The organism is Thalassotalea agariperforans (assembly GCF_053470345.1).
The window spans coordinates 1-115,343 of record NZ_JBQMWH010000003.1 but is presented as its reverse complement, the minus strand read 5'-3'; the positions used below and the strand labels follow the sequence as shown (position 1 = coordinate 115,343).

The following is a 115,343-nucleotide window of genomic DNA, read 5'->3' as shown; positions in this document are numbered from 1 at the left end:
ATTTGGCATTTAACGCCAAGTTCCAAATAACACGGAGTAGTGAATTAATGACCAAAAACGCCGCAGCGATAACCTCAAAGATTGCCAACAATATTCATCAACCTTTGAGTGTATTGGGGTTACACCTAGATAGTGAGACCGGCTTTTTAACGTTTAGCACCAGTCAACCACAAGCAGACTCGGTAAAGCTTATTGATAAAAAGAATAAAAAAGTTGTTGCGGTGCTAAGTCGGCTAGACGAGCAAGGGATTTTTCACGCAAAATTACGTCGTAAAAACGTTTTTGATTATTATTTAGAAATTACCGAGGGTGAGCATAGTTATACACTAGAGGATAGTTATGCCTACACCACTACGTTAGGTGATCTCGACATTCACTTGCTTGCTGAAGGTAATCACTTACATCCTTATAAAGTGCTTGGCGCACACTTAACTGAACAAAATGGCACCTCAGGTGTGGCCTTTTCGGTATGGGCACCAAACGCTTCTAGGGTTTCAGTTATTGGTCATTTTAACAATTGGGACGGGCGTCGTAACCCAATGCAAAATGTCAATTTTTCCGGTTACTGGAATCTTTTTATCCCAAATCTTGTTGAAGGTGACTTATATAAATTTGAACTTGCCGACACCCATGGCGCTTTATTACCACAAAAAGCTGATCCTATGGGTAGTCAGGCACAATACCGCCCTGACACCGCCTCAATTGTTTCGGCTAATAAACCATATCAATGGCAAGACGAACAATGGCTCGCCATGCGAGAAAAACGTAATGCCCGAGATGCCGCTATCTCGATTTATGAAGTACATTTAGGATCATGGAAACGTGATAGTAATAATGAATTCATGAATTATCGCGAAATTGCCGATGAGCTTATTCCTTATACCTTAGACATGGGATTTACCCATGTTCAACTTATGCCAGTCAGTGAATTTCCATTTGATGGTTCTTGGGGTTACCAACCGGTTGGTTTATTTGCTGCCACCGCACGTTTTGGTAGCGCGGAAGACTTTCAATATTTTGTCAATGAATGTCACAAAGCCAATATTGGCGTTTTAGTTGATTGGGTACCTGGACATTTTCCAGTAGACACGCATGGTTTATCGCAATTCGACGGGACCTGTTTATATGAGCACGCCGACCCGCGTCAAGGTTACCACCCTGATTGGAATACCTTAATTTATAACTATGGCCGTAACGAAGTAGCTAACTTTTTACGTGCCAGTGCTATGCATTGGTTAGAGCGATTCCATGTTGATGGCATTCGTGTTGATGCCGTCGCTTCTATGCTTTATCTAGACTACAGCCGAGAGCATGGTGAATGGATCCCAAACCATTACGGCGGCCGAGAAAACCTTGAAGCCGTTGCCTTTTTAAAGCGCTTTAACGAAGAGTTATATAGCCAATTTCCGGGCTGTTTTTCCGTGGCAGAAGAGTCAACCTCTTGGCCCGGAGTTTCTAAACCAACAGAATACGGCGGTTTAGGCTTTGGTTACAAGTGGAATATGGGCTGGATGAATGATTCATTAGAATACATGGCGCACGATCCTATTCACCGCAAATATCATCATAACGAATTAAGCTTCAGCTTAGTTTATGCTTTTGATGAAAACTTTATCTTACCGCTCAGTCACGACGAAGTAGTTCATGGCAAAGGCTCTATTCTCGCCAGAATGCCGGGTGATGCTTGGCAAAAATTTGCTAACTTACGTGCTTATTATGGCTTTATGTGGGCGCATCCAGGTAAAAAATTACTCTTTATGGGCTGTGAATTTGCCCAAGGCTGCGAATGGAATCACGAACAATCCCTTGACTGGTTTCAGCTCGACATCCCTTTTCATAGTGGCGTGCAGCAATTAGTTAAAGATTTAAATAAAGTTTATCAAGATTTTCCAGCACTTTATCGTAATGACTGCCATCCAAGCGGCTTTACTTGGTTAGATCATGATAATGCCGAACAATCGGTTTATTCATTTATTCGTTTTGGTGCTGAGGGTGAAAAACCCGCTATCGTGGTATGTAACTTCACACCACAAGTACATCACAACTTCCGTATTGGCGTACCAAGTGATGGCCAATATATCGAACTATTAAATACTGACGCTGACATTTACGGCGGCAGTAACCAAGGTAATTCAGCTGGCATAATCAGCCAAGCAACACCTTGGCAAAACCAACCAGCAAGTATAGAAATAACCGTACCGCCATTAAGTACCGTTATTTTTACTTTAGCTGATTAAGGAATTAATCATGGCATATCAAGTCACCTCTGGTCGCTCATACCCGTTAGGCGCTACCGTTTTACCTGACGGTATTAATTTTGCGCTTTTTTCAACCAATGCTACTAAAGTGGAAGTTTGCTTTTTTGATAATACCGGCACAAAAGAAATAAAACGGGTTTCTTTACCTGAATTTACTGATGATGTCTGGCATGGTCATATTGCTGATTTACCTGCCGGTACCTTATACGGTTATCGCGTTTATGGTCCTTATGAACCACATAATGGCCATCGTTTTAACCCCAATAAATTATTAATGGATCCGTACGCTAAAAAATTATTTGGTGAATTTATCCAGTCAGAAACTCACTACAGTTATGACTTAGAGAGCACACAACAAGATTTAACCTTTGATATTCGTGACAACGCCAAATACATGCCTAAATGTATTGCCATTAACGAGCTGGATGAATGTATCACCCATCCACAAGTGCGTCGTCGCCATACCATGTTTTATGAAATGCATCCAAAAGGGTTTACTCAAAACCATCCCGATGTACCTGAAAATATCCGTGGAACTTTCTCAGGATTAGCACATGAAAGTGTTTGTAAATATTTAATCGAACTAGGCATCACCAGTGTTGAGTTATTACCTGTGCATACCTTTTTTGATGAACCTTTTTTAACCAACAAAAACCTAAGTAATTATTGGGGTTATAACTCAATTGGCTTTTTTATTCCAAATGCCAAATATTGTCATCAAGATGATATTACTGATTTTAAAAAATTGGTTGAAACCTATCACAGTATGGGTATTGAAGTTATTTTAGACGTTGTATACAACCACACAGCTGAAGGTAACGAACTAGGGCCAACTTTAAGTTTTCGTGGCATAGATAACGCCAGTTATTACCGTTTACAACCTGAAGATAAACGTTTTTATGTTAATTATTCGGGTTGTGGCAATACCTTAGATATTTCTCATCCTCGTGTTTTACAAATGGTAATGGACAGCCTGAGGTACTGGGTTGAAATTATGGGTGTAGACGGATTTAGATTTGACTTAGCGCCGATCCTTGGCCGTGAAAATCCGCACTTTAATGATAAAAATCATTTCTTTAGTGCACTTCGTCAAGATCCTATTTTATCGCGCGTTAAACTAATTGCTGAGCCTTGGGATATTGGTGATGGTGGTTATCAATTAGGCCGTTTTCCAAATAGTTGGTTAGAGTGGAATGACCGTTTTCGTGATACTTGCCGCCGTTTTTGGCGTGGTGATGAAGGCTTAGTACCTGAATTTGCGCGCCGACTTCATGGCTCTGCCGATATTTTTGCCAAACCTAGTCGTCGCCCTAGCGCCAGCGTTAACTTAATCACCACACATGATGGTTACACGTTACATGATTTAGTGACGTATGAAGAACGTCATAACGAAGCGAATGGCGAGAACAATGCCGATGGCCACGGCAGCAACTTCAGTTGTAATTTTGGCTTTGAAGGTGAAACAGATAATATCGTTATTAATCAGTTACGTTTACAACAAAAACGTAATTTATTAGCGACCTTATTTTTAGCGCAAGGTACGCCATTATTGCTTGCAGGTGATGAATTTAACAATTCACAACGTGGTAATAACAATGCCTATTGTCAAGATAACGATATTTCTTGGCTTGATTGGCACAGCCGCAGTGAAAACGATTTATTACCTTTTGTTAAGCACTTAATAAAGTTAAGAAAAGCGCATCCTTTGTTAAACCGTATGCATTATCAACACGGCTTAACAACGTCAGCCAAAACAGGTTTACCTGATATTAGTTGGCTGAACTGTAAAGGCATATTAATGCGTCAAAAAGACTGGCATAACAGCGGGTTAAAATGTTTTGCTATGTTACTAGCCGATACCGAATACGATAAACCAACTGAAACATTACATGAACATGATGATGATGCGCTCTTGGTTATTTTTAATGCCCATGGTTCAACCATTAATTATCAATTACCCGAATTACCTGGAAGCTGGCAAGTGTTAATTAACACGGCCGAATTTACCGAAACAACGGATCATTACACTCAACTTAAAAGCAATTGTTATATATTAAGCGCTCATAGCTGTGTTGTTTTAAGTTATAGCCATAGTGATATTGGCGCAGAGGAAGGCAAAGGAATATGAATTTAGTACATGAATTAGCACACGCGGTTGGTTTTTATCCAAGTTATTACGATTCTTTTGGCAACTTAGTGCATGCCAAAGAAGAAGCGTACCAATCTCTATTAACCGCCATGGGCTATGAACTGGACGATCTGCATAAGCTACAACAAAGCATTACAGCGCTGAATGAAAGCCACTGGCGTAATATGCTCCCGACGGTACACATTGCTAAGCTTGAAGAGCATCAACATAAACTCACCTTAAGTATTAAGTCAGATGTTGCTGATAACATTAGTTGGAAAATTATCACCGAAGAAGGTGATGAGCTTAATGCCTGTGTGCCAATTCATAGTTTAGAGCATGTTGAGTATAAAAAATTTGACGATGCTCAATACAATAAATTCAATTTACTATTGCCTAATTTAGCCATGGGCTACCATACATTAGTGATCAATCATGGTGAAATATCGGCGAGCTGCCCATTAATTTACGCGCCTAAAACTTGTTATCATCCAAGTGAAGCCGCCAATTTTAAAATGTGGGGTTATGCTGCGCAGTTATATTCATTAAAAAGTGAAAATAACTGGGGCACTGGCGATTTTAGCGATTTACAAACACTGATTAACACTACCGCACCACAAGGCATTTCCGCTGTTGGCTTAAACCCATTGCACCCTTTGTATCAAAACAATCCTGAGCAATGTAGTCCTTATTCACCAATGAGTCGCTGTTTTTTAAATACGCTATATATTGATGTAACCAAAATAGATAATTATTCAAGTTCAAAAATGGCGCAGCGCCGAGTAAACAGCAAAGCATTTAAGGCAAAACTTGAGCAAACGCGTAACAGTGAATTTATCGATTACACCGCAACAGCGACGCTGAAATATCAAGTATTAGAGATTTTATACAAAGATTTTTTAAAAAATGCGGATAAAAGCCTAAAAGCCGATTTTGAAAACTTTAAAGCCGAACAAGGAGATGCTTTAGTTAAACAAGCCACCTTTGAAGCATTATTCGAGCACTTTAGAAACCTCGATGAACACTGTTATAACTGGACAGATTGGCCGAGTGAATACCATGATCCAAACTCAGCGGCAGTAAAAACATTCCAACAAGAGCAAGCAACACGTGTTGGTTATTTTTCCTACTTGCAATGGCAAGCACACCGCCAGCTAAGTGAGGTAACTGAACTTACCCAAAGTCATAATATGCCGGTAGGTTTATATTTAGATTTAGCCGTTGGTTGTGATGGTTCAGGTGTTGATGTTTGGGCCGATCAAGAAGTTTATGTTGCCGGTGCCGCAGTAGGCGCACCACCTGATGCCATGAATACTTTAGGGCAAAATTGGGGCTTAACCCCAATGAACCCTGTTGCCTTACAAAAACAAGGTTACGCTCCTTTAGTTAACGCCTTACGTAGTAACATGCAATATGCTGGCGCATTACGGATTGATCACATTCTAGGATTAATGCGTCAATATTGGATAGCGCCTGGTATGAAAGCTAATGAGGGGGTTTATATCACCTTCCCGTTAGATGATATTCTTCGTATTATTGCCTTAGAATCACGCCGTGCACAATGTATCGTCATTGGTGAAGATTTAGGCACAGTACCACCAGGTTTTAGCGACATTATGGCTAACGCTGGCTTACTTTCTTATAAAGTACTTTATTTTGAAACTTGGGAAAGTGGCTTATTTAAGCGGCCAGAAATGTACCCTGAATTATCAATGGTTACAGTTTCAACCCATGATATTCCAACACTCACCGGTTGGTGGACAGGTCGCGATTTAGAATGGCGACAAAATTTAAACCTATATCCCAATGAGGAAATGGGTGTGCAGGATCGAGCCGATAGAGTTACCGACCGCACCAAACTAATTTCAGCTTTAGATGATATGCAAGTCATTGATATGGCAAATGCACCGCAGCAATCACCTGCGGTAATGAACCGAGAGTTATCACTCTCAGTTCATAAGTATTTAGCCTATGCACCGAGTGCAATTCAACTTATTCCATTAGAAGATGCATTAGAAGTACGTGAACAAGTAAACGTACCAGGCACAGTTGATGAGCACCCTAACTGGCGTCGTAAATTGCCCGTTTCTATTGAACAATTTTACCAACAAGAATCTGTGGTACAAATTGCACAAGTGATGCAGGAAATACGACCTAAACTCTAAGCAATAGAAGTAATTAGTCATGACATATCAAAACTCGTGGGGACGAGTTTTGTTATCTTCTGTGTTAGCAGCAACTTTGTGTGCCTGCTCAGAAAATAACGAAACTCAGACAGCAAACCTTTCTACACCCGTAGAAACAGCAATAGCTCAAAAGGCATTAAAAAATGCCAGTGATTTACCGCATTATTTAAATCGTTCAATTCAAGATGAAGTGTTTTATTTTGTCTTACCCGATCGTTTTTATAACGGTAATACCGATAATGACAACGGTTCTAAAACCATTAAATTATCACAAGGTGGCTTTGATCCTAGCAATAAAGCCATGTATCACGGCGGTGATATTCCAGGCTTAAAAGCCAAACTGCCTTACTTAAAAGACATGGGCATTAGCGCTATTTGGTTAACACCCATTATGCGTAACCAAGCGCTACAAGGAGATAGTTCAGGTTATCACGGCTACTGGATATTAGATTTTACTGAAATCGATCCTCACCTAGGGAGTAATGACGATTTAAAAGCCTTTATAGACGCTGCTCACCAAGAAAATATTAAAGTCTTTTTTGATATTATCACCAACCACACCGCAGATGTGATCAAATACAAAGAATGTCATTTAGAAGATGGTACGCCACTCAATGCTTGTGAATATAAGTCTTTAGCAGAAGTCGAAAAATCAGGTACTTACACACCTTATTTACCCAAAGGGGCAGAAAACGTTAAAGTGCCTGCATGGTTAAATGATCCAAAATATTATCATAACCAAGGTGAAACCACTTATGAGGGCGAAAACTCCATCTATGGTGACTTTGCCAGCTTAGATGATATTAATACCGATGATCCAGAAGTGGTCGCCGGCATGACAGAAATTTTCAAAAACGTGATCTCAGAATTTAAACCTGACGGTTTTCGTATTGACACAGTTAAACATGTCAATATTGAATTTTGGTCACAATTTGCCCCAGCACTTGTTGAACATGCCAAAGCTCAAGGCATTCCTCAGTTTTTTATGTTTGGTGAAGTCTATGCTCCTGAGCCTGATATTTTAAGCCGATTCACCACCGAGGGTAAAATGCAGTCAGTACTCGATTTTGGCTTTCAAGACGCGGTAACTAAAACCTTAGTTGAAAATCAAGGCACTGATGTTTTTGCGACCTTATTCGCCCAAGATAATAAATATAATGACGAAGACAGCCATGCGGATCAATTACTTAACTTTGTCAGTAATCATGATATGGGGCGCTTAGCCTTTATGCTTAACGCCAATAAAGCCAACTACAGTGAAGCTGAAAAAATTCAGCGGACGCTGTTAGGCCACGCATTAATGTATTTTAATCGTGGTATTCCTGTGGTGTATTACGGCGATGAACAAGGTTTTGTTGGCGATGGCAACGACCAAGATGCTCGTCAAGATATGATGCCGTCGAAAGTGGCCAGTTTTAACGATGATGACTTATTAGCAACCGATAAAACGACCGCCGATGATAACTTTGATCAAAACCATTTGTTTTATCAAACATTAGCAAAATATGCCGATATTTATCATTCTTACCCTGCATTACGCTATGGTAAACAACAGGTGATATATAGCCAGGCAACGCCAGGCTTATTTGCTTTTACTCGGACAACTGAACAACAAAGCTTATTAATAGTCGCTAATACGTCAACCGCATTGGTCAATACAGCTTTACCAACCTCAGCCAAAGCAACATTGATTTATAGCTTTAATGATCCAAAAGAACAGCTTAAATTGACAGAAAACTCACTACAATTAGCACCCATGAGTTTAGCCATCTACCAACTGCACTAAATAAGTCAGCAATAATAAAGCCCGCTTAACCATTAAAAGCGGGCTTTTTTGTTAACGGCTTAGCGCAACTTCAAGCGTTAATCTAAGCCTCTCTTACCAAGAAAATAAAAACCCAAAAAAATAAAAATCATAATAGCCATAAAATTTTCATTACTTGTGCTCAAAAAAAGTTAACGATATGCTAATTCTTTATTTTTTAGATTAGCTTAAACATTATGAAAATTTTAAAACAATTAGCGATATTAACCCTGCTGTTAATTTCTAATAACCTATTAGCGAATGATATTATCAACACTGCTGTCGTTAGCCAAAAACAAGCGGTCACTCAACACTTTGACTGGGGAACCTTGATAACTTACTACCAAGGCGAAACCGTGATCACTAAAGACGCCTTAGCGGCAGTTGCCATTATCAATCCGGGCATGGAAATTCACCCTCCTCATGTTCATGAAGAAGAAGAATATTTAATGATCTTAGAAGGCAGCGGTACTTGGACATTACATGATCAAGATTTTGCAGCTAAAGCCGGTGATATGCTTTTTTCAAAGCCAGGTGATTTACACGGCTTAAAAAATACCGGCACCACACCACTTAAATTTGCCGTTTTTAAATGGAATAGCAAATTAGTTCAATTAACAGCGAAGTAAATTAAGCACATTCGAACGATCTTTTGAAACTATGAGCATCGTTATCCCGATGCTCTAAATAACCTGCTCTTGGGATAAGAAATTAAGCTATGCTTTTTTCACTTTATCCGCTTTTATCAACATATCACCATAGCCCTCAACTTTACAATCAAGCGGATGATCACTATCCAGTAGGCGCTTAATCGTTGCTTTGCTCCCAATTTTTAAGATAGTTGATGAGCCTTTCACTTTTAAATCTTTTACCAGTGTTAGCTTATCACCTACTTCAAGCTTATTACCGTGAATATCTTTTACAATTAACTCATCTTCATCAGGTTCAGCAGGGTTCCACTCGTAAGAACACTCTGGGCATATTAATAACGCCTGATCTTGATAAACATATGTTGATTCACATTTAGGGCAGTCTGGTAACCTATCGCTCATTTCAATTTAGCCTTAATAAAATTAATTAAATACGCGTATTATATATGAAAATTTAATTTGCTGTTTTTTCATTAACACGCTCTAAATATTGAAGTGTCATTCGTTTTTATTTTATTACCTTGGCGAATTAAAAAACCGAGCTTTTCAAAAAATACCATAATGTTTTCAAACTCTTTTTCTGTTTTCCAATCAATAGTTAACAAACGTAACTGTTGACCTATCGCCACACCATTTAATTCATTAATGGGCGTGAATTCATTTGGAAATAACGCTTTCACCCTTGTTTCATTTTGGCGAAGCCAAGTTTCATTTCCTAAGGTCGATTCAATAGACATATTACTTTCACTATCAATATATTTTAATGCAAACAGCATTTTTTGTATTTTTTGCCGCTACCACAAATACAAGGTTCATTACGGCCAATCTTAGGTAACTCATTAACAGGAATACTGTTTTCGATGATCGTGTTTTCATCGTATAAAAGATTTGATAACAAGCCATTAGCATTAATTAATTCGGCGATATCGATATCGTCAGCATGCTCATGCCTTTCTTGTCTCTGTGCCATATTCTTCTCGTCATTAACATGCGCGGTTAGCCATGACTGAAAAGTTTCCACCACATTAAACTCAGCTTGTATTTGCCCTTGCTCTACCAATTTGAGTGGTGTTGAGCTATCCCATGAGGTTAATTCAGCTAACGATAAATACTCTTCATCAAAAAGTTCTTTGTGCTCAATGCTAATGAAAGCGGCTTGAAATTGATCAAGCTGGTAATCAATACAATAACTGGCGATAACACTAAGTAAAAATGGCGTATTTGCCGTAGGGTGAGTGACAAACGTATCAAACCAACAGCTAATGTGTTTCTCTAATACCGCTAGTTCAATTTCGCCCATTTCAAACTGAGCAAAAATGGCCTCAATAGCCGCTCCTTTACAATACATGGCTTCGTGGTTAGCAAGAATATAATCAGATAGTGCTTGAGTTTGGCCGCTTGCAACATTGTAAAAGAATGTTGGTAATAATTCCGTGATAGTGTCGCCAAACACTTCTTCTAATGGTGAATAATAGCCGTCAGATTGCGAAAATAACTGCAAACATTTTGATAGTGCTGGCGTATATTTAAGCTCAGCGATTAAAAACACGCCATAAAATAAAATGCTTTGCTGTTCATCAGTAAGTTCACTCGGATCGGCAATAAATTGATCAATAAGTTTTTCTAATTCAGGATAAAAAATTGACCAATTTTCTTTTGCCGCAGCTACCCCTGCAACAGGTACTTCATTGTCGTTAACATCGACGATTGAAAATAAAATTTTTTCTATGTTCATTTGTTTGCCTGCTAGCTATTTTAGGGATTTTATTACTAGATAACTTTATGCTCGGTATTATGAAGTAGCCAAAAATAAGTGCAACTTTAGTTAAACATAAACGTTAGCGTGATTATTTAATGTGAGTTGAAAATTTCAATATTTAACAACATTTGATCTCAGGTCATCTCTGGTACAATAACGCTACTAAAAATATCCTTGTTGTAAAAATACTATGAGCTTTACCTCCTTAGCCTTAAATCCTGTTTTATTAGAAGCGGTTGCAGCATCAGGTTACGAAAAACCTACGCCAATTCAACAAGCTGCTATTCCTGAAATTTTACAACATCGTGACGTTATGGCGGGTGCGCAAACTGGGACGGGTAAAACAGCTGCGTTTACCTTGCCTATTTTGCATCATTTATTAACACAGCCAAGCGTCACCACGGTTAAAGCCCTGATCCTAACGCCCACCCGTGAATTAGCGCAGCAAGTATTTAAAAATATAGAAACTTACGCGCAGCATACCAAGATAAAGTCTGCCTTGATTTATGGTGGAGTCAGTATTAAGCCACAGATTGCCGCCATCAATGCTGGTGCTGCCATTGTCGTGGCAACTCCTGGGCGCTTATTAGACCATTTAATTAATGGTTCAATTGACCTGTGCGATTTACAACACTTAGTACTTGATGAAGCCGATAGAATGCTTGATATGGGCTTTAAAGATGAAATTAATCGGATATTAAATCGACTTCCTGCTAAACGACAAACCCTGCTGTTTTCAGCAACCTTTGATGACAATATTTTCAAACTCAGTAAAAGCCTGTTAAACAACCCTAAGTTAATTGAAGTTAGCAAGCGCAATACCACGGCTGTTGACGTACAAGAAATTGTTTATACCGTTGATGCTGACAGAAAACGAGAACTCACCTCCTATTTAATTGGCTCAAAAAACTGGCAACAAGTACTTATTTTCACCCGCACTAAGCAAGGAGCGGATGAGCTTGCCAAAGAAATGTCTAAAGACGGTATTAAAACACTAGCTATTCATGGTGATAAATCTCAAGGTGCCCGCGACAAAGCGCTCGCTGAATTTAAAGCGGGTAAAACAAGAGTGCTAGTCGCTACCGATGTTGCCGCCCGAGGTATTGATATTATCGATTTACCCTATGTCATGAATTATGAATTACCCTATATTGCTGAAGACTACATTCATCGCATTGGTAGAACTGGCCGAGCAGGTAAAACTGGCGTCGCCATATCGCTAATGAGCCCAAATGAAGAGTGGTTATTAAAAGCCATTGAGGAAGTACTTAATAAACCGCTATTACCACAATGGTTGCCCGGTTATGAACCCGATCTAAATAAACCATTAAAAAATGGCCGAAGAAAACAATCTGCCCCATCTAAAAAAAGCGCAAGAAAAAAAGCGTTAAACCCTAAACCACGTAACCGAAAACGTTAATATGGTGATTGCATTTTGTCTAACTAACCTGTTAATGCATAAGCCCGAGATTTGAATAGTTGACACTCTCTTGTTCGCCATTTTCAGGTAAAACTTGTAACAGACCATTCGGTTTGTTATTCTTATTTAAATCTTTCTTTAGTGGTGAAGATAATTATGCGTGATGCTGAAACAACCCGAAATAAAATTTTAGAAGTCGCAGCTGATGAAATCCATAAAAATGGCTTTAACAATACCAGCCTTGCCACCATTTTAAAGCGCTGCGAGATTTCAAAAGGTGCTTTATACCATCACTTTGAAAATAAAATTGAACTCGGTTATGCCGTGTTTGAAGAAATATATACACCTTCTTTTTTAAATATGTGGCGACCTGCCCTAACCTGTGATGATCCGGTTGAAGGTTTATGTGAATTTTTTCAAAACATGACAACAATGTCGTGTGAAGATCTTATGTGTGGTTGTCCGCTAAATAACCTTTGCCAAGAAATGTCGGGGATCGATGAAGGTTTTCGCATTCGTATTTTAAGTATGCAACAGCAACTAAATCAGCTTCTGGTAAATGCCTTTAATAACAGTAAAAATCCACTCAAAACCGAGTTGAATTATAGTCAAATCGCTTATTTCATTGTTTCAACATTAAATGGTTCTTCCGGTTTAAGTAAATCTACCCGCAGTAAAGATTTGTTTGTCATGGTGATCAATGAATTATGTCGCTATCTGCAAACTTTAAAGCAATAACCTTAGTAAAAAATTAAGCCTCGCAAAAAATAATTGCTAAAAATTGAAATTAACCATTTACAAACCGAGCGGTCGGTATGATAATAACAACATCAAATTTAACTCCATTTACCTGAGACAATATTATGAAACGGATCATCATCAGCTTATTTGCTATCTTAGCAAGCTTTACTAGCTTGGCCGAGACGCCTTCGCCTTACACCACATTAGAAAATGTTGGCCAAAGTTTATTTACCCGTATCGCCGCTAACCAAGATAAACTGGCTAAGTTTCCTTTATTAATGGACACGATTGTTGATGAAGAATTAATGCCACATATTGATTACCAATACGCTGCCTTACGTATTTTAGATAAAAATTTAAAACATACGACAAAAGAACAGCGCCAGTTATTTACGGATTCAATGCGCCATTATTTAATTCGCACTTATGCTATTGCGCTACAAAAGTACAATAATCAAGAAGTGAGATTTGAAGCCGACAAACCAACTAAAGATCGTCGCATTGTTAGTGTTACGGCAGAAATTATTGAGTTAGGTAAGCCAAGCATAGAAATTGTATTTCAAATGCGCCAAGACAAACAAAGCCAGCAATGGAAAGCTTTTGATATGATAGTGGAAGGAATTTCATTACTCGACAGTAAAAAGGCTGAGTTAAGTCATAAAATAGCTAAATTAGGTGTGGAGCAAGTTGCCTTAGAATTAGCTTATGTCGAAAAATAGCCAACCATAAAACAACACTCGTAAAAAAGGACGATACAACATCGTCCTTTTTTATCTCGTTAAATTTTCTCGGTAAAATAGTACAAGCTATTTTCTTTCTTTCACTTGCAGCCAAACAAAACAAGAAATCGCTAATGCCACTGCACTTACTTGAAAAACAAAGCTTTTATCAGCTACTCGTGAAATAAATAAACCAATACCTAAGCTTACCAATAATTGCGGTAACACTACCGATAAATTAAATAAGCCCATATATAACCCCATTTTTGATTGCTCTACTTTTTCAGACATAATGGCAAAAGGTAAACTGATAATAGCCGACCAACCAATGCCAACAAACGCCATTAAAACAAATAAAGTGATTTTATCGCCGCCGTACAAGGCAATTAAGAAATAAGCAACGGCCATTGAGGCTAAACAGTAAACATGGGTTTTTACCCGACCAATACGCTTTGCAATAGGCTCTAACACTAATGCTGGCAATAACGCTGCGGTCGCACTTAATACTAAAAAGCTCATCGCAATAACTTTACCTAATTCGTCATCAGTCATATTGGGCATTTTGTCTTGTAAAAAGGCAAAAATGAAAACAAACATGGTTTGTACCCCAACCCAACTAAACGAATGCGCTGCTAAAACCTTTGAAAAACCGACCTGATTATTGTCACTATTGATATTTTCTTTCGCTAAAAAGGTTTGAATAAATAACAGTAGAGTTACTATGGCGGCAATAATTTCAGCCCAATAATGTTCCGTTTTACCCCCTGAAACTTGTAACCCGAGGGCATAAAAATCATAACCAATAAAACCCCATAATGGTTTGATATTAATTAAGATTTCTTTAAATGACAGCTTTTCTTCTTTGAGTTCCGATGCACTAGCTTCAACCAATAAGGTTCTAGGTTCAGTAATAAAAAAAGGTGGGATAACCGATAAAATTAACGCTAAAGCGGCGCCAAAATAAATAAGCCAATAATTTCCTAAGGTAGCACCAATCGCATAAGCTAAAACGCCAAAGGAACCAGACACGGTTTGCATCCAGGTATAACCCTTAGTACGGGCTTCGCCTGCGGGCGTGACATCAGCAATAATCGACCGCGTGGGATTAAAACCAACATTAATAGCTAAATCCAAAGTCAAGGCAACAGTGATCGCAATACCTAATAACCCCGATAAACCAAGCGAACTTGAAACAATATCAATATTCGGTAAGGCTAGTAACATTAGCGCGGCTAACACCCCACCAATTAGAATAAAAGGTCTTCTGCGACCATGCCAAAACCAAACATTGTCACTAACAATGCCGATGATCACTTGTCCTAAAATACCGGCAATCGGCCCAGCCGCCCAAACTAAGCCTACTTCATGAATATCTAAACCGTATTTTGTGGTTAAAATCCAGCTTAACGCTGATATTTGTACCGATAACGCAAAGCCCATAGCGGTTGCAGGTAAACTTAACAAAATATAAAAACGTTTCGACAGTTGCTGTTGGATTGCGAGCATATAAGTTACCTATGATTTGGCTCACTTTTTAAAAAGTGCAGCGTTAATATTTTCCTTACGACGTTACGTGCTCAGGCAAATATCAACAATCTTATGCATACGTATTCAGTTAAACAAAGCTAGTTTTTAATAATTATTTTCTCTTTATGACGATACTTTTCATAAATCAATCGTCTTATAGTTTACAAAATTGTGTTAAAAAATCGTCGTGTTCAGGTAATTTATTTAAGGGTTCATGTTTAATTTGTTTAATTTTGCTTAACATGTTTTGAATTTGCTGATCCGGTATATTGTTAGCAATTGGGTGATAATCTTTAGGTTTTATTCCTTGTCCTAACATTACCTGCAACCAAGAGCTTTCGTTAAAAAGATCATTCTGCTCTCTAAATAACCGGCCATTATCCGCGAATAAATCAATTTTATGTTTTAACGTTGCCGGAATCTCCATATCCTGCATATCCCGCCAAAACAAGCTATCGGTTCGGTTATTGACATGATAATGCAAAATAAGAAAGTCACGGATCTGTTCAAACTCAACTTTCGATTGGTTGTTATATTCGGTGATATCAACATCATTAATTCCTTGATGAGGAAACAAATGTACTAAGCGCACTAAAGCGGATTGAATTAAATGAATACTCGTTGACTCTAACGGCTCTAAAAAGCCACTGGATAAACCAATAGCAACAACATTTTTATGCCATTGTTTATAACGCCGACCCGTTTTGAACTTAATAAAATTAGGGTCTCCAATCGCTTTACTATCAAGGTTATTTAATAATATATGCGCGGCTTTATCTTCACTGTAGAAGTCACTGCTATAAACAATGCCATTACCATTTCTATGTTGTAAAGGAATACGCCATTGCCAACCAGCAGAGTGAGCAATCGAGCGCGTATACGGTAAGGTTTTTTCTAATCGCTCAGAAGGGACAGCAACGGCACGGTCACAACGCAACCAATGGCTCCAATCTTCATAGCCGGTATGTAGTTTCTCTTGAATTAATAACCCTTTAAAACCGGAACAATCAATGAATAAATCCCCGTCGATATACTCACCAGACTTTAAAAATAAACCTTCAATATAACCGCTAGTTTGGCATTGCTTAACATTTTCCACCATGCCTTCAGTTCTTTTAACACCAAGTTCTTCACTGAGTTTCCTCAAAAATTTTGCGTATAAGGTTGCATCGAAATGATACGCATGAGGTAAATCAATGATCGGATCTTGAGTTTTAATATGAGCAAATTGTCCACTTTCCGCACATAAATAATTCAGATCGTATTGCCATAAATCGTCAATATTGCCGTTTTTTTGAAGTAAGTGATGAAACTGACAAAACGCTAAACTTTTACCGGCAGCACCAAACGTATGATAATAGCTATGTCCTTGCTCTTTCCAGTTTTCAAATTTAATAGCAAGTTTCATCGTTGCTTTAGTTTCACGAAGAAATTCAGCTTCATTAATCCCTAATACTGAGTTAAACAATTTAATCGGTGGAATTGTCGCTTCCCCCACACCAACCGTGCCAATCGCTTCAGACTCAACCAATTCAATATCAACCGCCGTACCTAATAGCTTTTTCAACAGCGCTGCTGACATCCAACCGGCTGTACCACCACCTAAAATCACTACTTTTTTAATATGATTATTCATGAGTACTTCAACTTAAAACAATTAATGGATTAATTAACCGGCCACTTTACAATACTTCTCAAGTACTAAAATATTGGTTAGTTATAAAAATATACTAAAGATTATAAATACTTATGGTATAAAAAAGCCCACTAGTCAATGAACTAGCAGGCTATATTTAAACTACTTTCATACCATTTATACTATACCTTAAAACTTATAGTTAAGACCTAAAGAGTAGTTTGCACCGTATGATTGATACTCCAATATTTGTCTACTATCGTTTTCAGCTTTAAGTGTTGGTTCATCCGTTAAGTTTTGTCCTTGCAGCGTTAAACGTAAGCCTTTTAATGACTCAATACCTGACTCATCAAAATCATAGCTAATTTGTGCATCAACAATTGTTGAACCCTGATCATTAGTTGATACAAGCGCTAAACTACCACCACGCGTTTCAGTAACAAATTGATCTCGTTTAGTACCGGCAATACGGAATTCAAAACCGTTTTTCTCATAATAAGCGGTAAATGAATAACTTTCATCTGACAATCCAGGCACACCTTGACCATCACTTAACTTACCATCTAAAAACGTCGCACTAGCAACTAAACCAAAACCATCTAATGATTTATTAACCGTACGTAAAGGCAAGCTCGCTTGTATTTCGTAACCTCTTACAAAACCAGTAAGTCCATCTTCAGTACTTTCAATAAACCCTTCTAACGTCGCCGGTGCAGAGCCATCAGATGCCTGATGTAAATCAGGAATATAAACATCAGAAAAGTTAGTTAAGGCATTTCCTTTTCTATGCCAATTTTTCAAGTCTTTATAGAAAAATGCGGCAGCAACATATCCATCATCAGTAAAGTAATTTTCATAAGATAAATCAAACTGATTCGCTTCTAATGGTTTAAGATCTGGATTACCAGCACTACCACTCCATGGTCCACCTTGTGGATTCGGATTTTTTATTTGATCATCGTTATATGCAAAAGTCGCTCTTGCATTTGGACGCATATCATCTAAGCGTGGACGACTTAATACTTTACCCAATGCCGTACGAATAAATTGGTTTTCTGCAACTTCAAAACTTAAGTTTAATGTAGGTAAGATATCGGTATACGAATCACCACCAGCGGAATCGGTTGAAACAACATAACCTTCAGAATTTTCTACGGTTGAAAAACCCGTTGATGATTGTTCAATATCAATAACTTGTACGCCAATATTACCTGACATCAAGATATCACCAAATTCGGCTTCCATATCTAACTTGGCATATACTGATGTTTGTTTTTCATCTATTGTGTAAGTGTCACCTAAACGATCAGTTTGAACTAAAGAGGCTGGTGTCGCTGTGTAATAACCACTCTGATACAAACCTAATGAATCATAAGCTAGAACACCATCAATACCTATAAAGCTTAAATCCGCAACACCTAATATATCAGGAATTGGGCCATCACCAGGGTAAGTTGGAGCCGTTAAATAATCACCTTCATTAACTTTTGATTTTGAACGATCCGAATAGAACACGCCAAATTGAACACCGGTAAAAAGACCATACTCAAGTACACCATTTAAATCGATACGAACACTGTCTAATTCTTCTTCAAATACCGGACGGTTAATAAAACCATCTTGTGCATCACCACCAATTACCGGCGCGCCCCATGACTGTGGCCCCGCTAAACGAATTAGACTTTCATCGGTGTAATCAACACCTGATAATGTTGGGTGGTCACTGTACATAACTCCCGTTGATGTCATTTCCCATGAACGAGCAGCTGTCGGACGGCCATCAACACCTGCACGTCCTGTTCCTGAATAGCTTTCCACATCAATAATGTCTTTATCAACTTTCCCTGATGAGAGATCAAGTTCCCCAGTCCAGTTATCGTTAATAATATATTCAACATTTAAACCTAAGGTTGTTAACGTTGATTTTTGCGTACGAGCATCGTTACGAACAACCGAGTGAAAACCATCCCAATAACCAGAAGTCACTAAGCCATTTTCAATATTATCTTCTGTGTAATTTGCCCCACTCCATACAGGGCCACCTTCTTCTAAACCACGGCGAACATCACTTTCATCAAAATCAATATATAAGGCGTCAAACTGTAGCTTTAGATCATCTGTTGGTGCATATTCAACAACAGCGGCAATAGAGTCTCGTTGAATTAAAGATGAACGAACAAATGAATCATGACCACCTAAAATTTTATTACCTGAAGGTGCATCAGCATAACCCCAAGCACGAAAGTTTTCTTCTTGGCGAGGTGTTTCTTGTGATGCTAATACCAAGGCTAAACCCAAAGTATCATCAGCAAACTTTTCAACATAGTTAAAAGATAAACGATGGCCAGTATTATCATAATCAGGGTTCGCCGCATCTTTGGCATTTTGCTCAAAGTTAGCATTAAACGTCATCGACGATTCAGCATTTAACGGTGAAACCGTTTGTAAATCAATCGTACCACCAATACCCTGAGTCATAATACCGGCTTCAGGCGTTTTATACACAACGATGTTTGAGACAAATTCTGTTGGATATAAATCAAATTCTACGCCGCGGTTATCACCCATACCTAATAATTCACGACCATTAAGTGATGTCCCTACGTAATTTTCATTAAAACCACGAACTGAAATACCACTTGTTCGACCGCCGCGACGTTCGCCAGTAACACCTGGAAGACGAGATAATGACTCAGCAATACTCGTATCAGGTAACTTACCAATATCTTCAGCCGATATTACTTCAACGATGGAATTAGAGCTCATTTTCACTGCTTGAGCTTTAATTAAACTGCCTCGAATACCACGAACTTCAATTACTTCAACTTCTGGGCTTTGCGCTTGAGAATTTGCTGGCTCAGCAGCCATCACTGACATTGAAGATGCAATTAATCCACTTGAGATCATTGCGAGTGTTGTTTTATTTGCTTTAAATTTTAACATTGTATAACTCCCCCGATACATCCATGTTCTATTGTTACAAACCAGCGATTTATTGCGTGGTGTGATTGCTTGTTTAAAATGATTTTCAAACCACTGTTTAAAAGCGGATGAAACTAATATAAAAGCGTCATTGAATGAAAAACATCCCATGCATACGTATTCATACTTTTTCAAAATTATGAAAATCCGCATAAATTCTGTAAAAAAACTAAAGAACAGTCTGAATTGTGAGAGGAATAAATAGCGTCAGCTCTTACAACAAAAGAATAAACTTAATAAATTACAACAACTTAATTATTTTTGTTTTTTATTCTTATGTTAAGTTTAGTTGTAAGCTTTAATAATCACATGATTTACATGAGAAGTTTTTGAATACGTATGCAAAGAAAGAGCGCAAAAAGCAGTTATGGTGATTGCTCACCACTAAATATCCTGTTAACTTATTAATTCAGGGATATAGGCTATCAAGGAATGATATGTGTATAAAAAGGTCTATCGATCAGCAACTTGTTTTAGCGATTAAAAATAATAATGCTGAAGCTGTGAAGCAATTAATTAAGCTTGGTGCTGATGTTAATTATGATGATATCTATGTTGGTTCTGCACTTACCTGCGCTATTCACCAACAAAACATTCAAATTTTAAGCTTATTAATTAGGCATGGTGTTGACGTTAATAAAGTGAACACTTTTAATATCACCCCTATCGAAACAGCTGTGAAAACAGCCAATACAGAAATGATCAATCTTTTAATTCATCATGGCGCAAGGTTAAAAGAAGGCGTTAGTTACTTTTATCAACAAAGAATAAAACAATACTTAAAACCGCTATCAAAATATCCACAAGGTTTATAGTCTTCCAAAAGCAAAAAAAACACTGTATATAAAATCAGTTATTAGTTATCATCTTCCATAAATCAATCTTCTTTAAAGATGCATGTTGAAGCTTTATATTGCGGAAAAGCCAAGCTTAGCTAGAGCTATTGTTGAAGTACTCCCTAAGCCCCACAAAAAAAATGATGGCTATATTGAAGCTGGCAATGGTGATGTTGTTACTTGGTGTATAGGTCATTTATTAGAACAAGCACCACCAGAAGATTATGATGTTAAATTCAAAAAATGGTTGGTTGAACACCTGCCGATTATCCCTGAGCAATGGCAATTAAAACCGAAAGCGCAAACGCGTAAACAACTTACTGTTATTAAAAGATTAATTAAACAAGCTAAAACATTAGTTAATGCCGGTGATGCCGACCGCGAGGGACAGATCCTCGTTGATGAAGCGATCAGCTATTGTGGCGCATCAAAAAGTAAAATAGATAATGCCTTACGTTGTTTGATAAGTGACATGAACTTCGCTGCCGTTAAAAAATCTGTTAACAACTTAAAACCTAATAAAGATTACCTACCTTTAGCCGTATCAGCCCTTGCTAGAGCCAGAGCTGATTGGCTTTATGGTTTAAACATGACCCGCCTGTGTACTTTGCAAGGTCAAAAATCAGGTTATCAAGGGGTGCTATCTATTGGCCGAGTGCAAACCCCTATTCTAGGTTTAGTAGTAAATCGTGATCTTGAAATAGAGCACTTTGTTTCCAAACCTTTTTATGAGGTTATCGCTGATATTACCACTATTCAAGGAGAGAAATATCAGGGTAAATGGCAGCCTAGTAAAGCTTGTGAACCTTACATGGATGAAGAAAATCGGGTGATATCAAAAAAACTAGCATTAACCGTGATTAACCGCATTAACAATCAACCAGGTACCATTAAAAAAGTCACTCAACATAAAAAGCAGCAAGCCGCACCATTGCCTTTTAGCTTATCTAGTTTACAAATAGCGGCTGCTAACGCTTTTGGTATGAACGCCAAACAAGTATTAGACACTTGCCAACAACTTTATGAAAAACATAAATTAATTACTTATCCACGTTCTGACTGCCAATATTTGCCCACCGAACATTTAAACGATGTACCTGCAGTAACTCATGCGATCAGCCAAATGTCAGATAAACTTGCCACTATGTTAGAGCATGCTGATTTAACCAAAAAAAGCCGCGCTTGGAATAATCAAAAAGTCAGCGCTCACCATGCGATTATTCCGACCGCAAAAAACAAAGCAACGGGTGTTTTATCAAGTAATGAAGAGAAAGTTTATGAGTTAGTTGCTCGCCAATACATTGCCCAATTTTACCCAAATTTTGAATATTCCGATAAACAAATTGATACCGTTATTGCTGGCGGACTTTTTACCAGCAAACAAAAAGACGTTATTCATCAAGGCTGGAAAACTTTATTCCCAACAAAAAATAAAACGAATGCTGAATTTTCTACCTTAACACTACCTAATGTTAAGGTTGATGACAGTGTGCAATGTAACCAAGGCAACTTGGTAGAAAAAAATACCAGCCCTCCCAAGCCTTTTACCGATGCGACCTTATTAAGTGCGCTTACCGGCATTGCCCGTTTTGTTACCGATGCTGAGATTAAAAAAGCGTTAAGAGAAACCGACGGTTTAGGCACTGAAGCCACCCGTGCAGGCATTATTGAATTGTTATTTAAACGCCAATTTTTAACCCGTAAAGGCAAAGAAATTAGAGCTACTGAAATTGGTCGCCAGCTGATCACCTCATTACCTCAACAAATATCACAACCAGATATGACCGCACTTTGGGAATCTCAACTAGAATCTATCAGCAAGCAATCGTTAAATTATCAAAGCTTTATTGCTGGTGTTGAGCATAATTTGCAGCAACTGATCATAACAGTAAAAGACATCAGTTTTAGTGGTTTACCACAAGGAAAAGCGCCGCGGAAATTTACCCGAAAACGTAAAAAGCCAAAAATTAAATAATTACGCTTAGTTACAAAAAAGATAAAATCTAGTTTATTTCACTACTTTTTAGCGATATTACTAAAATAGATAATAAAAAATGAAATCAACAGCCTGATATATAACAAATATTTAATTGGAATAGGTTTTGCTAAATAAACATTACTTCATCAATATAAAGTAGGTTCTTACATGGAAATAAATCTTTGGTTCTTTTTAACCGTGAGTTCTATTTTTGGCATTTCGTTCGCCATTATCGCGGTAATTCAAACCCAGAAAACTAAAATGAAACAGCTCGAAGTCGAAGCCTTAAAAATTCAAAAGGCAACATTAAAAGCAGAAGTTGACGATGCCGTTAATACTAAATTGGCCGCTTATATAGAACGTATTGAAACATTAGAAGCGATTGTTACTGATAAAAGTTACGACCTAAATGAGAAAATAACTAAACTTAAATAACCTAAGATTAGTTTAACGCTAGCTAACGATTAACAAATAATTTAGAGCTCTTCAAAGCATGCTCTATATTATTTGTTAGTCTGTACATGTTAAGCACTATAATATGCTTTAAATAATGAATTAACCTTCCTGCAATTTATTTAACCTGAACTCGGGATAAGAAATTAGCTAACTATATGAAATACATATATTTTGCATATTTTATCTATTCTAGCTTGATGTTTTTTCTTAGTACAAGGCAAATTTAAGCGCCAATAGCGAGCCTCGGCTTTGGTTCAAACGTCGCTCTACCTTCCCCATCCATGGGGGCGTATTGCAATTAAATTTAACGCAGTAATAAGGAAAAACAGCTGCTAGAAAGCAAGTTGTTATCCCGAGTTCAGGTTATTTAAAGCTAATAACGCTTGTTCATAAGCTAAACTGTCTAAAGCTTCGAATAAGGCACTTAATTCATCCGGTGACCACTTAGTTAATAACACTTTTTTAATGGCCTTAAATTCGGCTTCATCAATAAATTTTCGTAAGGTTAATGTCTGTTGTAAGCTGTTTAATATGCCCGTGATCTCTTCATCCGACATTGCTAACTGCTCAGTTTCATCTTCAACGGGTTGTACTGATCCTGATGTTTCGTTTTTGTCGTTATTTTGCTCATTAGCTAAGGCTTTATCAATCATTTGACAACAAAGTTCAAAAGCTTGAGCGAATTGTTCAAGTAATAGTTTATCGGTATTATTTTGCTCAGCCTGACAAGCTAAATTGTGCAAGTGTACAGCCCCTAAGGTTGCCGATAAACTTTTTAAACTATGCGCTAAACGGCTAATAAAAGTCGTATTGTCTTCTGCTATCGCCGTTTTTAATAACGCAATATTCGGGAATTGTTCCCGGTAAAAGCTTTTCAATAACGTAAGATAAAGTGCCTGACGATGACCTATTTTAGTTAAAGCTTTTTCGACATTAAAATCATGCTCTTTTAATGCAGCGAGTGCGCCAGTATAAATAACTTCCGGTGACTGTGTTCTGCTATGTACTGAGGTTAATTTATTGTCACTTTTTATCCACTTAGTGAGCACCTTAGTCATATTTTTAATATCGATAGGTTTAGCAATATGATCATTCATGCCTGAGCTAGCTACTTTATCAACATCCGCTTTCATCACCGCTGCTGACATAGCTAAGATCGGGATTTTTTTACCTGCAGCTGTTGCTCGAATGGCTGTGGTTGCGGCAAAACCATCCATAACCGGCATTTGTAAATCCATTAAGATCAAATCAAAATATTGCTTGGCAAATAGCTCAACAGCTTCTTGACCATTAACCGCAATCACCACATTAGCACCAAATGATTCCAAAATGTCTTGAGCCACTAATTGATTCATTTCATTATCTTCTACTAATAGAATATGAATATTTTGTAAATTGAGCTCTTCCGTTAACAGGCTGTTACTTTGGTTTGGCAATAAACCAACTTCACCATAATTTTGTAATTCCAATAAAATATTATGAATTTTTGAAGTAAGTACCGGCTTATCAATAATACCTTGTATTTTTTGCTTCTCGAGTGATCTTTCAGCAAACTTTCTACCGTAGGCGGTTACCATTAATATTTTTAAACTTTCGTCTTTTGTTGAGGCTTGTGATTGGATTAAGCTGATCAGCTCTATGCCATCAATTTTTGGCATTTTCCAATCAACCACTAACAATTCAAAAGTTTCACCTTGTTGCGCTTTTTGTTTAAAAAGTTCTAATGCAAGCTCGCTGTCGTTACAAGTAGTGACTTCAAAGTCCCACTGTAAAAAGAGTTTTTCTAAGGTAATTAAGCTGGTGTCATTATCATCAACAATCAAAACACTCATCGGCTTAGGTGCAACAAGTTGTTTATCATCGTTAACAGAGGCTAAAGTTAAAGGTAGCTCTAAGGTAAAAGTACTACCAACATAAGGTGTACTGCTGACTTTAATTTCTCCTCCCATAGAATTCGCCAAGCCTTTACTAATAGACAAACCTAATCCGGTACCTCCAAAAGTACGGCTAATGGAAGTATCCGCTTGATTAAATGAAATAAATAATTGTTCAACCTGCTCAGACGACATACCAATACCGGTATCTTCAACACTAAACGCTAGTTGTTTTTGCAGCTGGTCACCGGCAATATCGGTAATTGTCAGAGATAATTTCACATAACCTTGTTCGGTAAATTTAAGGGCATTACCAACAATGTTATTTAATATTTGTGTGATTCGTAACTGATCACCAAGGAAATAATGCTCATGGTGAACAGGTAATTCAACGATTAATTCAACCCGTTTTTCTTCTGCTAATAAAGTGAATAAGCCGGTGACCGACTCAAAAACATCTTCAATGGCAAAAACTTCATGAACAATATTAATTTTGCCAGCTTCCATTTTGGAATAATCTAAAATGTCGTTCAAAATATTCAATAATGACTTAGACGAGGTTTCTACTTTACTTAAATATTCCCGTTGTTTATTGCCTAAGTCCATCTCTAACACAATATGAGTAAGCCCTAAGATGGCATTCATTGGTGTCCGTATCTCATGACTCATATTGGCTAAAAAATCACTTTTAATCGCATTTGCTTTTTCTGCGCTATTTTTAAGTTCAATGAGATTTTCCTGCATTTCTTTGAGTTGAGTAATATCCATGAAACTGCCCATAAAAGTGATCGCATCACCAAGCTCATTTCTTTCTAAAATAACATCTTGTGACAAGCACCATATCCAATGCCCATCAGCATGTTTAAAGCGATATTCAATAGTAAATATGGCATTTTCATCCTTAGACTGAAAAAGTTCAGTCATATGCTCTTGAACATCGTCAACATCATCAGGATGAAAATTCGCCATAAACTCAGCTTCATCCATGTTATTAATATCATCTAAGGTTAAACCGGTAATTCGAGTGTAACTTTCATTGATAAATTCGTTAATACCGGTTTCACGGTTATATATATAAACCCCGGTAATCGATGAATCGAACGCTCGTCGAATAAACTGCTCTTTGGCGGCAATTTCTTGCTCTGTTTTTTTCTGCTCAGTGATATCTTGAAATAACACCACCACCTTATTTGCACTACTTTGAAAACTATGAACCAGATAAGCGCCAGCTTTTATGCCATCGTCATAATAATTAATATCGTTAACTCTTGGCACACCTGTTCTTGCCACTTCAATTAACTGTTCAGGAATGATCTGCCCTTCCAAATCAGGGAAGGCATCCAATATTTTTTTCCCAAGTAACTCAGAGTTATCAATGCCTAAAATAAAATCAGCTGCTGGGTTGTGAGCTCTAAATATCAAATCATTATCAACAAGCTCAAACATATGAAAACCAATCGGCAATGCTTGAATAATGTTCTGGGTAATAGACTCACTTTTTGCTAATGCAACTTCTGCGGCAATGCGAGCGGAAACATCAAGAATAGAAGCATAAACGACTGGTTTACCGTTTTGTACGCGGTGATTTAAAACAATTTCAATCGGCACTTTTTTCTTAAATTTACTATAACCATAGACCGTTCTACCGGTTGCCATTTTTTTATTAGTTTCTGGATGAAGTAAAAAATGCTGCATTAAACCTTGATGAGCTTCCTGCTCTGATTCCGCAATTAAAATAGCTACATTTTCACCTTCTAGCTCTTCAGACGCATATTCAAAAATATCGCAAGCAGCATTATTGGCTAAAATAATAATGCCGTGTTCATCAATCACTAAAATACCAACTTGTGCGTTATTGGTAGAGTCTCTTAATAAGGTATCTTGTACTTTTTGATTTTCTAATTGAATTCGAGCAAGCTTTTCTTTGGTTGCTTGTTCATAAGCAACTTGTAATGAATTTAATGATGGAATTTTTAACGCGAGCGGTATCGCTTTATAAACATGATAAGCAGTAATACATGAAACAATGGCGGTTACTAATTTAGCCAGCCCATGGATACCATAACTACCATGCCAAATAACCACAATACTGATTAAATGCGTAATACCACAACACAAAATAAATAAAGAAAATAAAATTATTACCCCTTTAAATTCAATATCTGGGCGGCGCTTTACAAAATAATAAATAGCAATAGGAATAGAAAAATAAGCGAAGGCAATAAAAACATCGGAAATAACATTTAACCACAAGATCTCAGGTTTCCACCAATAACAATGGCCATGAGGCATGTAGTCTAATTTAAATAAACTATCAATGATCTCGTTCATACAACTTTCCTTAGTATTATTTAAATAACCAGAGCTCGGGTTAAATATTTTTTTATCATATTAGACTAATAAGCTTATAGGGATTACTATTAAAGTGAAACAATATTATATGGATTGTAATAATGCCGGACTCAACAATACTTGTCATCGATGATGATATTACAACCATTAAACTTATCGCAACAACACTTAAAGATGAGTTTAATGTAATAATCGCCACTACTGCGGCTGATGGGTTAAACCTATCTTCGTCTTTACCTGACTTAATTTTGTTAGATGTTATGATGCCTGAAATTAATGGCTATGAACTGTGCCGGCAGTTAAAAGAAAATAAATTAACCCAAAATATTCCCGTAGTGTTTGTTACTGCATTAAGTGATACCGCCAACCAAGTAAAAGGCTTTGAAATTGGTGCCATTGATTACATTACCAAGCCAATTGAAACCTCTATTTTAAAAATGCGTGTGCGTACGCACTGCAAATTGTTCAAACAATCAAAACAGCTTGAACGCTTAGCCGCGACCGACCCTTTAACTACACTTGCTAACAGGCGAAAATTTGATGAATTTTTTCAATCAGAATGGCAACGTTCGGTTCGAAAAAAATCACCGATCACCTTATTAATGATAGATATCGATGACTTTAAAGCTTATAACGATCATTATGGTCACGGTCGTGGTGATGAATGTTTATTAGTGGTGAGTAAGTGTATTCGCCGCTGCATTAAACGTTCCAGTGATTTAGTCGCTCGTGTAGGAGGTGAAGAGTTTGCCGTGGTTTTAACCGAATCTGACGTAAATGCTGGCGTTGAAGTTGCCGAGCAAATTAGCCAAGAATTAAATAAACAACAATTAAAACACGAATACAGCAAACACGCATACGTGAGTGTCAGTATTGGTATTGCCACGGCAATACCAAACTTAGAAAATTCTTCTCATCATTTATTTGAACGTTCTGATGCTGCTATGTATCAAGCTAAACGTTCAGGAAAAAATCAATATACTGTCTATCAAGCTGCCATCGGTAATACCGACATTTTAAGTAACCATAAAGAAAATCATTAAGCTAATACCAATCCATATAAGAAAGTGCTCGCTTAGCGAGAACTAAAAGCTTAGAGGCAAGGCATTGATTGAAGATAATGGTTATTCTCGGTAACTGCTCCTGCGTTACCCTAATGTCCCACATCCATGTGGGAACCTTGTCAAAATCAATAACGCTGCATATAAGCCTTTAAAACTCGCCCTTTGGGAACGTATGGGCACCATGATAACTGCACAAAATTTATTTGATGTAGAATGACTATATCTTCACAAATTTTGTTTGTTCTAATGCCGCCCATACCGTTCTAAGTGAGCACTTCTTTATACGGAATGGTATTAACTAAAACCACAAACAAAACGACATTAAAACGACATTAAAATGACATAAAAATGACATAAAAAAAACCGATAATTTGAGTTAATTAATTGCTCAAGTTATCGGTTTATAATTAACCCAAACTCAGTTACTAAACTACCGTTCGAATTGCCCTATACTTAATAGCTTAGTTTAACTTAGCTAAAAAATAGCCGCTTGAATTAATTCGCTATAAGGTCACTAAACGCTTTTTACCAAGCGACATCGCTAAATTATTGTCATAATAAGCGGCTTCATTAATAAAGTGCGGATAAGCAGTATAGTCACCTTGATAGGTTATTTCACCACCATCAAATAGCGTAAAAATCGGATCACCTTTTACTAAAGGTTTAAAATCGTTATCTTGAACATTTTTATGGATCATGCCGATACGTTCGCCGTTTTCATCTTCCGGTAATTTAATACTTTCAATCCAACAAAAGGCTTCATATTTTTTCGGTAATTCTGGTAATGAATCAGTATTATGCAAATGGATAAAATCCAAAACATGTTTGGTCATTTCATCCATTTGATCTAATACATCCTGCCTAACAACCGATTGCGGTTGAGGACCAATTTCAATGATCACCCCTTGTGGCGCAATTGAACATAAAAAATAATGCTCTTGAATGGTTTTTTGATCTTCAAAAATAACAACAGCGTCAGCCATTTGCTGCAATACATAAGCACCAAGCTTTTTATTAAAGTCGTCCGACTGAACTAAAATAAGCGTTGGCCCCATATTACTGGTGGTGTTGTGCAAATCAATAATAAAGTCAGTTCTGGCATTTCCTTTTGGCCCTAACTGAGCATTGATAGCTTTAGCTCTACTTTGTTCATAATTGGCTAGCTCATTATTGGCTAACTTTTTAGCCGTAAATTGGCGATTTAAATCACAATCAATATAACGTTTGTTTTCACCAAACGCTTTTGGGTTAGCAAAAACGGTTTCTGTTTCAAAACTAGAACGAGCAATTAAATTAGGTTGTTTTTGCCATTTTTTTAATAAATAAATGCCGCTGAATTCATTACCATGGGTACCACCAACAACAGCTACCTGTTTAATTTTACTCATAAAATATTTCTCTTAACAGACTAATAGTTATAGTTTACTCGTTTTAAAAAAAGCTGCTAGCCGAAGATGTTATAAATTAGATGAAACTGATGCTAAGCCGTCTTTTTAAGAATAAGCTAATGATACGATTTACAGAAAGATCAAAAAAAAGTACGATAAAACATCATTCATTTCACAAATTCGGTACTTGTGTATTTATGTTAAATATTGATGATCAGGTACTTGCTGATATTGGTAAAGGCTTTGCCATCCCCGCTCGCCCAGATTTATTGTTAAAATTGCAAGAAATTATCGCGCAAGATGAGCCTAGTCTTGATGATGTTGCTGATGCGATCACTGAAGATGTCGCTATGTCAGCAACCATTATTAAAACCATAAACTCTCCTTTATATGGCTTAGCCCGAACCATTTCCGATATAAAAAAGTCTGTAAAATACATTGGTTTACAAGGTGTTTATGCCTTAGTGACCAGTATTTTATTAAAGCGTGAATTTGATCAAGGTAACGGCGAGGTTTTTGATAAATTTTGGCAAGACGCCACTAGTATTGCCAATGCGATGGTATTTATTGGCAAAAAAGTGGGATTTAGAGGCACTTCAGAAAAATTATTTAGTATTGGTTTGTTTCATGATTGTGGCATTCCCGTATTAACCCTAAAATATCCCAATTATGCTGATGTCTTAGCTTTTGCTGAAAAAACACCAAGTAAAACCTTACCTGAAATTGAAGAGCATATTTACGCAGTAAACCATGCCACCATTGGTTATTATGTTGCCACCTCATGGCGCTTACCAAAAGATATTTGCCAACTTATTTTACGTCACCATGATCGCGACTTTTTACAAATGCTTGATCAAACAGCAATCCAAAGCGAATTTGCCATTTTAAAAATGGCGGAAAATATTGTTCACCAAATAAAACACTTTTCTGATCATGCTGACTGGTCACATATTTGCGAATCAGCTTTCACGGTGTTAAATATAGATGATGAACAATATAAAGATCTTGTAGAAGACGTTACCGAACATATTTTATAAAGCCTTTAAATCAATAAAGGCTTTACTTCCTTCATCGAGCAGCGACAACACGCTTACCAAAACACCTATTTTTAAGCGCGGAAAGATCTTCTTTGATCACGTACAAAGAAGGGATCAAAAATAACGTGATAACCGTAGCAAACAAAATACCAAAGCCTAATGATATTGCCATTGGGATAATAAATTGCGCTTGTAAACTGGTTTCAAAATAAAGCGGGAAAACACCAAAAAAGGTGGTTAATGAGGTTAACAAAATTGCTCTAAAACGTTGAGTACCGGCCTGCACAACCGCATCTTTTATGCGAATACCTTGTTGTTTTGCGCGATTAACAAAATCCACCATGATCAAACTGTCATTAACCACAACACCGGTTAACGCGATAAAACCATAAATAGACATCATATTAATGGTTCTACCCAACAAATAATGTCCCCAAATTGCACCAATAATACCAAACGGGATCACTGACATGATCACTAACGGTTGCACATAAGATTTGGTTGGAATAGCGATCAAACCATAAATTAAAAATAAGGCCCCCATTAAAGCAAACAGCAATTGACTAATAAATTCAGCTTGCTCTTTACTCGCCCCTTCCATGCCATAATTCACCGTTGGGTAGCGCTCTAATATTTTAGGTATGGTGTCTTTATTCATCTCTTCTAATATTTTACGCGATTCAACTTTAGCACTATCAATATCAGCCGATACCGTAATCGTACGTTTTTGATTAATACGATTAATATTTGAAAATCCTTGGCCTATCGACATATTCGCTACCTGTCCAAAGGGAATATTGTTGCCATTAGGTAAGCGTATCCACATGTTTTCTAGGTCGTTTATCGACACTCTATCCTCTTCTGGGTAACGTACCATCACTTTTAATTCGTCACGACCACGTTGAATACGTTGTGCTTGTTCACCATAAAAAGCTTGGCGAACCTGTTTACCTAGATCAGATAAGGTTAAACCTAACGCTTCAGCCTCAGGTTTGATTGCTAATTTTATTTCTTGGCTGCCACGGCTGAATGAGCTGCGAATGTCATAAACACCATTAAAATCGGCAAGTGCATTGATAATATCGTTTGAGGCGTCTTCAAGTTGTTGATCATGGGCACCTGATAATTGAAACTCTAAAGCCGCCCCACCGCCAGCATTAACGCCAGCAAAAATACGTAAATCACGCACACCAGCAAGCTCACCTATTTTATCGCGCCATAATTTTTCAATTTCATAAGAAGATAACTGACGCTGATCTTGTTTGACTAATTCCAGCACAAACTTACCGGTAATATCACTTTCGGTATAAACCATTAAGTTTTTTAAAATATTTTCACCGCTACGTGCTTGCTCTTCTGCCACCATATCTAAAGCGGCTTGGTTCATTTTTTCAATAACAGCATTGCGTTGTGTTACTGAACTACCATCAACGAGGGTGACATCGCCTTGCAAAAAGTCACCGGGCACTTTTGGAAAGACTTCCAGTTTCACTTGTGAGCTAACAATTAAGCCGACTGAAATTATCAATACCGCCATAAAAATAGCCATAGTGGTATAACGAAGCGATAAAGCTTTGGCTAATAACGGCGCGTAAATATGATGAATAAACTTTTCTAAACCATTTTTAAAATTAAGCTGCTTCATTTCAAACCAGTTAGCGGTTTCTGGCGTAATTGGCTTATATTTCATATGCGCTAAATGCGCCGGTAAAATCCATTTAGATTCAATCAAAGAAAAAATTAAACAATAAATAACCACCAAGGCGATTGCCCTGAAAAAGCTAGAAAAAGTTGAGTCAATTGCTAACAAAGGCGCAAAAGCCGCGATAGTTGTTAAAACACCAAAAGTCGCTGGCATCGCCACTCTTAATGTGCCGTCAATAACACTTTCCGTGGTATGCCCTTTAGTTTGTATTTCACTATAAATACTTTCGCCAATAACAATGGCATCATCAACGACAATCCCCAACACCATAATAAAAGCAAAGAGACTAAGTAAGTTTATTGAAACCGCCCACTCGCCAGCTAATGGCATTAACATCACCGCGCCCATAAAACTAATCGGAATACCTAACATCACCCAAAAGGCCACTCTGATGCGAAGAAATAAGGTTAAAACGATAAAAACAAGCGCAGCTCCCATCGCTAAGTTACTAAACATCATTTCTAAACGTTGCGATAAATAATAAGAACTATCTCCCCAAGTTGAAAGTTCAGCTCCTGGCGGTAATGTTTTTTGCTTTTCAGCAACGTATTTTTTCACTTCAGCGGCAATGGCTAAGTCATTTTGATCAGAAGTTGATTGCACCATCACGCTGGTACTGTCTTTACCATTAAAATGTGAAAAACCTTTATCTTCGACAAAACCGTCAATAATATTGGCAACGTCGGCCAATAAAATACGGGTGCCATCCGGGTTGGTTCTTAATACCAGCTGACCATATTCAACACCGGTATAAACTTGTCCTTGGGTACGAATAAGAATATCACCGCCCGCACTTTTTATTTTACCGCCGGGTAAATCAACAGATGATTTTCTTACTGCTTGGGTAATTTCATCAAAAGTAAGGTTATATTGATGTAATTTTTGCTCTGATACCTCAATACTAATTTCATAATCAAGCTTACCCACCACTTGGGCGACATTCACTCCAGGCAACAACATAATTTCATCCCGAATATTTTGCGCCATGTTTTGCCGAGTACGCCGATCCATATCACCTCGTACCGACAGCCATAATACTTGCCCTTTAAACTCGGCTTTCATTACTACCGGTTTTTCAATTTGTTCAGGAAAGGTCGTAATGGCATCAACCTGCATTTGCACTTCATCGAGCTTTTCAGCCAATGATTCACCTGAATTTAACTCTAACGACACCACCGCATAACCTTCACTGGCCGTTGCAGTAATGCGTTTAATTCCGTCAATATCTTCAAGTGCTTCTTCTATTTTTAGAATAACACCTTGCTCAACTTCTTCAGGTGCTGCGCCTAAATGAGCAACCCGAACTTGGATCATATTCGGGTTGAAATCTGGAAACATTTTTTTATCAATGTTGATATAAGAAATCACGCCAGCAACTAAAATAAAAACCATTAACAAATTAGCGGCAACGCTATTTCTAGCAAACCAAGCAATAATACCGGTAGTTTTCACGGGCTCTGTCATTTAATTATTCTCTTCGGCTGCTTGCGCTGGTATTTCTTTTACTCGTAAAGGCATGCCTGATACAGGTAAAGCAATTTCAGTTAAAACCAACTGTTGATTATCACCAAAGTTTTGTTTGCTATAAATAAAATGCTGATCGGCACTTATTGCCGTGAAATCAACAATGTTTAGCGTTTTATCCTTAGTCATTAAATAAAGCGTATTTTTACCAACCACGGCACTTCTAGGTAATACCGATAAGTTTTCAATGGTTTTACCTTCAATGACCGCATTAACAAAGCTACCCACACGTAATTCTGCCCGCTCAGGTATTTGTTGAATATTATATGGGTCTGCTATAGTTGCGATCACATAATGCACTCGGCTGGTGTTATCCACTTCACCTTCATAGCCGGTTAGTTCTGCTTGCCAAGTAAAATTATCTAAGCCAATCTCGCTATTAAGTTCAACTTTGATATTTGAGTGGGGTTGATTTACCGTTGGTAAGTTTAAATAATTAATATCTTGTAATTTGATCGGCAAACGTACTTTCGCCTTTTCAGCTGAAAAAATTTCAGTTAATGCCGTACCAGTATTAACAAATTGCCCAATATCTACCATTTTGTTTTTAATAATACCGTCATAAGGCGCTCTAATAATGGTTTTTGCTAATTGGATATTCGCAGCTTTTACTTCCGCTTCCGCCACCGCTAAGTCTGCTTTTGCTTTTTGTAATTGAGGTTTTCTAAGTGCCATAAGTGGCGCTTCATCTAATGATTTTCCTGATAAACGCCATTCATCTTTAGCTTGCTGCCCACGCGCCTGCTCTTCTAACAAAGCGGCTTTAGCAACTTCCAAGCGAGCTTGCGCTTGTAATAAATTAACTTGGTATACATCATCATTTATTTTAGCAATTACCTGATTTTTCTTAAAATATACGCCATTATCAAAATTAGTCGCTACCTCAATAATACGACCAGAAACTTCCGCAGTTAACGTGCTCTCTACATTAGGTATCACTGTACCTTGGCTATACACTTTTAAGGCAACCGTGGCGACTTTAATGGGTTCAACATTAACTAAAGGTGGCTTTATCTCCACAGATTTTTTTTCAGGTTTTGGCGCTAGATTTATCATCACCATAAAAATAGCAATAGCCACAACAATAATCACAATAGGGATAATAATTTTTTTAATGGGATTTGATTTCGGCTGAGCAGCCATGGTGTGACTATCAAATTGTTCAGTCATACAAGGAATTCCATGAATATTTAAGGTAGTTATAGGTTGGTAGCACAATTAGGCTAACGTATTATTAACGCAATCATGACTCTTTTGATTAGCTTTATTTTGTTACAAATTTTGACCACGATAAAATTAATTGATGAAAGTCTTCTAAACCACACATCGCATCCATATCATCATCAAGCGACAACCCTTGTTCTTTTAAGCCGTCGATTAAATTTTCTTGACCATTTAAGTTGTGATTAAGGCTCATATTCGTTTTTATCATAACATCTTGTTGGTCTAATATTACGCTGTATTCGCTGCCAGAGATCACCACTTCTTGTAACTTGCCATGGTTAATATCATCAATGGCTTTTAGCACTTCCGTTAATTTGTCGACATTATTACCTATTTCTACTTCTAACCATGGGCCAAAAATTTCATGTTCAAAGGAAAATAATGCCCGCGCATTGCCGGTGGCAGGGTCAAGTTGATACTGATATTCCATAATAGATCCCAGATTTTTTAGGTTAAAACACGTAATTGGTTAAGGCTGAGCAACTTACCTTTAGTGTAGCAAAAATGACATAATTAACATGTTAAATACTCATAGTTATTTGTTTACTTAATTGTGTGATCAACAAACGCATTTGCGAGATCGCATGAGTATAACCGTCAGCCGCTAAAGTTTGTTCAAAGGTAAAGCGCTGATAGCTTTTGTTAGTACCGTTTTGCACCGAAAACTGCCCTGCTAAAATAACACTTGCTCGTTCAGTAATATGAAAATAATCCAGCGTTATTAGAATTTTTTCCGCTGTTAATTGGTTATCATTGTCAGAAGAAACAACATAGTGATTCGACTGTGCATTATTTAGATCAAACAAGAGCGCTTTACTGAATCCCTTATTTAAGGGTTCCGCCCATAAATGGAACAGCGAATAATGAATTTTATTTTCATCTAATTGCATAACCAAATAAGGTTTTTGTAAATATTCAGGTAATTTAACCGTTAGCTGATATTGCTTTTTGTTACTGTTTGATAATGGCTCTACCGTTTGTAAGTTCTGAATTTTATTAGTTAATAAATAGTAGTTTGTTGACTCAGTTGATGAACTGCAACCAAGGGTTAACATAGATAAAACAAAGACTAAACTGATCACATTTATATTTTTCATTAACGTTCTGCCCCTGTGTGTTTTTTCGGTTCAAGTATCTGAGTTTGCCCTGAGTTAAACATCAAACTATTTGGTTGTTGTTTTAATTGAATAAGTACAGGTTCAAGCTCCTGTAAAACGCTTGATAACGACTTAAGCGTATTATTTAACTGTTGATAGCCAACCGAGTCTGCGGAAAAGTCTTTTGTTAAATGGCTGATGCTTTTTAACGTAGCGGTTAACTCTTTACCCAACTGAGCTTGATCAAGATTGTTCAGTAATGTAGTCATCGTTTCGCTAACTTCGGCAATATCCGCGGTCATTGCATTGATGTTAGCCAATGTGTCATCAACATTACCTACGGTATTATTCAGCGGTAGTTTATTCAACTTATCAATAAATTCTTCTACCTTCGCTAAAATATTGGAAAATTGATCTTCGGCTGTTGGTATCACCGTATAATTGTTAAATTTATCAATCGTATCTATTGCTTCATTTTCGTGATGTTGTAATTCAATAAATAAACTACCGGTTAACAAATTACCCGTACGCAACATAGCTTTTAGGCCATTTTTTATCCAATGAACATGCTGCTTTTGCATGGTGTCTAATCCGGCTTGGTCATCGGTTAATCCAATCCGACCTGGATGAACACGGATCAACACGGGAATTTTAAAGTCTTCAGTGAAAAAACGATTCTTCTCTGGAGTGATATTAATCGAAGTCACCTGACCGATAGTGATACCACGATATTCAACCGGCGCACCAACAACTAAACCACGAACAGTATCACTAACTAATACCACGTATTCTAAATAATGTTTATAGCGTTGATCACTTGCTGTTTGATAACTTTCATAAATATCAAAATTATACCTGTCGGTAACTCTCTCTCCTGCTGGCATCCCGGTAGGTACATCAAAGGTGACACCATTGGATAATATCGTTTCTAAATTACCTGTTTTTATTGATAAACCATCCGCTTTCAAATCAACATTTAAACCGGTAATGTCCCAAAACTTAGTGTTGGTGGTAATTAGCTTATGATAAGGGGCTTTAATAAAAGCATTGTAATAAACAACACGCTCTTCAAAATTAAAATAGATATCTTCAAACTGGCCAACAGTTAAGCCTTTATAGGTGATAGGATCGCCCTTTTCATAAGCGAATTGATCATTACTATTTAAGGTAATATGTAAGCCTGGTGTTCCTAATGGTGTCACAGGTGGCGACTCTAAAGCATAAAACTTATCTTTATATTCAGTTGAAACACCCCGCGATAATTGAATATAAACACCAGAAATTATCGTACTCAAACCCGATATACCATCAAGCGACACTTTGGGAGAAACAACCCAAAACTGACTATCTGTCACCAGTAACTTTTCAGCGGCTTTAGACATCCGTGCGGTCACCAGCACATCATCACCATCTTCATTTAGTTGCACAGACGTCACATCACCAATATTAACATTTAAAAATTTAATCTTGGTTTTACCGGCTTCAATGCCTTCAGCAGATAAAAAATGTATGGTGATCAAACTGCCTTGATTACTCCATTGGTAATAAAGCATCCAGCAACCGATAAGCAAAGCAACAAGAGGTAAAAACCAAAGTTTAGAAATTGATTTCACTTCTTTAATTTCTGCAGGAACAACTAGTTTATTGGTCATAAGTATTCTTATTGTAAATTAATTTTGAATCAAAACTCATCGCCGCTAACATCGTTAGCACCACAACGCCGGAAAATGCTGTGGTAGCATAACCAGGTAACACCATCATAGTATCGCCAAGCTGTACTAAACTGACAATAATAATCACGACAAAAACATCAACCATTGACCAACGCCCGACAAACTCTGCCATACGATACAATTTTATGCGTTCTTTAATCATCATATTTGAATTTTTTTGTACGCTATAGTTAAGCCATGCCAAGATCACAATTTTGCTCATGGGAACCAAAACGCTGGCAATAAAGATAATCATCGCAATAGGATACGAACCATGTTGCCACAATAATATAACGCCACCAATAATGGTGCTAGGGTCTTCTTGTCCCAACAGGCGAGTATTCATAATGGGAAAAACATTAGCCGGAATATATAACACCACCGATGTTATTAATAACGCCCAAGTTCGTTGCACACTATGCTTGGCTGCTAATGGTGTAGCCAGCTGATGAAGCATTTTATTGTCAACTATTGGCTTCCCTTCATTCAGCCAAACTGATAGCTCACGCTGATCAAAGTGTAATAGCGCTGCTAGCATAAATAATGAAAACAAAATAAAACTATAAAAAGCGAGTCCTAAATCAATATCAGCGAGGGCAACTATTTTAGTTAAACTCACTAACACGCCGATCAGAAAAATTTCAACCATATTCCATGGTAATAATTTAGCTAACCCCACAAGAATCTTTCTTCCTTGAGGTGGTGGATAATTGCTTAACCGAAACAAGGATAAATAAATTAACGCCAATAAAATCAAACTTGGAATAATAAAAATAGTCAGTACTTCAATAACAGCGAGTAATACGTAGTTATATTCAAGCAATACATTAACACTGGTAATTAAACTAATTGATCGTTCAATACCATTTGATTTAAAAGTTAAAAATTCGAAAAAAAAAGAGAAAATTAAAAATAGCGCGGCGGTTATCGAAAAAATCAACGTACGCTCTATCGCATTCTTATGCTTAGTAGTAAGTACATACTTACATCGCGGACAAACCGCTTTTTGCTGTTCATTTAAAGGCGGAATAACAAGCTGCAAACCACATTCGTGGCAATGCTCCGTTCCTAAAGGTGCGTCCATTGTCGCCTACTCATTAATATTTAAAGTGACTCAACCCATCGATTCACTTAACTATTGGCAAAATAACAAATTAACCATCTCTTTGCACTATTGTTTAACAATAAACTAAAGGGGTAATATCTTTCAAAGCCAAAAAAACGCAGGTTAAAACAAACCAATAAAAAATAATTACAGATCAATCAATACAGCCGCTATAATTAGCTTTTTATAATCTATAAGTGTTATGAATAATGCTTATTTAATCAAATGATTCGAAGTATATAGAGAATCAGGTAAACTAAGCCCAAATTTGTCCCTGCTAATTACCGTTTAATTACCGTATGATTAGCAAATTGTTAGCATATTATTAGCACATTAATTAGCTAGAGAGAGTATCGAATGAGTCTGTATTTAGAATATTTAGCAGAAATTGAAAGTCGCAAAAATGATCTAGGATTGGCCCCTCTGCCAATTGATAACGCTGAATTATTAGCTGAGATTATTACGCAGATCAAAGAGCCTGGAAATGCGCATCGCGAAGAATCACTAAACTTCTTCATTTATAACACCTTACCTGGTACAACAAGTGCTGCTGGTGCAAAAGCAGCATTCTTAAAAGAAATTATTTTAGGCCAAGAAACGGTTGCTGAAATTAGCCCAGAGTTTGCCTTTGAATTGCTTTCTCACATGAAAGGTGGTCCTTCAATTGAAGCGCTACTTGATTTAGCGTTAAGTGATGACGCTACTGTTTCAGTACCTGCCGCTGCCGTATTAAAAACTCAAGTATTTTTATACGACGCAGACACGGCACGTTTAGAAGCTGCTTATAAAGCCGGTAATGCGATTGCAAAAGACATTTTAGAAAGCTACGCCAACGCAGAGTTCTTTACTAAATTGCCTGATATTGCAGAAAAAATTGAAGTAGTTACTTACATTGCTGGTGAAGGTGATATTTCAACTGACTTATTATCGCCAGGTAACCAAGCTCACTCACGTGCTGACCGTGAATTACACGGTAAGTGTATGATCACTCCTGAAGCACAACAAGAAATCGTTGAATTACAGAAGAAACATCCAAACGCTAAAGTAATGCTAATTGCTGAAAAAGGCACCATGGGTGTTGGTTCTTCACGTATGTCTGGTGTGAATAACGTAGCACTTTGGGCGGGTAAACAAGCAAGCCCATACGTACCATTCATTAACATTGCACCAGTTGTAGCAGGTACTAACGGTATTGCACCAATCTTCTTAACGACAGTTGATGTAACTGGTGGTATTGGTCTTGACCTTAAAAACTGGGTGAAGAAAGTAGACGCTGACGGTAATACAGTAACTGATGCAAATGGCGATGCCGTATTAGAAGAAGCATACTCAGTAGCAACTGGCACAGTATTAACTATCGATACTAAAGCGAAAAAACTATACAACGGCGATAAAGAGTTAGTTGATGTATCTTCTGCCTTTACACCGCAAAAAGTTGAATTCATGAAAGCCGGTGGTTCATACGCTGTTACTTTTGGTAAAAAATTACAAACATTTGCCGCAGAAACATTAGGTGTTGACGCTCCAGCTGTTTATGCTCCTTCAAAAGAAATTTCACATGAAGGACAAGGTTTAACAGCGGTTGAGAAAATATTTAACCGTAATGCTGTTGGTGTTAAATCTGAAACATCACTACACGCTGGCTCTAACGTTCGCGTTAAAGTAAACATTGTTGGTTCACAAGATACAACTGGCCCTATGACCTGTCAGGAATTAGAAGCCATGGCTGCTTCTACTATTTCGCCATTAGTTGACGGTGCTTACCAATCAGGTTGTCATACCGCATCAGTGTGGGATAGCAAAGCGAAAGCAAACATTCCTAAGTTAATGTCATTCATGAACAAGTTTGGTCTAATCACAGCCCGTGATCCAAAAGGCGTTTACCACGCAATGACTGACGTTATTCATAAAGTATTAAACGACATTACCGTTGATGATCGTTCGATTATCATCGGTGGTGACTCTCATACGCGTATGTCTAAAGGTGTCGCGTTTGGTGCTGACTCAGGTACTGTTGCTATTGCACTTGCCACAGGTGAATCAGCAATGCCAATTCCAGAGTCTGTTAAAGTAACGTTTAAAGGCAACATGGCAAGCCACATGGACTTCCGTGATGTGGTACATGCAACGCAAGCACAAATGCTTAAGCAATTTGGCGGTGAGAACGTATTCCAAGGTCGTATTATTGAAGTGCACATTGGTACGCTTATGGCTGACCAAGCATTTACTTTCACCGATTGGTCGGCAGAAATGAAAGCAAAAGCTTCTATCTGTATTTCAAACGACGAAACCTTAGTAAAATCAATTGAACTTGCTAAGAGCCGTATCCAAATCATGATCGACAAAGGTATGGACAACGAAGCAGGCATGTTAGCTGGCTTAATTAAATTAGCTGACGAGCGTATTGCAGGTATCAAGTCTGGTGAAGAGCCAGCATTATCACCTGATGATAACGCTAAATACTATGCCGAAGTTGAAATTGACTTAGACACTATCATTGAGCCAATGATTGCTGATCCAGACGTAAACAACGAAGATGTATCTAAGCGTTATACCCATGATGTGATCCGCCCTGTTTCATTCTACAACAACAAGCCAGTTGATTTAGGTTTTGTTGGTTCTTGTATGGTTCACAAAGGTGATATGCAAATCATCGCGCAAATGTTACGTAACATTGAAAAACAAAATGGTACTGTTTCATTTAAAGCACCATTAGTTGTTGCGCCACCAACATATAACATTGTTGATGAGTTAAAAGCTGAAGGTGACTGGGAAGTATTAGAGAAATACTCAGGTTTTGTTTTTGACGATGCTAACCCTAAAGGTGCTGCTCGTACTAAGTACGAAAACATCCTTTACTTAGAACGCCCTGGTTGTAACCTATGTATGGGTAACCAAGAAAAAGCTGAACCTGGTGACACCGTAATCGCAACATCTACCCGTTTATTCCAAGGTCGTGTTGTAGCTGATAGCAGTGAGAAAAAAGGTGAATCTTTATTAGGTTCTACCCCGTTAGTTGTACTTTCTACCGTATTAGGTCGTTTCCCAACATTGGAAGAATACACCGCAGCGGTTGAAGGTATTGACCTTACACGTTTTGCTCCACCGACAGAAGAAATGAGCACTAAGTTCATTCCGGTTAAAGTGGTATAATAAACAAGCCATTTAACAGCGCTTTGGTTTAATACTTTAGCGCTGAAATAAAAAGGGGTACGTAATAAATACGTAACCCTTTTTTTTATTTGTAATCTTTGTAACTTAACTTAAAACCAATATTTAAGCCCAATAACTAAAGTATATCGGTTAATTTTAGTTGAGATTTACTTATTCTTATCTGCAGCAGATTTAACTGGTGTCTCACCACTTGGGCACTCCACATTCGCTGCTAGCTTCGACATGATCATATTAGGAAACGAACGTTTATGATCGTAACTTTCCACGCCTTTTAATACTTCAATTTTAAAACCATAACTTTGACAAAGTCTTAAAGAACGACGCATTAAAAAGGTCGCTAATCGGCTAAAATTGGTTTTATCATTCGGAATAATTTCAATATGATAAATATTGTCACTGATTAAGGTTTCACTAAATTGTAAGTTATGATCAAAGTCCCATTGCGACTCACCATTATTTAGCTCCGCCTGTTGAGCACAACTCGTTAAAAACATCATCAAGAAACAAAATACTACCTTTGCACACTGAGCCATCATTCATCCTACAACACAAATAAAACGCTTAAGCTTTAAATAACAATATAGCACGTTAAATAAAGGGTAACTGTGTATTAATGGGAAGAATTGTTAAATTAAATTACCGACCAAAAATCACGCCATAGCCTTGTACACAATAATTTAAATTCGTTAATTAATAAAAATAAGGTATTTTTTTCACACAATTATTAATTCTTAACTAACCTTAAGATTATATTTTTAACAAGGAATGTACGATGAATTTATCAAATGGCTCAACAGCAACCAAGCCTGACTTAGACTGGAGTCAGCTAAAAGAAACTATCTTAATGCTTAATCTAGCGGTTGCTCAAATAGATCAATCAATGAACGATGGGAATTCATCCGTAGAAACGCTGTCTAAATCATTCACAGGCCTTGCTACGAACTTAAGCGATATTCAAGCAACCATTCCCAAATTAACCGCTGAAGATGATAACTCTCAGAAAATAAAACATATCATTCAAGGAGCAACAATTACTGCAACTGACAAAGTACAAACCGCTATTGTTGCTTTTCAATTTTACGATAAACTAACGCAACGGTTAGATCATGTCAGCAATAGTTTGGCTTCACTAACGGAATTAATCGCTAATCCAAATGCGTTATATTCGCCCTTAGAGTGGCAAAAATTACAAACGGAGATACGTAGCAAATATACTATGGAAGCGGAAAAACAAATGTTCGACAAAGTGATTTCCGGCGTACCCATTGCCATAGCCTTAGAAGAATTTAATAATGAAAAACAAAATACTCAGCTTGATGAGGATGATATTGAATTATTTTGAAACTGCGGCATACTCCCATAATAAAACTATCTACTTAAATTGATCACTGAGTTGCCAACCCCTGAAATAAAAATTAAAGCACAAGCCAAGCATCATGCCTATAGCTTAATGTTACTTGGCTTATTGTCATTAGCTTTGATAATCCTATTAGCACAGCATTATTGGTTAGAAGCCAAATTAGTACTGATATTTTTAGTATTGGTATCCTTAGTCGTTATTTTTATTGGTTTTATTAAACGCCTCGAACCTGAAACTAGTTTTCTAATAACACCTCAATGGATACGGTATCTGCATAAATATGGTGTTTGGCAAATAGCATGGCCTGATATAGCACGTATTGCCCAAGTTACTGAAACCACTTTCTTAGAACGAATTGAACTTCCATACGTCGGTATAAAGTTAAATAGCTTGAACGCTATTGTCGCTAATATTTCACCTCGTTTAGCCAGTAGGTTAATTCATGAGCAGCGACCGCTTATTCATTTTTGTTTACAACATCGTTTATTAACCATGGATCAAGTTATTATTAACTTCACGCCATTTAAGCTAGAGGGTAAGACAATAAAAGGCCCTGTCGCCGCTTTTTTACATCAAACAACCATTTTACAACAAGCGCTAGGCTATCACCTCTACATTCCTGAAAGCGCTATTGATAGACCTTGTCAGGCGTTCGTAAGCTTATTAAATAACTGCCAACGTAACGCTGATAAGTATATTCAACCTAAAACTGAAACATAAAAAGTGAGTAACGTAATGCTAGAAGCGCTCAGGACGAATCCGAAGGGCAACATTTGTATGGCCTTTCTACTACGTTATCGCTCTAGCTTCATCTGCAAATTCATTCTATAAACTTATAAAGACACTAAAGGTCAACACACTTTAAATCTGTAAATTAAAGCTTTAACACTTTGTAAAGTAATTAAATTTAAGTAAAATCACGAAAACTAAAAAAGGTATAAAATATTTAAACTACACAGGAGTGTTACATGTCGTTTGATTACGGTTCAATAGATTTAGGACTTAAAAACCCTTTTAAAAAAGAAGGTTACGTCACTGCAATAAGAGGGGTTATTCAAACAATCCTTGGTTTATATTTATTAATAACAGCCTCAAGCCTTGTTAAAGATGATGCTGGTAGTGGTTGGATTTTAGTTGTTTTTGGTTTGTTATTATTTGCCGGAGGCATTCGTGCTTTAGGTCTCGGAATCTATGCCACTATGCGATATTTTGTTGGAAGAAATCACCCAACATCGCTTGCCAAAAATTACAGTAAGTCCGAACGTAGTACCGCCCAAGAAGAAAGTAATTACCTTGCCTATACAGCAAACTCCATAGAAGAAATGTTATTTGGTAGAAAAAACAGTACTTTTGTCGAACCACATGGCTTTCTTGCTCGTTTGTTACATAGTTTTATACCTAAACTACTTTTTATGCCGTATCCCATTAGAAATATGGCACAAAATTTATTTTCCGCTTGGGTTAAAACAATAACAGCATTAATTGCCTACGCGTTTGTTGCTTTTGTTTCTTTAGCAGGGTTTGCTGGAGAAATAGGTGAACTAGCCTTTCCAATATATTCAGCTTGTTTAATGCTTTATTTATTATTAGTGTGGCGTGATTCTGGTAAACCTATATCTAGAGGATCGGAAAAAAGCATTCAATCTTTAGGAAATGGCAGCATTGTTAAAGTGGTTGTTATTTCTTTGTTTTTACCTGTACTAGTAGGTTTAATTCTGAAATGGACTATTTCATCTGCACATATCACAAAACAACAACTTAACTTATGGATAAGTAACCTTCCTGATCTACACACAGGTTTATATTTATTTACTATTTTCTTATTAGCTGTTGCATCAAGCGCTATTGTATTTTTTATGTTAAAGCAACGCCTAAAGCATGTAACTCCTGTGACAGAAGTATCTGAACTAAGAGAAAACTGGCAAGAGTCTATTCATCCAAATGAAATTTTTATCAATCTTGATAATTTAGTTATGGCTAACCGCCGTTACAAAGAAGTACCAAACCGTGTTTACCGTGAATTAGACCCTCAACTTGAAGAACAAATAGATGGTAAAGGTGGCTTTAGAGGTGAAATGATCCAAGAAATACAACCTAAAATTAAAGAAATTAAGTTAGGTGAAAACTTTAATAAAGCACGTTTAATAAGCTTATTAGGAGGTAACCTTCTATTTATTATTGCTATGTTTACGACCTTATTTTTGGCTTACGCCTTTGTTGAAATTTATCAATTTATAGTATCTCTTGAAGTAAATTCAGTGGGAGATATCATAGAAAATGAAATTTTAACCTCACTATCTCCAGTATTGATAAACGCATTACATTTGTTTTTGATAGGTTATTTATTAAAATCGTTTGCCCAACTATTAACAAATAATGCGCACTTATTTTTTGCTGAAATGCAATTTGAATCTCTATTAATTTATTTTAAATGTGAAGGGACTTTTACAGAATCTAAAATATCAACTGGAACGAGTATTCACGACAGCACACGTTCTGAAAATACCTTAGTAAGAAGCAGCATCACACCATGGATCATTGTTTCACGCATTGTTACAAGTACTTTTGCCGCCACAGGTATGAGAAACCTCGAACACCCACGTATTATTCTAGAAATGCACAAAAGCGATAACGATCTAAACGCTATCAAACAAGATGTTATTTCTTTTCTAAAAGACCGAGAGTCAATTGCGGCTATTACCAGTGAACGAGACTTAGGTAACGCTTCTCAAATTCATCAGTTAAATAAAGAAACACGTGCCATACCAACTCAACATCGTATAGAACAAGATGAAGATGCTGCTGGTTACTTACGAAAAGAAACAGAGTTAACCATAGAGCAAGAAAAAGAATAACAATGTCAGCAGTTATTTAGCGGTAATTGGTTTATTAGGCTACTCCAAAAAGCAAGTTTAAATACTTATTGCCGCTGAATAAATTGGTAAAAAAGCTACCATAAAGCAACTGGTTATCTCGAATTCAGGTTAAATAATAATACTTGTCCGTATAAGAAAGTGCTCACTTAGCGAGAATTTAAAGGCTTAGTTTTGTTGGTTCTAATGCCGCCCATAACGTTCTATGTAAGCACTTATTTATACTGAATGGTATAAATGGTTTTGTTTTTAATTAACATAAAGCCTTCTAAAATAAAAAACCAGCTTGAATAAGCTGGTTTTTATTTTCAATAATTAAACCGTTAAGCTAATTATTTCTTTTTCTTTACTGCTTTAGCATTTGGTAAATCAGTGATTGAACCTTCAAAGATTTCAGCCGCTAAACCAATTGACTCGTTTAACGTTGGGTGTGCATGAATGGTTAAACCAACATCTTCAGCATCTGCGCCCATTTCAACCGCTAAACAAACTTCACCAAGCATTTCACCAGCATTGATACCAACAATAGCACCACCTAAAACACGGCCAGTTTCTTTTTCGAAGATCATCTTCGTTTTACCTTCGGTACGTGCAGAAGCAATCGCACGGCCAGAAGCAGCCCAAGGGAAGTTAGCAACTTCAATGTTTAAACCTTGCTCTTTAGCTTCACGCTCTGTGATACCAACCCAAGCCATTTCTGGATCAGTATAAGCAATTGAAGGAATACAACGTGGGTCGAATACGTGTTTTTTACCAGAGATAACTTCGGCAGCAACATGTGCTTCATGTACCGCTTTGTGAGCAAGCATAGGTTGACCAACAACATCACCGATAGCGAAGATGTGGTTAACGTTAGTACGTAATTCGTTAGATACGTTGATAAAACCACGCTCGTCTACGTTTACGCCAGCTTTTTCTGCGTCAATTAATTTACCGTTAGGCTTACGACCAACAGCAACTAAGATCTTGTCGTAACGTACTTGCCCTTCTGGGGCATTTTTACCTTCGAAAGTAACGTATAAACCGTCATCTTTAGCATCAACAGCAACAACTTTCGTTGACAACATAATGTTGAACTTTTTCTTGTTGTAGTTAGTGTATACTTTCACAATATCAGCGTCAGCAGCAGGCACTAATTGGTCTGCAAACTCAACTACAGACACGTTAGAACCTAAGGCATTGTAAACAGTACCCATTTCTAAACCAATGATACCACCACCCAATACTAACATTTCACCAGGAACGTCTTTAAGTTCTAAAGCGCCTGTTGAATCAATAACACGTGGGTCATCTTTAGGAATAAATGGCAAATCAACCACTGAAGAACCAGCAGCAATAATGGCATTATCAAAAGTAATGGTAGTCGTTTTACCGTCGTTACCTACTACTTCAACTGTTTTGTCTGACGTAAATTTACCGTAACCATAAACTGTATTTACTTTACGTGCTTTAGCCATACCGCCTAAACCGCCAGTTAACTGAGCGATTACGCTTTCTTTCCAAGAGCGGATTTTATCTAAATCGATTTGTGGTGCGCCAAAAGTCACCCCGTGAGAAGCCATTTCTGCTGCATCATCAATAACTTTAGCTACGTGTAATAAAGCTTTTGATGGGATACAACCCACGTTTAAACAAACACCACCAAGTGTTTCACGGCTTTCTACTAATACAACATCTAAACCTAAATCTGCTGCACGGAACGCTGCTGAATAACCACCAGGGCCTGCACCTAATACTACTACTTGAGTTTTAATTTCGCTCATGTGAACCTCAAATTGTTCTATTTGTAACAGCTTATACTTTGACAAACTGCGGATAAATTCTAAATTACTTATCTAAAAAGAAAGCCGGTAACATTTCAATGCTACCGACTTTTTCATTAAAGTACTAATCTACGTAAATCAGTTAAGTTTGCCGCGATCTCAGTAGAGAATGCTGCACCTTCAGCACCATCGATAACACGATGGTCGTAAGATAAAGATAATGGCACCATTAAACGAGGTACAAATTCTTTACCATTCCACTTAGGCTTCATTTCTGATTTAGATACACCCAAAATACCAACTTCTGGCGCATTAACGATTGGTGTAAATGCTGTACCACCAATACCACCTAAGCTAGAAATAGTAAATGTACCACCTGACATGTCAGCAGCCTTTAACTTGCCGTCACGTGCTTTCTTAGAAATCACAATTAATTCTTGTGAAAGCTCTTCAATGCCTTTTTTGTTCACATCTTTAATTACAGGAACAACTAAGCCACCTGGCGTTGCTACCGCAATACCAATGTTGATGAACTTCTTAAGAATTAAGCTAGCACCATCTTCAGATAACGAAGAGTTCATGTTAGGGAATTTCTCTAACGCACGTGCTACCGCTTTCATCACGAATACAAGTGGCGTAATTTTTAAGCCAGTTTGCTTTTTAGCATGATAAGCATTTTGCTCTTTACGGAAATCTTCAACATCAGTGATATCCGCTTCATCAAATTGGGTAACATGTGGAATAGTTGCCCAGTTACGATGTAAGAACGGACCAGAAATCTTCTGAATACGACCTAACGCTAACTCTTCAACTTCACCAAACTTGCTATGGTCAACAGGCTTAACCGGAACAATTTGTAATACGTTGTCACCAACAATAGCATTACCACCCGCCGCAGCTTTAGGTGCCGCTAATGCCGCTTTAACATAAGCTTGAACATCTTCTTTTAAGATACGACCTTTACGACCCGTACCTTTTACTAACGTTAAATCAACACCAAATTCACGACCTAAACGACGAATTGATGGTGAAGCAAAAATAGGACCTGTTGATTTAAAGTCACTTGGTGTTGCTGGCACTGGATCCGCTTTAGCTGGTGCAGGAGCCGCCGGAGCACTTGCTACTGGCGCTGCAGGAGCTTGAGCCGCAGGAGCCGCTGCAACAGGTGCAGAACCTTTAGTTTCAAGCTTAATAACAACAGTGCCTTGTTTAACTTTATCACCGTTAGCAATGTAAACTTCTTTTACGGTACCAGCATGAGTTGATGGTACATCCATTGTCGCTTTATCAGTTTCAAGCGTAATTAAACCGTCTTCGGCATCAATCACATCACCAATTGAAACTAATACGTCAATAACGTCAACTTCGCCATCTTCGCCAATATCAGGAACCGCAACTTCAATAATTTCACTTGCTGTAGCCGCTACTGCTGCAGGTGCAGGCGCAGCTTCAGCAGTAGCTGCTGCTACCGGTGCCGCTTCTACGGCAGGAGCTTCAGCTACTGGTGCTGGTGCGCTACCCGCAGTTTCAAGCTTGATAACAACAGAGCCTTGCTTAACTTTATCGCCAGTAGCAATATAAACTTCTTTTACTGTTCCGGCATGTGTTGATGGTACATCCATGGTAGCTTTGTCTGTTTCTAACGTAATTAAACCATCTTCTTGTTCAATCACGTCGCCAACAGCAACTAACACATCAATAACTTCAACTTCACCATCTTCGCCAATATCTGGTACAGCAATTTCAATAACTTCACTTGCCGAAGCCACTGGAGCTGGTGCTGCAGCCGGAGCCGCAACAGGTGCTTCAACAGCAGGCGCTTCTGCTACAGGTGCCGCTGGTGCTTCTTCAGCAACTGGCGCGCTTGCGCCCTCTGCTTGAATTTCACCAATAACATCACCTTCTTTAATTTTGTCGCCAACATTAACCGATAAGCTAGTTAACTTACCGGCAAATGGGGCTGGAATGTCCATTGACGCTTTATCAGTTTCAACGGTAACAATTCCTTCATCAGCTTCTAATGTGTCACCAACAGCAACACAAATTTCAATGATTTCAACTTCTTCGCCACCTACATCAGGGACTAGGATTTTTTGAATATCAGACATATCTTTGATTCCTTATCTAGCCACTAAATTAAGCGTAAAGTGGGTTAAGTTTATCAGTGTTGATGTTAAAACGTTTAATCGCTTCAGTTACCACACTCTTCTCAACTTCACCACGTTGCGCTAGCTCATATAATGAAGCAACAACAACATAAGCTGCATTAACTTCAAAATGTGTGCGTAAGTTTGCACGGCTGTCACTGCGACCAAAGCCGTCTGTTCCTAAACAGCGGTAGTCTGTGTCGATAAAGGCACGAACTTGATCTGAATATGATTTAACGTAATCAGTTGCAGCAATCGCTGGACCTGCATCTTTAGTGATAACAGTACCAATGTGAGCTGTTTTTGGCGTAGCTTCAGGGTTAAGCATGTTCCAACGAACCACTTCTTGACCTTCACGGGCTAATTCATTGAATGAAGTTACCGAGTAAACATCAGAAGATACATTGTAGTCTTCACTTAAAATTTGAGCCGCTTTACGTACTTCATTTAAGATTGTACCTGACCCCATTAATTGAACGTTAGACTTCGCTTTTTTCGCTTCAACACGTTCTAACTTGTAAATACCTTTAATGATATCAGCTGCTACATCATCACCTTCAGGCATAGCTGGGTGTTGGTAGTTTTCGTTCATTAAGGTTAAGTAGTAGAAAACGTTTTCGTTTTCACCGTACATACGACGTAAACCGTCTTGTACAATAACCGCTACTTCATAACCATAAGTTGGATCGTAAGTCACACAGTTAGGAATAAGGTTAGCTTGTACATGAGAATGACCATCCTGATGTTGTAAGCCTTCACCGTTAAGTGTTGTACGACCAGCAGTAGCACCTAATAAGAAACCACGTGCTTGGCTATCACCCGCTGCCCATGCTAAATCACCAACACGTTGGAAACCAAACATTGAGTAGTAGATGTAGAAAGGAATCGTAGTTGCGTTACAAGTAGAGTAAGACGTACCCGAAGCTACCCATGACGCCATAGCACCTAATTCGTTAATACCTTCTTGTAATACTTGGCCTTTTTTATCTTCACGATAATAAGCAACTTGATCAGCATCTTGAGGAACGTATTTTTGTCCTTCACTTGCATAAATACCTACTTGGCGGAATAAACCTTCCATACCAAAAGTACGTGCTTCATCAGGAATAATAGGAACGATACGCTTACCGATCTTCTTATCTTTTAATAAGGCATTTAATACACGAACAAAAGTCATGGTAGAAGAAACTTCACGCTCACCTGAACCTTTTAAAATCGCATCAAATGCTTTTAATTCAGGAATTTCTAACTGTTCTTCAGCTTGTTCACGACGTTGAGGTAATGAACCACCTAATGCTTCACGACGCTCTTTCATGTACTTGTATTCAACACTATCTTCGTCAAACTTGTAATAAGGTAAGTTTGGAATATCTGCATCAGCTACCGGAATGTTAAAACGATCACGGAATTGTTTGATTGAATCAACATCCATTTTCTTAACGTTATGAGCAATGTTTAATGCTTCACCAGAAGCACCTAAACCAAAACCTTTAACTGTTTTAGCAAGGATTACTGTCGGACGACCTTTAGTGTCCATCGCTTTTTGGTAAGCAGCAAAAACCTTAACTGGATCATGACCACCACGGTTTAAGCGGTAGATGTCTTCATCAGACATGTTAGCAACTAATGCCGCTGTTTCAGGGTACTTATTGAAGAAGTTTTCACGGGTGTATTTACCACCTTTTGCTTTACAGTTTTGGTATTCACCATCTACTGTTTCACTCATCAATTGTAAAAGTTTACCTGAGGTATCACGTGCAATAAGAGCATCCCAGTAAGAACCCCAAATAACTTTACATACTTCCCAGCCTGCGCCACGGAATGTACCTTCAAGTTCTTGGATGATTTTACCGTTACCACGTACTGGGCCATCTAAACGTTGTAAGTTACAGTTGATAACAAAACATAAGTTATCTAAACCTTCACGAGATGCTAAACCAATAGCACCTAATGATTCTGGCTCATCCGTTTCACCGTCACCTAAGTAACAATAAACACGTTGGCCTGAACAATCTTTAATACCACGGTCAGTTAAGTACTTTAAGAAACGAGCAGTATAAATCGCTTGTAATGGACCTAAGCCCATAGAAACCGTTGGGAACTGCCAGTAATCTTTCATTAAATGCGGATGCGGGTATGAAGATAAACCATTGCCATCACATTCTTGACGGAAGTTATTTAACTGCTCTTCAGTTAAGCTACCTTCAACAAATGAACGGGCATAAATACCTGGAGAAATATGGCCTTGAGAGAAAATAAAATCACCACCGTGCTCTGCCGTTGGCGCTTTAAAGAAATGGTTAAAACCAACATCATATAACATTGCAGAAGAAGCAAAACTACCGATGTGACCACCAAGCTCTAAATCTTTTTTAGACGCTCGTAATACGATCATTAATGCATTCCAACGAATTGCTGCACGAATACGCGCTTCAATTGTTTGATCACCAGGCATTTTTGGCTCTTGTGATGGTGGAATAGTATTTACATAGGCTGTTTTCGCATCAAATGGTAAATGAGTACCACTGCGACGAGCTTGATCAATTAATTTTTCTAATAGGAAATGTGCACGTTCTGGACCTTCGTTTTCCAAAACGGCTTCCAAAGATTCTAGCCATTCCTGCGTTTCGGCTGAATCTAAATCGATATTAGGGAGCTCAGACATAATTTACTTAGTCTCCAATGTTGTTTTATGTAATTTATAATGATTAAAAATAAAAACGACTTATTAATAACCCTGTACTTAACCTATGAACAAATAAAACTAATTATTTACTCATATCGTTGCATACGACGAATAGAACGCTGCATTGAGCTTTGTTCTTCTGACTGCAACAATAATACTTCTTCAACAAATGTTAAGTGGCTGTGGCTCTCGCTCCACGCCTTTTGAGGCTTACCACTTAAAATTGCTTTTAATAATTTTTTTCGATAATCCGCCATTTTATCGAACATTTCAGGGCGCTTGGCTAATATAGAAATATTCTGGGCTAAATTATCAATAAATAAACTCGCCATACTCTTCACTAAATGCTGAATAACCGCATTTTGTGAAGCAGTACAAATAGCCATAAAAAATTCAAATACCGCTTCGGCTTCAATTTGCACATTATTTTCTAACTGTGCTAATCCTATCGCTTCATACTTAGCTTGTACTTGCGCTAAATCAACCTTAGTGCCTCGCATAGCCGCATAATAGGCTGCCATGCCTTCAACACCTAACCGAAACTCTAATAAATCAAATTGGCTATCAATATTTTTAGACATCAAATCAAACAATGGATCTGATAAGCCACCTAACGCATTATCACAAACAAACGTGCCACCACCTTGTTTACGAATCACTAACCCTTTGGCTTCTAATTTTTGTATCGCTTCTCTTAAAGAAGGACGTGATACTTCAAATTGTTTAGCTAATTCGCGTTCTGGTGGTAATTGTTCTCCTGCCTTTAAGTTACCGGCAACAATCATTTCTTCAAGTTGCACTAAGATAATGTCTGATAACTTAGGTTGTTTTACAGGTCTATTAACCATTTTAGTTCCGTGCCATGTGCTGCTTATCAGCAATTAAAACAAGGTAATACCTCAAATTTACGAAAAATCAGCTCGTGACTAATTGGTAAATTGGTCTTACCTTTGTGTTTTTTCAGCCCCTTAACTTAACAAAAAGATCGACCAGTGTAAAATTTTTAACAAAATTAATCGTTATTTACTGACATTATCTGATCGATAACTAAACAAAAACACGTCAAAAAACACAACCCAAAAACAAAGGTCTTACCAATTAATGCGTACAAAATAATTAACAAATGAGGATAAGTAATAGCAGAAATATTAAAAAGTGAGAACTAGGGTCTGTTAATTTTTGTTTATATTTTCAGCAATAGGCTATTTTAAGTGATAGCAAAGCAGAATGAGCGTTGTTTGGTTATTCCAAATGAGTGAAATTCTAATGCAGCTAGCGCAAAAAATAGCCATTGCCCTGTGGGCTGAGGCTAAAATCGCTTTACTCGGCGTTAAAAATTATTGGTTTAGATGACTAAACGACATAATTTCAGCCTTGATTAAAACGATTTTATCTCTCAGCTGAATTATTAAACAAAGATAGACAGACCCTAATTAAGAAGTATGAAATTAAATCGCCAGCGGTTAAAGCTAATCGCTGGTGATTACTATTGGTGACTAATATTGGTGACTACTACTGGTAAGTAATACAAATAGCTAATGAATAACACCAGTAATCGTTAATATGGCAATAATAGCCAATAATAACATTAACGACCTTTTGGCTAATCTAACTAACAAACAAGGCTCGGCTGTACAGTCATTTTCATCTACTTGAAAATCTTCTGATTGTTTTGCAACTTTATTTAACACCATAAAAGGCTGCTCAACAAAATCAAAACAGGTTTCTAGCCAAACCGATAATGCTTTTGAAAAATTACCCACCAACATATAACAAAAAGAAACTAGACGAACCATTGGCCATTCTAGCCAAAATAATAATTTAGCGAGTTGCTGCTGAGCAATACCATCCACAGTTTCATCTTCACTTGCTTGATAATCGACTACTGCAATTAAAAAGCGGTAAAAAACAACCGCTGGCAAACCAAAAAGCACAAATAAAATCATAATGGCAATATAATAACGAAAGTTTAACCAAACTAGCGCTTGGCCTAAACCGATATCCGGTAAGTTTTTTTCGGCAATTAATTGCTGGTAATGCGTATCACAAGTAGTTAATTCACCACGAAAAGCGGCTTGTAAATAACCTTTATAAGCTGAACGTGTAAATTTACAACCGATACAAATCAATAACACAACACATGAAAGCAGTAATTCAAAAATACTACCTTGTACAAAAAGCGCAGCTAAAAATACGGCAAAAGCTGGAATCACCACCAACAAAGCCGCACTAATAATATTATCAACCGGCGTTTTAATTAACTTACTCTGTTTAACAGCCTTTACAAATTCTTGAAAATAAAAAGAGAATTGCCACACTTTCGACGACATACTACGTTCAACCGCCAAAGCAAATAACAAACTTAATAAACTCATATTCCAACCTATGTTTATGCTTAAAAATAAGCACCAATTTTTATTATAGAAGTATAGTTTAACAATATTAGGAACTGTTACTGTTACAATTAATCCTGTTTTATTAAACTTTTGTAATATTGCCAATCAAAAGCTTCGCCCGGATCGGTTTTTCGTTCCGGCGCAATATCGCAATGTCCTGCTATATTATCAGCTAATTTAGGATAAGTATTTATCAAACAGTTAGTTAGCTTAGCTAATTGTTGATATTGTGCATCAGTATAAGCTAACTCATCTGTACCTTCTAGCTCAATACCAATAGAGAAATCATTACAGCGGTCTTGTCCCTGATAACAAGAAACCCCCGCATGCCATGCCATATCATTAAACGACACATACTGCACAATATGGCCTGCCCGCGTTATCAAACAATGGGCGGAAACTCTCAGCTCAGCAATTTCAGCAAAATAAGGGTGTTCATCAACTGCTAACTTTCCTAAGAAAAAATCCGTTATATAAGCACCACCAAACTGCCCTGGTGGTAACGATATATTATGAATGACCAATAACCGAATGTCGGCTGCTTCAGGACGAGGTGAAAAATGCGGTGATTTTTGCTGTTCTGCTGATAACAACCAGCCATTATCAATTTTTAATACCGACTTTACTAAAGACATAGTTTTAATAAACACATAATATAGAAACATTATTGAAATTTGGTATGATTTTATTATGACAGAACAAGGAACAACAAACAAAATCGGCAAAAGTTTTACTTGGATTGCTTGGGCGTTAGCGCTTGCCTTATTATCTTATGGCTTTAATGACTTTTTAAGCCATAAAGAAAACCCAAACCAACAAGTAAATAGTCACATTAATAGCCGCTCAATATCTGTTGTTCTAAAACAAAACCCTTATGGTCATTATGTTACCAGTGGTGAAATTAATAATACCGGTGTGGTATTTTTACTTGATACTGGCGCAACTCAGGTATCAATACCAGAGCATATTGCCGCTCACTTAGGTTTACGTAAACAAGGCAGCTATTTGGTAGAAACCGCCAATGGCACAGTAAAAGTTTATAAAACCGAGTTATCTGAACTTAGAATTGGTGAAATAATACTATATAATGTTGCCGCCAATATTAACCCGGCATTTCAATCCGATGAGATATTGTTAGGCATGAGCGCATTAAGGCAAATTGAGTTTCGTCAACAAGGTAAAAACCTAACCTTAATTCAATACAAATAACTAAGTAATTAAAGAACTAAGCAGTTAAAGCTAATAACTAGCTTTATTTTGCGTTCAAACCATTAGATTAGTTAGCCTGTATTTAATGTACATCGCGACTATAGCCATAAACTTTCAACCAAACAACACCAAAAGAGAATACTAAATGCACACTCCAGCTTTGCAACACGATATTACCACCACAGTAACTTGGGCTTTAGCGGAAGATTTAGGAACCAGCTTAAATGGCGTTATTGACGCTAGTAAAGATATTACTGCCGGTCTTATTCCTGCAGATAATGTTGCCTGTGCTTCGGTGATCACCCGTGATGATTGTGTTATTTGTGGTGTTGCTTGGGTAAATGAAGTATTCAAACAATTAGATCAAGCCAGTGGCCATCAAACCCAAATTACTTGGTTTGTTAATGACGGTGAAACAGTAAAAGCCAATACCACACTGTTTGAAGTTACCGGTAATGCCCGTTTAATTTTAACTGGGGAGCGGGCCGCGCTGAATTTTCTGCAAACATTATCTAGTACCGCAACCTTAGCCAATACTTATGTAAAAGAGCTAGCCGGCACTAATACTAAATTACTTGATACCCGAAAAACTATTCCAGGGCTGCGCAGTGCGCAAAAATATGCCATTACTTGTGGTGGTGGGGTTAATCATCGAATTGGTTTATTTGATGCGTTTCTTATTAAAGAAAATCACATCAACGCTTGTGGTGGTATTGAAGCAGCAGTAAAAACTGCTAAAGCACAACATCCAGGTAAAACCGTTGAAGTAGAAGTAGAGTCACTTGACGAATTAACACAAGCATTAAACGCAGGCAGCGACATTATTATGCTTGATAACTTCACCCCAGAAATGATTGAACAAGCCGTAAAACTGACCCGTGGCAAGGCTAAATTAGAAGTTTCCGGTAATATGACTCTCGATATTTTAAAAGTTTATACCAAAGCAGGAGTTGATTTTATTTCGGTAGGGGCATTAACCAAACACATTACCGCCGTTGATTTATCGATGCGCTTTGCTTAATTTTTTATCCTACAAATAAATTACCTTGCAGGTGCGGTGATCTGTTAAATTTCTTCTATAATCACTAATACTGAACAAAAAACAGACATAAAAAAGGGTTAATAAACTTTATTTAAGGTTTAGTTAAGGTTTAACTAATCCTTTTTTATGTCATCAGCTCGTAATATTTAGCAAAAAATGTCTAATAAATTAGCACTTTATTAACATTTCTAGATAAATTTCAATTTTTTTTACTTTTTTTTGTCAAAAAAATTTACATATTAGAATTTTTGTATCAGTATACAAACAGCCCCCGTAATAAGTAATGGATATTTAAAATTATGAAAACACTTAATACTCAAATGAAATCAATGAAAAAAGCAAAAGGTTTTACGCTAATTGAATTAATGATCGTTGTGGCGATTATTGGTATTTTGGCTGCCGTGGCGTTGCCTGCATATCAAACATATACTGAAAAGTCGAAATACTCAGAAGTAGTACTTGCAGTAGGTAGTGTTAAATCGGCAATGGAAGTTTGTATTCAAGTAAACGGATCTGTTGGTGCTTGCGATACTGCAGCTAAAATAGGGATTGACTTATCGGATGCCGCTAGAGGTGATAATGTTACTTCTGTAACGGTAACCGCTACTAGTGGCGCAATAACCGGTACAGGAACAGATCCTGATTCATCGACATATATTCTAACTCCCGATGGTGCAGGAAATTGGGATAAAACAGGAACTTGTATAGCAAATGGTGTTTGTTAATACATAAAACTTATAAAAAAGCTCCTAATTAGGAGCTTTTTTATATTAAAAATATGGAGTTTATCAAATGCTAAAGAATAAAGGCTTTACACTTATAGAGTTAATGATAGTAGTTGCAATCATAGGTATTTTAGCTTCTATAGCCCTTCCTTCATATCAAACTTATGCTCAAAAATCTCGTTTTACGGGCGTATTATTGGCTGTTGATACAGTAAAATCAGCAATGGAAATATGCCTTCAAATAAACGGTTCTATAGCTAACTGTGATACCGCTGCTAAAATAGGAATTGACTTATCAGATGCTTCTAGAGGTGATAATGTTACCTCTGTAACGGTAACCGCTACTAGTGGTGCAATAACCGGTACAGGAACAGATCCTGATACATCGACATATATTCTAACTCCTGATGGTGCAGGAAATTGGGATAAGTCCGGAACTTGTATAGCCAATGGAGTGTGTTAACACTCATATTTATCAAAAACTAATTTTTTCTCTTATTTTTTGCATAAAATGATATGTTTTTGAATAAAATAATAAGTTACACTAATTTTTCCATCACTTGAAATAACTCTAAGCTATATATGAAAGGACTCCACCAACAATCCAGTTTATTATCAACCCTTACTAAGCATCAATTAGTGTCAGAAGAGATGATTGATGTGATTAGCGCGGGCTTTATTAAACAGAATAAACCTTTCATTCGCTATTTAGTTGAAGATAAACATATTAATGCCAAAGATATCGCTAATACGCTTTCAACAAGTTTTGGTTACCCACACTTTGATCTAAATTATTTTGATACTACCATCATTCCGGATGGCACTAAAAACGAAAAGCTAATAAGAAAACACCATGCCTTACCCTTATACTTACGTGGAAAAGTATTATTTGTGGCCATGGCTGATCCCACCAATTTAGATGCCTTAGAAGAAATTCAATTTAATACCGGCTATACCACGGAATTAGTGATTGCCGACGAAAAAAGCTTACAAGCTTGTATTGATAAAGTTTTAGAAGAAGATAGCGACGCCCTTGATATTTCTGAAATGGATACCGAAGAGTTAGCTGGTATTGATGTTCAAGAAGAAAATACTAATAACGATGATAATGTTAGCAGTGAGCAAGAAGATGCACCGATTGTTGTTTATATTAATAAAATATTATTAGATGCTATTAAAAAAGGAGCTTCTGATTTACACTTTGAACCTTATGAAAAATCCTATCGCATTCGTTTTCGTGTTGATGGCATTTTAACAGAAATTGCTCGACCACCCGTCACATTAGCATCACGAATGGCGGCACGCTTAAAAGTCATGTCAAAACTTGATATTGCCGAACGCCGAATACCGCAAGATGGTCGGATAAAATTAGCGCTTTCTAAGAAAAAATCGATTGATTTTCGGGTCAGTACCCTGCCAACGATGTGGGGGGAAAAAATTGTAATGCGTATACTTGACTCATCCAGTGCCATGTTAGGTATTGATATGTTAGGTTACGAAAAGGTGCAAAAACAAATTTATATGGACGCCCTTGCCCAACCCCAAGGCATGATTTTGGTTACAGGGCCAACCGGCTCAGGTAAAACAGTATCACTGTACACCGGCTTAAATATTTTAAATACCGAAGAACGTAATATTTCCACCGCCGAAGATCCGGTAGAAATTAACCTTGAAGGCATAAACCAAGTACAAATAAACCCCAAAGCAGGTTTAACCTTTCCTAACGCATTACGTTCATTTTTACGACAAGATCCTGATATTGTTATGGTGGGTGAAATTCGTGATTTAGAAACTGCCGAAATTGCAATAAAAGCGGCACAAACCGGTCACTTAGTATTATCTACCTTACATACTAATTCAGCCGCTGAAACTTTAACCCGTTTATTAAATATGGGGGTGCCTTCTTATAACGTTGCCAGCTCTGTAAGTATTATTATTGCCCAGCGTCTTGCTCGCCGCTTATGTATGCAATGTAAAACCGAAGAGCATATCCCGCAGGAAGAATTATTAAAACAAGGTTTTAGTAATGAACAAATTAGCAATATTAAATTATTTAAACCGGTAGGCTGTGATCATTGTACCGGCGGTTATAAAGGCCGTGTCGGTATTTATGAAGTTATTAAAATTTCGGAAGCCACCGCTAACATTATTATGGCGGGTGGTAACTCGTTAGATATCGCCACTCAATGTCAAAAAGAAGGTTATAACAACTTACGCCAATCAGGCTTAATTAAAGCGATGTCTGGGGTTACTAGTTTAGAAGAAGTGAATCGGGTTACTAGTTCATAACATGCTGTTTAACCAGAATAATTAGGTTAAGAATAATTAGTTTCATAATATAGCTTTATCTATACTAAAAAACTAAAGTCAGTATTATGATTATTTATCCAAATTTCGTCACTTAAATTACAATAGGTAATATTATGGCAGTAGGGCAAGCTAAACAAAAAAAACAAGAGAAAATAAAACCATTAGACACCTTTAGCTGGTACGGTGTTAATCGTAAAGGTAAAAAAGTTAATGGTGAACTTGCCGCTGAAAGTGTTTTAGCCTTAAAAAGCCAGCTAAAAAAACAAGGCATTACCCCTGGTCGTGTGAAAAAAAAAGCCAAACCTTTATTTGGTGGCAAAGACAAAAAAATTACTGCCGCCGATATATGTGTTATTACTCGGCAAATAGCCACTATGTTAGGCGCTGGCGTGCCCTTAGTACAATCCATAGAAATGATCGGTAAAGGCAATAGCAATGGCAACATTCAAAAATTATTGGGTGATATAGGCATTAAGCTAAGCTCTGGTATCCCACTGTCAGATTGCTTACGTGAACACCCTAGATATTTTGATGAGCTATATTGCGATTTAGTTTCTTCTGGCGAGCAATCTGGCGCTTTAGAAAGTATTTATGACAGAATTGCTACCTATAAAGAAAAAGCAGAACAGTTAAAAGCAAAAATTAAAAAAGCCATGACTTATCCGATTGCGGTATTAGTTGTTTCTGCAATTGTAACCTCGATTTTATTGATTTTTGTAGTGCCAACCTTCCAAGAAATATTTGAAGGTTTTGGCGCTGAACTGCCAGCTTTTACACTTTTTGTTATTGGCCTATCAGAATTAATGCAAAGTTATTGGTATTTAGTGCTCGCCGCTTTATTTGCTTTTAGTTATGTTTTTAAACAAACGCATCGTAATTCACAAAAATTCCGAGATGCTGTTGATAGAAAAATACTAAAATTACCTGTTGTTGGCGATATTTTAGAAAAAGCCGCCGTTGCCCGTTATGCTCGAACCCTTTCAACCACCTTTGCCGCCGGGGTTCCGTTAATTGATGCTTTAGAATCAGCCGCTGGCGCTTCTGGTAATGCGGTATTTCGTTATGCCATTTTAGATATTCGTTCTGAAGTATCTTCCGGTATGCAAATGAACCTTGCCATGCGTAACAGTAACATTTTCCCAGATATGGTTATTCAAATGGTTGCCATTGGTGAAGAGTCAGGCGCGGTTGATGATATGCTTTCAAAAGTAGCAACGGTTTATGAAGAAGAAGTGGATAATGCTGTTGATAACTTAACCGCCCTCTTAGAGCCCTTAATAATGTCAGTATTAGGGGTGGTGATTGGCGGTTTAATTATCGCTATGTATTTACCTATTTTCGAAATAGGGAAAATTGTTTAGATATTACTTTATTAACTCAAAGCACTATCGGTGCTTTGAGTTAATAACTTTTTCTTCCAATAACCAACAACTTAACAAACACAATCAACAGGCTTTAACGTGACTTCTGAAATTTTCACCAATATTTCTTCTTTATTTGAATCTATGCCGGCGTTTTTTTATTTAACGGTGATCTTATTCTCATTAGCCGTTGGTAGCTTTTTAAATGTGGTAATTTACCGTTTTCCTAAAATGCTAGAACAAGGCTGGTATGCAGAATGTCGTGAATTTTTAAGTGAAGAATTAGTTAATGTGCCCGCGAAAGAAATATCGCCTATCACGCTATCAACACCAAGCTCTTCTTGCCCACATTGCCAACATAAAATTCGCTTTTATGAAAATATACCTTTAATAAGTTGGTTAGTATTAGGTGGTAAATGCAGTAGCTGTAAAAGCGCTATATCACCGCGTTATCCACTGGTTGAGTTAGCTACGGCATTAGTAAGTATTGTGGTAGCCCATCATTATGGCGTTAGCATAACAACCTTTTGGGTATTGTTATTAACTTGGTCGTTGATTGCTTTAACCCTGATTGATTTTGATCACATGTTACTGCCAGATCAAATTGTTTTACCTATGATGTGGTTAGGTTTGCTATTAAATTTAAACGGCACTTTTGTCAGTATTGAAACTGCCGTTATTGGTGCTGTTGCCGGTTACATGAGTTTATATACGGTTTTTTGGTTATTTAAGTTAATCACTGGCAAAGAAGGCATGGGCTACGGTGATTTTAAATTAGTCGCTTTGTTTGGTGCCTGGTTTGGCTGGCAGTTATTACCTTTATTAATTTTAATGGCATCATTAGTGGGCGCTATTGTTGGTATTAGTTTGATGGTTTTTAAAAATCATCAACGTGAGCAAGCTATTCCGTTTGGCCCTTATTTAGCCGTTGCCGGCTGGATTTGTTTATTATGGGGCGAAGGTATCTGGCAATGGTATCTTGCCAGTTTATAACTTGTTAAGGCTATAGGCGGTATACTTAAGGCTGGAGGCTATAAGCAATATGCATCAAGCTTCCCGCCTCTAGCTTCTAGCATCTAGCTGTTAAGAAAATTATGTCTCATTATATTATTGGTTTAACTGGTGGTATTGGCAGTGGTAAAACCACCATTGCTAATATGTTTGCCGAATTAGGTGTTGATGTTATTGACGCTGATATTATTGCTCGCCAAGTGGTTGAACCAAACACGCCAGCATTAATCGCCATTCAACAGCGTTTTGGTGCTGATATGCTTACCGCCGATGGCCAATTAAATAGAGGCTTATTACGGACTAAAGTCTTTAATAATGAGGAAGATAAAAGCTGGTTAAATAACTTATTACACCCTTTGATCCGCCAACAAATGCAAAGTCAAACCTTAGCGGCCCAAAGTCCATATTGTTTATTAGTGATACCATTATTAATAGAAAATAACTTAACCGCTATGGTTAACCGTGTTTTAGTGATTGATGTTGACGAACAAACACAATTGCAACGTGCCAGCCAGCGAGATAATAATTCAACTCAGCTAATACAAAACATCATCAATAGTCAGATCGATCGTCAAAGTCGTCTATCGCATGCTGACGATATTATTGATAATCAGCATTTATCTTTGAATGAAATTAAATCCTTAATAGTAAAGCTTCATCACAAATACTTACAACTAGCCGCCCAATTTCAATAAAAAATTCGTCATTTGTACAAGCTCTGTTAGTATAAGGATTATAATCTTTGCTATTAAACTGTGCTCGGCTCCTGATCAACATATTGTTATGACAAGTATTTTATATGAACACCCGTTAAACGAACGGATCAGAAACTATTTAAAACTTGAGCAACTTTTTGCTCAAGTGAGCAGTTGTGACATAACCAACCTAGAAGATACAAACCAATATTTTTTTACCACGCTATTTACCATCGTTGACACACTTGAGCGCAATGATGTTCGTGGTGATTTAATTAAAGATTTAGAAAAACTAGAACAAAATTTAGTGCTTTGGTCAAAAGCACCAGAAGTTGATTCAAGTGCGTTAGAAGAAAACTTACGCCAAGTTGTGGCGTTAATATGTAAACTTAAAGGCAATTCACCACGTTGGTGGCAATTAAGAGAAGATAAATTTTTAGCCTCAGTTAAACAACGTTTTGCCATTCAAGGTGGCAGCTCAAGCTTTGATCTACCACAATTACAATATTGGCTACATCAGCCAGATGAAGCCAAACATGGCGACATTAACCGCTGGTTAGGTTATTTACAGCAAGTAGAGCAGTCGTTAGCTATCGTGCTAAAATTTATTCGCTTGCGTAGTGACTTTGAGACCATTCAAACCGACAGTGGCTTTTATCAAGATAACGGTGAAGGCTTGTTATTAATACGTATTAAAATTGACGCTAAAGCCAAGTATTACCCAAGTATCAGTGGTAATCGTTTTCGTTATTCCATTCGCTTTATGCACCCTTGCCAAGAAAATGGTCGTCGCTATTCTAATGACCCAACACAATTTCAACTTTCTCGTTGTTAATGCTATAGCTTCTGACAATTAATCGTTATAATTACAGCTATTAAAACTTGTAAACGATATTCAAATTATGACAACCATTGTTGATTGCCCAACCTGTAGCGCCAAAGTTATTTGGCAACCTGAAAGCAAATTCAGACCGTTTTGCAGTGAACGCTGTAAACTAATTGACTTAGGTGAATGGGCTGACGAAGGTCACAAAATTACTCAACCAATTCAAGCTGAACAAGAAATTACCGAAGAAATGTTAGATGCTTTAGAAGATGAATTTCTTCAGCACAATAAGTTTTTCGTAGAACCAGAATAAGAACTTCAAGCTTGTATCTTGTAACTCGTACCTTGCAGCTTGTATCTTGCAGCTTGTATCTCGTAACTTGTATCTTGCAGCTTGTAACTTATAACTAACCGTACAAAGCTAATAACTTTTCAACAATCTCAACATTCGCTTTTGGAAAGTCTAAGTCTGTTAATTCATGCATTTCAAACCAGGCTTGCTCTTGCCCTTCTTGCGCTTGAGGTTCATTAAGAAAGTTATCAACAATAAACACTTCCAGCTTGACCTGCTTATCACCATAATCATGTTCAATAATAATTAATGGCTGTGCGGATAAAACATCTATCGCCACTTCCTCTTTAAGCTCTCTGTGAAGCGCTTGAGCAACAGATTCGTCACTTTCCACCTTACCACCAGGGAATTCCCATTTTCCACCTTGATGAGCTTCTTGGTGACGTTTAGTTAAAAAGACACAAGCATCTTGAACAATAACTCCGACAGCAACATGTACTTGTTTCATAATTCTCTTACTTTTATTTTTAAATTTAACTGCACTAACAAAAAAGCCAGCTGTTAAACCTAAGTTTAACCAGCTAGCTTTTATTCAATAATTATCTCAGGGCAATTGATTACCTAAGATAACTTACCACAACATTGTTTGTATTTTTTACCTGAACCACAAGGACAAGGTTCGTTGCGGCCAACCCGAGCTTCATCAGTAATTTGTACCGACTTAGGCTTGCTTAAATCAAGTGAGTCTTCATGATTATAAGACTTAGGTCGTTCTTCTGATTTACGGTGTTGCTCTTCAACGGCTTCAACATCTGATTCTTCACGAATTTGTACTTTTGATAAAATACCAATAACGTCATATTTTAATGTTTCTAACATCTCAGAAAACAACTCAAACGATTCACGCTTAAACTCTTGTTTAGGGTTCTTCTGAGCATAACCACGTAAATGAATACCTTGACGCAAATGATCCATTGCTGCCAAATGCTCTTTCCAATGCGAATCTAAGCTTTGTAACATTACTGCTTTTTCGAAATGACGAAGAACCTCTGAACCTACTGCTGCTTCTTTTTCTTGATAAGCTTGTTCAGCGGCTTGTGAAATTTTCTCATGCAAGGTTTCTTCATGTAACTTGCTGTCTTCTTCTAACCATTTACTGATCGGAAGATCTAAGGTTAATTCACCTTTTAAACGTTCTTCTAAGCCTGGAATATCCCACATTTCTTCTAACGATTGTGGTGGAATATGCTGAGAAATAATACCATCAAGTACATCTTGACGAATCGACGTGATCACATCAGAAATATTTTCTGCGTCCATTAACTCATTACGTTGCTCGTAAATTACTTTACGCTGGTCATTAGAAACATCATCAAACTCTAATAATTGTTTACGAATATCAAAGTTACGACCTTCAACTTTACGTTGAGCGTTTTCGATACTACGAGTTACCCAAGGATGTTCAATGGCTTCACCACGTTCCATGCCTAATTTACGCATCATGTTAGCAATACGCTCTGAGGCAAAAATACGCATCAAACCATCTTCCATTGATAAATAAAAGCGCGTTGAACCAGCATCACCTTGACGACCAGAACGACCACGTAATTGATTATCAATACGGCGAGATTCATGACGTTCGGTAGCAACAATATGTAAACCGCCTAATTCAATCACTTTGTCGTGTTGAACTTGCCAATCAGCTTTTACTTTCGCAATTTGCTCTTCGGTAGGATTATTCAATGCTTCAATCATTGCACCTAAGTTACCACCTAAAACAATATCAGTACCACGACCTGCCATGTTAGTGGCAATCGTTACCGCGCCCACTTTACCTGCATCAGCAACAATTTCCGCTTCTTGCGCATGGAACTTAGCATTAAGTACTTTATGTTTAATTTTAGCTTTTTTCAGAATGTTTGATAAAAACTCTGAGGTTTCAATACTGATAGTACCAACGAGTACCGGTTGGCCGCGTTCGGCACAGTCTTTAATATCTTCAATGATGGCTTCGTATTTTTCTTCCGCCGTTAAATAAATTAAATCAGCACGATCATCACGGATCATTGGCTGGTTAGTTGGAATAATTACCGTTTCTAAACCATAGATGTGGCTAAATTCAAATGCTTCGGTATCAGCTGTACCTGTCATACCCGACAATTTATTATACAAACGGAAGAAGTTTTGGAACGTGATCGAAGCTAAAGTTTGGTTTTCATTTTGAATGTTTACCCCTTCTTTTGCTTCAATTGCTTGGTGTAAACCTTCACCCCAGCGACGTCCTTCCATCGTACGGCCAGTATGTTCATCAACAATAACAACTTCATTGTCTTTAACAATGTAATCAATGTCTTTTTGGAAAATTTTATGGGCACGAAGCGCAGCCATAATATGGTGTAATAAACCAATATTACCAGCAGCAAACAAAGATTCACCTTCGTTAATCATGCCTTTGCTTTGTAAAATTTCTTCTACTCGCACTTGACCGCGTTCGGTTAAATAAATTTGTTTCGATTTTTCATCAATGGTGTAATCACCTTCAACAAAATCTTCTGACTGGCCGGTTTCTTCGTCTTTATCTTCTTCAGATTGCACTTCTAATGTTGGTACAATCAAGTTGATAAGCTTATATAATTCCGAGCTATCTTCAGCAGCACCAGAAATCACTAAAGGTGTACGAGCTTCATCAATTAATATCGAGTCAACTTCATCAATAATGGCAAAGTTCAATGCTTTTTGCACACGATCTTGTGGTGAAAAAGCCATATTGTCGCGCAGGTAATCAAAACCAAATTCGTTGTTAGTACCATAAGTAATGTCGCTAGCATAAGCTTGCTGTTTTTCATCACCTGACATACCAGGAATATTACAACCTACCGTTAAGCCCAAAAACTCAAATAATGGTCTTGCCCAATCAGCATCACGCTTGGCTAAGTAATCATTCACGGTAATAACATGCACGCCATTACCTGATAAAGCATTGAGGTAAGCTGGTAATGTCGCTGTTAATGTTTTACCTTCACCGGTACGCATTTCAGCAATTTTACCTTGGTTTAACACCATGCCACCGATCATTTGTACATCAAAATGACGCATACCAAAAACCCGTTTACCGGCTTCTCGAACCACGGCAAAGGCTTCAGGTAAAATAGCTTCTAAGGTTTCACCGTCAGCTACTCTTTGCTTAAATTCTGCCGTTTTTGCTTTTAATTCTTCATCGCTTAACGCTTCGTTGACTGGCTCTAACGCATTTATTTGTTGTACTTCTTTGCGCATTTTTTTGATAAGTCGATCATTACGACTACCAAACATTTTTGTTAATAACTTTACGAACATCTTGTTATAACCGTTTTGAGGAGAGAAACTTCCGTTTTTAAAATAAAATGACCGGCTAATGCCGATCACACAATGTTTAATTATGTTTTAACGCTTTTTATTTTGCTTTGCGATAAACATATTTTATTGGGTTGATTTGCTTGTTGTTACGCAGAATTTCATAATGAACATGTGGTCCAGTTGAACGCCCAGTACTGCCCATTTCGGCAATCGCTTGGCCTTTAGTAACGACATCACCTACTGACACTAATATCGATTTATTATGGCCATAACGGGTTTTAAAACCGTCACCATGATTAATTTCAACGAGCTGACCATAACCATAACGCTCACCCGCCCAACTAACGACACCTGCACCTGTTGCAATAACATCAGCACCTTCTTTACCTGCAAAATCAACACCTTTGTGCATCGCAGGACGACCAGAAAACGGGTCTTTACGAGTACCGTAATAAGAAGATAACCAACCACCTTTACCTATCGGACGACCTGATAGATAACTGCTATCTACAATATGGTGACCAAGTAATAAAGATTCAAGCATTTTAAGTTGTTTTTCTTCATGTTCAAGTTGTTCTTGCAGATCATTGAGTTCTAATAACAACTCATCAACATTTTTGTTTAAACCTTCGGTTGGCATCATCGGCCCGCCGCTTGGTGGAATATGTTGAAAATTAAATTCATTTTCTGGAATATTAGCATCACTCGCCAAACGTTCACCTAACGCATTTAAACGTAAAACATGGCTTTGTAATTCAGCTAACTTCATGGTTAACGCTGTGACTTGTGGGGAGTTATTGAGCTCACTCGGTGCTTGTTCAGCAAAACTGTTTGGGTTAGTGAGACTTTGCCCTTGAGGGATAGCATCCGATGAAAAAATTAGGTGTAAAATAAAACCTGAAACTAATGCAAAAGCAAATAACGCAGAAAGCCAATGCAACTTATTTAAGCGCATGCTAAATCTTACGTTTTTTCCTCGATACAGTAGTGTTAAACTCATATAACTTCTTTCTAATTGTAAACATTCAATGGCACGAAAAAACCGTTTACCTGTTGATATGTCTTCGGTGTTAAAATCATCGAAAGGCACTTTGGCACAAATTAAAGAAAAAACCAACTCTTTAACTTTAATTGCCGACATTGTACGACAAATTTGCCCTGATCTGCCAGTTGAAGCTTGGAAAATTGGCAATATCTCCAACGATACTTTATATATTGAAGTAAAATCTGCTGCTTGGAGCCAGCGCTTTCAGTTTGAACGTAATACCATCATTCGTGCATTACAACAGCAAAACAATAGCTCAATCAATAACCTAGAAATTAAAGTAAGCCCGTTTAATAACAAAGTGATACAAGAAAAGCCGCTACCAGAAAAATCACAATTTATATCTGCGAAAACAGCATCACAATTATTAGAAGTTGCCCAAGGTGCGCCGGAAGGCTTAAAAAAAACCTTAGAACGTTTAGCAAAGCTCGCGAAACAAAAGCCGTAGATTCAATACTACTTTCTATCGCATAAACTGATGACAAAAAAAAGCCACATTAGGTTATGTGGCTTTATTAACACTCATTTATCCCGAGTTCAGGTTATTTATTAAACCATTGATGGACTGGTTGTTTGATACGTTATTGGTGCTTTTGATTCATCTTCATAAGTCACCCATTCCCAAGCGTCTGTTCGCTTAAAAACTTCACGTAGCAATAAGTTATTTAGCGCATGACCTGATTTAAAAGCGTTTAATTGCCCTAAAATACTGTGACCACACATATATAAATCGCCGATTGCATCTAATATTTTGTGTTTTACAAACTCATCATCGTAGCGTAAATCGGTACCATTGAGCATGCGAAAATCATCTAATACAATCGCGTTTTCTAAACTTCCGCCTAATGCTAAGTTATGAGAACGTAAATATTCAATATCTTTCATAAAGCCAAAAGTACGTGCTCGACTGATTTCTTTAATAAAAGAACATGACGATAAATCTAAGGTCATGGTTTGACCGGTATTTGAAATTACCGGATGGTTAAATTCAATAGCAAAATCAACCTTGAATCCTTCATACGGTAACAATTCAGCCCACTTATCACCTTCATCGATACGGATCGGCTTGGTGATTTTGATAAAGCGTTTAGCGACATTAGAAACACTAATACCAACCGATTGAAGTAAATAAACAAAAGGTAAGGCACTGCCATCCATAATTGGAATTTCAGGTGAATCAACCTCAACAATTAAGTTGTCGATTCCTAAACTAGAAACAGCAGCAAGCAGATGCTCAACGGTGGAAACTTGCACACCTTGCTCGTTAACTAAACAAGTACACAGGGTTGTTTCACCTACCGCCTCAGGCGTAGCAGGTATATCAACAACAGGATCCAAATCAACACGACGGAAGATGATCCCTGTATTGGCTGGCGCAGGACGGAGAGTAAGTCGTACCTTTTTGCCTTTATGTAAGCCAACACCTAGCGCCGAAACACTTTCTTTGATTGTACATTGTTTAATCATATTTAGCCTTTAACTAAGCTTGATAGCCAATAAATTCATACACGCGTTTGAGCGGGCACGTAATATAGCAAAAAAGCCTACCTTTATCAAAACTTCAATATTGTTAATATTTTAGTCTGCCTGCTTTCTTAAAAATGCAGGGATATCTAAATAATTATCTAAATCAGCATGTGATGTTGTTCTTGGTGCTGTTTGTGATTGCGCATTTGCTTCTGGCATGGTTGCCGTTACCGATGCGGTTTCAGGTTGAGCATGAGAAATATAATCACCACCAACAACTTGTTGCTCGATCACCGGTGCTGGCGCAACTAAGGTAATATCTGGCTTACGCTCTGCACCAATTCCTGTAGCAACCACGGTTACACGTAAATCTTCAGTCATTTCAGGATCAATAACCGCACCAACAACTACCGTTGCATTTTCAGAAGCAAAGGCTTTAACAGCGTTACCAACTGTTTCAAATTCGTCAATGCTGATATCCATGCCCGCGGTAATATTAACTAAAATACCACGTGCACCAGCTAAATCGACATCTTCTAATAACGGGCTTGAAATAGCAGCTTCGGCCGCTTCTTCAGCACGATCAGGTCCTGATGCAATACCAGACCCCATCATAGCCGTACCCATTTCAGACATTACCGTGCGAACATCGGCGAAATCAACGTTAATTAAACCAGGGCGAGTGATCAATTCAGCAATACCTTGAACAGCACCTAATAAAACATTGTTAGCGGCTTTAAAGGCATCTAATAAACTTGTACCTGGGCCTAAAACCTTAAGTAATTTTTCATTAGGGATGGTGATCAATGAATCAACATTTTTTGATAAAAATTCAATACCTTGATCCGCATAGTTCATTCGCTTTTTCCCTTCAAATGGGAAAGGTTTAGTAACAACGGCAACGGTTAAAATTCCCATTTCTTTTGCTACTTCAGCAACTACAGGTGCTGCACCAGTACCGGTGCCACCGCCCATACCAGCAGCAATAAATACCATATCGGCACCTTGCAAGGTTTGTCTTATTGTTTCACGATCTTCTTCGGCACTGCGTCGACCTATTTCAGGGTTTGCGCCGGCACCTAAACCTTTAGTCACATCAGAACCCATTTGCAAAGTCACATTTGCCGATGAATTACGTAGTGCTTGTGAGTCAGTATTCGCTGTAATAAATTCAACACCTTCAATGGTTTGTGACACCATGTGTTCAACGGCATTACCACCACCGCCACCAACACCGATGACTTTTATTACTGCTTCTTCGTTATGGTCTTCCATCAATTCAAACATTTTGCTCTCTCCGTTTTTAAACGTTTTTTGTTCCACCAAAAAAACTATTTACTTTAAAACTCGATTGTTAGTTATGTGCTACTAAAACATCGCTAACAACCACTTACTAAAATTCGCCTTTAAACCAAGCACTGACTCGTGTCCATAATGAACCACCATCGCCACAGCTTTTATCTATTGATTCTTGTTCCGTTGCCCGTAAGCCGTAATGTAATAAGCCAACAACCGTAGCGTAACTTGGATCATTAACATATTCTTTTAAACCTAAAATATCACTCGGCTCGGCAATGCGAACTGGCATTTGAAAAACCTCTTCGGCAAATTCAACTACCCCTTCCATTTTTGCCGTACCACCTGTTAAAACATAACCGGCAGCAATTTGATCTTGTAATCCAGATTCACGTAATTCTTCTTGAATTAATTCAAATAATTCCTGATATCTTGGCTCAACCACTTCAGCTAAGGTATGACGCGACATTGAACGTGCTGGTCGGCCGCCAACACTTGGTACTTCAATATTCTCTTCCATACTGACCATTTGACGAAGAGCACAAGCATATTGCACTTTAATTTCTTCCGCATGGCTCAGTGGTGTTCTGAATATTTTGGCAATATCGCTAGTCACCTGATTACCAGCAACAGGGATCACTGCCGTATGACGTAACGCACCACCGGTAAATACCGCAATATCCATAGTGCCAGCGCCAATATCAACAACACAAATCCCTAATTCTTTTTCGTCATCCGTTAATACCGCATAGCTTGAAGCAAGGGCGGAAAAAATTAATTGATCCGCTGATAAATCGCAACGTTCAACACATTTGACTAAATTTTTGGCCATGTCATTCGCACAAGTAACAATATGCACTTTTGCTTCCATCCGCACACCCGACATCCCAATAGGGCTTTTAATACCTTCTTGACAGTCAATGGTATATTCCTGCGGCAGTACATGTAACATTCTACGCTCAGCTGAAATAGGCACTGAACGGGCGGTATGAATCACATTATCAACGTCTTCTTGGATCACTTCTTTGTCGTTGATTGGCACCATACCATTTTCGTTTTGGCAGCTAATATGTTTACCTGAAATACCAAGATAAACTGAGCTAATACGACAATCTGCCATCAATTCAGCTTCGTTAATTGCCCGCTGAATTGACTGAATAACTAAGTTGAGATCATTAACGCCACCTTTATCCATGCCACGTGACGGCTGATTGCCGACACCAACAATGCTTAGTTTATTATCTGGGGTGATCTCACCCACCGCGACCGATATTTTCGAGGTCCCGATATCTAAGCCTACAACTAAGTTTCTTTCGTTTACTTTTGGCATTCCACTAAGCTCTTTTATTATTGCTATCGCTGGTTAAAGGTTTCCAGCCAACGGCTAATCCGGTGTCATATCGCAGATCAACATAATTTATTTGTTGATCTGCTGCTTTGTTTTGCATTATTTGTGGGTAAACATCCATAAAGCGTTGAACTCGTTCTATACGGTTTTCACGCCCTAGATTCAATGTTACGCCATCATTTAAGGTCAATTGCCAAGCAAAGCGCTCCGACAAGACCAGTTCAGCAATAGTAAATTGACTAAACTTCAATAACTTACTCATATCACGGTAATTATTTAACGCGATAATTTCACTGCCTTCAGGACCAAAAAACTCCGGAAGTTCAATCTCTAATCTACTGGTATCAGCTTGAAACGCTTTACCTTGCTGATTAATTAAAAAATCACCGTTCCATAAAGCAACCGGTGTTTGATCCGTCACATGAATTTTTAATTCATTCGGCCATTGTTTTCTAACAGCAACTGCGTATACCCAAGGTAAATCAGCTACGATTTGATGTACTTGATTAACATCAACCTGAAAAAAGTTGCTTAAATTAACTTGTTCTAATGCCTTTTCAATATCACTGGTTTGGGTATATGGCATGGTTCCCGTGATCATGACATTACTGATCGGTACCGCTTCATCCGAGCTAACCCGATCAGAAATAAACCAACAAAATGAAATTAAGCCAATAATCACCATGACAAAAAAGCCCAAACCTAGCCAAAAAGACCAGTGTACTTGTGCTTGTTGTTCTAACTGATGATCACTTTTAGCCATTTGTTTGCTGCCCAGTTAATTTATTGCCACTTAGCTCAATCACTTTACTGACCAATTCACTAAAACTATAACCGGCTACTTTCGCCGCTTTTGGCACTAATGATGTTTCAGTCATCCCTGGTACGGTATTAACTTCTAATAAACGCCACTGACCTTGTTCATTTCGCATAAAATCAACGCGCCCCCAACCATTAGCGTTTACCGCTTTAAATGCTTTAACCGCAAGTGCTTTTAACTCTGCTTCAGTTTGCTCATCTAAGCCACACGGACAATGATATTGGGTGGTTGTTGATTGATATTTAGCTTGATAATCGTAAAACTCATTTGGCGTTTCCATATGGATCGCCGGCAATGCTTGTTCACCTAAAATGCCAACCGTGTATTCTAAACCATTAATCCAAGCTTCAACTAGCACTTGTTCGTCATACTGAAAAGCATTTAGTAAGGCTGTATTTAATTCATCTGCTGTTTTTGCTACCGCCATGCCAATACTTGAACCTTCAGTTGCTGGCTTAACCATAGCCTTACCACCTAATGAGGTTAAAATATTGTCTGCGTTGCCAGCTTGAAATTCAGCCTTATGAACAACAACAAACTCTGCGGTTGGATAAGCTAAGCTCTGCCAAATTTGTTTACAGCGTATTTTGTCCATTGCTAGTGCCGAACCTAAAACGCCTGATCCCGTATACGGAATACCTAAATACTCAAGCGCTCCTTGCAACGTGCCATCTTCACCACCTCGGCCATGCAAAGCGATAAAAACCCGTTCAATCCCTATGGTTTTCAACTGGCTCAGATCAAAACCTTGGGTGTCAATTAAAGCCACTTCGCTAAAACCGGCTTGCGTTAAACCCTTAGCAACCGCTTGCCCTGAATTAAGCGACACAGAGCGTTCAGCAGAATCACCGCCATAAAGTACGGCTATTTTTTCAGCAAAGTTAATCATTCGCCTTTCCGCCTTTTTTATTGAGCAATAACATAGGGTTACTCGCTAAGCTTCGAGCGATAACGCCAATATTGCCAGCGCCTTGTGTGATCACCATATCGCCATCTTGTAATTGTGCTGTTAACAACTCTGCTAACTTTTCGGTGTCGTTAACATAAATAGGTTCAACTTGACCACGCTGACGAATACTACGCGCTAAACTTTTACTGTCGGCCCCTGGGATCACGGCTTCACCAGCGGCATAAACATCAAGTAATAACAAACAATCAACTTTTGATAACACATCAACAAAGTCTTCGTATAAATCTCGGGTTCTTGAATAACGATGCGGCTGAAATACCATCACTAAGCGTTTTTCTGGCCAGCCTGCGCGCATTGCATTAATCGTGACGTCAACTTCTTGTGGGTGATGGCCATAATCATCAATTAATACCATCTCGCCTTGTGCTGTTGATAATTGCGCGAGTTCTTCAAACCGACGGCCAATACCTTGGAATTTACTTAATGCTTGAAAAATGGCTTCATCACTTACCCCTTCATCGGTGGCAACCGCGATACTGGCTAAGGCATTTAATACATTATGCTGACCTGGTAAATTCACTGTCAGTGCTAATGCTGCTTTACCATCACGTTCCACGGTAAAATGGCTAGCACCAGCAGTTTGTGAAAAGTTTGACGCACGTACATCAGCATCTTCAGAAAAACCATAAGTAATTACTTGGCGAGCAATGCGCGGCAAAATTTCACGAACAACAGGATTGTCGATACACACCACCGCCAAACCATAAAAAGGTAAATTATGTAAAAACTCAATATAGGTATCTTTGAGTTTTTCAAAGTCACCTTGGTAAGTTTCCATATGGTCTTCATCAATATTAGTGACCACGGCAACCATAGGTTGTAAGTGTAAAAATGACGCGTCACTTTCATCTGCTTCAGCAATTAAATAACGGCTGGTACCTAAACGAGCATTCGTTCCAGCGCTGTTTAACAAGCCGCCAATCACAAAAGTTGGGTCAAGTTTAGCTTCAGCAAAAATGCTTGCCGTTAAACTCGTGGTGGTAGTTTTACCATGAGTACCTGCAATTGCTACCCCATGACGAAAACGCATTAATTCAGCGAGCATTTCAGCACGGCGAACAACTGGAATACGCTTTTCTTGCGCGGCGACCAACTCCGGATTGTCTTGATTAATTGCCGTTGACACCACAATAACACTAGCACCCGTAATATTTTCTGCGGCATGGCCAATGGTAATATCGGCACCTAAAGCACGTAAGCGTATAACCACTTGGTTTTCACCAATGTCTGAACCGGTAATTTTATAGCCTTCATTCAATAAAACTTCCGCGATACCGCCCATACCTGCACCACCAATACCAACAAAATGAATACACTTAACGCGTCTCATTTCTGGAATTTTTATGGGGGCTGTATTTGTCATATTTTTACTCATCTCTGAAGTCATTTATTTCACTTGTTCAATGCAAGCTTTCGCTACTTGTTCGGTTGCGTCGTTGTATGCTGCTTCATAAGCTGCTTTCGACATTGCTTGTAATACTTTTTCTGATGCAAACATGCTGTTTAATGTTTGTGCAATTTGCATACTGGTTAAATCTTTTTGTGGCAACAATTTAGCTGCGCCTTTGTCCACTAAATATTTCGCATTTTTGGTTTGATGGTCATCAACCGCATGCGGTAGTGGTATAAATATCGCAGGCTTACCTGCAATCGCTAATTCAGAAACAGTTAATGCCCCTGCTCGGCAAATCACAACATCTGCCCATTGATAGGCCTCAGCCATGTCATCAATAAATTCGGTAATTTTAAAGTCATCTTGTGCAATCTCTGCTTCTTGATAACTTTGTTCAACAGAAGCTAAATTTCCTTGTCCTGTTTGATGCCAAACTTGGAAGTTAAAACCTTTTAACTGTTTTAAAGCTTGTGGCACTTGTTCGTTTAAAATTTGTGCCCCTAAACTGCCACCAACCACTAATACTTTTTTACTATTAGCTGTTGCTTCGTTTTTCATTTTGCTTAATAACGCGACAATATTTTTGCGAATAGGATTACCGACTACCGTTGGTTTAACCCCAGGTTTAAATGCTGCAGGAAAAGCACTTAATACCTTAGATGCTAAATGTGCTAAATAACGATTACTCATACCAGCAACAGCATTTTGTTCATGTAAAATTAACGGTTTACCCATCAACCAGGCAGCAACTCCTCCTGGAGCACTAGCATATCCACCCATCCCTAAAACAACATCGGGCTTAACTTTGTTAATTACCTTCATTGACTGAATAACTGACTGCAATAACTTAAACGGTGTTTTTAATAACGTGGTAAAACTTTTGTTGCGAATACCTGCAATATTAATAAAGGAAATCTCAAAGCCATATTTAGGTACTAAGCTCGCTTCCATCCGTTTAGATGTACCTAACCAATGAATATCCCACCCCTGTGTTTGTAGATACTCAGCTACCGCGATACCTGGAAAAATGTGGCCACCAGTACCACCCGCCATCACTAACAATGTTGGACGTTTATGCATGACTTACGTCCTCTTTTTTATGTTTTTTCTTTGACGGTTTTGCCGTCGCTTGCAATGTTTGCAGCCTTAACTCATGATCGATTCTTATTAACACAACCACCGCAATGGTCATGATGATCATCGAACTACCACCGTAACTGATCAGCGGCATGGTTAACCCTTTAGTAGGTACAATACCTGCACTTGCTCCAATGTTTACTGCAGTTTGAAAGCTCATCCAAATACCAATGCTATAAGCAAAAAAACCTTCAAAATATTTTTCTTTTATTATTGCTTGTCGGCCTAACATTAAAGCTTTTAATACCAACCAAGCACTCAAAAATAAAACAACTGAAACACCAACAAAACCAAATTCTTCCGCTAATACCGCCATAACAAAGTCAGTATGCGCTTCTGGTAAATATTCTAACTTTTGCACACTATTACCTAAGCCTTGGCCAAAAATTTCACCACGACCATAAGCCATTAACGATTGTGTTAATTGGTATCCGCTACCAAAAGGATCTTGCCAAGGGTCTAAAAAGCTAGTGATACGGCGTAAACGATAAGGTTCAAATACGGCTAAACCGGCTATGGCTGATAAACCAACCACGGTCATCGCGATAAATTGCCATAACTTAGCACCCGCTAAAAACAACAAACCAAAGGTGGTGACAAACATCACGATCACAGTACCTAAGTCTGGCTGCATTAATAAGAAAAAGGCTAACAAACCAAAAACCACAAGCGGTTTAATAAAACCTTTTAAGTTTTCCATCACCTCTTCACGGCGACGCACTAAATAAGCAGATAAATAGCAAAAGAAAAATAATTTAGCCGGCTCTGCCGCTTGGATTGTAATAGGACCAAGTACAATCCAACGCTGTGAGCCATTAACTGAGCGCCCAATCACTAAAACAGCCACCAACAAAAACAAACCAAAAATTAACAAATAGCTACTGTATCTATGCCACCAACTCATCGGAATTTGTAATGCTAAACCGCCGATCACTAAGCTTAAAACGATATAGATCATATGACGGATAATAAAATGAAACGGATTATTAAATAATCTATCCGCAACGGGCATTGAAGAACTTGCCACCATCACTAAACCAATGATGTATAGGGTGACCACTAAAATAACAAAACTGCGATCAAAGGTAACACCAGCATTGCTTACCGCATTATCATTAAATGATAATGCGGTAAAATCAGGTAAGGATAATTGCTGTAATTTCGCTAACATGATTGCACCTCTTGAACCGCTTGTTCAAAAGCCAAACCACGGGCAATATAATTTTTAAACATATCAATACTGGCACAAGCCGGTGAAAGCAATACGATATCGCCTGCTTGTGCTTGTTGCTGAATAACCGTAACCGCTTCTTTTAAGCTTTTTACTTGGATGCTGTTTTTTTGTAATTTTGCCAGTTCAGGACCGTCTTTTCCTAAGGTAACCAGTTGAGTTATTTCTTGTTCAATCGCAGGTTTTAATTCGCTAAAGTCAGCGCCTTTACCATCACCACCAGCAATTAAAAATAGTCGGCTAGTTGGTTTTTTATTGGCCGAAAAACCATTAATTGCGGCTAAGGTTGCGCCGATGTTAGTCGCTTTTGAATCATTAATCCATACGATACCATCTGTGCTTGCAACCGGCTGACAACGATGCGCTAAACCAACAAAACTCGGTAAAGCGGCAACCATTTTAGAAACAGACCAACCCGCGGCTTTACCTAACGCTAATGCCGCTAAACAATTCAGTGCATTGTGAACACCTGCTAATGGTAAATCATCAACACTGATCAAAGGTTTATTGCCAGACATTAAATATTGCTTGTCGTTATACTGCGCTAAACCAAAACACGTTTCATCATTAGCGACTGGTTTGTCAGAGCCAAAACTGTACGTTATTTTATGGCTGAGCATGTCAGGCAAATACGTTCTTTCATCATCACGATTAATAACCGCAATGTCACTTTGCCGATAAATATCTTGTTTAATCGCTTGATAGTTTTCAATGGTTTTATGGCGATCAAGATGATCATCAGAAACGTTTAATACGCTAGCACTTAAGGCTCTCATATTGGTCATGGTTTCTAATTGAAAACTTGATAATTCAAGTACTAAAAAGTCAGGTTTTTCATCAACAGTATCTAATACTGGCACGCCAATATTACCGCCCAGCTGTGTTTTATAACCTAAGGCATTACCTAAATAAGCTAATAACGTAACTACAGTAGATTTACCATTAGAGCCCGTTACTGCGATGGTTGGAATATCAGTCACCCGACAAAATAATTCAATATCGCCATACACTTCACCCTCTTCATTGAGTGACAAGGCTATTTCAGGGGTTGATAAATCAATACCAGGACTGACAATTAAAATATCGGCACCATTAATTAACGACTTATCCCAATGACCTAAAGCTAGGTAATTACCATCAAACATTTCATTGAATTTATCTAAACTAATCGCATTAGAACGGCTATCATTCATTGAAAATTTAATACCGTTATTATGTAAAAAACGCGCACATGAAAGCCCGGTAAGCCCAGCTCCCAAAATAACAATGTCTTTCTTTTGTAATAACGATAGTTCTAACATAATGGTTTTAACTAATTTCCTATAATTTCTAACTATTAACGTAACTTAAGTGTTGCTAAACCAATCAGTACCAACATAAATGACATGATCCAAAAGCGCACAATCACCCGTGGTTCAGGCCAACCTTTTAATTCGTAATGGTGATGAATAGGCGCCATTCGAAAAATTCGCTGGCCACGTAATTTATATGAACCAACTTGTAAAATAACTGACACGGTTTCCATCACAAAAACACCGCCCATAATAAACAACACTATTTCTTGTCGAACTAAAACGGCAATAACCCCCAAGGCCGCGCCTAAAGCTAATGAGCCGACATCGCCCATAAATACTTGCGCTGGATAAGTATTAAACCACAAAAATCCTAACCCTGCGCCGACAATGGCGGTACAAACAACAGTTAATTCACTCGCTAACGCAATATGTGGTAAATGTAAATATTCTGAAAAATTAACGTTGCCGGTGACATAAGCAAACAAAGCAAAAGCACCCGCTACCATAATGGTTGGCACGATAGCCAACCCATCTAAACCATCGGTTAAATTAACTGAGTTACTGGTACCAACAATGACAAAATAAGTTAATAAAATGTATAAAACACCTAGTTGTGGCATAACATCTTTAACAAATGGAATTAACAAGGCGGTTTCGCTTGGGTCTTGCGCCGTTGCATACAAGAAAAAAGCCGTTGCTAAACCAAATACCGTTTGCCAAAAATACTTCCAACGGGCAATTAAACCATTTGAGTCTTTACGAATTACCTTACGATAGTCGTCAACAAAGCCAATCAAACCAAAGCTAACCACCACAAATAACACCACTAAAACATAGCGATTCGTTAAATCCCCCCATAACAAAACACTTGCGACAATTGCTCCTAAAATCAAAATACCGCCCATCGTCGGTGTACCTGATTTTGATAAATGACTTTCAGGGCCATCATCACGAACTGTTTGCCCTATTTGCATACGTTGTAAGGCTCTGATCAACTTAGGACCAAAATATAACGAAATGGTTAAAGCCGTTAACGTTGAAATAATTGCGCGAAATGTTAAATACGAAAAAACATTAAAGCCGCTGTAATATTGGGTTAAATATTCACCAAGCCACAATAGCATTAGTTGGTCTCCAAATTTGTCTGCTGAACACTTAGGCTATTTCGCCATTGAATAACATCTTGCACGACAAGTTCCATTTTTGAACTGCGAGACCCTTTTATTAACATCGACACTTGTGTTTCATCATGATTTAAACTGTCAATTATGCTTGCCATTAACGCAGGCTTTTCACTGAAATGTGTCGCTGCATTCGTTTGGCCATTAAACGCATCTGAGGTGGCTTGACTTAACACCCCTAAAGTAAATAAATTGTCGATACCTAATGACTTAGCAAAACTGCCTACTTCTTGATGATAACTGCGCGCGTCAGCACCTAATTCCGCCATATCACCAAGCACTAACACGCGACGACCTGGAAAGCTGGCTAACAATTCAATGGCTGCTTTAATTGATTCAACATTGGCGTTGTAGGTATCATCAATTAATTTAAATTTTTCATCTAACTGATAAAGGTTCATTCGACCTTTAACAGGTTTCATTTGAGCTAAACCTAAGCGAATATCATCTAGTGATGCGCCAAACTCTAAAGCAATGGCCGCAGCGGCAACCGCATTACAGACATTGTGTTTACCCGGCACCGTTAATTGAATAAAAGTATTCCCTTGATGGCTATTTAATTTAAAGCTGGCACAGCCATCATCATTTAATACAACATCTGAGCTATAACAGTCTGAGCTGTTTAAACAGGAAAATTGACGAACGTTTTTATCAACTAATCGCCATTGCCATTTATTGGCATATTTACAATCTTTGTTATAAAGCGCGACGCCATCGGCCGCCAAGCCTTCAAATATTTCGCCTTTAGCACGGGCAACACCACATAAATCACCAAACCCTTCAAGATGTGCAGCGGCAATATTGTTGATCACGGCAACATCAGGCTTAACTAATGAGCTGGTATAAGCTATTTCACCGATATGATTCGCGCCTTGTTCAATAACGGCAAAGTCATGTTCATGCGATAAACGCAATAAAGTTAACGGCACACCGATATCATTATTAAAATTACCATCTGTTGCTAACACATTGCCTAAACGAGATAAAATCGCGGCGGTCATTTCTTTAACTGTAGTTTTACCGCTACTACCGGTAATGCCAACGGTTTTAGGAGCAACCAGTGCTTTAACATGAGCCCCTAATTGTCCTAACGCCAGGCGTGTATCTTTGACAACAATCTGCGGAATATTGACCCCTTGTTGTGATTCAACAATCAGTGCCGCACACAACGCTTGTTCCGCTTGCTGACAAAATTTATGGCCGTCAAAGTTATCGCCTTTTAAAGCTAAAAAAACATCATTTGACCTCAAAGAACGACTATCAGTACTGATATGATGAATAGTGACATCGTCACCTATTAATTTTCCTTCAGTAATACGTGCTATATCTGATAATAACAGTGCGATCATAATACCGCTCCTTGATAAAAGTCCTGTACCCGTTGACGTTCGTTATACGGCTGCTTTTCAGTGCCAACAATGATGTAGTCTTCGTGCCCTTTACCGGCAAAAACAATACAATCTTCAGCTTTTGCATGAGCAAACACAGACTTAAGCGCTTGCTCACGATTTAAAATAATGGTGATTTTTTCAGCTTTTTTACAGCCAGCTAAAATATCACTCACAATAAGCTCTGGTGCTTCAGTTCTTGGATTATCGTTTGTCAAAATAATATGATCCGCGTATTGCTCTGCAATCGCGCCCATTTCACCACGCTTTCCTTTGTCTCTATCACCACCACAACCAAATACGACCCAAAGCTCAGCTTGGCAATGTTTTTTCGCCGCTTGTAAGGCGCAAGCCAAACCGTCTGGCGTATGAGCATAATCAACAATCGCTAATGGTTTACCTTGCCCGCTGAATGACTCCATCCGGCCAGGAACTGGTGAAACCTCAGAAATAACCTGACTTATCGTGGTTAAACTAAGCTCTAATGACAACATCACAGCAATAGCGGCTAATAGGTTATCAACATTAAAATCACCTAATAACCGACTATTAATTTTTGCCGTACCTGCATGGGTGATAAGATCAAAACTAATACCGGCTAAATGATGTTTTAAATTATCGGCAACTACATAACCCTTTTTATACAACTGAGCTATTTGAGGATCTCTACCAAAAACAATTAATGCTCGCCCAGCAGTATTCGCTTCATGACTTAACCAAGTTTGAGCGTAGCTATCATCACCATTTAAAATGGCAATTTGCCCCGTTTTACCAGCAAACAAACTAAATTTAGTGTCGGCATAGTCAGCCATGCTGTTATGAAAATCTAAGTGATCGCGTGACAAATTAGTGAACACCGCAATATCAAATAATTCGGGTAACACTCGCTTTTGCGCTAACGCATGCGACGAAACTTCCATTGCTAACACATCAACATCTTGAGTTGCAAAATCATTGATCAAGGCCAGTGTTTCAGTTGCTCCTGGTGTTGTGTTAGCTATGGTTTTTAACGTTGGCATTACACCAGCGCCAATCGTGCCAATAACCGCCGCTTTTTGCTGACAAGCGGTTAATAATTTAGCCAAGGTAATTGCCGTACTGGTTTTACCGTTAGTTCCGGTAATACCAACTACTTTCATATGTTGCTGTGGCTGCTGATAATATAATTGCGCTAAAGTAAATAAGTGCTGTTCTAACTGATAAAACTGAACAACCAACACTTTAGGTGAGTTTTTATCTATCGCTTTAAATAACAACTTACCGTGTTGCTGTTGATGCTGACATTGAGCTATCACTAAACTTGCGCCACTCGCAACTGCTTGGTCGATATATTGACGACCATCTAATTCACTGCCAATGACAGCGCAAAAAATATCCCCAGCTTTCACTGTTCGGCTATCATTAGTCATCGCATTAGTGACTATTTCATCAATGCTAATATCAAAATTTTCTAAAGCTTGAGCAATTGAAAAAGTAGTAGAAGTAACTGATTTAGACATTATTACCTCCTACTTTTTCTGGTAATGAATTGGCAACATTTAACGGCGCATCTGGGGCAATATTTAAAATATGCAAGGCACCTTTCATTACTCGAGCAAATACTGGTGCAGCCACATCACCGCCATGATATAAATCACCGCCCGGTTCATTAATCACGACAACCACAGATAATTCGGGGTTTGAAATTGGCGCGACGCCAGCAAACAAGCCGACATACTCATTACCATAACCACCATTGGCCGCTTTACGGCTAGTGCCCGTTTTGCCACCAACACGATAGCCATCAACTTTTGCTTTACTCGCACCACCATCGGCAACAACACCTTCAAGCAGCGTTAACAAAAACTTGGTTTCTTTTTCACTAAATACACGTTCACCTTGAACTTGTTCTTCCGTTTTTAAAATGGTTAATGGAATACGAACACCACCATTAGCTAACGTGCCGTAAAGCCGTGCTAATTGGATAGGCGTTACTGTTAAACCATAACCAAACGATAACGTGGCTAATTCAAATTGTGACCACCGATGTCGGTCATGCATAACACCTGAGTTTTCACCAACTAAACCACTACCCGTTTCGCTACCAAAACCAGCATCAAAAAACTTATCCAATAAAAACTCTTTGGGTACCGACAAAGCTAACTTTGTGGTACCCATATTTGAAGACTTAACTAAAATATCTTTTAAGCTTAATTTACCCCGATTTATCGGGTCACTGACACGCCGCCCACCAAGGCGCATCCAGCCAGGGCTGGTATTGATCACCGTATTATGCTGAGCCGTGCCAAACTCCAAAGCCGCTAACATCGCCAAGGGCTTCATGGTTGAACCGGGCTCGTAAGAGTCAGTGATCGCTCGATTACGTAATCGATGCTGAGCCGTATTAGATAAATTATTGGGGTTATAAGACGGACTATTCACTAAAGCTAAAATTTCACCCGTATGAATATTCGTCACCACCACAGAACCAGAAGTTGCTTTAAAAGCATCAACCGCACCTTTTAATTCTTTATAAGCTAATGCCTGAATGCGTTGATCAATTGATAACTCAATATTTTCAGGAAGTTGTGCTTTTTCTTCCGATAAAATTTCAACCTTTCGGCCTTTAGCATCTTTAATAAATTTCTTGGCGCCGCCAGTACCTGTTAACACTTCATCGTACAAACGCTCAATGCCTTCAATGCCTTTATCATCAACATTGGTAAATCCAACAACATGAGCACTAATTTCGCCGGCAGGATAAAAACGCTTTGATTCTTTGCGTAAATGAATGCCTGGAATTTTTAACGCTTTAATATAATCCGCCATCGCTGGAGATACTTGGCGCTCAACATAAACAAAACGCTTAGCCGGATTACGCACAATGCGATTAGTTAAGGTATTAACATCTTGCGATAATACATCAGCCATCGCTCGCCAATGTTCAACCATGGCAAGTGCATTATTATCCATCACAACTTTTGGATCGGCCCAAACAGTTTCAACCGGTACGCTAACCGCTAATTTACGACCGTTACGATCAACAATAGAACCACGTTGTGACAGGCTAGTACTATTACGGATAACCCGATTAGCCGCCTGCTGTTTTAACATGTCAGGTTCAATCACTTGAATGTAAGCGCTACGTGCAACTAAACCACAATAAACAGCCAAGATCAGGCCAAGCACAACGTAAAAACGCCATGCGACTGATATTGGTTTTTCTTGTTTATGTGCTTTAACTTGTTTTTTCACTGTTTTGTCATTCTAGTCTTATTATTATTTCCGAATCTGCCGTTGGGCGTTGCATCTTAAGTTGTTTTTCTGCTTTACTTTCAATGGCGCTATGTTCAGATAAACTGTTTTGCTCTAACAATAAATTGCGCCATTCGATATCTAATTCATCTCGTTGGGTTAATAATACTTCCAACTCACTGGTTGTTTGGCGATTCATATGAGTGAAATAAATCACTAAAAACGCCGATATAACGACTGACAAGGCCAATAAATAACTGAAAAAATGTCGCTTTATATCTTGTAATATATCAAGCGCTAAAATCACCTTGGTAGATGACATGTTTAGTCAGCCAGTCGTTCAGCAATACGTAATACTGAGCTTCTTGAACGTACGTTAGTATCAACTTCAGCCTTACTTGGTTTTGCTTTTCTACCAACTAAACTCAGTTTTTTACCTTTTTGTAATTCTGCTTCGCTAATTGGCATCCCTCTTGGCACTTGTCGGCCTTGAGAATGTTTTTTCATAAACTGTTTAACTAAACGATCTTCTAACGAATGAAAGCTGATCACCACTAATCGTCCATGCTCAGCCAATACCGCTAACGAAGCCGCTAATACTTGCTCTATTTGTTCAAGCTCACTATTGATATAAATACGGATCGCTTGAAAACTTCTTGTTGCTGGGTGTTTCTTAATTTCTCGCTGCGGTGCTGCGGTTTTAATAATTTTGGCCAATTGTCCAGTACGCGTAATCGCGTCTTCTTCTCGGCTATCAACAATGGCATTAGCAATTCGCCACGCATGTTTTTCTTCACCGAAAGTACGTAGTACCCAAGCAATATCTTCAACATCAGCTTTAGCGATCCACTCGGCAGCGGTTTGACCACGCGTAGTATCCATACGCATATCCAGTGGGCCATCATTCATAAAGCTAAAGCCACGTTCCGCATCATCTAATTGTGGTGACGAAACGCCTAAATCTAATAACACACCATCAACTTTACCGAGTAATTGATGTTTTTCAGCAATCTCAGCTAAATGGGCAAAACCTTGATGTTCAATAGTAAATCGCGCATCATCTTTAAACTTTTCAGCCGCGGCAATCGCCGTTGGATCACGGTCAATAGCAATTAAACGCCCCTGTGTTGATAATTTTGACAAGATCAAACCGGAATGCCCACCACGGCCAAAAGTGCAATCAATATAAACGCCGTCGCTTTTGATTGCTAAGCCGTCTACTGCTTCATCAAGCAGTACGGAAATGTGAGAAAGTTCTGTTGTCATATTTATCTACAGTGATAAGTCGAGTAAACGATCAGTCAGTTCTAATTCGCCTGACTGAATCTGGCTAATGCCTTTTTGCATTTGGGCTTGCCATGCTGACTCGCTCCAAATTTCAAACTTTTTCAATTGCCCAACCAACATGATGTTTTTTTCTAAACTGGCATGTTGCCTAAGCGGACCATTAATTAATAAGCGACCATTCTTATCCATGTCACAATCCGAGGCATTGCCTAAAAGAATTTGTTGAAACATTCTTTCTTGCGGATTGGTACTCGATAACTTACATAATTTAAGTTCTATTTCTTCCCATTCAGGAAGTGGGTAAAGCAGTAAACAGGCATGTTGAATGTCAACAGTACAAACCATTTTTCCTTGGCAATCGGCAAACAGCTCTTCACGATAGCGCGTAGGCATCGTGATCCTGTTTTTTGTGTCGAGCGTAATTGCGCTAGTGCCTCTGAACATACCTTGCTTTTTTATTGTCGATCTACTTAGATCCACTATTTCCCACTTTTTTCCACATTTATACAGTTTAGTGAGTTTTGCAAACAACTGTCAAGCAAAGTTTGACTATTTTCTTAGTGTTGATCGTCAAGAAAAATAAGGGGATCAAGGAAGTTGATGAATTTGTGGAAGTTTGTGGATCTCACTCCCAAAAATTAACAAAAAAATAACTTTTTTAATGAGTTTATGGTTTTTTATGCTGTTAATAGGGCAAGAAGTGCAACAGAAAAACATAGGTGATACCAAGGAGGGAAAATTCATCACAAAATAATAACGGATAATGCTAAGCGTAGCTTTGTGGTTACAAAATCGATAAGTAAATAGCAAGTCTTACGAAAAAGCGCCAAAGCCACCTGATATTAATAACCAACTAGCAAAAAATATTTTCAATCGTCGCGCTGATAAATAAGTCACTAATGATTTTGCCAAAACCCCTCCTAATATTGCACCAGGACCTGCAAACAAGACCACCTGCCAATAAACAGCAGGATCAATGATGGTATGTTGAGCAATAGCAGACCAAACGGTAATCGCAGACACAACAACGGCCGCTGCTACCGCCATAGTAACGTCAAAACGGCGAACAATTAAATATACTGCCAATAACTCACCAACACCTACCGATAGCCATGCTGTTATTACACCACCAAAAACACCAATACCGATAAATGCAAGCCAATCAACAGCTAACAACTTGCTGCGTTCTCTTTGGGGTTTTAAGCCAAACACCATTAGCATAATGGCGCTCCCCAAAATTAAAGAAAACCAGCTAAACGAATAAGATAACGAAGTGCCCGCTGTTAAACCAAAGTAATAAACCAACCAAATACCAGCAACCGCTCCGATACTGGTGATAGCGCTGATCCGCTTAAAACCCTGCCATAACACTAAATCGGTTTTTTGTTGACGATAATGAAACCACCAAGTCAAAGCGCCAGCCGTCATACCAAAACATTGAATAGCAAAACTGGTGGCTATCGCTTGTTGTTCGGTAAATGCCAACTGGTTAAAAAACGGGATCAAAATCACCCCACCACCGGCTCCAGTAGCGTTAGCAAAAATAGCGCCCGCCATACCTAACAAGCTAAAAAAGATATAATCTAACATTTGCAGCCATGACATAGGCGCCAACATCAGCATTAGCAACCAAATACTGATAAAGATACTAACAAAGATCGGATTAGTAACCCGCATTGGGTTAAGTGGTGTGGTCATATATAGGTCATTTTGCAATTAAAAAGTTAAACTTTTTGCGAAGTTAAATATTGGGTTGCTTCATCATTTAAACAGCTATCACTTAAATAACTGCGGCCATGTTTATGAGTAATAATCACACCTTGGCTCGTTTTTTCAATTTTTTCAATTGCCGACCAAGTTAACTCAAGTTTTTGATATTGGGAGCTTGTCGCAATACCTTTATCATCAATAACTAGCTGAACCGTTGAATTTGATACTTTCGATAACATTTGTCGCCAAACCCACCAAGCCTCGGCAAAACGAACACTAAGGGCATCAACAACCGATAACACGATAATAAACATGGCTAAACTTTGATATTGTTGAGCAACAGAAGCCGCTAACATACCCAGCACAAATAAAAATATCGGCTTTTTATAAGCACTAATACCTGATTTAACCACTGCCGTTTGTTGGTAACATTCATGGAAATGAGGTTTGTCTAAAACAAACTCCGAGTTATAAGAAAAAGTCATATATTTAACTGTGATATTTTTTCGCTAGTGTAACTGAAATACAAGCAGAGTGAATAGTATAAAGCTCAATAATTAGAACTTGTTGCAAAAACATACAGTAAAGGTCAACACGCGCTCGTATTATTCAAACCCTAGGGTCTGTTAAACTTTGTTTATATTTTCAGCAATAGGCTATTTTAATACCATTCCATATAAAAAAGTACTCACATAGAACGGTATGGTATTACATAAAAGTGAACTTTCTACAGCCTACTTTGCTATTTATCTGAATAAACAAGTTTAATTTTTAAATATTTTAAGCTGAATAACAGCACTAACAAAATCGAAAAGACACCGCCTGAGCTACTACCTGATGAGGTGGTTTGAACATTATTATTGGGTTCAGCAATCGCTTGAATTGCTAAGTTGCGAATAACATAACTACTCGTTTCATCATTGACAACATAGGTATAGCTAATACTAGTATTTCCTGAGCTTAACCCGACATCGGTGGCAAAAGTAGCGATAATCGTTTGCATACCGCTGTTAGCCGCTTGATTAATTTGCCACTGCATCTTATTACCATTAATTTGCCCTTGGTGGCTGTCGCTAACAACGCTGGAATTACTTGGAATACTAGCATCTAAGGTGATTAGTTTTTCTTCGCTCGTGGTATTAGCATCAAGCACAAAGGTCAGCGTGAATTGCTCCCCCGCGGTCAATGTTGTTTTATTAATAGAACCTTCAATAATACGTTCACTGCGTGTTAATTTCACGGGCATATAACCAATATTATCTGGCGTGTTTAATGATGTACCCATGGCTAAAACGGTAAAATATTCTTGCCCTTTAGTTAAAGGTGGTGTCCAGTTAAGTGTTAAATCAACATCGGTGTTATTTACAGCAACGTTATTATAATCAAGTGATAATTGTTGATCATTTTGCCCCACAATTGCCAATTCAAACGCAACATTATCTAAACTATGATTGGCTGACGATGGATTACCATAATTATGTATGACAATAAAATAATCTCCCGCTGGTGGAGCAACAACACGACAAACCTCAAGAGTTTCTTTTGTTGCGGCTTGGCAAATCGCATTGCTTATTTCACTGATACTGTCTGGGCGACCATTACCGTTGCCATCAAAACCAACATATAGATCAAGATCTGGCGAACGGGTTGAATTAATTTTCACCAACAGATATTGGGTATTTGCCGGTATGCTGAGCGGTTGGGCATAATAATAATTATCATTGTTGTAAATATTTTCTGGCCAGCTGGCTTCGTCAATACCATCTCTAGCAATTGTGATATTTTTCTTAACTACCGGTACTAATTGATAAGCTTGTGCCGAAAACTCATTAGTGCCTAGAGTTTTAATACCAGCTATAGTTTCACTGCCGGCATCAGTATGAGCCGTGATCTTAGTATCATCCGGAAAATCTCCTGGAATAAATTGGCCGATTACCGGTAAGGCACTGACCGATAAATTATTATTACTCGGTGTTAATAACACACGCGCAAAAGCGAAGTCATCACCAAATAATTGGTTCATTTCAAAAGTAAAAGTTAAAGTAATTGATTCACCTTTAGCTAATTGAAAGCTGCTTGGGCTCACCGTTAAGTTACCACCGGCAGTAATTTGTTCAGTACTTGCTTGCCAACTAGCGTTTTCAGTCGCGGTAAAACGTCGCTGCCAAGTACAAGTTATACGACATTTTTCATTCATCAGTGCCGGTAAATTTAAACTTGATGCCATCCCACCTAACTCAGGATCAGCTTCTGAGTATTCATTTTTTGAAACATCCATTATCAAGCCAGCTTTTATTGCACGATCTATCCGCGCATTTCCTGCACCAACATCAAAAAAGTCAGCTGAAACTCTTTCATTATTAACAATTTTAGTATTTGAAAAATCGGCGCTTAACATCAATGCCGACTGAACTTCTGCGGGGCTCCAATCTGGGTGCACTGCCGCGATTAACGCAAAGGCTCCAGCCAGATGAGGGCTAGCCATGGAGGTACCATTTAAAAAAGTATAATCCGTTTCATTTTTTTTACTGGCAGAATAATGCGGCTGATAATTAGAATAAGCCGCATAAATATCAACACCCGGTGCAGCGATAGCCGGAATTAGCCATTGTTTATTTTCAGTATTTGGCCCACGAGAAGAAAAGTCAGCTACTTGACCGGCTAACGCTGGGTCAATTGTTTTTACCACACCACTAATGCTTGCACGATGATTATTACCACTAGCAAGCCAATCTAATAAATCTTGCCCTTGTTGGTTATTTAAATGGATTGCTGGTAAAACATGATAATCGGCAACAATATTATTAGTACTTGGCTCATCAGGATCATTGATCAATACCATACCAATGGCGCCACCGGCTAAGACATTACGACCTTTTTCAACCCGTGGAATATCGTTTCGAGTACAAACAACAATTTTGCCTACTACGCTGTTAGTTGCAAAGGGAGTCAAACAGTCTTCATCGCCAACATCACCGGCAAAAATTATCGGCCCACTAACCCCGTTGGTGATCGCAGCCCCCGTTAAACTTGCTAAATTGCTATTGCCGCCCGAAAAACTAATCGACTTTTCTTGATAATTGCGGCCATGATTCACCGCTGCAACCGACGTTAACCAAGGCGCATTAGCAGGAGAACTTATTGTTTGCTGTTCAGGGCCATCATTACCCGCTGAAACTGCCACATGAATACCTGCTTCTCTAGCAGATAAAAACGCTAAAGCATCAACACTGGCCCAAGGATCACTACTTTCCCCACCAACAGAATAATTTAATACATCAACACCATGCTCTATTGCATGCTCAACGGCTAACGCCGTAAGATCTGGCCAACAACCAACATCAGCAGCACAAACCTGATAAGAAACTATATTCGCATGAGGAGCTACACCACTTATTTGGGCGACTTTCTTTTCCGCTAGATCGCCAATAACATTAAAAACCGGTACATTTTTAACAATATTTCCAGCCGCTATTGATGCCACATGAGTTCCATGGCCATCATGATCGATACCCACCTGATCGTCACCAAACGGCGTATAATCATCGGTAATTTCAGGATGAGACCAAATACCAATTAATTTATCATTACAATAATGGGCAAATTCCGATAACGCACAATCACCAAGATAGTTACCACTTCCTAAGGGATTAGTATGAACATAACCATCATCTCCCACCGCTGAAAATGACGGATGATTCGGCGAAATTCCGCTATCAATAATGCCAATAATAATGCCTTCACCGGCACTTTGTTGGCTAATTAAACTGTTATGCCAAACACTCGGTGCTTGCACAAAATCAGGTCCAGTATCTGACAATAAATAGCGTGGCTTAATTTTCAGTACTTGTTTCACTGCGCTATCTTGTTGTAATTGCGCAACTTCAGCTAAGGTGAAGTGACCAGTAAAACCATTTAAAGCATATTGATAAGTATGTTTGGGTTTAATTGGCTTTTTAAGCCTATTGGCTAAATGTTTAAGTGTGGCCGTGCGTTTATTTTTTAGAAAGTTAAGATAACGCTGGCTATCTGCTGAATGGACATTAAGTTTTTTACCTATGGGCTTTTTATCGGTTTTTGCTAAGCGGCTAGTTGCTGCTAAACCACTAATTTCACCTTGATAGGTTGCTAACGGTGCATCTTCAAGGCGAACAAAATATAAATCATCGGTATTTCTAATGACGTTTTTTTTACTAATAACTGACTGTTGGCCTAATTGAGGCTCAAGTGGAGATGCAATTGTATGTTCAGCTTGCTGCTTTACCGCCCAAACATTAGAGCTAACAATACTTAACAGAGAAAAAGATAGGATAGCAGCACATCTTATATAAAAAGCCATATTCCCCATCACACCTTATGTTTGTTAATCACACTACTTACTTATAACAGTGATTAAAATGTCATTTATTGACTATAGCAGACCCAAAAACGTTACATTCGCTTTCAATCATAAATAAACAACAAATTGCTCAAGTTGCTAACATAGACAAACTATACGAATGTAAAGCCTTTAAAGTTTCATTATTTTCGAAAAAGTTAAATATTATTTTCGAAAAAAGCTAAATAATGTCAAAAACCATTAGCTTCAATTATCTAGGGTCTGTGGCTTGGGCATCTTCACGCTGCGCTGCTTGCTGATGAAAAGCTAATAAATTTGAATGTTGTTGCCATGGGGTAACTTGTCTGAATTCAACCCAATCTAACAAACAAAATAAACAAATCGCTGGATATTGCCAATCCGTAAACTTCCCAGCAGCTACTTCGGTATCTAAGGCCGTTAATACTGCGTCAATACGACTTTTTTGCAAGTTAAAAAATAAAATATCGTCTTCAACTGGCAGTTTTGAATTACGACAAAGAAACAAGGTTACTAACGAATCATTGGCGGCATCAATCATGGTTAATAGGTTTTCTTGTTGCCAAGTAAGTGCTGGCATGGCTAATTTTTCACGTAAATAATTAAAAATAACCCGTGAGTCAAAAATAGTTTTTTCTCCGTCTTTTAATACCGGAATTTTTTTAGCGGGATTATTTTCTTTTAATACCGCACTACCGGCTTCAGAATAAATATCAAGCGTTAAAAAATCATAATCAACATCGGTGAGTAATAAACGTAAACGACGAACAAAAGGGGAAGTCACTGAGCCAATGAGTTGCATAACAATTCCTAAAAAAATACCGTATTAATGATACAAACTACTATAAATGCTCAAGGTTAAATATACAAAAACTATTGGGGTGTTTATCTTGCGTGTATCATTTTTGTTCTAACAGCTCACTTTCACAGCAACACGCCCTAAATGATTAACAAATCAGTCGCTGAGAATAACAACTGACTTGTTATAGCGTGTCACAAATACGGTTTAAAACTCGTCTTCAGTTAAATCAAATAAAACATCGGCATCCACTTTTGCTGACAGTACCAGTGAATCTATTCGGGGTAAAATTTTAGTAAAATAATAACGCGCCGTTTTGAGTTTTGCTTGATAAAATTCGCTATCTTGCGCTAAATTGTCTATCGATTTTTCCGCCATTAATGCCCATGTATACGCCATCGCAACATAACCAAAGCAGTGTAAATAATCATTAGCCGCAGTACCTAGAATTTCAGGATTATGAGCGGATTGTTGAACAATATTGTCAGTTAATTCCGCCAATTTGGTGATTGAACTTGCTAATGGCGTAATAAATTCAGCTAATTGTGCTGGGTGATCAAGCGTTAGGTAAAAATTAACTTCATCAATAAACACTTGCATCAATTGACCCTTACTTGCCGCCACTTTTCGAGCAATTAAGTCCATCGCTTGAATACCATTGGTACCTTCATAAATTTGCGCAATACGGCAATCTCGCACCAGTTGTTCTTGTCCCCATTCTCGAATATAACCATGGCCACCAAAGACTTGCTGACCAGCCACAGTATTATCAAATGCAACATCAGTAAAAAATGCTTTTGCTAGTGGTGTCATTAACGCGACTAAACTTTCAGCTTTACTTTGTGCTTCTCCTTCACCATAAGTGGCAATGTCTAACTGCAGTGAAATATAAGCAGAAAGTGCGCGTGAACCTTCAGTTAACGACTTCATATTCAATAACATACGACGAACATCGCCATGCACCATCAAACTATCTGCGGGTTTATCAGGGCTTTTTACACCTGATAAAGCGCGACTTTGTAAGCGCTCTTTAGCATATTCAACCGCATTTTGATAAGAACGAACAGCGGCACCAATACCTTGAATCCCAACCCCTATGCGCTCAAAATTCATCATAGTGAACATAGCTGCTAAGCCTTTATTGACTTCGCCAACTAAATAACCTTCGGCACCATCAAAATTCATAACACAAGTTGCTGAGGCATGAATACCCATTTTGTGCTCAATAGAACCACAAGTTACCTGATTAAAATCACCTAAACTGTCATCATGATTAATTTTAAATTTAGGTACTAAAAACATCGAAATCCCACGAGAACCCTCTGGGGCATCAGGTAATTTAGCTAACACTAAATGCAGAATATTGTCAGCTAAGTCATGCTCGCCAGCAGTAATAAACATTTTGCTACCTGAAATTAAATAACAACCATTATCTTGAGGGATCGCTTTAGTACGGATCATGCCTAAGTCTGTGCCTGCATGCGCTTCGGTTAAACACATAGAAGCCGTCCATTCACCGGTATACAGACGCGTTAAATATCGCTCTTTTAATTCATCGCTACCATGTTTGGCAATACTTAAAGCGGCGCCTGCGGTTAAACCAGGATAGAGTGAAAATGAAATATCTGCTGAGCACAACATTTCTTCATGAAACGCAGTGATCATTTTAGGCATACCCATGCCACCATAATTAATATCACCACCTAAAGCAGGCCAACCACCTTCAACATATTTATCAAAAGCGGCTTTATAACCTGGTGCTGTTGTTACTTTTCCATCTTGAAATGACACACCAACTTCGTCACCGGTACGAGCAATACCGGCAATTTCTTGCTCAACCAATTTGGCGCATTCTTGTAAAATAGCATCACAAGTTTCTCTATCAACATGATCCTCAAGCCCAGGTAACGTTTGCCAAACCGCTTCAACATTAAAAACATCATAAAGTAAAAAATTCATCTCTTTTAACGGAACTTGGTAATCTGCCACAACGCTCTCCTAGAACTATCTAAACAATTAATTCAAACAGGTGTTTTAATCTACCTTTAATATAAGCCAGTTATCAAAAATGTAAAGCTTATTCCTAGGCTATAGCTAACAGTGACATTTTTTGCAACCTGAGCTAACGGGATCTCTAAGCTTATGCTAAAGTGTTTTTAATACTTTTATTTAGGTTAGTTACTTGAAAAATTTATTCTTTTTAATTTTATTCTGTTCTTTATCAATAACGGTTGCAGCTAAACAACTGAGTTTTAATAAACAAGAACAAGATGATAGCTATCAATTTAATTACCACTGGTTAAATGCTCAACAAGAAGAAAAGCAGCTTTCTTTTAGCTTATCAAAAGACTTATTGTTTAACCGTTTTCGCAACTTTAAACGCTATCAGGCGAATATTGCCAACTTATATATTAATAAAAGTATTTTAAAAACATGGCGAAAAGAGCCTCAGAATAATAGCCAATTAACCTTAAGAAAAAACCAAGGGCGTTACGAACTTCAGCTCAGTTCACATAATGATAAGGATTTAGCACTAGCGAAAAAAAAATTGGCTAAATTAGAGCAAAAGGCAAGAAAATCTTATCTCGAAAAACACTTTTATCATCAATTTATTACTTACGATGGCCAATTAGCAATCAAGCCTGATCACCAAAGAATAGCGCAGTTGTCTGTGGATGACTTTAAACCGATTAAACCACTGATCTTAGCGGAAGTTGATATAAAAAATATTCGTTATGCGACTAACTATGTTTTAGGTTTTAGCCAAGCAATTCCTTATTCTCCATTAGAGTCTCGGCGAACTTCTTCTGGTGCAGGGTTTAATCCGCCAGCAAAATTATTATGGGAAAACCAAGGTGATTGCGACAGTAAAGTGACCTTAACAGCAGCAATGCTAAGATCGTTAATGCCACGGGTAAAAATTATTTTAGTGTTTATTGAAGGTCATGCCCTGATCGGCATTGAAGCGCGTCAAGAAGGTAATGACATGACGATAAATTATGACAACACCACATTTGTTTTAGGCGAACCAACCGGCCCTGCCAGCTTAGCTTTAGGAAAAGTTTCAATTGACTCAGAACAAGCCATTTTAAATGGTTTATACACAGTTGAAGTGGTTGAATAAGCAAGGCAATTTACGCACCTTAAACAAGAATTACAGTATTAAAAACTTAAGCAAAAAACAACTTTACCTACTTAGATGAATCATAAAAATGATCAGAACAGTAAATAACTGCTCTGATCAAATTTATTAACAACGTGATAATGTCGATCACAAATACACTATAAATTTTCTTCCGCAAACGAGGCTAATCGACTACGAACAACACCATTTAAATTGATGGTTGAACTGCCAGGAAAGTCTTTAAAGCGTTCAACTATATAAGTTAAGCCCGAAGTCACTGCCGTTAAATAATTACTGTCAATTTGCGCTAAGTTTCCTGAGCACACTAACTTGGTTCCTTCACCACAACGAGTAATAATGGTTTTAAGCTGTGAGGCGGTTAAGTTTTGACATTCATCTAATAAAACAAAAGCATTTTGAATACTTCGCCCACGCATAAAGTTAACTGATTTAAACTGAATATTGGCCTTTTCCATAATGTAATTTAAGCTGCCATTCATATTTTCATCTTGTTTATGCAGCACTTCTAATGAATCGGTAATGGCCGCTAACCATGGCGCCATTTTTTCTTCTTCGGTGCCTGGTAAAAAACCAATCGACTCAGCAATTTCAGGGGTACTTCGGGTAACTATCACTTTATCGTACAAACCCCGCTCAACCACTTGCTCAAGTGACGCCGCTAACGCTAATAAGGTTTTACCACACCCGGCAGGCCCCGTTAAAATCACTAGGTCAACACTTGGATCTAATAACGCATCAAGCGCCATACCTTGATAAATATTTTTTGGGTGAATGCCCCAGGCATTTTTCGACATTAAACGTTCACGGCTAATGTCTTGAATCGCAACATTTTCGTCATCCCAGCCTGTTACTTTGCCAGCAAAATGTTCGCTGTCATCTAACAAATATTCATTCATATAACAGGCCGGTAATACATCTTTAGGAACATAATGAGTTGTATTTCGCCCCTCAGATTCACTTTCACATTTTTTGACTTGCTGCCAAAAATCACCATCAAATTTATGATAACCCTTAGTTAAAAACTGCACGTCATCAATCAACTGATCGGTGCGGTAATCTTCAACATGCGCCATCCCCGCCCCTTTGGCTTTTAAACGCATATTAATATCTTTAGTTACTAACACAACTTTTTGCGTTTTGTGTAACGTTTGAATATGAATTGCTGCGTTAATAATGCGGTTGTCGTTTTCGTTAAACGACAAAGTAGACGCTTTTTGCTCTAGGGCATAATCATTAATAATGGCGAGTTTGCCTGTTGGTAACTGCTCTCCGCCTTTTTGGGTAGAGGCCAAAGAAACGCCAGCCAAAACTTCTTCAGGTGTTGAATTAGCTAATACATCTTCAAGTGCTCGAATAGCCACCCGAGCGTCGCGGCTGACGTCTTTTTTTCGATCTTTGATGGAGTCTAATTCTTCGAGTACCGTCATCGGAACGACAACGTCGTGTTCTTTAAAAGAGAGAAAAGCAAAAGGTTCATGAAGTAAGATGTTGGTGTCTAAAACGTAAATAATAGTTTCTTCATTCATAGGCGCACTCATTGTTAGTTAAACAACCATAACGGCCGGCACAACACGCAGTTAGTAAAACTATTCAGAGCAACTTTAGTTCCAACTAATACTTGCTGCTATCAACCCGACTTATGATCATTAATGTTGTTAATGTATTGGCTGATATTAGAATTTTAAGCAAAGTGCAAAAAATTCACTTGTTCCTTGTTATTTTTTCATCTCCACTTTGACAGTATAGCAGACCAGTAGCAAGGACATTTTTTCACTTTTTTCAGATGAATTTATTTCATTTTTATGACTATTGACAACAACTTATAATGTGCCAATATTAATGATTAGCTGTTCGGTTTGTTCTATAGTTTTCACCTTGACTTAGCTCCTATTCCTTTTTGTTTAACGATAATCTAGCAATAAAGCCTTTTTGTTCAGAAATAGTTAATGATCCCCGCTATTATTAACGTTAAAATAGCGCCTTTTTTTAACGGCAAAAAAGCAGTCGGGATAGTTAATATATGTCATTTCAAATTGGTCAACGTTGGATTAGTGATAGTGAATCTGAACAAGGCTTAGGAACAGTTACCTCAGTTGAACACCGTTTTGTTACTATCGTGTTCACCGCAACAGGTGATAGTCGCCAATATTCAAAAGCAGAAGCACCACTAACTCGCGTAATTTTCAACCAAGATGATATTATTCCAAGTCACGAAGGCTGGCATTTAAAAGTTGAACGTGTTGAAGACAACAATCAAATTTTAACCTACCACGGTGTTCGTGTTGATAACGGCGAAGCGGCTTCGTTAAAAGAGATCATGATCGACCACTTTATTAAATTTAATAAACCGCATGACCGTTTATTAAATGGTCAAGTTGACCGCTTAGACTGGTTTCAATTACGTAAAGACTGCTTAGCAAATCAATTTACCCAACAACAATCTGAGCTTTCAGGTTTAACGGGTGCGCGCGTAAGCTTAATTCCGCACCAATTATATATTGCTGAAGAAGTCGGTAAGCGTTTTGCCCCACGGGTATTATTAGCCGATGAAGTAGGTTTAGGTAAAACCATTGAAGCCGGTTTGATCATTCATCAACAGTTAGTTTCAGGCCGTGCTAAACGTGTACTCATTATTGTACCTGAGCCATTAATGCATCAATGGTTGGTTGAAATGTTACGCCGTTTTAACCTAGCTTTTAGTATTTTTGATGAAGACCGTTGTGTTGAATCCGGCGAAGAAAACCCATTTAGCACTGAGCAATTAGTATTAGTGAATTTAGATTTTGTTTGCCAAAATCCGCAGTGGTATGAAAATATTATTGCCGAAGAATGGGACCTTATGGTGGTTGATGAAGCCCATCACCTTAACTGGCAGCAAGACAATCCAAGCTTAGAATATCAATGTATTGAGCAATTAGCGCAAACCATTCCTGGCGTTTTATTATTAACCGCAACACCGGATCAATTAGGTCATGAAAGCCACTTTGCTCGTTTGCGATTATTAGACGCTGATCGCTTTTATGACTATCAAAAATTTGTTGATGAAGAAAGTAACTATCAAGCCGTTGCTAGCGCCGCTAATAATTTAGTTGCCGGTGAAGATTTATCACCAAGCGATATCACAATTTTAAGTGAACTATTAAAAGAAAGTGATATATCCGCTCAAATTACCGATTGTAATGGCAGTGACCAAGCCTTGCGCAGTAAAACCCGTACTCAGTTATTGCATCAATTATTAGATCGCCACGGTACTGGCCGTATCTTATTTAGAAATAGCCGAAATACCATTAAAGGTTTCCCTGGTCGACAATTATTAGCCACTCCACTAGCTTGGCCTGAAGCATATGAAGATAACTTATTAGACTTTATTCAAAGTGCTGATAACGAAACCTTGATTAATTCGCCACAAAGTAAATTAATTTTTACACCCGAAATCATGTACGGTTTAGAACATCATGATGAAAGCTGGGATAAAATTGACCCACGTGTTGATTACTTAATTGATACCTTAAAAACCCACAAAGGTGAAAAAGTATTAGTTATTTGTGCGCATGCGCAAACCGCCATTGACTTAGAAGCTGCCCTTCGTACCCGTGAAGGCATACGCGCTGCTGTTTTCCATGAAGGTTTATCAATAATTGAACGTGATCGTGCTGCTGCTTATTTCGCCCAAGCAGAAGATTCAGCGCAGGTATTATTATGTTCAGAAATAGGCTCTGAAGGTCGTAACTTCCAGTTTGCTCATCACTTAGTGTTATTTGATTTACCAAGCAACCCTGATTTATTAGAGCAACGTATTGGCCGCTTAGATCGAATTGGCCAAACCGACACCATTAAATTGCATGTGCCGTATTTTGAAAACTCTGGCCAAGCCTTGTTATTTAACTGGTATCACCAAGGTTTAAACGCCTTTGAAAGTACTTGTGTGACAGGCCGTGCTGTTTACGATGAATTTGGTCACGCCCTACTCGATTTAATTTTAGCCGCCAAATGGCAGTCAAACGAAGCTGAAAAATTAATTAGCGACAGCCATAAAAAACATCTCGCTATTAAAGCTGATTTAGAAACTGGCCGAGATAAGTTATTAGAATTACATTCTAGTGGCCAAGGCAAAGCAGAAGCGTTAGTTGCCGCCATTGCTCAGCAAGATAATCAAATAGAATTACCGCAATTTATGTTCAGTGTTTTTGATGTTTTTGGTATTCAGCAAGATGATAAGGCTGATAACTCCATTGCTTTAAACCCAACCGAGCACATGTTATCAGGCAACTTTCCTTGTTTACCGGATGAAGGCACAACGGTGACTTTTAATCGAGATACTGCCTTAACCCATGAAAATTATCAGTTATTAACTTGGGATCACCCGATGGTGCGTGGTGCCATTGATTTAATTTTGTCGGACGAAACCGGTAATGCCAGTATTGGTTTGTTAAAAAATCCAGCGATCCCTGCCGGTACTTTTTTCTTAGAATGTATTTTTACTGTCGAAGCAACAGCGCCGTCAGAATTACAATTGCCACGTTATTTACCAACCACGCCAATTCGAGTGTTAGTTGATAAATCAGGTAACAATTTAGCCGAGCAAGTAAAAGAAGATGTTTTAGACAAACAGCTATCACCGGTGAAAAAACAAGTTGCGCTTCAATTGGTCAAAGCGCTAAAAACCATGGTTGCACCTTTGGTTGCCCATGCGGAAGGCCATGCTGAAAAAGCAGTTGCTAACATTCAAAGTAAAGCCATAAGCGAAATGAAAGCGGCATTAGATGAAGAATACCAACGCTTATCGGCATTAAAAGCAATTAACCCCAATGTTCGCCAAGAAGAGCTCGATTTTATTACTAATCAACAAACAGCATTGGCGCATTATATTGATCATGCACAAATCAAATTTGAAGCGGTGCGCTTAATTGTTGCCAGCCAATAATGTATTTAACCTCGCGTGATCATAGGTTGCAAGCTAATCGATAATGGCTGCTAATCCTGACTTTATTTATCAACCGCCGATGTCGCCTTATCTTGACATTTTATATCAAGATAACGACTTGGTGGTGTTAAATAAACCAAACGGTTTATTAACGGTGACTGGCCGCTTGCCTGAACATCAAGACTGTTTAGAAACTCGTGTCCAACGCGTGCTACCTACAGCTACCATAGTGCACCGTTTAGATATGGCAACTTCCGGCATTATCTTAATGGCACTGCACAAAGCGGCGCATGTTGAGATCAGTCGTCAGTTCGAGAAACGCGAAATATCAAAACGTTACCTGGCTCGGGTCTATGGCCAAATAGCCGATGATTGCGGCGAAGTTAACTTGCCGCTAATTTGTGACTGGCCTAATCGCCCAAAACAAAAAGTTGATCATCAAAACGGTAAAAAGGCCTTAACACAATACCAAGTGTTAACACGCGAAACCAATAGTACTTTGGTTGAATTAACGCCAATAACCGGTCGTTCACATCAATTACGTGTCCATATGCTCGCTCTTGGCCATCCTATTTTGGGTGATCGTTTATATGCTCATTCAGAGGCATTAAAAGTAAGTAAGCGTTTACAACTGCATGCTCAAGCACTCACCTTTAAGCATCCTGTAACAAAAAACGAATTACACTTTAAAACTGACTGCCCGTTTATTTAAGGTGAAATAAATCAAGCTATTATCAAGTTAACCGATACACTATACATAACCGGAATAAAAGTTAGATAATTCAAATCAAACCAATTAACCTAGCGCCAATAATTGTAGATAAACTTATGATGAAATTTACCGCCGACACCTTGCAATATTTATCTCTTATTATGCTTTTATCTGTTGCTCAGCTAATCATTAATAACTCGGTCAAAGCAGAAGAAGATGCCGCCCCAGCAAAAAGCAGCGAAGTAACAAAGCCGGCAAGCAATAAAAAAACAATGACCCGCGCTGAAAGCATTAAGCCACCAGCAGATTTACAACAACAATTTCAAAATGATCTAAAACATTATGTTGGCAAAACCGAAGCTTTGTTAATTGGTACCGAGGAAGTTATTACTTTATTTGAGAGCAGCCAAACAGCAAACAATAAAGGGGTTGTTCTGTTAATTCCTGACTGGCAACAGCCTGCCATTAATCCTAGAAGTATTAATTTTTTACGAAAAACCCTGCCTGAACATGGCTGGGCTACCTTAACGGTACAGCCTTTCAACAAACCTAAAAATTATCCCTCAATGGCATTAAAAGCCATTGAACAGCAAGAAGAAAACGACAAAATCCTCACCGACTATAAACTACAACTTGGCCAACTTTATCAAGCAATGATGGATAAAGTTGCCAATATGCCGGGGATTTTCATTCTGATCAGTGAAGGCAATAATGCGGGTTTCTTAGTTGATATTATTAATCAAGAAACCAGTAAAAAACCCCATGCTATGGTGATGTTAAGTGCTTACCAATTAACAGAAACAGCGAATATTAACTTAGCTAAAAATGTTGCTATAAGCGAAATGCCAATGCTAGATTTACGATTAAAACGCGACCACTTAAATGTTCAAGCCAGTGCAAAGTTACGGAAAACACAAACTGAAAAAGAATTAAAAGTACTTTATCGTCAACAAGAAATCGCCAATTTTACCCCCAGTTATTACCCTGAAGCGGAGCTATTAAAGGCAATTCAAGGTTGGCTCAAAACTATTGGCTGGTAAGTATCAGTAACATTCTTTCTTCGACAAACACATTTTGTTAACGCTTTTTGCTTTTCATCCTAAACCACAATGATAAAGTGATGATAATCTAAAAAGCTAAATTTTGAGCCCATTATGTTAAAAAAAGTAAGTGAATTTTTTAACCGTTTAACTGCGTTAGACACCGACCAACAGCAAGACGCTATTTCATTAGAAATGGCTTGCGCCGTTTTATTATGTGAAGTGATGCGTGCCGATCATGAATTTGACGCTCGTGAGCAAAGCGCGTTAACACAATTGTTAAGCGACCGCTTTCAACTCTCTATTAGCGAAATTAATGAAATAGTTACACAAGCCTTAACTTACAGTGAAAATGCAAACGGTTTATATACTTATACTTCTCTGATCAATAAAACCTATGCTATTGAAGACAAAATCACCCTTGTTAAACAATTATGGCAGCTAGCTTTAGCTGATGGTGAAATAGCCGCAATAGAACACCACACAATTAGAAAAATTGCTGACTTATTACATTTACGCCATAGTGAGTATGTTGCCACTAAGCCACAATAAATTAACTTTCACTGATCCATTAACCAACACTATAGTTAACGACCGTTTTCAGTTAAAATTCACTTAATTCCTTTTGAAAAGATTCAGCAATGGCAACTATTGGCGTTTTTAATACTTTACCTATCATCGACCTTATCGAGCACGGCGCAATTTTAGATGGCGGTGAGCTCGGTGAAATCTTATTACCTAACAGATACGTGCCTACCAATGCACAACTTGAACAGCAAGTAGATGTTTTTTTATATAACGACTCACTTGACAGATTAGTAGCAACCACAGAGCAACCTAAAGCCAAAGTGGGCGAATTTGCTAGTTTAAAAGTAATACAAGTTAACAAAATAGGCGCATTTTTAGATTGGGGCTTACCAAAAGATTTATTAGTTCCTTTTAACCAACAACACAGCACAATGGAAGTTGGTAAAAACTACTTAGTTCGTATTTATGTTGATGAAAAAACCAGTCGTATTGTTGCTACTTCTAAAATTGACCGCTTTTTAGATATTTGGCCGGCAGAGTATCAGCAAGGCGAGCAAGTTAACTTAATTATTGGCCCGCGTACTGATCTTGGCTTTAAAGCCATTATTAATAACCAACATTGGGGCTTAATTTTCCAAAGTGATATTTTTCAACCTCTTAGAACCGGTTTAAGCATTACTGGTTATATTAAAGAACAGCGATCCGACGGCCGAGTTACCTTAGCGTTAACACGTACAGGTAAAGACAAAGTGAATGATTTCACTAGTAAATTTTTGGCGCATTTAAACAAAAATAACGGCTTTACCCCTATTAACGATAAAAGCTCGCCTAGTGAAATAATGAAAGTATTTGGCGTCAGTAAAAAAGCGTACAAACAAACCGTGGGCCATTTGCTTAAATTGAAAAAAATAGAATTTGTTGATGGTGGTATTAAACTGCTATAACATTTTGAAATTATTATAAAATTACAAAGCCGCTCTCTTCACAGAAGGCGGCTTTTTTAATCATTAAGCAAGCTAACAATCGTTTATCGCTTTATTCTGGCTTAATAAAAGTCGCTTTAAACCATTTTTCTAATAATTGTTTTTCATAGCCAAGTGCTTCATTTTTATAGCGTAAACTTCCGTGAACCATAAACGCACTATCTCGAATATTTTCTTCACCTTGTTTAATCACCGTCTTATCTTTTGCTATCAGCTGATAATTAAACGTCAAGCGTGGTGGATACATGCTTTTTACTACGCGGATCAAATTAGCATTAAACATATCAATATCGCCAGCCAAATCTATATCCGTAAACTCAATTTTGAGCGTCTGCTCTTCTGGTAAATCTTTCGCTAACTTAGTGATGAGCTTTTCTAAATTATAAAAAACATTTTCCTTAAAATAATGGCTATTTTCATCACCAGAACGAATATCGGAAAAACTTTTTGGCTCTGTAAACAGCACCTCTACGGTTGCAGCTTGCACTTGCCACACATTAAAAGTTAAAGCCGCTAAAACTGAAATAATTGTTAATTTTTTCATAATATACTCCTGCTGACCATTCATTACATTAGAACAAATAATCAGCACAATTGATGTAATTAATTGTTATTCATTTAAGCAAATAGTAACAATATATTACAGTTCAATGATTAAGTTTTATCTGCTTCTCCCCCAAAATATGATTATCCATACTAATAAATCTTTGCAATAGTCCTCATGAAGTTTATCTATCCTTCATAAAACACAAAGTAAACAATCTTATTTGATTATGTGGAGTTTAGAGTAAACGGCAATGCCTTACCAAAAGATGAAACAGCACCATTTACAGCCTAATGGCAACCAACAAGTGCAGGTACTTATACAGTTGAAGCCTTAGCCATGGTTGCAGGTACCAGCAAAATATCAACGAGTATGGCAATTACTATAAAGGCTGCCGCAATCCCAACTCCTGAAACCGAACCAACACCACCAAATAATAACTCAAGTAATGGAGGTTCAGGTGGTAGTACATCGCCGCTTTACTTACTAATGATTAGTTTAGCGCTATTTTGCAAGTTAACTAGTTTGAGAAAATTGAGTAAATAATTACCAGCCCCGTCAACTAAAGCATCCCGAAAAGTTAGATTCGGGATACTAAAATAACCTTTAAAATCAAAATATTGATATAAACCAATTAATAAACATTATTATTCTTCCCCCTAACGAAGTTTATTATCAATCACTTTTTCACCTTTAAGGCTGATAAAACTCAGCTCCACAAGACAAATCCAGACCAACAAAGAGTGATGATGATCAATTTTGGTTGTGTTTGTATTTTTTATTGTTTAGATTAAATAAAGGATTACGAAAACATAATAATAACTGGGAGAAAAAACGTGAAAAATACTTTCATTAAAAAACACAGTTTAGCTATTGCTATCACAGCAGCACTAGGCAGTGTGTCGGGAACAACTATTGCTCAAACAAGTGAGCAAACAGCTCAAAAAACAGATGACGTTGAAGTTATCGAAATAACGGGAATTCGTAGTGCACTTGCTAGTGCGCTAAATGAAAAACGCAGTTCCTCAAACATAAAAGAAGTAATTCAAGCTGAGGATATTGGTAAATTACCGGATAACAACCTTGCTGAAGTGCTTGAAAATATTACCGGTGTACAAATTGATCGAACCAATGGCGTTGGTACTGGCGTACAAATACGTGGTACTGGTGCTAACCGTGTTGAAATCAATGGCGTTTCCACCGTAAGTTCAGGGGCTGGCCGTACCGGTATTAGTTTTGAGGATTTGCCAGCAGCCTTAATTTCTTCACTAGAAGTAACTAAAGCGCCAACGGCAAAAACTGTTGAAGGCTCTGTAGGTGGTACGATTAACTTACGTACTTTACGCGGTAATAGCTTAAGAGAACGTTTAACTCAATTTAGAGTACAAGCTGAAAACAGTGATTTAGCTGACTCAACTACACCTAAGTTTTCAGGTACTTTTGGTGATAACTGGGAAACTGAATTTGGTAAACTTGGCGTTGTATTAACAGGTAGTTACGCCGAACAAGATGTTGCTTCAGCGAATCCACGCTTTGACCGTGACCGTGTAGTAATGCCTGATTCAGGTAGAGGCAGCGCAGAAACTTTTCCATTCTTACGAACGCAGTTTTTAGACCAACCATTAAATGGTAAAAAATATGAAACTAAAAACTTAACCGCTTCATTTGAACTACAATCAAGCGATGAACTAAAATTTTATTTTGATACCACAATAAACAACCAAGAAAGCGCTAACAATAATTCACGTGCTTATTTCTCTGGTACTGGTGGTAATCCAGTAATTGATAATACCAACAACACTGGTTTTACAACCATAGATTTAGGAACTGTCGATGGTAAATACGGTAAATTAGACTTAGGTGAAGTTAAGGCTGTTACTAGCGGTATATTAGGTGTTGGTGTTACAGCTAATGGTAAAACAATCGACCCTAACCTACGAACAGGCAATAACAGCTCAGCCCGAATCACAGAAAGCCGCGTTTTTGCTTTTGGTAGTGAATATACTTCGGATAAATACACGTTAAAAGGTGAATTATCATACTCAGATTCAGAATCCGATAATCCATCATTAAATTCAGATCTTGATTTTATCAACCCAAATGGGCCTCAAGTTTCAGCTAGCACAGGTAACGATAACGGTACCCCTGCTATTTTTAACATGGCCGGTAATACTTTTGAATTTGGTATTGCCCCTGGTTTACCTGAAACCCCAACCGCTGCCCAACTACTTGACCCAAGTAACTATGCTATCAGAAGTTTAGGACAAGGCTTTAGGTATCGTGAAGGTAGTGAAGCTGCAGCAAGAGTTGACCTTAACTATGATATTTCAGATTTAAACACCATCTTTACAGAAGTTAATACGGGTATTCGTTGGAATAAAACTTCCAACATGACTAATAACACAACATCGAGTAACAGCTTTGGTAATTGGAATCGTCCTCGAGCAAACCTATTTGCCGATATTGTAGTACCGGGAGCAAATAATTTTAACGGTGCCGATAGCCGTGAATTATATATCGCTGATTACTTACATATTGATAACGGGATCGCCTTTAATAATCCTCAATTAGTCATTGATACAGTTAATAGCGCTATCGCAGCTAACAATAGCCTTCACGGTTCAGAAGTTAATAGCTCTCTGGCAACACCAACTACCTCAATTTCATCATTTTTTGACATTGAAGAAGAAACTACTGCTCTTTATGTTCAAGGTGATTATGAAGTTGAAGTAGGCGATGTACTCGTTAACGGTAATATTGGTGTACGTTATGTTTCTACTGATCTCACATCTAACGGTACAAGTGAAGTTAATGGAGTAGTAACACCAAGTACAGAATCAACCAGCTATGACTTCATCCTACCAAGGTTAAACCTTTCTGCGGAACTAGCTGAAAATGTATTAGTAAGATTAGGTGTAGGTAAAGATATTCGTCGTCCTGATTTTGATGATTTATCAACATCAATTAATTTTACCAATAGTGCATCAGGTGCGGTACAAGTAGGTAACCCAGAGCTAGTACCAGAAAAAATTTGGTCTTATGATTTATCAGTAGAGTATTACTTTACACCGTCAAGCTTAATTAGTGCGGGCATTTTTCATAAAGAAAGAACAAACCTCATCACGGCTATTCAAAATGTTCCTGCTGAACCTATTGGTTCTACCGGACAAATTGAAAGAGACGTAACTGCACCATGTGAAGACGGCGGTATATTCAACCCGAACGTACCACCAGAAAATTACAACGTATTTTCAAGTAGAACTGATACACAAGGTATTTGTGTAAGAGAACTTAGTAAAATCAATGCAAATGGTACAGAAACACAAAGTGGTATTGAGCTAGCTTTCCAATATGATTTATCAGAATTTGAAGACGAGTTAGGTTGGGCCTCAGGTTTTGGTGTTATTGCCAACTACACTTATCAAAAATCTGGCGCTGCGTTAGATGAATTTAGAGAAGCGTCTGCTGCTATCAACCAAATATTAGGTAGAACCGATACCGATAACAGTACACCTACACTAGCTGATGACGTAGTAACAGAACGTATTACTTTAGATAAATTATCTAAGAATGCATATAACATTACCATGTTCTACGATAAAAACGATCTAAGCGTACGTATGCGTTATACATGGCGTGATGCATTTACTGAATCACTTGCTCAAATGAGATTCAATATTCCACCTGTAGTAGGCGCTCGTGGTCAACTAAACATGAACGTAAGTTACAACATCAACGAAAATTATACTGTTAGTTTAGAAGGTGTTAACTTAACTCAAGAAGATCGCACAAGATGGTGTTTTAATGAAAATACCTTGTTATGTGAACAAAGCTTAACTGACCGCCGTGTTACCTTAGGTTTAACAGCTAAGTTTTAAACCTAAAGTACTAGTTGCAGATATGTAACCCGCATATCTGCGATACCCCATTAAAAACGTCGACTATGTGTCGGCGTTTTTTTACCGCTTTCAAAACACTGCTTAAAGTAAACATCTGGCCATCAGCACATTTCCTGCCGATTTACTTACACCATATGAAAACGAAAAAGCCGTTACTATTAATTTTCGTGACCCAAACTATAGTGCCGATGATGGTGGTTATCACCCCGTTGAAATTCGATTAGAGAACGTAGGTGACGGCTGGCGCTTTTGCTACATCACCGACTTTTGTTATGTTGGCAGCGGCTACATGGCTGAGCTAGCTAAAGACTTGGATTTTGATTTTGATGCTGGCGTGTTTCAAAACCTATTTGCTATATACCCCATTGAGCAAGATATAGAGATGTTCCAAATATGGGAGACCAACTTTGTTTATTATGCAATGATATCGAAGGTGTTTGATATTGGTTTTACCGCTGAATAAATCGGTGGTTTTCATTTCTGCCCCATTGTTTGCTAGGAAGGTGATTTTAAAGAACTCAACCGGTACAGCTGCCTTAGAAATATTTCTAAGGCTATAATAGTGAAAACTGAAAAATGGCTGAAAGTTATGGCAAATAAAAAACGAAAAAAAAATGTTCCTCTAGAGCTACTTATCCCGAAGATACTGCCCGCGATATTAGAGCCTGAATTACAAGAACTATATAAGCTTGCCTGTAAAAACTCTGCGTCGGTGTGGCCAAAATTTAAAGCTGAAGATGGACAAAAACCATCGAAGGACGTCATTGATGAGTTTATATGTTTAACGCATCGAGATATGCGTATGGCACAAGATAAGATGGTCAACAAACTTCTTTTATCCATTGAAAATGATGATGTCAGTCATGCTCGGCGTTTTGCGTATAGGGGGATTGCTGATGCGATTGGTTGGCAGCTTTTTAAGAATGAGCTTGCCTATGTAAAGCGGTTTTTTATGGCACAGCAGCCGCCAACTCTTCAAGAATCAAACATTGAATCAGTTCTTCATACTGTTGAACAATGTCACATACAAGACCCTGATTCTATAGCATTGATTTCAGACTTAACGACCTTCATTCAGGTAGGTGATATTTACCACATTAAAAAAGACGGCAGTACCAACATCTATGAAGTGAAAGAGGGTAAAACTAACAAAAAAATATTACAAATATTAGCAGAGATGCCCACATTAGTTGACGATAATGATGTAGCAAATCAGTTTTCCGACAAACCAGTTAATTTTCAAAAACAAGTCCAGCGAACACTTCGCCAAAAACAACGAATGCAGTCATTACAAGAGACGTTATCAAATGACGAAGGGATTGATGCCTTAACTGGAAAATCAGTTAAAATTTTAGATTTACCGACAAATGTTGGAACATGGTATAGCGCTATAATTGATTTAAGTAAACAATGTGAGTTAAAAGGTTACGCTATTGATGTGATTCAAGATTGTTTGTATATAGGTTGCTACGACACAGGTCGATTTAAAGCTCCAGGGCAATTGGCATTTGAAGGATGGTTTGTTGGTATGGGGGCTAGTCCTGATTGTCCGAGAACATCATTGGTCAACTGTATGATGGATCCACTCGGCTTACCAATCTACAACTTACCTATCCCCGACGAACTAAAGTTTGACTTACTGTTTGGCAGAAAACATATTTCTTTAGGCATTCACATGCAAAAGTTAATCGAAATTTGTAATGGCACTGGTATACCTATAAGACTTGCTGACAAAAAAGAGACGGCAAGGCTAAAACAAAAAAATAAGTATCTCTGGAGGTACAACGGGCAGGCTATCGTCTTTGGCGAGGGCTCAGAGCAGGGTTATTTGGGAGAGGGCTTTGCTTTACGAGTATTTTATCACGGTGAAAAGCCAGTAGATGCCATGACTGCTCTTGCTACACTTTAAAACAGCAGTTTCACGGCGAGTATTTATTAATACTGAGAAAACTTACCCATACTTGTCATAATGTGAATATATGATTTTAAGTATTAGTTCTAACCAGTTTCTCTCCATAAATGAGTTAGGCCTTATGTCCGCAATGCCGGATCACTTGTCGTTAAATAACCCAAGTCTAATGTCCGGTTTCGTATCATTTCAGCCCCCAAAAAAAGCAAACAAAAAAGCCCCATCCGATTAAGGACAGGGCTTTCATATAATGGTACCGGTGGGCGGACTCGAACCGCCACGCATTGCTGCAACGGATTTTGAATCCCAAAGCCATGGTTTACATAAGTAAAGTACGACTTTATATAGCCTAAATCAAGGGGTTTTAATGAGGTTAGAGTTAAATCTGGTTAAGGTAGGTGTGCACATATTTTCACATTTACACATATTTGCACACGAAACCACTAATTATTCAGCAGTATAATTCCTCACTATAATATGCGAGACTAATTATCGATTAAACGGCCTAAATGGCCAAACACTCAAGGAAGAACGAATGGTTCGTAAAATCATAGTTACAATTATTTTAATTGTCTCAGCTCTCTTTTCATGGAATTATTTTTCATTACAAAAAAATATTTCACATGCCCTCAATTCAGATTCAAGAAATATAGGAATAAATGTTTATTTGTATTTTGATTGGTTTGTAAACCCAAATATTATTGTTTTTGATATTAGAGATGTTTCTTCAGATAAGAGCCCTATGGACGTTTCTAGATTGTTACTGCAAATATCAGAAAAATTAAAACAAGAAGAATACGAAAAAATAATACTGGCTTATAAAGGACAATCTAAATTTATATTAAAAGGGGAGTTTTTCAAAAAAACAGGTTTAGAATACGGGAATCAAAACCCTATGTATACTCTTAGAACTTTACCGCAAAACGTATATAACCTTGACGGAACAAGTGCATTTCCAACTTGGACTGGTGGTTTATTCGGTGTTTTAGGTAAACAAATGGAAGATTTAAATGAATTCAACAAGCATTGGTATATTAATGACTTGACTTCGAAATAATATATCAAATTATCGAACAGCTAAAAATGGAAGCGCTGCTTTGTAGATATTGCGGTAAAGAGACGTAACACCTAAAGGTTTGCGGTTAATCAAATAATTCTTTAGGTGAAATATTTAACGCATTACATATCTGATATATCTTGGTTACAGAAATATTCTTTTCACCCCTTTCAATTCGCCCCATATAACTTCTATCTGTTCCTGATAAAAAAGCTAATCGCTCTTGGGATATACCTTTTTCTTTTCTTATAGCTCGGATTTTTTTACCTAACTCAATTAAGTTATTGTCCTGCATATATTTCTACTTGTAAAAGGTAGAAATATCACTTTTTTGGCATTATAGTACCACGGTCTAAAACACCCATTTTAAAACTATAAGGATATAAAATGAAAAATATTTTTTTACTATTGATAATAATCTCCACAATATCTTCTTGCGCAATGAATGATGCATTAACACCAAGCGTATCAATTAACAAAGATGATTTTGATAATTCAACAAGAATACTTCAACCTCCTGTTTCTGCATCAGGAATTACTGAAGATTGGCATACTTTAGGATTTGAATGGAATGAAAACACACCATCCGTTGTATATATTACAGTTGGCACTCAAGGTATAAATAATGTTAGCGGTGTAAATTTCAATGTAAACGGCAACATAATAAAAAGTGCAAAAAACGCTAGTGTTAATACCAATTACGGTGACTTTTCGACAAGACGTTTTTATATTCCTATTCGAGATTTTAAGCTAATTGCACAAGCTAAACTGGTTAAAATGAAAGTCATTCATATTGATAACTACACAGTATCATCTTTTGGTGAAAGTGCAGGCATGAGAACAATTAACACTAAGTTCTCTCCTTTTTTAGAAGCTGTTAATAATCATTTAAAGTAATTCTAATTTACAAATTTTTATGATTATATATATGTACTAAAAACAGGAAGTTTAGCTTTGATTTTTTCTGTTCAAATAAAAAGCACAAGGAAAAAAAATGTATAAATTTTTATGGTTACTATCGTTCATCTCATTTAACTCAATCGCTAAAAATATTGAAGCTCCTTTTGGTTTTGAATGGGGAATGTCTCAGAAAAATATTGAAGCCAAACAAATCCAGTTGATAAAGTGTGAAAGCGAATTAAACATTACAAGCTGCGAGTCTAAAAGTGCTATCAAAAATGTATCTTTTGGTGATGTATATTACTTGTATTTTGATAGCAAACTAGGCTTACAAAAAATCAAAATGTTAAGTAAAGATATCACTTCTGATAGTACAGGTACTAAAGGAAAAGCTTTATATGAAAAAATCAAATCAAGTTTAATAAAAAAATATTCAGAGCCAAAGTCTTATGAAATAGTTGGAGGAGAATTGTATACAGAACACGATGATTTTTATCAGTGTTTAAAATATGATGGTTGTGGGATATGGTCTTCCCTGTGGAATAATCAAAAGGGAGGAGTAGTACTGGATATACATGGTTTAAAAAGAGGACATGGCTTTTTATCACTCAGCTATGAATCAGAAAAATGGTCTGACGTACTGGCTAAATATCAAACCATCACAATAACTTCCGATGAAGATGCTTTATAAAACATAAACGGTAACTGGTTATGATTTAAAGACTAAAAATAATTATTCAACTAAAAGGAATTGATTAATGATCAGTATTAGAGCTGAGAAATATGCCACAGATAATAACTTAAATATTGATGATGTCATTCAGCAATTAAAAGATGGTGATCTTGAAGGTAAAAATGATAATGGTAGTTGGTTTGTTTTAACATCAGAAGTCAGCAAACCGTCAATTGCAGGGCAAACTAAAGAACAAACTGGTTCAACTAAAAATGCTTTTCAAGATGATTACGATTTGGCTTCCTCTGCGCAAAGTGTTGGCCGAGCTTTATCGATAGTTTTTAGCTTTATCCATATTGCTGCGATATGTTTATTGTTTTTTTTCGGTTCTCAAATAGGGTTTTATGGTTTTATATCTATGATTTTTCCGACAATAATCATCGTTATATCATGGGCTATAATTTATGCGTTACTTAGTCTTGTTGTAACCAATGCTATTTCTGCAAAGCACACCGTATATCAATCAACCAAAATAAATAAAGGTACTTCCAGCTAAAACGTGTTTAGAGGGTGAAATCTGGCGCGTGATATCGCTATTTTTGACGACCCTGTAACAAAATCTGTGTAACTGCCTATCATTAATACCCATGTAGGGTTTAGGATAGGCAGACTATGAATAAGAAAGCACTTGAAGCGTTTGCGA

Annotated in this window: 91 protein-coding genes (1 of these 91 running past the window's edge); 43 read left to right on the top strand and 48 right to left on the bottom strand. The window is 37.9% G+C overall.

Features of this window, described 5'->3' with window-relative positions; all coding sequences use genetic code 11:
- The 6 genes from ACSLUO_RS05855 to ACSLUO_RS05830 form a co-directional block, all read left to right on the top strand.
- Nucleotides 1–30, top strand: the 3' portion of a protein-coding gene (locus ACSLUO_RS05855) for a glycogen/starch/alpha-glucan phosphorylase (protein ID WP_448247024.1). The gene continues 2,427 nt to the left of window position 1, outside the view; only the last 30 of its 2,457 coding nucleotides appear in the window; its start codon lies beyond the left edge, outside the window; its stop codon occupies nt 28–30.
- Between the two features lie 17 nt (nt 31–47).
- A complete protein-coding gene (glgB, locus tag ACSLUO_RS05850; RefSeq protein ID WP_448247022.1) occupies nt 48–2,237 on the top strand; it encodes a 1,4-alpha-glucan branching protein GlgB in 2,190 nt (729 codons plus the stop codon).
- A gap of 10 nt (nt 2,238–2,247) precedes the next feature.
- On the top strand, nt 2,248–4,386 hold the full coding sequence (gene glgX, locus ACSLUO_RS05845; RefSeq protein WP_448247020.1) for a glycogen debranching protein GlgX: 2,139 nt from the start codon (nt 2,248–2,250) through the stop codon (nt 4,384–4,386).
- Entirely contained in the window at nt 4,383–6,551 is a 2,169-nt protein-coding gene (gene malQ, locus ACSLUO_RS05840; protein WP_448247019.1) for a 4-alpha-glucanotransferase, read from the top strand. Before glgX ends, malQ begins: the two co-directional genes overlap by 4 nt.
- Nucleotides 6,552–6,570: 19 nt before the next feature.
- A complete protein-coding gene (locus tag ACSLUO_RS05835; protein ID WP_448247017.1) occupies nt 6,571–8,358 on the top strand; it encodes an alpha-amylase family glycosyl hydrolase in 1,788 nt (595 codons plus the stop codon).
- A gap of 215 nt (nt 8,359–8,573) precedes the next feature.
- Complete coding sequence (locus ACSLUO_RS05830; RefSeq protein ID WP_448247016.1) at nt 8,574–9,005, top strand: cupin domain-containing protein; 432 nt, start codon at nt 8,574–8,576, stop codon at nt 9,003–9,005.
- Between the two features lie 87 nt (nt 9,006–9,092).
- Here the strand turns inward: ACSLUO_RS05830 and ACSLUO_RS05825 are convergent, their stop codons facing one another.
- The 3 genes from ACSLUO_RS05825 to ACSLUO_RS05815 form a co-directional block, all read right to left on the bottom strand.
- Nucleotides 9,093–9,428, bottom strand: coding sequence for a zinc ribbon domain-containing protein YjdM (locus tag ACSLUO_RS05825; protein WP_448247014.1), 336 nt, complete (start codon nt 9,426–9,428; stop codon nt 9,093–9,095).
- Between the two features lie 71 nt (nt 9,429–9,499).
- Entirely contained in the window at nt 9,500–9,763 is a 264-nt protein-coding gene (locus ACSLUO_RS05820) for a hypothetical protein (protein ID WP_448247012.1), read from the bottom strand.
- A gap of 23 nt (nt 9,764–9,786) precedes the next feature.
- Nucleotides 9,787–10,761, bottom strand: coding sequence for a DUF1186 domain-containing protein (locus ACSLUO_RS05815; protein WP_448247010.1), 975 nt, complete (start codon nt 10,759–10,761; stop codon nt 9,787–9,789).
- A gap of 214 nt (nt 10,762–10,975) precedes the next feature.
- Between ACSLUO_RS05815 and ACSLUO_RS05810 the strand changes: the two genes are divergently transcribed.
- The 3 genes from ACSLUO_RS05810 to ACSLUO_RS05800 all read left to right on the top strand — a co-directional run bounded on the left by ACSLUO_RS05810 (nt 10,976) and on the right by ACSLUO_RS05800 (nt 13,665).
- Nucleotides 10,976–12,205 (top strand): DEAD/DEAH box helicase, encoded by a 1,230-nt coding sequence (locus ACSLUO_RS05810; RefSeq protein ID WP_448247008.1) that lies wholly within the window; start codon nt 10,976–10,978, stop codon nt 12,203–12,205.
- A 156-nt stretch (nt 12,206–12,361) separates the two neighbouring features.
- Complete coding sequence (locus ACSLUO_RS05805) at nt 12,362–12,943, top strand: TetR/AcrR family transcriptional regulator (RefSeq protein ID WP_448247006.1); 582 nt, start codon at nt 12,362–12,364, stop codon at nt 12,941–12,943.
- A 125-nt stretch (nt 12,944–13,068) separates the two neighbouring features.
- A complete protein-coding gene (locus ACSLUO_RS05800; protein WP_448247004.1) occupies nt 13,069–13,665 on the top strand; it encodes an MlaC/ttg2D family ABC transporter substrate-binding protein in 597 nt (198 codons plus the stop codon).
- An 87-nt stretch (nt 13,666–13,752) separates the two neighbouring features.
- On the opposite strand, the gene ACSLUO_RS05795 is transcribed toward ACSLUO_RS05800, so the two are convergent.
- From ACSLUO_RS05795 to ACSLUO_RS05785, 3 genes are all read right to left on the bottom strand, one after another.
- Nucleotides 13,753–15,171 carry an MFS transporter gene (locus ACSLUO_RS05795; RefSeq protein ID WP_448247002.1) on the bottom strand — a complete coding sequence of 473 codons (1,419 nt, stop codon included), beginning with the start codon at nt 15,169–15,171 and terminating at the stop codon, nt 13,753–13,755.
- A gap of 175 nt (nt 15,172–15,346) precedes the next feature.
- Nucleotides 15,347–16,828 (bottom strand): tryptophan halogenase family protein, encoded by a 1,482-nt coding sequence (locus ACSLUO_RS05790; protein ID WP_448247001.1) that lies wholly within the window; start codon nt 16,826–16,828, stop codon nt 15,347–15,349.
- Between the two features lie 189 nt (nt 16,829–17,017).
- A complete protein-coding gene (locus ACSLUO_RS05785) occupies nt 17,018–19,771 on the bottom strand; it encodes a TonB-dependent receptor (RefSeq protein WP_448246999.1) in 2,754 nt (917 codons plus the stop codon).
- Between the two features lie 476 nt (nt 19,772–20,247).
- Here ACSLUO_RS05785 and ACSLUO_RS05780 point away from each other — a divergent pair, with 476 nt between their 5' ends.
- The 3 genes from ACSLUO_RS05780 (at nt 20,248) to ACSLUO_RS05770 (ending at nt 23,059) form a co-directional block, all read left to right on the top strand.
- Complete coding sequence (locus ACSLUO_RS05780; protein ID WP_448246997.1) at nt 20,248–20,625, top strand: ankyrin repeat domain-containing protein; 378 nt, start codon at nt 20,248–20,250, stop codon at nt 20,623–20,625.
- 85 nt (nt 20,626–20,710) lie between these two features.
- The gene (locus tag ACSLUO_RS05775; RefSeq protein ID WP_448247518.1) at nt 20,711–22,621 is read left to right on the top strand and encodes a DNA topoisomerase III; all 1,911 of its coding nucleotides are present in this window, start codon (nt 20,711–20,713) and stop codon (nt 22,619–22,621) included.
- A 171-nt stretch (nt 22,622–22,792) separates the two neighbouring features.
- The gene (locus ACSLUO_RS05770; RefSeq protein ID WP_448246995.1) at nt 22,793–23,059 is read left to right on the top strand and encodes a hypothetical protein; all 267 of its coding nucleotides are present in this window, start codon (nt 22,793–22,795) and stop codon (nt 23,057–23,059) included.
- Nucleotides 23,060–23,427: 368 nt separating this feature from the next.
- Here ACSLUO_RS05770 and ACSLUO_RS05765 read toward each other — a convergent pair whose 3' ends face one another.
- The gene (locus ACSLUO_RS05765; protein ID WP_448246994.1) at nt 23,428–27,285 is read right to left on the bottom strand and encodes a response regulator; all 3,858 of its coding nucleotides are present in this window, start codon (nt 27,283–27,285) and stop codon (nt 23,428–23,430) included.
- Between the two features lie 122 nt (nt 27,286–27,407).
- Between ACSLUO_RS05765 and ACSLUO_RS05760 the strand changes: the two genes are divergently transcribed.
- Nucleotides 27,408–28,349 carry a GGDEF domain-containing protein gene (locus ACSLUO_RS05760; protein WP_448246992.1) on the top strand — a complete coding sequence of 314 codons (942 nt, stop codon included), beginning with the start codon at nt 27,408–27,410 and terminating at the stop codon, nt 28,347–28,349.
- Between the two features lie 524 nt (nt 28,350–28,873).
- Here ACSLUO_RS05760 and ACSLUO_RS05755 read toward each other — a convergent pair.
- On the bottom strand, nt 28,874–29,758 hold the full coding sequence (locus tag ACSLUO_RS05755; RefSeq protein ID WP_448246990.1) for an aspartoacylase: 885 nt from the start codon (nt 29,756–29,758) through the stop codon (nt 28,874–28,876).
- 197 nt (nt 29,759–29,955) lie between these two features.
- Between ACSLUO_RS05755 and ACSLUO_RS05750 the strand changes: the two genes are divergently transcribed.
- On the top strand, nt 29,956–30,795 hold the full coding sequence (locus tag ACSLUO_RS05750; protein ID WP_448246989.1) for an HDOD domain-containing protein: 840 nt from the start codon (nt 29,956–29,958) through the stop codon (nt 30,793–30,795).
- Nucleotides 30,796–30,826: 31 nt separating this feature from the next.
- On the opposite strand, the gene ACSLUO_RS05745 is transcribed toward ACSLUO_RS05750, so the two are convergent.
- The 6 genes from ACSLUO_RS05745 to ACSLUO_RS05720 all read right to left on the bottom strand — a co-directional run bounded on the left by ACSLUO_RS05745 (nt 30,827) and on the right by ACSLUO_RS05720 (nt 39,141).
- Nucleotides 30,827–33,964 (bottom strand): efflux RND transporter permease subunit, encoded by a 3,138-nt coding sequence (locus ACSLUO_RS05745; RefSeq protein ID WP_448246987.1) that lies wholly within the window; start codon nt 33,962–33,964, stop codon nt 30,827–30,829.
- Nucleotides 33,965–35,194: an efflux RND transporter periplasmic adaptor subunit gene (locus ACSLUO_RS05740; protein WP_448246985.1), complete on the bottom strand. Its 1,230-nt coding sequence runs from the start codon at nt 35,192–35,194 to the stop codon at nt 33,965–33,967.
- Nucleotides 35,195–35,288: 94 nt separating this feature from the next.
- Complete coding sequence (locus ACSLUO_RS05735) at nt 35,289–35,678, bottom strand: YacL family protein (RefSeq protein ID WP_448246983.1); 390 nt, start codon at nt 35,676–35,678, stop codon at nt 35,289–35,291.
- Nucleotides 35,679–35,769: 91 nt separating this feature from the next.
- On the bottom strand, nt 35,770–36,345 hold the full coding sequence (locus ACSLUO_RS05730; RefSeq protein WP_448246981.1) for a PqiC family protein: 576 nt from the start codon (nt 36,343–36,345) through the stop codon (nt 35,770–35,772).
- Nucleotides 36,345–37,997: an intermembrane transport protein PqiB gene (gene pqiB, locus ACSLUO_RS05725; RefSeq protein ID WP_448246979.1), complete on the bottom strand. Its 1,653-nt coding sequence runs from the start codon at nt 37,995–37,997 to the stop codon at nt 36,345–36,347. The genes ACSLUO_RS05730 and pqiB overlap by 1 nt, the downstream gene beginning before the upstream one ends.
- The gene (locus tag ACSLUO_RS05720; RefSeq protein ID WP_448246978.1) at nt 37,987–39,141 is read right to left on the bottom strand and encodes a paraquat-inducible protein A; all 1,155 of its coding nucleotides are present in this window, start codon (nt 39,139–39,141) and stop codon (nt 37,987–37,989) included. Before ACSLUO_RS05720 ends, pqiB begins: the two co-directional genes overlap by 11 nt.
- 378 nt (nt 39,142–39,519) lie before the next feature.
- On the opposite strand from ACSLUO_RS05720, the gene ACSLUO_RS05715 reads away from it, so the two are divergent.
- Entirely contained in the window at nt 39,520–42,315 is a 2,796-nt protein-coding gene (locus ACSLUO_RS05715; protein WP_448246976.1) for a bifunctional aconitate hydratase 2/2-methylisocitrate dehydratase, read from the top strand.
- A gap of 167 nt (nt 42,316–42,482) precedes the next feature.
- On the opposite strand, the gene ACSLUO_RS05710 is transcribed toward ACSLUO_RS05715, so the two are convergent.
- Complete coding sequence (locus ACSLUO_RS05710) at nt 42,483–42,869, bottom strand: hypothetical protein (RefSeq protein ID WP_448246975.1); 387 nt, start codon at nt 42,867–42,869, stop codon at nt 42,483–42,485.
- A gap of 239 nt (nt 42,870–43,108) precedes the next feature.
- Between ACSLUO_RS05710 and ACSLUO_RS05705 the strand changes: the two genes are divergently transcribed.
- The 3 genes from ACSLUO_RS05705 to ACSLUO_RS05695 all read left to right on the top strand — a co-directional run bounded on the left by ACSLUO_RS05705 (nt 43,109) and on the right by ACSLUO_RS05695 (nt 46,551).
- Nucleotides 43,109–43,678: a hypothetical protein gene (locus ACSLUO_RS05705; RefSeq protein WP_448246974.1), complete on the top strand. Its 570-nt coding sequence runs from the start codon at nt 43,109–43,111 to the stop codon at nt 43,676–43,678.
- A 39-nt stretch (nt 43,679–43,717) separates the two neighbouring features.
- Entirely contained in the window at nt 43,718–44,416 is a 699-nt protein-coding gene (locus tag ACSLUO_RS05700) for a DUF2982 domain-containing protein (protein ID WP_448246972.1), read from the top strand.
- Between the two features lie 248 nt (nt 44,417–44,664).
- The gene (locus ACSLUO_RS05695; protein ID WP_448246971.1) at nt 44,665–46,551 is read left to right on the top strand and encodes a hypothetical protein; all 1,887 of its coding nucleotides are present in this window, start codon (nt 44,665–44,667) and stop codon (nt 46,549–46,551) included.
- Between the two features lie 350 nt (nt 46,552–46,901).
- Here the strand turns inward: ACSLUO_RS05695 and lpdA are convergent, their stop codons facing one another.
- The 4 genes from lpdA to pdhR form a co-directional block, all read right to left on the bottom strand.
- Entirely contained in the window at nt 46,902–48,332 is a 1,431-nt protein-coding gene (gene lpdA, locus ACSLUO_RS05690; protein ID WP_448246970.1) for a dihydrolipoyl dehydrogenase, read from the bottom strand.
- Nucleotides 48,333–48,448: 116 nt separating this feature from the next.
- Nucleotides 48,449–50,440 (bottom strand): pyruvate dehydrogenase complex dihydrolipoyllysine-residue acetyltransferase, encoded by a 1,992-nt coding sequence (gene aceF / locus ACSLUO_RS05685; protein WP_448246968.1) that lies wholly within the window; start codon nt 50,438–50,440, stop codon nt 48,449–48,451.
- 28 nt (nt 50,441–50,468) lie between these two features.
- A complete protein-coding gene (aceE, locus tag ACSLUO_RS05680; protein ID WP_448246967.1) occupies nt 50,469–53,144 on the bottom strand; it encodes a pyruvate dehydrogenase (acetyl-transferring), homodimeric type in 2,676 nt (891 codons plus the stop codon).
- A gap of 107 nt (nt 53,145–53,251) precedes the next feature.
- Nucleotides 53,252–54,013: a pyruvate dehydrogenase complex transcriptional repressor PdhR gene (pdhR, locus tag ACSLUO_RS05675; RefSeq protein ID WP_448246965.1), complete on the bottom strand. Its 762-nt coding sequence runs from the start codon at nt 54,011–54,013 to the stop codon at nt 53,252–53,254.
- A gap of 379 nt (nt 54,014–54,392) precedes the next feature.
- On the opposite strand from pdhR, the gene ACSLUO_RS05670 reads away from it, so the two are divergent.
- Entirely contained in the window at nt 54,393–54,518 is a 126-nt protein-coding gene (locus ACSLUO_RS05670) for a hypothetical protein (RefSeq protein ID WP_448246963.1), read from the top strand.
- Nucleotides 54,519–54,700: 182 nt separating this feature from the next.
- On the opposite strand, the gene ampE is transcribed toward ACSLUO_RS05670, so the two are convergent.
- Together ampE and ampD are read right to left on the bottom strand one after the other, a co-directional pair.
- Nucleotides 54,701–55,540 (bottom strand): regulatory signaling modulator protein AmpE, encoded by an 840-nt coding sequence (gene ampE, locus ACSLUO_RS05665; protein WP_448246961.1) that lies wholly within the window; start codon nt 55,538–55,540, stop codon nt 54,701–54,703.
- An 89-nt stretch (nt 55,541–55,629) separates the two neighbouring features.
- On the bottom strand, nt 55,630–56,196 hold the full coding sequence (gene ampD / locus ACSLUO_RS05660; RefSeq protein ID WP_448246960.1) for a 1,6-anhydro-N-acetylmuramyl-L-alanine amidase AmpD: 567 nt from the start codon (nt 56,194–56,196) through the stop codon (nt 55,630–55,632).
- A gap of 55 nt (nt 56,197–56,251) precedes the next feature.
- Here ampD and ACSLUO_RS05655 point away from each other — a divergent pair, with 55 nt between their 5' ends.
- From ACSLUO_RS05655 to yacG, 10 genes are all read left to right on the top strand, one after another.
- Nucleotides 56,252–56,770: a retropepsin-like aspartic protease family protein gene (locus ACSLUO_RS05655; protein ID WP_448246959.1), complete on the top strand. Its 519-nt coding sequence runs from the start codon at nt 56,252–56,254 to the stop codon at nt 56,768–56,770.
- 145 nt (nt 56,771–56,915) lie between these two features.
- Nucleotides 56,916–57,791 carry a carboxylating nicotinate-nucleotide diphosphorylase gene (gene nadC / locus ACSLUO_RS05650; protein WP_448246958.1) on the top strand — a complete coding sequence of 292 codons (876 nt, stop codon included), beginning with the start codon at nt 56,916–56,918 and terminating at the stop codon, nt 57,789–57,791.
- A 320-nt stretch (nt 57,792–58,111) separates the two neighbouring features.
- Nucleotides 58,112–58,537: a pilin gene (locus ACSLUO_RS05645; protein WP_448246956.1), complete on the top strand. Its 426-nt coding sequence runs from the start codon at nt 58,112–58,114 to the stop codon at nt 58,535–58,537.
- 67 nt (nt 58,538–58,604) lie between these two features.
- Nucleotides 58,605–59,000 (top strand): pilin, encoded by a 396-nt coding sequence (locus ACSLUO_RS05640; RefSeq protein ID WP_448246954.1) that lies wholly within the window; start codon nt 58,605–58,607, stop codon nt 58,998–59,000.
- Nucleotides 59,001–59,119: 119 nt separating this feature from the next.
- A complete protein-coding gene (pilB, locus tag ACSLUO_RS05635; RefSeq protein WP_448246953.1) occupies nt 59,120–60,826 on the top strand; it encodes a type IV-A pilus assembly ATPase PilB in 1,707 nt (568 codons plus the stop codon).
- Between the two features lie 134 nt (nt 60,827–60,960).
- Entirely contained in the window at nt 60,961–62,208 is a 1,248-nt protein-coding gene (locus tag ACSLUO_RS05630; protein WP_448246951.1) for a type II secretion system F family protein, read from the top strand.
- 144 nt (nt 62,209–62,352) lie between these two features.
- Nucleotides 62,353–63,201: a prepilin peptidase gene (locus ACSLUO_RS05625; protein ID WP_448247516.1), complete on the top strand. Its 849-nt coding sequence runs from the start codon at nt 62,353–62,355 to the stop codon at nt 63,199–63,201.
- A 101-nt stretch (nt 63,202–63,302) separates the two neighbouring features.
- Nucleotides 63,303–63,914, top strand: coding sequence for a dephospho-CoA kinase (gene coaE / locus ACSLUO_RS05620; protein ID WP_448246949.1), 612 nt, complete (start codon nt 63,303–63,305; stop codon nt 63,912–63,914).
- A gap of 88 nt (nt 63,915–64,002) precedes the next feature.
- Nucleotides 64,003–64,749: a cell division protein ZapD gene (gene zapD / locus ACSLUO_RS05615; RefSeq protein ID WP_448246948.1), complete on the top strand. Its 747-nt coding sequence runs from the start codon at nt 64,003–64,005 to the stop codon at nt 64,747–64,749.
- Between the two features lie 67 nt (nt 64,750–64,816).
- Nucleotides 64,817–65,053, top strand: a complete 237-nt coding sequence (gene yacG, locus ACSLUO_RS05610) for a DNA gyrase inhibitor YacG (protein ID WP_448246946.1) — start codon at nt 64,817–64,819, stop codon at nt 65,051–65,053.
- Nucleotides 65,054–65,147: 94 nt separating this feature from the next.
- On the opposite strand, the gene mutT is transcribed toward yacG, so the two are convergent.
- The 3 genes from mutT to ACSLUO_RS05595 form a co-directional block, all read right to left on the bottom strand.
- Nucleotides 65,148–65,540, bottom strand: coding sequence for an 8-oxo-dGTP diphosphatase MutT (gene mutT, locus ACSLUO_RS05605; protein WP_448246945.1), 393 nt, complete (start codon nt 65,538–65,540; stop codon nt 65,148–65,150).
- A 113-nt stretch (nt 65,541–65,653) separates the two neighbouring features.
- Nucleotides 65,654–68,368, bottom strand: coding sequence for a preprotein translocase subunit SecA (secA, locus tag ACSLUO_RS05600; protein WP_448246943.1), 2,715 nt, complete (start codon nt 68,366–68,368; stop codon nt 65,654–65,656).
- A gap of 97 nt (nt 68,369–68,465) precedes the next feature.
- Nucleotides 68,466–69,323, bottom strand: a complete 858-nt coding sequence (locus tag ACSLUO_RS05595; protein ID WP_448246941.1) for a M23 family metallopeptidase — start codon at nt 69,321–69,323, stop codon at nt 68,466–68,468.
- Between the two features lie 73 nt (nt 69,324–69,396).
- Here ACSLUO_RS05595 and ACSLUO_RS05590 point away from each other — a divergent pair, with 73 nt between their 5' ends.
- On the top strand, nt 69,397–69,861 hold the full coding sequence (locus tag ACSLUO_RS05590) for a DUF721 domain-containing protein (protein WP_448246939.1): 465 nt from the start codon (nt 69,397–69,399) through the stop codon (nt 69,859–69,861).
- A 101-nt stretch (nt 69,862–69,962) separates the two neighbouring features.
- On the opposite strand, the gene lpxC is transcribed toward ACSLUO_RS05590, so the two are convergent.
- The 21 genes from lpxC to ACSLUO_RS05485 form a co-directional block, all read right to left on the bottom strand.
- Nucleotides 69,963–70,880 (bottom strand): UDP-3-O-acyl-N-acetylglucosamine deacetylase, encoded by a 918-nt coding sequence (gene lpxC / locus ACSLUO_RS05585; protein WP_448246938.1) that lies wholly within the window; start codon nt 70,878–70,880, stop codon nt 69,963–69,965.
- 111 nt (nt 70,881–70,991) lie between these two features.
- The gene (gene ftsZ, locus ACSLUO_RS05580; RefSeq protein WP_448246937.1) at nt 70,992–72,167 is read right to left on the bottom strand and encodes a cell division protein FtsZ; all 1,176 of its coding nucleotides are present in this window, start codon (nt 72,165–72,167) and stop codon (nt 70,992–70,994) included.
- A gap of 106 nt (nt 72,168–72,273) precedes the next feature.
- Nucleotides 72,274–73,506, bottom strand: a complete 1,233-nt coding sequence (gene ftsA / locus ACSLUO_RS05575; protein ID WP_448246935.1) for a cell division protein FtsA — start codon at nt 73,504–73,506, stop codon at nt 72,274–72,276.
- Between the two features lie 4 nt (nt 73,507–73,510).
- Entirely contained in the window at nt 73,511–74,287 is a 777-nt protein-coding gene (locus ACSLUO_RS05570) for a cell division protein FtsQ/DivIB (RefSeq protein WP_448246933.1), read from the bottom strand.
- Nucleotides 74,280–75,233: a D-alanine--D-alanine ligase gene (locus ACSLUO_RS05565; RefSeq protein WP_448246931.1), complete on the bottom strand. Its 954-nt coding sequence runs from the start codon at nt 75,231–75,233 to the stop codon at nt 74,280–74,282. The genes ACSLUO_RS05570 and ACSLUO_RS05565 overlap by 8 nt, the downstream gene beginning before the upstream one ends.
- On the bottom strand, nt 75,226–76,689 hold the full coding sequence (gene murC, locus ACSLUO_RS05560) for a UDP-N-acetylmuramate--L-alanine ligase (protein ID WP_448247514.1): 1,464 nt from the start codon (nt 76,687–76,689) through the stop codon (nt 75,226–75,228). Before murC ends, ACSLUO_RS05565 begins: the two co-directional genes overlap by 8 nt.
- Before the next feature lie 12 nt (nt 76,690–76,701).
- Complete coding sequence (gene murG, locus ACSLUO_RS05555; RefSeq protein WP_448246930.1) at nt 76,702–77,787, bottom strand: undecaprenyldiphospho-muramoylpentapeptide beta-N-acetylglucosaminyltransferase; 1,086 nt, start codon at nt 77,785–77,787, stop codon at nt 76,702–76,704.
- A complete protein-coding gene (gene ftsW / locus ACSLUO_RS05550) occupies nt 77,780–79,015 on the bottom strand; it encodes a cell division protein FtsW (protein ID WP_448246929.1) in 1,236 nt (411 codons plus the stop codon). Before ftsW ends, murG begins: the two co-directional genes overlap by 8 nt.
- Nucleotides 79,009–80,376 (bottom strand): UDP-N-acetylmuramoyl-L-alanine--D-glutamate ligase, encoded by a 1,368-nt coding sequence (gene murD, locus ACSLUO_RS05545; protein ID WP_448246927.1) that lies wholly within the window; start codon nt 80,374–80,376, stop codon nt 79,009–79,011. The genes ftsW and murD overlap by 7 nt, the downstream gene beginning before the upstream one ends.
- A gap of 35 nt (nt 80,377–80,411) precedes the next feature.
- Nucleotides 80,412–81,494 carry a phospho-N-acetylmuramoyl-pentapeptide-transferase gene (gene mraY / locus ACSLUO_RS05540; protein ID WP_448246925.1) on the bottom strand — a complete coding sequence of 361 codons (1,083 nt, stop codon included), beginning with the start codon at nt 81,492–81,494 and terminating at the stop codon, nt 80,412–80,414.
- Nucleotides 81,494–82,900, bottom strand: a complete 1,407-nt coding sequence (locus ACSLUO_RS05535; protein WP_448246923.1) for a UDP-N-acetylmuramoyl-tripeptide--D-alanyl-D-alanine ligase — start codon at nt 82,898–82,900, stop codon at nt 81,494–81,496. Before ACSLUO_RS05535 ends, mraY begins: the two co-directional genes overlap by 1 nt.
- On the bottom strand, nt 82,897–84,438 hold the full coding sequence (locus tag ACSLUO_RS05530; RefSeq protein WP_448246921.1) for a UDP-N-acetylmuramoyl-L-alanyl-D-glutamate--2,6-diaminopimelate ligase: 1,542 nt from the start codon (nt 84,436–84,438) through the stop codon (nt 82,897–82,899). The genes ACSLUO_RS05535 and ACSLUO_RS05530 overlap by 4 nt, the downstream gene beginning before the upstream one ends.
- Nucleotides 84,431–86,173, bottom strand: a complete 1,743-nt coding sequence (locus ACSLUO_RS05525; RefSeq protein ID WP_448246920.1) for a peptidoglycan D,D-transpeptidase FtsI family protein — start codon at nt 86,171–86,173, stop codon at nt 84,431–84,433. Before ACSLUO_RS05525 ends, ACSLUO_RS05530 begins: the two co-directional genes overlap by 8 nt.
- A 7-nt stretch (nt 86,174–86,180) precedes the next feature.
- Nucleotides 86,181–86,495 (bottom strand): cell division protein FtsL, encoded by a 315-nt coding sequence (gene ftsL / locus ACSLUO_RS05520; protein WP_448246918.1) that lies wholly within the window; start codon nt 86,493–86,495, stop codon nt 86,181–86,183.
- A 2-nt stretch (nt 86,496–86,497) separates the two neighbouring features.
- Nucleotides 86,498–87,439: a 16S rRNA (cytosine(1402)-N(4))-methyltransferase RsmH gene (rsmH, locus tag ACSLUO_RS05515; protein ID WP_448246916.1), complete on the bottom strand. Its 942-nt coding sequence runs from the start codon at nt 87,437–87,439 to the stop codon at nt 86,498–86,500.
- Between the two features lie 6 nt (nt 87,440–87,445).
- Nucleotides 87,446–87,904, bottom strand: coding sequence for a division/cell wall cluster transcriptional repressor MraZ (gene mraZ / locus ACSLUO_RS05510; RefSeq protein ID WP_448247512.1), 459 nt, complete (start codon nt 87,902–87,904; stop codon nt 87,446–87,448).
- A gap of 369 nt (nt 87,905–88,273) precedes the next feature.
- Nucleotides 88,274–89,158: a sulfite exporter TauE/SafE family protein gene (locus ACSLUO_RS05505; RefSeq protein WP_448246914.1), complete on the bottom strand. Its 885-nt coding sequence runs from the start codon at nt 89,156–89,158 to the stop codon at nt 88,274–88,276.
- Between the two features lie 26 nt (nt 89,159–89,184).
- A complete protein-coding gene (locus tag ACSLUO_RS05500) occupies nt 89,185–89,655 on the bottom strand; it encodes a YcxB family protein (RefSeq protein WP_448246912.1) in 471 nt (156 codons plus the stop codon).
- Between the two features lie 257 nt (nt 89,656–89,912).
- Nucleotides 89,913–93,509 (bottom strand): S8 family serine peptidase, encoded by a 3,597-nt coding sequence (locus ACSLUO_RS05495; protein ID WP_448246911.1) that lies wholly within the window; start codon nt 93,507–93,509, stop codon nt 89,913–89,915.
- 250 nt (nt 93,510–93,759) lie between these two features.
- On the bottom strand, nt 93,760–94,329 hold the full coding sequence (locus tag ACSLUO_RS05490) for a glutathione S-transferase family protein (RefSeq protein WP_448246909.1): 570 nt from the start codon (nt 94,327–94,329) through the stop codon (nt 93,760–93,762).
- A 204-nt stretch (nt 94,330–94,533) separates the two neighbouring features.
- Nucleotides 94,534–96,315, bottom strand: coding sequence for an acyl-CoA dehydrogenase C-terminal domain-containing protein (locus tag ACSLUO_RS05485; protein WP_448246908.1), 1,782 nt, complete (start codon nt 96,313–96,315; stop codon nt 94,534–94,536).
- A gap of 193 nt (nt 96,316–96,508) precedes the next feature.
- Between ACSLUO_RS05485 and ACSLUO_RS05480 the strand changes: the two genes are divergently transcribed.
- Nucleotides 96,509–97,450 carry a hypothetical protein gene (locus ACSLUO_RS05480; protein ID WP_448246907.1) on the top strand — a complete coding sequence of 314 codons (942 nt, stop codon included), beginning with the start codon at nt 96,509–96,511 and terminating at the stop codon, nt 97,448–97,450.
- A gap of 158 nt (nt 97,451–97,608) precedes the next feature.
- Here the strand turns inward: ACSLUO_RS05480 and ACSLUO_RS05475 are convergent, their stop codons facing one another.
- The gene (locus ACSLUO_RS05475; RefSeq protein ID WP_448246905.1) at nt 97,609–99,009 is read right to left on the bottom strand and encodes a PhoH family protein; all 1,401 of its coding nucleotides are present in this window, start codon (nt 99,007–99,009) and stop codon (nt 97,609–97,611) included.
- A gap of 482 nt (nt 99,010–99,491) precedes the next feature.
- On the opposite strand from ACSLUO_RS05475, the gene rapA reads away from it, so the two are divergent.
- The 5 genes from rapA (at nt 99,492) to ACSLUO_RS05450 (ending at nt 105,619) form a co-directional block, all read left to right on the top strand.
- The gene (gene rapA / locus ACSLUO_RS05470) at nt 99,492–102,395 is read left to right on the top strand and encodes an RNA polymerase-associated protein RapA (RefSeq protein ID WP_448246903.1); all 2,904 of its coding nucleotides are present in this window, start codon (nt 99,492–99,494) and stop codon (nt 102,393–102,395) included.
- Between the two features lie 43 nt (nt 102,396–102,438).
- A complete protein-coding gene (gene rluA, locus ACSLUO_RS05465) occupies nt 102,439–103,107 on the top strand; it encodes a bifunctional tRNA pseudouridine(32) synthase/23S rRNA pseudouridine(746) synthase RluA (RefSeq protein WP_448246901.1) in 669 nt (222 codons plus the stop codon).
- A gap of 116 nt (nt 103,108–103,223) precedes the next feature.
- Nucleotides 103,224–104,147: a DUF3530 family protein gene (locus ACSLUO_RS05460; protein ID WP_448246900.1), complete on the top strand. Its 924-nt coding sequence runs from the start codon at nt 103,224–103,226 to the stop codon at nt 104,145–104,147.
- 114 nt (nt 104,148–104,261) lie between these two features.
- The gene (locus tag ACSLUO_RS05455; RefSeq protein ID WP_448246898.1) at nt 104,262–104,699 is read left to right on the top strand and encodes a tellurite resistance TerB family protein; all 438 of its coding nucleotides are present in this window, start codon (nt 104,262–104,264) and stop codon (nt 104,697–104,699) included.
- A gap of 89 nt (nt 104,700–104,788) precedes the next feature.
- Complete coding sequence (locus tag ACSLUO_RS05450) at nt 104,789–105,619, top strand: CvfB family protein (RefSeq protein ID WP_448246896.1); 831 nt, start codon at nt 104,789–104,791, stop codon at nt 105,617–105,619.
- Between the two features lie 91 nt (nt 105,620–105,710).
- Here the strand turns inward: ACSLUO_RS05450 and ACSLUO_RS05445 are convergent, their stop codons facing one another.
- Nucleotides 105,711–106,202: a DUF3016 domain-containing protein gene (locus ACSLUO_RS05445; protein ID WP_448246894.1), complete on the bottom strand. Its 492-nt coding sequence runs from the start codon at nt 106,200–106,202 to the stop codon at nt 105,711–105,713.
- An 836-nt stretch (nt 106,203–107,038) separates the two neighbouring features.
- Here ACSLUO_RS05445 and ACSLUO_RS05440 point away from each other — a divergent pair.
- The 4 genes from ACSLUO_RS05440 (at nt 107,039) to ACSLUO_RS05425 (ending at nt 113,067) form a co-directional block, all read left to right on the top strand.
- Complete coding sequence (locus ACSLUO_RS05440) at nt 107,039–110,080, top strand: TonB-dependent receptor (protein WP_448246892.1); 3,042 nt, start codon at nt 107,039–107,041, stop codon at nt 110,078–110,080.
- Nucleotides 110,081–110,195: 115 nt separating this feature from the next.
- A complete protein-coding gene (locus ACSLUO_RS05435) occupies nt 110,196–110,564 on the top strand; it encodes a DUF2787 family protein (protein ID WP_448247510.1) in 369 nt (122 codons plus the stop codon).
- A gap of 99 nt (nt 110,565–110,663) precedes the next feature.
- Nucleotides 110,664–112,010 carry a hypothetical protein gene (locus ACSLUO_RS05430; protein WP_448246890.1) on the top strand — a complete coding sequence of 449 codons (1,347 nt, stop codon included), beginning with the start codon at nt 110,664–110,666 and terminating at the stop codon, nt 112,008–112,010.
- Nucleotides 112,011–112,545: 535 nt separating this feature from the next.
- Nucleotides 112,546–113,067 carry a hypothetical protein gene (locus tag ACSLUO_RS05425; protein WP_448246889.1) on the top strand — a complete coding sequence of 174 codons (522 nt, stop codon included), beginning with the start codon at nt 112,546–112,548 and terminating at the stop codon, nt 113,065–113,067.
- Between the two features lie 85 nt (nt 113,068–113,152).
- Here ACSLUO_RS05425 and ACSLUO_RS05420 read toward each other — a convergent pair whose 3' ends face one another.
- On the bottom strand, nt 113,153–113,362 hold the full coding sequence (locus ACSLUO_RS05420) for a helix-turn-helix domain-containing protein (protein ID WP_448246887.1): 210 nt from the start codon (nt 113,360–113,362) through the stop codon (nt 113,153–113,155).
- A gap of 92 nt (nt 113,363–113,454) precedes the next feature.
- Between ACSLUO_RS05420 and ACSLUO_RS05415 the strand changes: the two genes are divergently transcribed.
- The 3 genes from ACSLUO_RS05415 to ACSLUO_RS05405 all read left to right on the top strand — a co-directional run bounded on the left by ACSLUO_RS05415 (nt 113,455) and on the right by ACSLUO_RS05405 (nt 115,196).
- Nucleotides 113,455–113,964 carry a hypothetical protein gene (locus tag ACSLUO_RS05415; RefSeq protein WP_448246885.1) on the top strand — a complete coding sequence of 170 codons (510 nt, stop codon included), beginning with the start codon at nt 113,455–113,457 and terminating at the stop codon, nt 113,962–113,964.
- A gap of 97 nt (nt 113,965–114,061) precedes the next feature.
- On the top strand, nt 114,062–114,658 hold the full coding sequence (locus tag ACSLUO_RS05410; protein ID WP_448246883.1) for a hypothetical protein: 597 nt from the start codon (nt 114,062–114,064) through the stop codon (nt 114,656–114,658).
- A 67-nt stretch (nt 114,659–114,725) separates the two neighbouring features.
- On the top strand, nt 114,726–115,196 hold the full coding sequence (locus ACSLUO_RS05405; RefSeq protein WP_448246881.1) for a hypothetical protein: 471 nt from the start codon (nt 114,726–114,728) through the stop codon (nt 115,194–115,196).
- The last annotated feature ends 147 nt before the right edge of the window (nt 115,197–115,343 follow it).

Bases quoted from the DNA above. Each gene is read 5' to 3' on its own strand.
- glgB (WP_448247022.1), top strand. From the start codon at position 48: ATGACCAAAAACGCCGCAGCGATAACCTCAAAGATTGCCAACAATATT.
- glgX (WP_448247020.1), top strand. From the start codon at position 2,248: ATGGCATATCAAGTCACCTCTGGTCGCTCATACCCGTTAGGCGCTACC.
- malQ (WP_448247019.1), top strand. From the start codon at position 4,383: ATGAATTTAGTACATGAATTAGCACACGCGGTTGGTTTTTATCCAAGT.
- ACSLUO_RS05835 (WP_448247017.1), top strand. From the start codon at position 6,571: ATGACATATCAAAACTCGTGGGGACGAGTTTTGTTATCTTCTGTGTTA.
- ACSLUO_RS05830 (WP_448247016.1), top strand. From the start codon at position 8,574: ATGAAAATTTTAAAACAATTAGCGATATTAACCCTGCTGTTAATTTCT.
- ACSLUO_RS05825 (WP_448247014.1), bottom strand. From the start codon at position 9,428: ATGAGCGATAGGTTACCAGACTGCCCTAAATGTGAATCAACATATGTT.
- ACSLUO_RS05820 (WP_448247012.1), bottom strand. From the start codon at position 9,763: ATGTCTATTGAATCGACCTTAGGAAATGAAACTTGGCTTCGCCAAAAT.
- ACSLUO_RS05815 (WP_448247010.1), bottom strand. From the start codon at position 10,761: ATGAACATAGAAAAAATTTTATTTTCAATCGTCGATGTTAACGACAAT.
- ACSLUO_RS05810 (WP_448247008.1), top strand. From the start codon at position 10,976: ATGAGCTTTACCTCCTTAGCCTTAAATCCTGTTTTATTAGAAGCGGTT.
- ACSLUO_RS05805 (WP_448247006.1), top strand. From the start codon at position 12,362: ATGCGTGATGCTGAAACAACCCGAAATAAAATTTTAGAAGTCGCAGCT.
- ACSLUO_RS05800 (WP_448247004.1), top strand. From the start codon at position 13,069: ATGAAACGGATCATCATCAGCTTATTTGCTATCTTAGCAAGCTTTACT.
- ACSLUO_RS05795 (WP_448247002.1), bottom strand. From the start codon at position 15,171: ATGCTCGCAATCCAACAGCAACTGTCGAAACGTTTTTATATTTTGTTA.
- ACSLUO_RS05790 (WP_448247001.1), bottom strand. From the start codon at position 16,828: ATGAATAATCATATTAAAAAAGTAGTGATTTTAGGTGGTGGTACAGCC.
- ACSLUO_RS05785 (WP_448246999.1), bottom strand. From the start codon at position 19,771: ATGTTAAAATTTAAAGCAAATAAAACAACACTCGCAATGATCTCAAGT.
- ACSLUO_RS05780 (WP_448246997.1), top strand. From the start codon at position 20,248: ATGTGTATAAAAAGGTCTATCGATCAGCAACTTGTTTTAGCGATTAAA.
- ACSLUO_RS05770 (WP_448246995.1), top strand. From the start codon at position 22,793: ATGGAAATAAATCTTTGGTTCTTTTTAACCGTGAGTTCTATTTTTGGC.
- ACSLUO_RS05765 (WP_448246994.1), bottom strand. From the start codon at position 27,285: ATGAACGAGATCATTGATAGTTTATTTAAATTAGACTACATGCCTCAT.
- ACSLUO_RS05760 (WP_448246992.1), top strand. From the start codon at position 27,408: ATGCCGGACTCAACAATACTTGTCATCGATGATGATATTACAACCATT.
- ACSLUO_RS05755 (WP_448246990.1), bottom strand. From the start codon at position 29,758: ATGAGTAAAATTAAACAGGTAGCTGTTGTTGGTGGTACCCATGGTAAT.
- ACSLUO_RS05750 (WP_448246989.1), top strand. From the start codon at position 29,956: ATGTTAAATATTGATGATCAGGTACTTGCTGATATTGGTAAAGGCTTT.
- ACSLUO_RS05745 (WP_448246987.1), bottom strand. From the start codon at position 33,964: ATGACAGAGCCCGTGAAAACTACCGGTATTATTGCTTGGTTTGCTAGA.
- ACSLUO_RS05740 (WP_448246985.1), bottom strand. From the start codon at position 35,194: ATGACTGAACAATTTGATAGTCACACCATGGCTGCTCAGCCGAAATCA.
- ACSLUO_RS05735 (WP_448246983.1), bottom strand. From the start codon at position 35,678: ATGGAATATCAGTATCAACTTGACCCTGCCACCGGCAATGCGCGGGCA.
- ACSLUO_RS05730 (WP_448246981.1), bottom strand. From the start codon at position 36,345: ATGAAAAATATAAATGTGATCAGTTTAGTCTTTGTTTTATCTATGTTA.
- pqiB (WP_448246979.1), bottom strand. From the start codon at position 37,997: ATGACCAATAAACTAGTTGTTCCTGCAGAAATTAAAGAAGTGAAATCA.
- ACSLUO_RS05720 (WP_448246978.1), bottom strand. From the start codon at position 39,141: ATGGACGCACCTTTAGGAACGGAGCATTGCCACGAATGTGGTTTGCAG.
- ACSLUO_RS05715 (WP_448246976.1), top strand. From the start codon at position 39,520: ATGAGTCTGTATTTAGAATATTTAGCAGAAATTGAAAGTCGCAAAAAT.
- ACSLUO_RS05710 (WP_448246975.1), bottom strand. From the start codon at position 42,869: ATGGCTCAGTGTGCAAAGGTAGTATTTTGTTTCTTGATGATGTTTTTA.
- ACSLUO_RS05705 (WP_448246974.1), top strand. From the start codon at position 43,109: ATGAATTTATCAAATGGCTCAACAGCAACCAAGCCTGACTTAGACTGG.
- ACSLUO_RS05695 (WP_448246971.1), top strand. From the start codon at position 44,665: ATGTCGTTTGATTACGGTTCAATAGATTTAGGACTTAAAAACCCTTTT.
- lpdA (WP_448246970.1), bottom strand. From the start codon at position 48,332: ATGAGCGAAATTAAAACTCAAGTAGTAGTATTAGGTGCAGGCCCTGGT.
- aceF (WP_448246968.1), bottom strand. From the start codon at position 50,440: ATGTCTGATATTCAAAAAATCCTAGTCCCTGATGTAGGTGGCGAAGAA.
- aceE (WP_448246967.1), bottom strand. From the start codon at position 53,144: ATGTCTGAGCTCCCTAATATCGATTTAGATTCAGCCGAAACGCAGGAA.
- pdhR (WP_448246965.1), bottom strand. From the start codon at position 54,013: ATGGTTAATAGACCTGTAAAACAACCTAAGTTATCAGACATTATCTTA.
- ACSLUO_RS05670 (WP_448246963.1), top strand. From the start codon at position 54,393: ATGAGCGTTGTTTGGTTATTCCAAATGAGTGAAATTCTAATGCAGCTA.
- ampE (WP_448246961.1), bottom strand. From the start codon at position 55,540: ATGAGTTTATTAAGTTTGTTATTTGCTTTGGCGGTTGAACGTAGTATG.
- ampD (WP_448246960.1), bottom strand. From the start codon at position 56,196: ATGTCTTTAGTAAAGTCGGTATTAAAAATTGATAATGGCTGGTTGTTA.
- ACSLUO_RS05655 (WP_448246959.1), top strand. From the start codon at position 56,252: ATGACAGAACAAGGAACAACAAACAAAATCGGCAAAAGTTTTACTTGG.
- nadC (WP_448246958.1), top strand. From the start codon at position 56,916: ATGCACACTCCAGCTTTGCAACACGATATTACCACCACAGTAACTTGG.
- ACSLUO_RS05645 (WP_448246956.1), top strand. From the start codon at position 58,112: ATGAAAACACTTAATACTCAAATGAAATCAATGAAAAAAGCAAAAGGT.
- ACSLUO_RS05640 (WP_448246954.1), top strand. From the start codon at position 58,605: ATGCTAAAGAATAAAGGCTTTACACTTATAGAGTTAATGATAGTAGTT.
- pilB (WP_448246953.1), top strand. From the start codon at position 59,120: ATGAAAGGACTCCACCAACAATCCAGTTTATTATCAACCCTTACTAAG.
- ACSLUO_RS05630 (WP_448246951.1), top strand. From the start codon at position 60,961: ATGGCAGTAGGGCAAGCTAAACAAAAAAAACAAGAGAAAATAAAACCA.
- ACSLUO_RS05625 (WP_448247516.1), top strand. From the start codon at position 62,353: ATGCCGGCGTTTTTTTATTTAACGGTGATCTTATTCTCATTAGCCGTT.
- coaE (WP_448246949.1), top strand. From the start codon at position 63,303: ATGTCTCATTATATTATTGGTTTAACTGGTGGTATTGGCAGTGGTAAA.
- zapD (WP_448246948.1), top strand. From the start codon at position 64,003: ATGACAAGTATTTTATATGAACACCCGTTAAACGAACGGATCAGAAAC.
- yacG (WP_448246946.1), top strand. From the start codon at position 64,817: ATGACAACCATTGTTGATTGCCCAACCTGTAGCGCCAAAGTTATTTGG.
- mutT (WP_448246945.1), bottom strand. From the start codon at position 65,540: ATGAAACAAGTACATGTTGCTGTCGGAGTTATTGTTCAAGATGCTTGT.
- secA (WP_448246943.1), bottom strand. From the start codon at position 68,368: ATGTTCGTAAAGTTATTAACAAAAATGTTTGGTAGTCGTAATGATCGA.
- ACSLUO_RS05595 (WP_448246941.1), bottom strand. From the start codon at position 69,323: ATGCGCTTAAATAAGTTGCATTGGCTTTCTGCGTTATTTGCTTTTGCA.
- ACSLUO_RS05590 (WP_448246939.1), top strand. From the start codon at position 69,397: ATGGCACGAAAAAACCGTTTACCTGTTGATATGTCTTCGGTGTTAAAA.
- lpxC (WP_448246938.1), bottom strand. From the start codon at position 70,880: ATGATTAAACAATGTACAATCAAAGAAAGTGTTTCGGCGCTAGGTGTT.
- ftsZ (WP_448246937.1), bottom strand. From the start codon at position 72,167: ATGTTTGAATTGATGGAAGACCATAACGAAGAAGCAGTAATAAAAGTC.
- ftsA (WP_448246935.1), bottom strand. From the start codon at position 73,506: ATGCCAAAAGTAAACGAAAGAAACTTAGTTGTAGGCTTAGATATCGGG.
- ACSLUO_RS05570 (WP_448246933.1), bottom strand. From the start codon at position 74,287: ATGGCTAAAAGTGATCATCAGTTAGAACAACAAGCACAAGTACACTGG.
- ACSLUO_RS05565 (WP_448246931.1), bottom strand. From the start codon at position 75,233: ATGATTAACTTTGCTGAAAAAATAGCCGTACTTTATGGCGGTGATTCT.
- murC (WP_448247514.1), bottom strand. From the start codon at position 76,689: ATGAGTAAAAATATGACAAATACAGCCCCCATAAAAATTCCAGAAATG.
- murG (WP_448246930.1), bottom strand. From the start codon at position 77,787: ATGCATAAACGTCCAACATTGTTAGTGATGGCGGGTGGTACTGGTGGC.
- ftsW (WP_448246929.1), bottom strand. From the start codon at position 79,015: ATGTTAGCGAAATTACAGCAATTATCCTTACCTGATTTTACCGCATTA.
- murD (WP_448246927.1), bottom strand. From the start codon at position 80,376: ATGTTAGAACTATCGTTATTACAAAAGAAAGACATTGTTATTTTGGGA.
- mraY (WP_448246925.1), bottom strand. From the start codon at position 81,494: ATGCTATTGTGGCTTGGTGAATATTTAACCCAATATTACAGCGGCTTT.
- ACSLUO_RS05535 (WP_448246923.1), bottom strand. From the start codon at position 82,900: ATGATCGCACTGTTATTATCAGATATAGCACGTATTACTGAAGGAAAA.
- ACSLUO_RS05530 (WP_448246921.1), bottom strand. From the start codon at position 84,438: ATGTCTAAATCAGTTACTTCTACTACTTTTTCAATTGCTCAAGCTTTA.
- ftsL (WP_448246918.1), bottom strand. From the start codon at position 86,495: ATGTCATCTACCAAGGTGATTTTAGCGCTTGATATATTACAAGATATA.
- rsmH (WP_448246916.1), bottom strand. From the start codon at position 87,439: ATGACAACAGAACTTTCTCACATTTCCGTACTGCTTGATGAAGCAGTA.
- mraZ (WP_448247512.1), bottom strand. From the start codon at position 87,904: ATGTTCAGAGGCACTAGCGCAATTACGCTCGACACAAAAAACAGGATC.
- ACSLUO_RS05505 (WP_448246914.1), bottom strand. From the start codon at position 89,158: ATGACCACACCACTTAACCCAATGCGGGTTACTAATCCGATCTTTGTT.
- ACSLUO_RS05500 (WP_448246912.1), bottom strand. From the start codon at position 89,655: ATGACTTTTTCTTATAACTCGGAGTTTGTTTTAGACAAACCTCATTTC.
- ACSLUO_RS05495 (WP_448246911.1), bottom strand. From the start codon at position 93,509: ATGGCTTTTTATATAAGATGTGCTGCTATCCTATCTTTTTCTCTGTTA.
- ACSLUO_RS05490 (WP_448246909.1), bottom strand. From the start codon at position 94,329: ATGCAACTCATTGGCTCAGTGACTTCCCCTTTTGTTCGTCGTTTACGT.
- ACSLUO_RS05475 (WP_448246905.1), bottom strand. From the start codon at position 99,009: ATGAGTGCGCCTATGAATGAAGAAACTATTATTTACGTTTTAGACACC.
- rapA (WP_448246903.1), top strand. From the start codon at position 99,492: ATGTCATTTCAAATTGGTCAACGTTGGATTAGTGATAGTGAATCTGAA.
- rluA (WP_448246901.1), top strand. From the start codon at position 102,439: ATGGCTGCTAATCCTGACTTTATTTATCAACCGCCGATGTCGCCTTAT.
- ACSLUO_RS05460 (WP_448246900.1), top strand. From the start codon at position 103,224: ATGATGAAATTTACCGCCGACACCTTGCAATATTTATCTCTTATTATG.
- ACSLUO_RS05455 (WP_448246898.1), top strand. From the start codon at position 104,262: ATGTTAAAAAAAGTAAGTGAATTTTTTAACCGTTTAACTGCGTTAGAC.
- ACSLUO_RS05450 (WP_448246896.1), top strand. From the start codon at position 104,789: ATGGCAACTATTGGCGTTTTTAATACTTTACCTATCATCGACCTTATC.
- ACSLUO_RS05445 (WP_448246894.1), bottom strand. From the start codon at position 106,202: ATGAAAAAATTAACAATTATTTCAGTTTTAGCGGCTTTAACTTTTAAT.
- ACSLUO_RS05425 (WP_448246889.1), top strand. From the start codon at position 112,546: ATGGTTCGTAAAATCATAGTTACAATTATTTTAATTGTCTCAGCTCTC.
- ACSLUO_RS05420 (WP_448246887.1), bottom strand. From the start codon at position 113,362: ATGCAGGACAATAACTTAATTGAGTTAGGTAAAAAAATCCGAGCTATA.
- ACSLUO_RS05415 (WP_448246885.1), top strand. From the start codon at position 113,455: ATGAAAAATATTTTTTTACTATTGATAATAATCTCCACAATATCTTCT.
- ACSLUO_RS05410 (WP_448246883.1), top strand. From the start codon at position 114,062: ATGTATAAATTTTTATGGTTACTATCGTTCATCTCATTTAACTCAATC.
- ACSLUO_RS05405 (WP_448246881.1), top strand. From the start codon at position 114,726: ATGATCAGTATTAGAGCTGAGAAATATGCCACAGATAATAACTTAAAT.